The organism is Mesorhizobium sp. LSJC285A00 (assembly GCF_000503155.1).
Classification (GTDB): Bacteria; Pseudomonadota; Alphaproteobacteria; order Rhizobiales; family Rhizobiaceae; genus Mesorhizobium.
The window spans coordinates 1-113,047 of sequence record NZ_AYVK01000014.1; the positions used below are offsets into that span (position 1 = coordinate 1).

Sequence of the window (113,047 nt, forward strand, 5' to 3'; positions counted from 1 at the left end):
CAGCGACAGCGCCGCGCGCATGTAGGTGGTCGGAACCCGCCGCATGACGGCGACGACGGAGAGGACCATCATGGGCAGCAGAACCTGAACCATCGCCAGGTACAGCGAAAAGCGGGTGTAGATGAGGTCGAGGGGTTCGCTGACGATACCCAATCCGAGCAGTGTGGAATTCACGGGACCGTTCTTCTGCAGCACGATGATCCAGATGACGGTGCGCACCAGCAGCGATGTCCAGAGCGGAAACAGGATCAGCGCGAACATCAGCTTCGACCAGGCAGGCGGCGCGCTGACGATCGCCTGCGCCAGCGGCACGGCGAGCACCGCGCAGATGACCGTCACCACCATGCTGATCCAGATCGTACGCAGCAGCGCGTCGACGAAGATGGCGCGGTCGGCCGAAACGGCTTCGATCGAATTNATGCTGATCCAGATCGTACGCAGCAGCGCGTCGACGAAGATGGCGCGGTCGGCCGAAACGGCTTCGATCGAATTGTCCGCGCCGCGCTTCAGGTCGAGGCTCGCAAGCAGATAATAGTCCGTTCGCGCGCTTTGCTGACGCGCTATGACCTGCCAGAGATCGATGTTTTTCCAGCCGACCTGTTTGGCGAGCACCTCGTCGCGCACGGGGCGCATGCCGAGCTTGCCGTCGGCCGCATCCTTTGCCGTCTTGATGACGAGGAAACGGCTACCGACAACGCGCTGGTTCACGAGTTGCGCCAGGACGCCTTCCTTCCCGGCGCGCCGCGCGTCGGCCAGGTCCTCGACNCTCGGGCTGCCCATAGATGAACGCGCCGCGCTTCAGGTCGAGGCTCGCAAGCAGATAATAGTCCGTTCGCGCGCTTTGCTGACGCGCTATGACCTGCCAGAGATCGATGTTTTTCCAGCCGGCCTGTTTGGCGACCACCTCGTCGCGCACGGGGCGCATGCCGAGCTTGCCGTCGGCCGCGTCCTTTGCCGTCTTGATGACGAGGAAACGACTACCGACGACGCGCTGGTTCACGAGTTGCGCCAGGACGCCTTCCTTCCCGGCGCGCCGCGCGTCGGCCAGGTCCTCGACGAGTGCTGCAAAGACGGGTTCGCCAGGCAGGCCGCTCTCTGCTTTCCAGCCGGCCAGAGCGGCAATGGTGCGCGGCAGGTTGTTCGAGAAATCCGAGTTGTCGACGGCCAGAGCGAGGAAGCGCGCCACCGGCCACAGAAACAGAATGACGACGAATAATATAAGCGGAGCCGTCAACAGGGCGAGCATGCCGCCCCGTTGGCGTAGCTTCATAGCCGGTTTTGTCCCGACCAACATGCCCAAGTTACTTCGCGAGCCAGGCCTTGAAGCGTTCTTCCAACGCTTCCTTGTGCTCGGTCCAGAAGTCGTTGTCATAGGCGGCGCCGTACTGGAGGTGCTCCGGCGACGTCGGCNCTCGACGAGTGCTGCAAAGACGGGTTCGCCAGGCAGGCCGCTCTCTGCTTTCCAGCCGGCCAGAGCGGCAATTGTGCGCGGCAGGTTGTTCGAGAAATCCGAGTTGTCGACGGCCAGAGCCAGGAAGCGCGCCACCGGCCACAGAAACAGAATGACGACGAATAATATAAGCGGAGCCGTCAACAGGGCGAGCATGCCGCCCCGTTGGCGTCGCTTCATAGCCGGTTTTGTCCCGACCAACATGCCCAAGTTACTTCGCGAGCCAGGCCTTGAAGCGTTCTTCCAGCGCTTCCTTGTGCTCGGTCCAGAAGTCGTTGTCATAGGCGGCGCCGTACTGGAGGTGCTCCGGCGACGTCGGCAGGTTGGCCTTCCAGTCCGCGGGAATGAGGTCGGCGGCTTCCTTGCGGCCGGTGCCATAGGCATAGAGCTTGGAGAAGCCGGCCTGNAGTCCGCGGGAATGAGGTCGGCGGCTTCCTTGCGGCCGGTGCCATAGGCATAGAGCTTGGAGAAGCCGGCCTGATTTTCAGGGATGGAGAACCACTTGAGGAGATCCAGCCCGCCTTGCTGGTGCGGTGCGCCCTTCACCACGGCCCAGTAGTCGGTGCCGTAGAAGAAGCCGGCGTCCCATGCGATGGCGTAAGGCTTCTTCTCGTTGATGGCTTCGTTGGTGATGCGTGCATTGAACGCGTCGCTGAGCGTCACTTCGCCGCTGTCNAGGTTCTGGATGCCCTGCGTCGTGGTGGACCACCAGACGACGTTCGGCTTGATCTTGTCGAGCATGGCGAAAGCCCGGTCGACGCCTTCCGGCGTGGCCAGCACCTTGTACATGTCCTCGCGTTTCACGCCGTCGGCCATCAGCGCATTTTCCAGTGTGAACTGCGCTTGCTGGTAGAGGCCGCGCTTTCCTGGAAATTTCTCGACGTTCCAGAAGTCCGCCCAACTCTTTGGCGCGGCGTCGCCCTTATAGACATCCGTGTTGTAGGCAAGAACCGTTGCCCATGTGTCGGACGCGACACCGCATTCATGCAGGGTGCCTGGGAGATAATTCGCCGCGTCGCCGGTGATCTCGGGCGTCAGCGGGACGAACAGGCCTTCGGCGCAGCCGACTTCCATGGCGGGCGCTTCCACCGAGACGACGTCGTAGGTAATGTTGCCCGCCTGCACCTGGGCACGCACCTTGGCGACCTCGCCGCCCCACTCTTCCATAATGATCGGGACGCCCGTCTTTTCGGTATACTTGTCCCAGACTCCATCCTTGTAGGCCTTGTCCCATGTACCACCCCAGCCGACCACCGTGACGGGATCGGCCGCGGACGCGGCAAAAGTCGAGGTCGCGAGGCAGATCGCGGCGGCAGATACGGCTTGCAGATAAGTCCTCATNGATTTGATCAAATTTCAAACGCAAAATGGATTGATTAGCAACAGGAATTTGCGATAGGGTGCAAAAAAGTTAAAAAGACAAGGAGATTTGATCGAATGCTGCTAGGCACTAGAGACGTGCGCGCCAATGTCAGTCTCGCTGCTGTTCTTGACGAGGCGCGACAGCGTTTCGCTGACACCAACCCGAACAGCCTGGCGCGTCAGAACGAGGCCGCGGCATCGTTGCCGGGCGGCAATACGAGGGCTGTACTTNGATTTGATCAAATTTCAAACGCAAAATGGATTGATTAGCAACAGGAATTTGCGATAGGGTGCAAAAAAGTTAAAAAGATAAGGGGATTTGATCGAATGCTGCAAGGCACTAGAGACGTGCGCGCCAATGTCAGTCTCGCTGCTGTTCTGGACGAGGCGCGACAGTGTTTCGCTGACGCCAACCCGAACAGCCTGGCGCGTCAGAACGAGGCCGCGGCATCGTTGCCGGGCGGCAATACGAGGGCTGTACTTTGGTACCCGCCATTCCCTGTTTCGTTCGTCTCCGGCGAGGGCTGCAGGGTCACCGATCTCGACGGCCACACCTATGTCGATCTGGTCTCGGAATACAGCGCCGGCTTCTACGGCCATTCCGACAAGGCGATTTCGGCGGCCCTTGTGGACGTCATACAGGGCGGCATCATGCTGGGTGCACCCAACCGCTACNTCCGACAAGGCGATTTCGGCGGCCCTTGTGGACGTCATACAGGGCGGCATCATGCTGGGTGCACCCAACCGCTACGAGGCGCGCCTGGCAGCGGCGGTGGTCGAACGTTTTCCAGCCATCGAGCGCGTGCGCTTCTGCAACTCGGGCACCGAGGCGAACATCATGGCGATTTCCGCCGCTCGCGCCATCACGAAGCGTTCGAAAATACTCGCCTTCCGGGAAGGCTATCACGGCGGCGTACTGACTTTTGCGCATGGCGGCTCACCGCTCAATTTGCCTTTCCCCTTTGTCTTCGCCGACTACAACGATAGTGCAGGCGCCGTGGCGCTCATCAAGGAACAGGGCGACGAGCTTGCCGCCGTCATCGTCGAGCCGATGATGGGCGGCGGCGGCTGCATCCCGGCGACCCGCGAGTTCCTGCAGGCGCTGCGCACAGCGACGAAGGAGACCGGCGCGCTGCTGATCTTCGACGAGGTCATGACCTCGCGCCTCGACTATCGAGCGCTCCATGGCGCGCATGAAATTTTTCCCGATTTCGTGACGCTCGGAAAGTACATCGGCGGCGGTGCGAGTTTTGGCGCATTCGGTGGACGCGCCGACCTCGTCGACCGCTTCGATCCGGCTTTGCCTGGTGCGTTCTCGCATGGTGGGACGTTCAACAACAATATTCTCAGCATGGCTGCTGGTTTCACCGGTCTGACGCAGGTGCTGACACAAGAGGCGAGCCGCGCCATCAATGCGCGCGGCGATCGCTTGCGTGAAGCGATGAACGTCTCCCTTGAACGACATGGCATCGAGGGGATCGTCATAGGGCGCGGGTCGTTGATGAACCTGCATTTCGTCAGGGGGCCGGTGGACACGCCGGCGCGGCTCGACGATGCCGATCCATCGGTGATTGCGCTGTGGCATATCGAGATGCTGTTGCGAGGGTACTACGTGACGCCGCGCGGCATGCTGGCGTTGTCACTGCCATTTGGCGACGCCGAACTCGACGGCTTCGCCGCCGCATTCGACGATTTCCTGTCGAGCAACCTCAAAATACTGCCCCGCCGGACAAACTGATGCTCGATCGCAAGGATGCCACCGCTGGCTCGGCCGCGCAAAAGACAGCTCATGTTCGTGTCCATACGGGCTTGAAGGAAGCACTGATGAACGGTGACTTCCTGCCCGGCCAAAGACTGGTCGTGCGACAGCTTGCCGAACAGTACCGGACCAGCGCCATGCCGGTGCGCGAGGCCTTGCGGCAACTCGTCAGCGACGAGGCGATGTTCGACCACCCAAACCGGGGCGTCATCGTCCCCGAGGCCACGGTGGCGCGTCTTTCGGATCTCGTGCGTGTGCGCTGCAGCGTAGAAGGGACGGCGGCCGAATGGGCTGCGACGACCATCACGCCCGAAGAACTCGATGAATTGGCGAAGCTGAACAGGCTGATGCGCGAGTGCGTCGAGAGCAACGTCATGGCTAACTATCTCGGCCTGAACAGGCGCTTCCATTTCACGATGTACCATGCCGCGCGGTCACCTCTCATCCAGCAGATCATCGAGAAATTGTGGCTGCAGGCAGGACCGTTCTTGAACATCGTCCGCTCGGACGTGACCTACGGCCTGGGCCTGGACCATCACGACGAAATGCTCGCGGCGCTGCGTCGCGCCGATGGCGCGGCTGCGCGCAAGGCCCTGGTGGCCGATCTGCGCGAGGCCGCCGACATCATTCTTCGCGCCGCGGCGGCGGCTGAGGTGCAGCCTGCTCGAAAGCGCCCGACTTCGGTGCGCCGTGATCCGAAGGCGCAGGCGCGGTGATGGGCGGATCTCCGCGTGGGCCGGTTCACGTCGAGTTTCGCGGCGTCAGCAAGCGCTACGGACATGCGGTCCAAGCGGTGCGCCAGCTCGACCTGGAAATCATGCGCGGCGAATTCCTGACGCTGCTAGGCCCTTCCGGGTCCGGCAAGACGACGGCGTTGATGATGCTGGCAGGATTCGAAGATACGACCGAGGGCGAAATTCTCATTGACGGTCAGCGCATCGACAACGTTCCCGCCAATCGTCGCGGCATCGGCATGGTGTTCCAGAACTACGCGCTTTTCCCGCACATGACGGTCGCCNAGGCCCTGGTGGCCGATCTGCGCGAGGCCGCCGACATCATTCTTCGCGCCGCGGCGGCGGCTGAGGCGCAGCCTGCTCGCAAGCGCCCGGCCTCGGTACGCCGTGATCCGAAGGCGCAGCCGCGGTGATGGGCGGATCTCCGCGTGGGCCGGTTCACGTCGAGTTTCGCGGCGTCAGCAAGCGCTACGGGCATGCGGTCCAGGCGGTGCGCCAGCTCGACCTGGAAATCATGCGCGGCGAATTCCTGACGCTGCTAGGCCCTTCCGGGTCCGGCAAGACGACGGCGTTGATGATGCTGGCAGGATTCGAAGATACGACTGAGGGCGAAATTCTCATTGACGGTCAGCGCATCGATAACGTTCCCGCCAATCGTCGCGGCATCGGCATGGTGTTCCAGAACTACGCGCTTTTCCCGCACATGACGGTCGCCGAAAATCTGGCTTTCCCGCTCGAGGTCCGCAAACTTGGCCGCGAGGAGGTCAGGCGACGTGTCGGGAACGTTCTCGACATGGTCCAGTTGCCCGAATTCGGCAATAGGCGGCCAGCGCAGCTTTCGGGCGGGCAGCAACAACGTGTGGCGGTTGCCCGCGCCCTAATTTTCGAACCAAATCTTGTCTTGATGGACGAACCGCTTGGCGCCCTCGACAAGCAGCTGCGCGAGCAGATGCAGTTCGAGATCAAGGATATTCACGCCCGGCTGGGCGTGACCTTCGTCTACGTCACGCACGACCAGACCGAAGCGCTAACCATGTCGGACCGGATCGCGGTGTTCAGCGCCGGCCGCATCGAGCAACTGTCGACGCCGCGCGAACTGTACGAGCGTCCCGCGGCGAGCTTTGTCGCAAGCTTCATCGGTGAGAACAACCGCATGTTCGGCGCCGTGCTGGCCGGGAGCGAGGATGGCGGCGTATCCGTCCGTCTCGACGACGGCGGCGTTGTGTTGAACGCCATGTCCTGCGGCGCTGCGCTTGCCGCGGGCACCAAGATAACGCTGTCGATAAGGCCCGAGCGCCTGTCCGTTCTGCAGGACGGCGTCACGGCACTCAACGAGATTCCGGCGACGGTCGTTCAGTCAATCTATGTCGGCGATCATGTCCGGCTCATCGCCGCGACCGCGAGCGGCCAGAAACTCATCGTCAAGCTAGCCACTTCATCGTCTCAACCGAAGCTCGATCCGGGTACGGCGATCCGGCTGGGTTGTGGCCGCGAGGATTGCCTCGCGCTCGATCGATAACAACAAAAGGCAGACAAGGGAGGCTCCAGCTATGAAGAAATCGCCGAAAGTCGTCATCACCTGTGCGGTCACCGGATCGATCCACACGCCGACCATGAGTCCCTATTTGCCGATAACGCCGAGCGAGATCGTCGATGCCGCTGTCGGCGCAGCCGAAGCTGGCGCCTCGGTAATCCATCTACATGCCCGCGACCCCGAGACGGGCAAACCCACCCCCGATCCCAGGCTTTTCATGGACTTCCTGCCCCGCATCAAGCAGCAAACCAACGCAGTGATGAACATCTCCACCGGCGGCGGCCTCAAGATGACGCTCGACGAACGTCTCGAAGCCGCCCATGCCGCCAAGCCCGAACTCTGCTCGCTCAACATGGGATCGATGAATTTCGCCCTGCACCACATCGCGCCGAAATACACCGACTGGAAGTACGACTGGGAGAAGGGCTACCTGGAAGACACGAAGAAGGGCATCGTCTCCAACACGTTCGAGCAGATCGAGCGCATCATCCTCGAGGTTGGCCAGGCCTACGGCACCAAGTTCGAGTTCGAGTGCTATGACGTCAGTCACCTCTACACGCTGGCGCACTTTCTCGACCGCAAGCTGCTGAAGCCACCGCTTTTCGTCCAGACGATCTTCGGACTTCTAGGTGGAATCGGCTCTGACCCCGAAGACATGATGCATATGCGCAGGACGGCGGAGCGACTGTTCGGAGACGACTATCTCTGGTCGATCCTTGCCGCCGGCAAGCATCAGATGAACCTTTGCACGATGGGAGCGATCATGGGCGGCAATGTGCGGGTTGGGCTGGAAGACAGTCTCTATGTCGGCAAGGGNGCGCTTGCCAAGAGCAATGCCGAGCAGGTCGCCAAGATCAAGCGAATCCTTGGCGAACTCTCGCTTGAAATAGCGACGCCCGAAGAGGCGCGGCAGCTGCTGGATCTCAAGGGTGGCAACGAGGTCGGGTTTTGACCGCGCCCGGCATTGAAACCTANCAAGGGCAGCGCCCTGGTCTATCAAGCGAATCCTTGGCGAACTCTCGCTTGAAATAGCGACGCCCGAAGAGGCGCGGCAGCTGCTGGATCTCAAGGGTGGCAACGAGGTCGGGTTTTGACCGCGCCCGGCATTGAAACCTATGTCGGCGTCGTGCACCCTTGGATGTGCGACGCGATGGGCCATCTCAACGTTCGTCACTACGTCGCCATGTTCGATGATGCCAGCTTTCAACTGCTGGGCAGGATTGCCGCTCCCAATCTAACGCCGACTCTCGGCTGGGCGGACGTCAGGATGGAGATCGACTATGCGCACGAAACCGCGGTTGGAACCTTGGTCACCATTCGCTCGGTTGTCGAAAAGGTTGGGAAGTCGTCTCTGACCTATCTGCATGAAATGCGCGGCACGCTGGACGATGTGCTGCATGCACGCATGCGCACCGTAACGGTGCGCTTCGATCTTCAAGCGCGGAGCAAGATCGAGATCGAAGGCAAGGCCCGACAAGCGAGCGCAAATCTCCCGAGGGGTGAAGCCGATGCGCATGCGTGGTCAGAGCGCAGATCATGAACCTGTTTCTGAAGCTGCGCGATGATTTCGGAATGTCATGTCTTCTCATTGCGCACGATCTGGCCATCGTTCGCCAGGCCGCACAGCGCGTCTACGTGATGTATCTCGGCCGCGTCATGGAAGAAGGTGAGAGCGGCGCGCTCTATAGCCAGCCCGCACATCCGTATACACAGGCGCTGCTCAGCGCGGTCCCGTCGACAAATCCAGTTGAGGAGCGCGAACGTCAGCGGATCATTCTAAAGGGAGATGTGCCAAGCCCTGTGAATCCGCCGACCGGATGCCGTTTTCGTACGCGCTGCCCTGCCGTGCAAAGTGTTTGTGAGACATCGCCTCCGGTCAACAGCTTGTCGGAATCGAATCTCGCAAGTTGTCATTTCGCTGGTCGGATCAAAGCGGGTATCCTGCAGGAATACGACGTGAGACAAGTCGGATAAACCGGCGTGGGAGACGGAGAGGCCCAGGTTCTCCAATATTGATGCGTACTCGCGGCGCCGAATACGGCTTGGGGATCTCCATGCCAGTAGCCGGAGACCGGATTCCTCTGGTCGGCACAGTCGCAACGTTGCGTCGGCGCGATCGGTGCTTCAGTCGGCATTCAGCGGTACATGCATCGGCTACTTGGGTTTCCTCAAGCTTTTCATCCCCGAAAGAATTGCCTCCCAGGTGCGGCTCGATATCCGAAGCTTGACGATTCTATCCCACATTCGCCTCACGTCCGCACCCTCAACGCCTGCTCCAGCCTGTCGGCAATCTGTGTGACGATATAGGCAATCACCATGTAGATCACGACGGCAATCACGAAGGCTTCGAGGTAGTAGTAGTTCAGGGCGGCGGTCAGCTGGGACTGGGCGAAGATATCGACGACCTCGATGGCGAATCCGAGAGAAAGCGCCTTCATGATGACCATCATCGAAGTCGTCAGGTCGGGAATTGCCGTGAGGGCCACCTGGGGAAACAGGATACGTCGAAACAGTTGGCCGCCCGTATAGCCGAGCGAATGGGCCGCGTCCGACTGACCGGTGTCGAATGCATTCAGGGCTCCCTTGATAATCTCGGATTGGAACGCGGCGACACAGCCGGTAATCGCAACGACAAGAATGACCCAATTGGGGGTTTCGTGAGCGTTGAAGTTGATCCCGAGCAACGAGAACAGGAACTGGAATGCGGGCGGCAGACCGAAATAGGCGAGGAAAATCACGATGACCATTGGAACGCCCTTGAAGACGATCTTGTAAGTCATGATGAGCTCTCGCAGAACCGGCACCCGTCTGTATTCGATCAGCGCGAATATGCTGCCGACTATCGTCGACAGGACGAAAATCAAGAGTGCCATTCCAACGGTCACGGGTACGGCACTCAGAATTTCCTGCGTGTCCTGGAGCAAAATATCGGTATCAAACATGGTTGAATACCCTTACGTCAGACGCTCGCGAGGAGCTCGTTCTTGATCTGAGTTGTTGTCGTTGCCTCTGGCGCTTGCATCGGTGATCGAAGCTCGAAGAAGCGCACGATGAGCCATGCGACCAGGCACATCAGCGAATAGATGACCGCCAGGACGAGGTAGGTTTCGAACTGGAACTGGTTGTAGTCGCGCTCCATGATCAAATGCGCAGTCGCCATGACGTCGGCGGCGCCGATGTACATGACCAGCGCAACGTTATGGATCAGGTAGATGACGGAGTTCCCGTAGCCCGGTAGTGCGAAGTGCACCCCTTGCGGGCCGACGACGCGAGTAATTTTCTGCCGGAACGTATATCCAAGGCTATCGGCCGCATCGTGCTGGCCGCGATCGACGGCAAGATATGCAGGCCGCATGACTTCCGACAGATATCCTCCATGGTAGAGGCTCAACCCCACCATGGCAGCCATCGTCGGCGAAATAAAATCTTTGGCGCCGAACAGGATCACCAACAGCGGAAGCCCATAAAACGCGACGAACAGCTGCAGGACGACAGGAACGCTCCGGGCATAGGACACGTAGAGGTCCACCAGGTGACTGATCAGTGGCACCCTGCGAACACGGAGTGTTGTCGCGATGAGAGCCAGACAGAACCCGGAAATGAGGGCCGTAAACGTGATGGCGAGCGTCAGCGGCAGTGCCGTTAGCAACTCGGGAATCATAGCAGATACATCCACTTTGAAACGCTCCTTCTTGCAATTCAGCCTTGCCGCTGACTAGCGAATATGGCCCTCAACGGCCGTGCTATTTCATGTACTGGACGATGCCCTCGCCGAACCACTTCTGCGAGAGCTTCTCGATCGTGCCGTCGTCTTTCAATTCCTTGAGAACCTTGTTCACATCGTCAGCCAGAACCTTGTTCTCGTCTGATCTGTGGATCAGCATGTAGGTGTTGTTGCTGAACACTGGTTCGGACGCCACGATATCGAGTTTCTTTTGCTCGATGACGGTCTGCTCACCGAGATTGGACGGCAAGACGAGAGCGTCGAACTTGCCGTTCTGAACTTCGTCCAGCCGGTTCGGGTAGGGAATGCCTGCACTCGATGCCGTGACATCGAGCTTGTATTGCGGGTTTTCTTTCTGCCAGTTCATGATGAACTTGTAGGTTCCACCGCCGGCCGTGGTCGGAACGATCCTCTTGCCGACCAGGTCTTTCATTTCCTTGATGCCGCTGTCTTTCTTGCTGTAGATCTTCATCAGGCTGGCGCCCATGGGATTTTCCGGAATGAAGAACTGCTTGGAGCGCTCGGGCGACTTGTAGTAGCCACCCACCGCGATGTCGTACTTGCCCGTGGCGAGGCCAGTTTCCTGCGCGATGTCAGAGACACCTTCCATCTCGAACTTGTATTGCGGCAGCTTTGCGTTGATCGCCCTCAGGAGATCGGGCTCATAGCCTTGCGGCTCGACGCCGATCGCGCCCCATGCCAGCGGCTTGGATTCGGCAGACGTCGCGATCTTGATTGTCCGAACGGTCTGACCATAACTGACTCCTGCGGTTGCAAGGGCTATTGCGATGCCGCCGACGACAGCCAGGGCATGACGACGGGAAAAGCGGGATGTGATTACAGACATTTCTTAGGTTCCCTTGTTGTTGGATTATTGAAAAGCGAGTTCTGACTGCAGGAATTGAGCAAGTCGTGGGCTGGAAGGCGCGTCGAAGATATCAGCCGGGCTGCCATCGGCGGCGACCACGCCACGGTCCATGAAGACGATCCGGTTGGAGATGTTCCTTGCGAATTGCATCTCGTGGGTCACAAGCAGCGAAGTGATCCCTGACGAGGTGACGTCCTTGATCACCTTCAGGACTTCACCGACGAGTTCTGGATCCAGCGATGACGTAGGCTCATCGAAGAGTATCACGTCGGGACGAACTGCCAGGGCGCGCGCAATGCCGGTGCGCTGGAGCTGGCCGCCCGACAGTTGGGAGGGATAGCTGTCTCGCTTCGGGGTGAGGCCGACCCGCTCGAGCTCCCGCAAGGCGATCTCCCGCGCCTCGTCCGCGGACTTGCGCTGCACGACGACCAGTGGATCCATCACGTTCTGCAGGACCGTCATGTTCTTGAAGACGTTGAATTGTTGAAAGACCATCGCCGTTCGCAACCGGATCGCCTGGACAGCGACCTTGTCGGCACGCTGGTAATCCATCCGGATCTGATCGAACGCGATGGTTCCTGACGACGGCTTGGCCAGGTAGTTGATGCATTTCAGCAACGTGGTCTTGCCGGTGCCGCTGGGGCCGATGATCGAAACCACGTCACCCCGCTTTACCGAGAGATTGACGCCGTTCAGAACCTGCGTGCTTCCGTAAGACAGCTTTACATCTTTGAGTTCAAGCATTGCTGGTTGTCCCTTCGGAAAGTGTGAGACGGACTGCTTCGACCGCATGCGACATCATCACCCGCTCTCCGCATGGCCGAGAACGTGCATCAGCCGGTTTGCCCAGCCGAAGATCGATATGGCGTGGATCAGGTCGATAATCTCGCGGTCGTCCATGCCGACTGATCGAAGCGCGGCGATATCGTCTGCCGTCGCTTCCGACGGGGCCGCCGACAGGCGGCGGGCAAAACTGTAGATTGCCGCATCGCGTGGGCCGAGCGCTTCAGGTTTATCGAGATAGAGCGCGGTGACCACTTCGTCGTTCTTGGTCAGCTCTGCATGCCTGCGGGCGTGAACAACGGCGCAGAATTTGCAGCCATTGACGATGGACGCACCTAATGCACCAAGCTCGCGGTCAGGGCGGGCAAGCCCGCCTTCGACATACATGATGGCGTTGAACAAGATGGTGCGGGCAAGGTAGCTCTCAGGGTCATGCGCAAGGGTGCGCACATATTCCGAAACTTTCTTGGCTGATGGCGTGACCTTCATCGCTTCAAGCTGTTCCGGCGTGGCCTCGGATAGCTCGACCGGCGCTATGTACGGATGCCAATTCAATGGCTTCAGGCGCACCGCGGAAATCATGCCGTCCTCAACAATCGCAGGCCGGTTGCCACCCGCGTCTGGAAATTGACGAAGGCGATGAGCTCGGAAAGGGCGACGATCTGAGGATTGTTCAATCCAGCTTGGGCGAGCAGGGCGATGTGGCCCGCTTCCGCCTTTTTCGGTGTCAGCGTAATCAGGTCCACATGACGTGCGATGGTCGCCAATGGCTCTTCCAAATCCGTTTCCCCCTGGGCTAAGGCCAGAAGCTGCTCAGTCGGATCGAGCTGAGCCAGCTGCACATCAAATTCGGCCATCAGGACCGGATCGGCATTCAGAGCGGCCATGCGACGGGCCAGAGCAACCCGCAAATTAGGCGCAAGCCCTTGGTCGTTTGCTGGCTGCAGGACGGAGAGGCGACATTCCTCGGCCCCCAGCACGAATTCAGGCCGAAACCGACGCGCGCTGAAAAGCGCATCGTGCGGTGATAGACCGGCGGCCTTGTCCATTGCGTCGATCACAGCGCGGCCTCCTTCTCCAACAAGGGTGTTGAATCGACCCATTCGTCGCCCAGAAGTTCGGGCGTGTCGTAAGCGATCAGGTTGGCGAAGTGGGTTTCGACATCTTCGGCAAACAGCGATGCGGCAATGCCGCGGACCAAACGGTCGGCACCCGCGCTGACGGCTGGGATATCACCGGAGACCTTGCCGTGCGTCAGCATGGCGGCGTCGTTGAAGCAGTGGATATGCGACAGCATCGGGCAGGAGCCGGGGACGCGCTCACGAAACTCGAAGGCGGGACCTAGGTCCGGTGCATCGGACATGCCTGCACGCGCCGGCCCCATGTCCGGTGTATATCGGCCATCCGACCAGGTGCGGATATGTGGCGCGATGGCTGCAAATTCCGGGCGGCCGTTGAAGTCGTTTGAAAAGCCGGTTGCCGCGATCAGGAAGTCGTAGCGCATCAGCCCCTGGGTGGTTTCGATAAGCAGGCCTCCCGCATCTTCCGTGACCGCGACGATGCCGCAGTCGAGAAAGAACCGGGCATTGGGGTGGCGAGAAACGCGAAGCGTCGATGAACGCGGCGGCGGCGTCTGGGTTGAGGCGGTGTAGTCGAAGAACTTCCACTTCCAGGCATCGGGCAATTGATGCATGCCGAGTACAACACCCGGACTGCCGATTCCGGTCAGCTTGTTGATGCGCGGCATTTCCTTGCGCCGGATCAACATGTCCACAGATCCGGCGCCCGCCTCGAGTGCGGTTGCGGCATTGTCCATGGACGAGGCACCGGCGCCGATGACCGCCACACGCTTACCTTGCAGCGCGTCGAAATCGATCTCGTCCGCAGAATGGGCCCAATAAGCGCGATCGATGCCCCTGAGGAAATCGGGCACGGCAAAACCGCCCAGACCAGAGCGGCCGGTGGCCAGAACGAGATGACGGGTGAGAACCCGGCCGGATTCCGCGCCTTCGATATCGATCGCAATCAGATCACCAACCGGTGCGACGCCGGTCATGCGCACGCCGTTGCGCACAGGCAGAGCAAGAACCTTGCGGTACCAGACCAGGTAATCCATCCACTGGCCCTTGGGGATTTTGTCCAGCGACCGCCAGGCGTCGACGCCCCATTGCGCCGTGAACCAGGCGCGGAACGTCAATTGCGGCAAGCCGAGCGACGGACCGTGCAGGGTCTTCGGCGACCGGAGTGTTTGCATGCGGGCAAACGTTATCCACGGTCCTTCGAGCCCAGCCGGCGCCGCATCATAGGCGACGACATTGGTGATCCCTGCCAGCACCAGCTTTGCCGTGGCAGCAAGTCCGCACATGCCAGCGCCAATGACCACGACATCACGGACCGGGGCGCCCTCATGCATGCGTGTGGGGACCCAGGGCTTGGCGGGCAGCTCGACAAAGTCGAGATCCTGCGCAAGCTGGGCTTCCAACGCGGCAAGGCCCGTCGATGCTGCCGGGGTGGGAGTATGCTTCATATTCCAGTTCCGTTATTTGTGCCCGACGCGGGATCGTTCACCAATTGGCTGGCCAAAGCTGGATCGAGCTTCTTGAAACCGACGATCGACCGTTCAGCCACCGCTTCGACCGCATCCATCAGCGCCTGCGCGACTGGGCGAAGGGGACGTTTTGAGGCAGCCACAACGCCCCAATAAAAGAGAACGGTTACATCGATCGGGCGAATGACGACCCCAGGCAGGGCGACGCCATAGGCCGTGAGGGGATCGATGACGGCCGCGACACCAGTATGGCGCACGATCTGCAACGCGCCGTAGGCAGTATTGGTCCGGATCACCGGGCCGGTGTCGATGCCCCGGGCAGCGAGTGCCTTGGCGACATGCAACTGAAACCGCAGCGGATTGAGCAACGTAGCCACGCGACGACCCGCAAAAGCCGAAAGCGGTATGACATCAAGTTCAGCCAGCGCATCGTCCTCCCGCACGGCAGCAACATCAGGCGCCGAATAGAGCCGTAGGACATCCAGACCGGGCGTATCGAGCGGCAGGCTTGAAAACCCGATCTCGGCACGTCCGCTGCGCACTTCCTGGGCGACGATCGAGGGAAGAAACTGCCCGAGATGCGTCTCGTGCGGAAGCTCGACACCCTTGAGCTCGGCCAGGGCCGCCGGGATCAAGCCGGTGCCGATCGCGGAGGTTGTGACAATCTGCAGGATCCGCCCACGGCCGGCGGCGATCATCTTGGCCCGCGCTGCAAGTTCGGTGAAAGACATCAACAATCGCCGCGCTTCCTCCTCGAATGCGACACCCTCTTCAGACAGCTGCACCCGTCGACCGATCCGATGCAGCAATTCGAAGCCAAGTTCGGCCTCGAGCTCCTGAATGGTGCGTGTCACCGAAGGTTGGGAACGCCCGAGCATGTCAGCCGCCTTGGTGATGCTGCCGCTGGCAGCAACCGCAAGGAAGGTCTGAAGGTCCCGGGTTTCCATGTTCTCCCTACATGCGTAATTCGTATGATTGACATCGTCTCATTCATTTTTGATATATGTCAAGCGGAAACTAATAGTCGTTGCGGCGTTTGCCGGCTCAGAGCCGGAGTCCTGATCGAAACGGCTGATGGCAACCGACGTGACTTCAATTCGGATCCTCCCGATGAAAAAACTTGTAGGCGGGGACGGCAAGGATTCTCGAACCATAAAGCCGGCGACAGGAGGAATGTTATGCGCGTGAGTATTCTGGGCGCTGGAGCAATTGCCTATGGCCTTGCGGCCTATTTGGCACAATCGGGACATACGCCAACACTTTGGTCACCGTCGGGAGACCGCACCAGAACGTTGGCGACTGGCGAATTATTGAAGGCGACGGGGGATATCGAGGCGACGGTGCCGGTGCGTATTGCCAATGATTGTAAAGATGCCATCGATCACGCGGATGTGGTGGTGATCGCGCTTCCCGCTTACGGCCACAAGATGGTGATGGATGCCGCGGTCCCTCACCTGGCAGATGGTATTCCTGTCATCGTCAGTTCGCACAGTTCGTTCGGCGCGCTGTATCTCTCCAAGCGGTTAGCCGAGCGCAAGGTCAGGTTGCCGATCGTCGTTTGGGGCACAACGCTCTTGACCGGCCGCCAGCTCGGACCAACAGAAGTCCAGGTCACTTCCATTCGCCAGAAGCTTGATGTTGCGACGCTGCCTTTCGATGCGCTCGATCAAGGGTACAAGCTTTGCACGGCCTTGTTCGGCGATCGTTTCGTCAAGCGCGATGGTCTGCTGGCAATTGCGCTCAGCAACCTCAATCCGCAGAACCATCTGGGAATTGCCCTTCTCAATCTCACACGAATGGAGAGGGCCGAGCGATGGAGCCAGGGGGGAAATGTCACTCCTGCCGTTGGTCGCTTCATCGAGGCTCTGGATGCCGAACGATTGGCCATAGCTGGCAATTTCGGTATCGCGGTTCGTACCGTCCAGGAACATTTTTCATTGTCGTTCCACGTCCCCATGAGCACCGTTTCGGAAATGAACCTGGAGATGGATCGCCAAGGTCGTGGCGGCTTTGGCCCGACGACTATCGAGAGCCGCTATATTCTCGAGGACGTTCCGTTCGGCCTGTTACCAACCGCAGTCCTGGGGAAGATCAGCGGAAATCCGGCGGTTCTCCATGAATCCGGAATTTCCATATTGTCGGCGGCTTATGGCCGGGATCTCAAGGGAGATAATGATATTCTTCCTGGGCTCGGCATCGAGAACATGACAAAGACGGATCTTGAAGCCCTTTGCCGCAAGGGGTTTTGAGCGCGCTCGCGGCCAATGCGGCGTGATTACGCTTTGAGGAAGCTAGCGCGACGCTCCTGTTACATCATTGCGAGCTGATTCTAACCAACGACATCCGAAGGGGACCAACACAGGTTGGATATTATCAAACTGTGTTGGTCCGAGTTGGCTATTTCACCTGCTTGATCTCCCCCGGCGCCAAACGGCGCCGGATAAGACGTGCCGTATCGATCACATCATGCGTTTGATGTCGGTGTACGCGCCATTCGTCTTCAGCGTCACGGTGACGTCGGCACCGGTGCGGTTGCGCCAGAACCAACCGTGATTGCCGTCAAAGGCTGCCTCAAGTACGCCCTCGTCCTCTGCAGCACCGCGTCCCTTCTCGTATGAGATGTTTTCGCCGCCGCCGTCACCATGGGTGTCGAAGTTCACCGCCGCGCCATTGGCTGTCCAAGAGTAGTTTGCCTTTGCGCCCTTGGCCATGACGAGCTTGATCTCAGCTCCTTCGCCGGGCTTGAGGGTGACCGACATTTCGTCCGTCCGCAGTTCCTGGGCAGAGGCGGAACCAATCACCAGTTCAGCGAAGACGCGCTCCAGAAGACTCGACTGCTGATCTTGGCCTGGCACTGCGGTCGGCGTGCCGTTTTGCAATTCGCGAAGGCGGTCTTGCTCGGCCTCTTCGGCGAGTTGTGTCTTGATCTCGCCCATCTCGGTGAGCTCGAGCGCTCGCCCAACGCCGGTGGGATCGATGGCGTATTCGGCCGGCAGCACGATGGTCACAAGGATGGCCGCTGCCGCGACAATGGCGATGAGGGTAGATCGGAGGAGCTGCATGGATGTCGGCAGTTCAGCGCGGGTCGGGATGTCTGTGTTGTACATGGGAGAATTCCTTTTTTGATCTTTACTGGAGGTTCAGGAGACGACCCAGCCGGTGAGTTGATAGCCGATCAGCACAAACCCGGCGGTCATCATGATGGTGTTGGCGGTGTATGCGTGGCGCCAGAAACTGTCGGTCCGGCGCCAGTAGCCCATGACGATAAGGATAGCAGCGAGCGCCAGAAGCTGACCGACCTCAACGCCGACGTTGAAGGCAAGTAGGTTGGGCACGAGCCCGTCGGGCGAGATGTTGTATTCGATGATCTTCGTCGACAGGCCGAAGCCGTGGAAAAAGCCGAAGATCAGCGTCGCGATCTTGGTGTTCGGCTGGAAGCCGAGCCACCTCTGGAAGGCACCCATATTGTCGAGCGCCTTGTAGACGACCGACAGGCCGATGATCGCGTCGATGATGTAGCTGTTGATGCCAACGTTGAAATAGACGCCAAGCAGCATGGTCGTGGAATGGCCGAGCGCGAACAGGCTCACATAGATGCCAATGTGCTTCATCCGGTAGAGGAAGAAGATCACGCCGAACAGGAACAGGACGTGGTCGTATCCCGTCACCATGTGCTTGGCGCCGAGATAGATGAAGGGCAGCAGATTGATGCCCGTGATCTCCTGGATATAGCCCTTGTCGCCTTCGGCAACGGCATGGGCGAGGGCAGTCCACCCAAGCAATGGGAGGGTCAGGAGAGCAATGAGCACAGGAAGGGCAAACCGCCAGCGCGCGCAAGGCGTGCGTGGCGGACCCTTGTAGAAGGATCCTTGCATGAGAATTCCAATCGTCGTCGTTGAGGATGGCCGCGCGTGCGGCCGCGATCATGCGATGACGATCTGCCTGGGAGGGCGCTCAAGCCGGAAACGGATTTCTAGGTCGGCAAACGAAGGCGGGTAAACCAGCCAGCTCCGGCCTATCGGCGGTGCTGGCTGCGCGAAGCCCGGAAGCGTGCTCGCCGTTTCATGGGTGTGGTCGGCCGGATTGTGGCCGTGGGTATGACCAAAGCTCTGCTCATCGGCTTCGCCATCGTCATGGCTGTGGCCGTGTTTTCCGATCTGTGCTGTCAGCTCTGCGTGACGCGCTGCCTCGGCGGCAGCGAGCGCAATCGGGCTATGCGAGGCCGAACTACCCACTGGGGAGAGCAGCACGCCGAGAGTCATCGCGAACGCGACGATGAGACGAAAGGCTGTGCTAGGGATCCAATTCGGCATGCTTAACGATTATTCTCTAAAATCCTAACGAATGGTGGCATGCACCAGAATCGAGGCCACTTTGAGGCTTGGAATATCCTCTCGGGGGGGATAGCATCAAGGGCATGAATGAGCGTCCCCACGTCCACGAAACCCATCCTGCCATCATCAAGCGGCTGAAGCGCGCCGACGGCCATCTGCGCGGGATCGTCGAGATGATCGAGGCCGGGCGACCGTGCCTCGACATCGCCCAGCAACTTCATGCCGTGGAGAAGGCCATCGCCCAGGCCAAGAAGACGCTGATCCAGGACCACCTCAACCACTGCCTTGAAGACGTCGTCGGACCGCTGGCGCTCGAGCAGCGCCGCTCGATCGACGAGTTCAAGGATATCACCAAGTACCTGTGAGAAGCGCCATGATGGACAAAGTTCGCGATTGGTTCGGGTTCGGCCCGATGACGCAAGGCATGGGCGGCCACGGACATGATCACGGCGAGGGCGGCCATGGCCACACGCATGGCGTCATCGACCCGACGATCGCCACGACGACGCGCGGCATCTGGGCGATTAAATGGTCATTCGTCGTTCTGGCCATCACGGCGGCGCTGCAGTTGGTGGTTGTGTTCCTCTCCGGCAGCGTGGCGCTGCTGGCCGACACGATCCACAATGTCGGCGACGCGGTCACCGCCATCCCATTGTGGGTCGCCTTCATGCTGGCCCGTCGCAAACCGAGCAAGACGTTCACCTACGGGCTGGGTCGCGTCGAAGATCTGGCCGGCATTCTGATTGTCCTCATCATCTTGTTCAGCGCCATCGTTGCCGGCTACGAGGCGATCGACCGGTTGATCAATCCGCAGCCGATCGCATTTCTTGGCTGGGTCGCCATAGCCGGCATTATAGGTTTCTTAGGCAACGAGGCCGTTGCAGTGTTCCGTATCCGGGTCGGCCGCGAGATCAACAGCGCGGCGCTGATCGCCGACGGCTACCATGCGCGCACCGACGGCTTTACCAGTCTGGCGGTTGTGCTGGGTGCTATCGGCGTATGGCTGGGGTTTCCGCTGGCCGATCCGATCATCGGGCTCTTGATCACGGTGGCCATCTTCGCGATCGTCTGGCAGTCTTCGAAGGCAGTCCTCACGCGCATGCTCGACGGTGTCGAGCTCGGCATCGTCGATGAAATCCATCATGCCGCCGAGCATGTGTCCGGTATCGAACGTGTCCAAAGCGTGCAGGCGCGCTGGATCGGCCATCGCCTGCATGCCGACGTCGCCATCAGTGTCGCCGACGCGGCGACGGCCAAGGACGTGATGGGCGTCACCGAAGCCCTCAAGGAGGAACTGTTCGCCCACTTGCCGGCGTTGGCTGAAGCGAATGTTCGTCTGGAGAGTTCGGCCGGGTCTGCCGCGACGGGCACGGAACCCTCTCACTCACATGGTCATCATGCGCCGGAGCCCTTCAAGGTCGACTGCGATCTGGCTGCCGGGACATTGGAAATCGTCGACACGCCGGCTGGCGAGCGGATGCGGCTGACCATCGACCGGCATGCCGACGATCTGATGGCAACGGTGATCATCGATAGGCCTGGCGGGCCGGAGACGCTTCGCCTCGAACCCATCGCCGACAACCATCATCGCCTTGAGAGCACCGTGGCTCCTGCTGAGCCGCATGAGTTCCAGGCGAGGCTGGTCTTGGCCGCGAAGGGTCGCGAGCAGGTGCTGCCGTTCAAAATGGTCGAGCCGGAAGGCCACCATCACTGAGATCAGGCCCGCCATTCAATCGCCACGGATCAACGACCCATCGCTCCTCCAAGAAGACAGACATATGCTGCAAGTCCTTGCCAATCGCACTTATCGCCATCTTTTCCTGGCCCAGGTCATCGCCCTGATTGGCACTGGCCTTGCCACCGTGGCGCTCGGGCTGCTGGCCTATGACCTTGCCGGCGCCGATGCCGGCGCGGTGCTCGGCACGGCGCTTGCCATCAAGATGATCGCCTATGTCGGCGTGGCGCCCGTTGCCGCCGCGTTCGCCGAGCGCCTACCACGCCGTACCATGCTGGTTTCGCTCGACCTCATCAGGGCAGGGGTTGCCGTATTCCTGCCCTTCGTCACCGAAGTCTGGCAGATATATCTTCTCATCTTCATCCTGCAGTCGGCGTCAGCCGGCTTCACCCCGACCTTCCAGGCTTCGATCCCTGACGTGCTGCCCGAAGAGAAGGACTACACACGGGCCTTGTCGCTCTCGCGACTGGCCTACGACCTGGAAAGCGTCGTCAGCCCCCTCCTCGCGGCGGCGCTGCTTTCGGTCATAAGCTTCCATAGCCTGTTCGCCGGCACGGTTGTCGGGTTCCTGGCGTCAGCGGCGCTGGTCGTCTCCGTGGTGCTGCCCAGCCCGCAGCCCTCCGAGCCGCGCGGCATCTATGAACGCACGACGGGCGGGATCCGCATCTATCTGACGACGCCGCGTTTGCGCGGTTTGCTGGCCCTTAATCTTGCCGTCGCGGCGGCCAGCGCCATGGTGATCGTCAACACGGTGGTCCTGGTGCAGGCAAAATTCGACCTCTCCCAGAGCGACACGGCATTTGCCCTTGCCGCCTTCGGTGGCGGCTCGATGATCGCGGCGCTGGTCCTGCCGCGGCTGCTGGACGGCATCCCGGATCGGGTTGCGATGTTGTCAGGCGCCGGCCTGCTGGTTGCCGGCGTGTTCGCAGGGCCGTTTGCCATCAGCTATCAGCTGCTCTTGCCGCTCTGGTTCGTGCTCGGGCTCGGCTATTCGCTGGCGCAGACCCCGTCTGGGCGGCTGATCAAGCGCTCGGCCGATCCCGTCGACCGGCCGGCATTGTTTGCCGCGCAATTCGCGCTTTCGCACGCCTGCTGGCTCATCACCTATCCGATCGCCGGACTCGTCGGCGCGGCGATGGGCCTGCCCTTCACCTTTATCCTGCTTGGCGTCATTGGCGCCGCGGCACTCTTTGCCGCGATGTGGTTGTGGCCGCGTCACGATCCCGACGTTCTCAGCCACGCCCATGACGATCTGTCTGACGGGCATTCGCACCTCGAGGACGCCGTCTGGACCGAAGCAGGCTTCGAGCATGCGCATGGTTATGTCGTTAACGATAGGCACCCAAAATGGCCGAAAGCGAGCTGAGCGGCCCCAATGCTGGGAGATGTTGGTGCCTTCGGCGCGCTGTTCCTCACCGCGTTCGCCGCAGCGACAATTCTGCCGCTGCAGTCAGAGGCGGTGCTGGCCGGCCTGCTGCTGACCGGAAGCCAGTCACCGGCGGCGCTGATGCTGGTCGCGACGATCGGCAACGTGCTTGGTTCGGTTGTCAACTGGCTGCTCGGCCGCTGCATCGACCGCTTTCGCGACCGCAAATGGTTTCCGGTCAAGCCCACTGCGCTCGATCGCGCCGCGGCGCGCTACCGCCGTTGCGGACGATGGAGCCTGTTGCTGAGCTGGGTTCCCGTCATCGGCGATCCGCTGACGATGATGGCCGGTGTTCTGCGCGAGCCGCTCTGGAGCTTCGTTGCGATCGTCACGATGGCGAAAGCCGGCCGCTATCTCGCGCTCTCGGCGGCGGCGCTGAACTGGCTGTAGGCCGCAACCGCGACCAAGTGGGTCGCTGGGGTAAAACTCTCAAACGGTTTTCCGACTTTATGTCTTATGTCTATACAAATTAGCAAGCGTGCACATGATCGTTGCCAATCAAACAAAAAGGGGAACTAACATGATGACTCTCGACCGCCGCAATTTCCTGGCCTCCACAGCCGGCCTGGCCTTCATTGCCGCGTTTCCACGCGCCGCGTACTCGGAGGGGCATGAAACGTTGAAGGTCGCCATTGCCGCCGAAACCGGCGATCTCGACCTGCTGCAAAACGTCTCCACGCTGAGTTCCTACACGGTCGTGTTCGACGCCCTCATACACTATGGCCAGGACGGCGCGCTCGAGCCCGGGCTCGCCACCAAGTGGGCTGTCGCCGGCGACCAGCTTTCGATCGCCTTCGACCTGCGCGAAGGTGTTGCCTTCAGTGACGGCACGCCCTTCGATTCGACCGCCGCGGAATGGAATCTCAAACGCTGGCTGGGCGTCGCGGATTTCTCATGGATCGGTGTGTCCGACGCATTCGACAGCATCGTCACCGATGGACCCAGCAAGTTGACGATCAAGCTAAAGCGTCCGGTGCCCGCCGCCTTGCTGGAGCTCACCATAGTGCGTCCGGTGCGCTTCCTGTCGCCGAAGGCGGTCGACGCCGGCGGCAAGCAGACCGCTCCGGTCGGCACCGGACCGTGGATCGTCGAAAGCTACGATTCCTCCGGCACCGTGCTGGTGCGCAACGACAAATACTGGGGCGAGAAGCCACTGTTTGCTCGCATGGAACTGAAGGTGGTTCCCGACGAACTCGCCCGCGCCAACGCGCTGCGTTCCGGCGACCTCGACGTGATCGGCGGCGACTGGGTGGCGACGCTGTCGCCGCGCCGCGCCCGCGCGCTTGAAAAGGACGGCATGAAAGTGGTGGCCGAGGCCGGCACCGCAACCATGCTGCTCGGTTATTCGCCGAAGGCCAAGATGATGGCCGACAAGGCCGTGCGCGACGCCATCTATGTCTCGGTCGACCGCGCCGCGATCGCCAAGGTGTTGTTCGAAGGCTACGCAGATCCGGCGGCGGATCTCTTTCCGACCAACGTGCCTTCCTCGGGCAAGCGGCATAACGTGCCGGTACGCGACGTCGCCGCGGCCAGGAAAATCCTTGCCGATGGCGGTTGGAGCGAAAGCGGAGGCGCCTGGAGCAAGGAGGGCGCGCCGCTGGCGATCGATTTCCTCGTATCGGAGGAATCGCTGCCGGGTTCGCGCCGCATCGCCGAGATGATCCAGGGTCAGCTGTCCGAGGTCGGCTTCCAGGTTCAGGTCTCGTCAGTCGACAACGCCACCATGCACGACCGTCGCCCGGCGTTCGAATATGATCTTGCCTTCTTCACCACCTATGGCGCGCCCTATGATCCGCACGGCACGCTCGGCAACGCGTTCGTATCCACCGCCGACAGCGGGCCGGACGGCAAGATCTATGTTTCCCCGGAGCTTGATGGCGTGGTCAAGGCCGCGCTCGAAGCGAGCGGCGACGAACGCGAAGCCAAGATGCAGGCGCTCTACGACTGGCTGCACGACAACCGGGCGATCTGCCCGCTCGTTGTCAGCCAGCGGCTGTGGGCGCACAATCCTCGCGTCGAGAACTTCGCGCTTCCCGCGACGGACTACGACCTGCCGTTCAAGGCGATCACGCTGAAGGCCTGAACGCCTCGAATCTCCTGGGGGAGTTCCGATGAGACGCACGATTCTGCGAAGGATGTTGCTTGCCTGTCTGCTTGTCGTGGCGGCATCGGCATTGACCTTTACCCTGGTTGCCGCGGCGCCGGGCAACGTCGCCGCGCTCATGGCCGAGCGTGCGGCAGGCCCGGGCGCGGATGCCGAAATGATCAAGAAGATCGGCGAGGACCTCGGGCTCTATGATCCGCTGCCGGTCCGCTACGGCCGATGGCTTTTCAGCGCTATCACCGGCGATCTCGGCGTCTCGCTGCGCACCGGCAAGCCGATCGCGCAGGAATTCGCCGCCAGAATCCCGATGACGGCGGCGCTGCTTGCGGGCGGCGGCATTCTCGCCTTTTTCCTGTCGCTGGCGCTCGGCGTTGCCGGTGCGGTCAGCAATGGTGGCGCGTTGGACCGGTTCCTCCACGCCTTCTCGCTGGTCGGCGCCTCGACGCCGAACTTCTTCGTGGCGGCGCTGCTGGTCATCGTCTTTTCGGTGATGCTGGGCTGGCTGCCCACCTTCGGCGTCGGCGGCTTCACCTCGTGGCTCTTGCCGTGGGTGACAATCGCCCTGTTTCCGGCATCGGTGCTGAGCCGCGTCGTCCGCGTCAACCTCCAGGAGGCCATGTCGCGACCCTTCGCCACGACGGGCTTCGCGAAGGGCTACACGAGGACACAGGTGCTGATGCGCGAGGCTCTGCCCAACATCGCCATCCCGTTCCTGACCACCTTCGGCGCCCAGTTCACGCTGATGATCATCGGTTCGATCGTGGTTGAAACGGTGTTTGCGCTGCGCGGCGTCGGCGCCTTCTTTATCGATGCAATCCGCTTCCGCGACTTCGTCGGCATGCAGTCGGTTCTGTTGCTGTTCGTGGTGTTCTTCGTTGTCGTCAACCTGATGGTTGACGTGATCTGCATGTTTGTCGACCCGCGCATGCGTAGGGCGAGAGGAGCTTGATCCGATGAACACTTCCTTGTTCAGGAGCATGAAGGACTGGCCCTGGCTGGTGCTGCTGCCAGTCGTCTTCTTTGTCGCGGTCGGTGTGCTCGGTCCCTCGATCATGCCTTACGATCCCGGCGCGCAAGACTACGACGTCACGCTTGCGGGACCGAGCTGGGCTCACTGGCTGGGCACCGACTATCTCGGCCGCGATATTCTGAGCCGCATCATCGGCGGCGCCCGCATATCGCTGGTGGCGATGGTGATCGTGCTGGTGGCCGCACTTGCCATCGGCGTCAGCATCGGTTCGTTCGCCGGTTATGTCGGCGGGCGCGTCGAGCTGGTGTTGATCAGCCTCATCGACATCGCGCTGGCGCTGCCAAGCTTGGTGATCGCGCTGGCGCTGATCGGCATTCTCGGCACCGGCTACTGGTCGATGATCACGGCGCTGACGCTGGCGTGGTGGGCGAACTATGCCCGCATGAGCCGCGCCGTGGTCACCGCCGAATTGCAACAGCCCTATATCGAAGCGGCAAGGGTGATGGGCGCCAGCCATCTGTGGATCTTTGTGCGCCATATCCTGCCGCATGTCCTGGCCCTCGTCGTGGTCTATGCCAGCGCCGATGCTGGCGCCCTTGTCCTGGCCATCGCGACGCTGAGCTTCCTCGGCCTGGGCGTCGCGCCGCCGGCGCCGGAATGGGGCCAGATGCTGGTCGACGGCATGAGCTACATTGAGGAATACCCGAGGCTGGTCGTCCTTCCGGGCCTTGCGCTCACTTTGGTGGTGGTCAGCTTCAATCTGCTGGGCGAGACCTTCGCGTTGCAAAAGGTGCCGAGGCCGGTGCGCGGCGGTTTGCTGCGCAAGCGTCGCAAGGCGCGCGCCGTTGAGGAAGCGGAGCGGAACGCCGTCGAAACGGGAACAGCCGCGCCATGAGCGACGAGCCGATCTACTCCATAGAAAACATGGTCATTGATCTCTACGCCACGACCGTTTCCGTGCGCGCGGTCGATGGGGTGTCGTTCAACGTCCGTCCCGGCGAGACAGTCGCCGTCGTCGGCGAGAGCGGTTCGGGCAAGACCGTCATGACGCTTGGGCCGCTCGGCCTGCTGCCCGAGGGCGTCACCGTCGACATCAAGGGATCGGCCCGAGCCGAAGCGAGCGAACTGGTCGGAATGGAGTCCAGGCGCTTGTCTGACCTTCGCGGCCGCTATTTCGGCGTCATTTTCCAGGACCCGATGAGCGCGCTGAACCCGATGCTGAAGATCGGACCGCAACTGGCGCGCCAGGCGCGCCGCTTTGCCAATCTCTCGCATGCGGATGCCCGCAAGGAAGCGGTCTCGCTGCTCGCCCGCACCGGCATCCCTGACCCGGAAGACCGCTACGATCGCTATCCGCATGAAATGTCTGGCGGCATGCTGCAGCGCGCCATGATCGCACTGGCCCTGGCAAGCCGGCCGCGCGTGCTGATCGCCGACGAGCCGACCACTGCGCTGGACGCCACGGTGCAGGCGCAGATCCTGGAGCTCATCCGCCAGATCCAGCGCGAGGAAGGCATCGCGGTCGTGCTGATCACGCACGACATCGGCGTCGTCGCCTCGGTCGCGGACCGGGTCATGGTGCTCTATGCCGGGCAGGTGGCGGAGGAGGGGACCGCGATGGATGTGCTGACGCGGCCGACGCATCCCTATACACGCGGGCTGCTTGCCTCTGTACCGGATTTCCGCGCCGACGAACGCGCCGCGACCAAGGAAATACCAGGTTTGCCGCCGAACCAGATCAGGCTGGAGCCGGGCTGCCGTTTCGCTGCCCGCTGCGAACTGGTTGAGCCCGAATGCCGCGTGCATCGGCCGCCGCTCCAGACGATCTCGACGGGCGGGACGCCGCACAAGGTGGGATGCCCGGTGGTGCTGAGGCGGGAAGGGATAGCAATCCATGGCTGACATTGCGGCGATTGAGGTCAAGGGCCTGAAGGTCCATTTCGCCAACCGCTCCGGAACAGGCGCCGTGCGGGCGGTCGACGGCATCGACCTGACCATTCCGCGTGGTGCCTTCCATGGCATCGTTGGCGAATCCGGTTGTGGCAAGACCACGCTGGCTCGCAGCGTCGTCGGCCTGCAGAAGGAGACTGAGGGTACGGTGCTGATCTCGGGGCGGGATCGCGCCCAGTGGCTGAAGTCGGACCGCAAATCGTTCAGCCGCGAGGTCCAGTTCGTCTTCCAGGATCCGCTGGGCTCGATGAGCCGTCGCCAGACCGTCTACCAGACGCTGGAAGAGCCGCTGCAGATCCATCGCCTCGGATCTCCGGCCGAGCGCCGGCGCCGTATTGGCGAGCTGCTGGATCTGGTGGCGCTGCCAGCGACCGTGCTCGACCGCCTGCCGCGTTCGCTTTCCGGCGGCCAGCGCCAGCGCGTTTCGATCGCTCGCGCGCTTGCGCTGAAGCCATCGATCCTGGTTTGCGACGAACCGCTCAGCGCGCTTGACGTTTCGATCCGGGCGCAGATCGTCAACCTGTTCACATCATTGCAGAAACAGCTTGGCCTTACCATCGTCATCGTTGCGCATGACCTGGCGATCGTGCGCGAGGTCTGCTCAAACGTGACGGTGATGTATCTTGGCCGCATCGCGGAAGCCGGCGTGACGCGGCCGCTGTTTCGCGAGCCGGCCCATCCCTACAGCCAGGCACTGCTTTCGGCGGCTCCTTCGCCGGATCCTCGTATCGAGGCCGGCCGTCGCCGAATCATCCTCGCGGGCGACCCTCCAAGCCCCAGCGCGCCGCCACCGGGATGCCGCTTCAACACCCGCTGTCCTGTGGCGATCGATGTCTGCCGGACCGAGGAGCCGATGTTGCGCTCGGTGCCGCATGGCGGGGTCGCGGCCTGCCACCTGGCCGACGGCGAGCGGCGGCCGGTGATTTGAGTGCCGACTTGATCTGCCCTCGTTGCCCGCTACTTCAGGCCGCCGCCGGCTTCGTGACGGGTGGCCAGCTATGGGTCTCCGCCTTGCGTCGTGAGGCCCAGGCATAAAGCGCATCGTAAATGACGAAGCCGTGCTTCAGGATCTCGTGGTCGTCGGGCGTCACGTCCCGCAGCCCCATGGAGATCGCGAGCAGTCCTGCAGACTGTGGCGTGAGGTCGTGCCGATCCGTGTCGGCGCCGCGCACGATCGCGGCAATGGTCACGATCGCCGGGTCGCGATCGAGGCCGAATTTCGAGACGAAGGTGTCGAAGCTGCAACCGTCGCCGACATGGGTGAATTCGACGCCGGGCACGTCGTAGGGTGTCGCGCCCGCTTCCTGGGCAACACGGATCACCTGATCAGGTGCCGCGAACAGGAAATCAGGTTCCTTGTCGATGAAGCGTGCAATCAGCCAGGGGCAGGCGATGCGGTCGATGACCGGGCGTTCACGGGTAACCCATTTCATGACGCAATCCTTTCTTCGCTCATCACCAGAGGGACGGTTGGCGCGCCGATGGCGTGCCAGGCGGCGATGCCGCCTGAGAGCGCCGTTGCATCGACGCCGCGGCGACGCAGTTCGGCGACTGCGTCGCCGCTGACCTGGAAGCCGTAGACGCAATAGACGATGACAGGCCTGTCCCTCGGCAGTTCATCGGCCCAATCGGCAATGGTCTCGGGAGCGCGGAGCTTGGCGCCCGGCAGCATATCGCTGCGTTTTGCCAGATCGTCGGCCAGGCAGACGTCGAGCACGACCAGATCTTCGCCCTGGTCGAGTCGGGCCCGCAGTTCCTCTGGCGCAACAGTTGGAACCTTATTGTCCGATGCAGGTCCTGTTGAAGGATCGCGCTGCGCGACAGCCCGCCGGTGGCGGGCGGCAACCCGCTCCCAATGGATGTTCTTCATGAACGCGTCGACATAGGCGCCAGCCTTGGCGCCAAAATCGAGGTGGTAGGCATGTTCGTACATGTCGAGCGCGAGGATCGGCATGCCGCCGGCGAGACAATTGGTGTGATCCGCCGCCCATTGAATCGTCAGCCGATCGCGGCGCTCCGACCAGGTCAGCAGCGTCCATCCCGAGCCTCCGGCCTGCGCCTTAGCACAAGCCATGAACTTGGCGCGCCATGCCGCCACGCTGCCGAAGTCGCGCTCCAGTGCTGCGGCAAGATCGCCTCCGGCATCGCCGGAACCACCGAGCCCATCGAAATAGATCTCGTGCAGGATCGCCGAATTTGCCGCGACCAGCTCTTCGCGCTTCAACCCGTTGATGTCGAAGACGGGTGCTGCGCCCCAGTCGAGTTCATCGAGCCGCTGTTCGATAGCGTTGAGGCGGCGAACCGCACCGCCGTAATTGTTTTCATAATGGCTGGCCAGCAGGCGTTCGGACAGTCCGACGAGCCTGGGCGGCTTGAACGGCAGCGGCATGATCTGGTGCGGCATTGGATTTCCTCGCTCGGCGGCACGGCCATCCGTGAGCAGGCGCACGTTATGCCCAAACGAGAAATGATACAAGTGTTGCATCTTGCTCAGACGTTTGATACCGGTCACTTATGGGCGAGAGGGGATCGATCCCAGCTGCGCCGGGTATTCCACCAAGGACGAGGAGCGAACCATCTGCGGCTGAACCGCAGTCCTCAGGGGCGGCACGCCTTGGGTGGTTGCCACCACCGATGTCGCTTCCGAAAGGCCCGCGGTCACCTCGACGCGACCGTTGTCGGTGACACCAGCCTTGATGGCGAGGCGTGTGATGCGATTGTCCGTAACTGTGTACACGAAGGTGCCGTCGCCACTACTTCCGGGGCCTCCATTCCTGCCGGACGACGTTCGAGGGGCGCCACATGAGCTTTCTTTCTTCGCCCGGAAGTGCGCTGGGGCGCTTCGACAACCGACGATGAGCTTCGCCCGCATTGAAGTATGGTGTCTCTGCGGATTTTGGCCATTTAGTATGGTTTGCGCATGAGTCATGATACAAGTGTTGCATCTAATTCAGTCCATGATACGGTTCACTTATGAGTGAGGGGCAATCGCAGGAGCAGCGCTGGCTGCTCCTGATTTATCAGCTGCCAAGCAAGCCCGCCTATTTCCGGGTGAAGATCTGGCGACGGTTGCAAGGCATCGGCGCGGTCGCAGTTAAAAGCACCGTTTACGCCCTGCCGGCGAATGCCGAGATGCAGGAGGATTTCGAATGGCTTCTGAAGGAGATCGTCGCCGGCGGCGGCGAGGCCATGATTTGCGAGGCGCGCCTTGTCGACGGTCTGTCGGACGCGCAGGTGCGGGCGATGTTCGACGCGGCCCGTGATGCCGACTATGCGGAGATCGCTGGGGAAGCGCGCGAGCTGGCTGCAGCGATTGGGGCCGACGCGACATCGGAAAAACACGCAGAAGCGCGTCCGCAACTTGGTCGCTTGCGCAAGCGGCTCACTGAAGTGGTGATGATCGACTTTTTTGGTGCCAGCGGTCGCCTCACGATCGAGGGACTGATCGCCGAACTTGAAACACAGCTTACAGAGGACAAGGCCATGACCAAGGAACCGAAGAAGGCCGCCGAGCCGAGCGAGCTCAAGGGCCGAATCTGGGTCACGCGCCGGGACGTGCATGTCGACCGCATCGCCTGCAGTTGGCTGATCCGCCGGTTCATCGATGCTGACGCGATCATCCGCTTCGTAGCGGGCAAGGGATACGTGCCAAAGGAGGGGGAATTGCGCTTCGACATGTTCGAAGGCGAAATCACCCATGAGGGCGATCGCTGCAGCTTCGAAGTTCTGCTTACCCGCGCCGGCATCAATGATCCGGCACTCCAGGCCATCGCCGAGATCGTCCATGACATCGACCTCAAGGACAACAAGTTCGGTCGCGAGGAGGCGACTGGGATTGCCAGTCTGATTGCAGGCATCGCCATGGCGAACGAGAGCGACGAACAGCGGATCGCGCAGGGCGCTCCTGTCTTCGACAACCTCTATCAGTATTTCCGCAAGAAACGCGGATGACCGCAGGGACTCAAACTATGGCCAATCTGGAGCAGTCCGTCACGACGCCGCCATCTCTGGCCGAAACCCACGACCATGACATTTCGTTTGCGGACGCCATGCGAGTATGGGCCCGCGTTGCAATGCTCAGCTTCGGCGGCCCGGCCGGCCAGATCGCCATGATGCATCGGATCGTCGTTGAGGAAAAGCGCTGGATCGGCGAGACGAGATTCCTGCATGCGCTCAACTACTGCACGCTGCTGCCCGGTCCGGAGGCGCAGCAATTGGCCATCTATATTGGCTGGCTCATGCACAAGACCAAAGGCGGCCTCGTCGCGGGAATCCTGTTCGTGCTGCCAGGCGCGGTCGCCATCATGGTCCTGAGCTGGATCTACGCCATCTTCGGCAACGTTGGCGCTATCCAGGCGCTCTTCTTCGGCCTGAAGGCGGCGGTTCTGGCCATCGTGCTCGAAGCGGTCCTGCGGATCGGCAGGAGGGCGCTCAGGAACAATGTGATGGTCGGCCTCGCTGCGGCAGCCTTCATCGCCCTGTTCTTCTTCCATGCACCGTTCCCGCTGGTCATCCTGGTTGCGGCCGTGATCGGCTACGTCGGGGGCAAGATGGGTTGGGCCGCATTCCAGCCAGGCAATGGACATGGCAAGCTTGGTGGCAAGCAGGTCGATGATGTCGACTCGGCGCTTGGCGAAGGGATGCCGGCGCATGCCCGGCCATCCATCGAATGGTCGCTGAAGATTGCGGCGGTGTTTCTGCTGCTATGGTTCGTTCCGGTCCTTTTCTTGTTGCTGTTTCTTGGGCAAGGCAATGTCTTCACCGACATCGCCATCTTCTTTTCCAAGATGGCGGTGGTGACGTTCGGCGGGGCCTATGCGGTGCTTGCCTATGTCGCCCAGCAAGGAGTCGAGCACTATGGCTGGCTGAAGCCTGGAGAAATGCTGGATGGCCTCGGCATGGCCGAAACAACGCCGGGTCCGCTGATCATGGTCACTCAATTCGTTGGTTTCATGGGAGCATTCCGGGAGCCGGGGGTTCTTAACGCGTTGGTCGCTGGAACGCTCGGCGGCCTTCTGACGACGTGGGTGACCTTCGTCCCGTGCTTCCTGTGGATATTTCTCGGCGCGCCGTACATAGAGACGATGCGCAGCAACAAGGCCCTGTCAGCCGCACTGTCGACCATCACGGCAGCGGTGGTTGGAGTGATCCTGAACCTCGCGGTGTGGTTCGCGCTTCATGTCCTGTTTCGCGATTTGCATGAGATCGGCTTGCTGGGCATGAGGCTCGACGTGCCAGTCCTCGGTTCCCTCAACATTCCGTCTCTCGTACTGACCCTCGGTGCGATGCTGGCGGTATTCCGCTTCAAGGTCGGCGTGATCCCGATGCTAGCGGCATGTTCGATCCTGGGCGTGCTTTTCGGCGTCGCGGCGGGCTCGGTCTAGGGCGATCTTTCTGCTCGGATGCGAGCATCGCAGTCTATTTCGTATCGGGGCTGCCTGATGGGCGAGCAAGTAGGAGGCGAGGTATAATGGGCACGAGGCGAGTGGCTTTGGTCTGGCGCGGTGACCGGGAGGCGCGTCGCACGGCGACACCGCAGAACAACCGGTTTCATCGCGTGTTCGAGGAACTCGCTGCGATCGGTGTTCACGCCGAACCGGCCGTTTATGACGAAGAGTTTGCCGAGGAGGTTCGGACCCAGCTCCTGGCGACGGACGGCGTGCTGGTCTGGGTCGATCCCTTGCACGAGGGAAAAACCCGTGCGGTGCTTGACCCGCTGCTGCGCGACGTGGCGGCACGCGGCCCCTGGGTGAGTGCACATCCAGACGTGATCCTGAAAATGGGCGTGAAGGAAGTTCTGCACCGTACGAAGCATCTCGGATGGGGAACCGATACTTACCTCTACGGCTCCGCCGAGGCTTTTCGCGAGGCGTTTCCGGAGCGGCTTCGAACGGCCGGTCCACGGGTGCTGAAGCAGAACCGCGGCAATGGCGGCCAGGGAGTATGGAAGGTCGAGCTGATCGGTTCGCTTCCTGGCGGAGAGCCGGCGGTTCGGGTGCTGCACGCGCGACGCGGCAGTACGCCGGAAGAACTCGCACTGCCGGATTTCATGGCGCGCTGCGAGGTGTATTTGACACCCGATGGCTGCATCGTGGATCAGCCATTCCAACCGCGTTTACCCGACGGGATGATCCGCTGTTACATGGGCGCCGACAAGGTGGTCGGCTTTGGCCACCAGTTCATCAAGGCCCTAATCCCGCCACCTCCTGAAGGGCCAGATTCCGAGGCTGCGCAACCAGGGCCGCGGATAATGCATCCCGCCACGGCCGAACCGTTTCAGTCGCTGCGGACCAATATGGAAACCGGGTGGACGCCGCAAATGATGGCTGTGCTAGGCGTCGATGCCAGGTCGCTGCCGATCATTTGGGATGCCGATTTTCTCTACGGACCACGGACTGTGTCAGGTGAAGACACGTATGTGCTTTGTGAGATCAACGTCAGCTCGGTCTTTGCCATCCCCGATCAAGCGCCGGCCGAAATAGCTCGACTCGTTGCCATGCGATTTTGAATCGACGAAGATTGGCGGTCCGAGTGGGGCTCTGGCCGAACGCGGTTCGGCGGTCAGTCCGATGGTCGCCGGACCCCTGCTTGCCGTTTCCGGTTTCGGCTGACCAATTCTCGTCGCCGGTGGCTTGAACACCATCTACGAAATCCTTTGCTCATGACGTTTCGCAAGATTCGGCCGCCCGAGGAACGTTAGCCTCAACCGGCGCGAGATCTGGATTTGGAAGGTCTTGCTAGGGTGACCGCCCCGGAAGAGCTGAACCCGCCATCCGCTGGAACAGGTCGTCGACCTGGGCCGGCGATAGGCTGGAGTCCTCGGCGATCCACCAGGCAAGCACCGAGAGAAAGGCTCCCGATATGAACTGGACGACGAATTCCAGCGGCACGCCCGCGTCGCCGATCCGCTTGCCAGACAGTTCGGTTCGCACTGCGCGCCGTATGCGTTCACGCAATTGATCGTGGATCGTGTCGCCGCTGCTCGCAAGTAGCGCTTTGTGAAGCGACCGGAACGCCCGCGCGTGCTCGAACATCGGCAGGCTGAATTCGAACAGGCGATTGCCTGTCTTTTCGTCTGCCGACACGCGCCTGCTCAGCGACAGCAGATGCGCCTCAAGGGCCGCGCTGCGCAATTCGTCCTTGCCGGCATAGTGCGTATAGAAGGTCGACCTGCCGACATCAGCTTTCTGGCAGATGTCTTCCACGGTGAGAGCCGCATAGCCGCACTCTGGGATCAGAGCAATCAGCGCGTCCTGCAGCATGGCGCGCGTGCGCGCGACACGACGGTCGATCGTACCCCTGTCGTCGGGCCGCTCGATTTTAATGGTCATTGCTCTTTCCACCGTGCGGTTTGGGACGTTCAGCGGTCCGTTGTCCAGCAACAGCGCTAATGGACAATCTGTCCAGTATGATACGCCGAGTCCAGAAGCTCAAGAATGCCTTGAGCACTCCGGAAACGGACGAGGAGGCAAAAGGAAATGCACCAATTTGGTCATCGGGCTGGAAACGGACAGCATTCGCGAAAGGGTGTTATTATGCTTGCCGTGCTCGTCAAACTGTCGCTGGTCAGCGGTTTTCTACTAATGCTTCATTTCGGGGACGGCTATCTCAATGCCGGTGCTTGGACGGCTGCAGTCCACGGCCTCATCCTCGCTGCGGTCGCGGCATTCGCACTCTGGGGCGGCTTCCATCACATGCGGACTGCCGGCGCGCATGGCGCCGGCGAAAGGGGCATCGGCATCGTCCTGCATAGGGCGGTCGGCTATGACCTGCTTGCGCGCGTCCTGACTTGGGGCCGCGAGGACCGGTTCCGTGAATTCATGCTGCGTCTGGCAAGGCTCCAGCCCGGCGAGGCGATGCTCGATGTCGCCTGCGGTACGGGCACGCTTGCCATAGCCGCGAGACGGTTGGTCGGAGCGGTCGGACGCGTCACGGGCGTCGACGCATCGGTCGAAATGGTCGAGAGGGCGCGCGTCAAGGCTACGCGAGCCGGCGTTGATCTTACCTTCGTCCAGGCGACGGCCCAGGAACTTCCCTTCGAGGATGGCCAATTCGACATCGTGATCGGTACGCTCATGCTGCATCACCTGCCGAAACCCGACCGATCGACCTTCTTCCGTGAAGCGGAGCGGGTTCTGAAGCCGGGAGGCCGACTGCTGCTGATCGACTTCGGAAGGCCGCTGCACGAATCCAGATTGCCGAGGCTCCATCGGCACGGGCATATCGACATGAATGCGGTCGGAACTCTACTGGTCGAGACAGGCTTCAGGGTCGACGATACCGGCGCCGTCGGGACCATGAACCTCGATTATGTGCGCGCGACCACGGACAAGATCCTGCCTGCCTGAGCGCGGCATGCCGCGGCGACCGGACCGGGCGCGCCGCCGCCAGGAACACGCGCGGGCCGGTAGTCGCGGGCCGCGCTGCATTGCGTGCGTAGCCGCCGCGGCGCTATCTTGCCGATTGGCTATCCCGGCCTGCTTCGATACGCGAGTCTACCGAATGCCCAAGACCTACTTGTCCTTGACGCTTGCGGCCGCATGGTTGGCATCACCGCTTGCGCATGCCGATGGCGTCGACCGGGCGCTGGATGCCTTCCACGCGACATGCCTGGCGCACGGCCCCGACTTCGAGCGAACCGCGACATTGGCAAAGACGCGCGGATGGACGCCGCTCGTCGACGGCGCGGCACTTGCTCCTGTGGATGCCATGAAGGCGTTCCGCGGATGGCAGGTCACCGGCGACGACCTTCCGGCCGGAACGATGGTCGCGGTGACCAGGGCTACCATGGACGGCAGGTCCGTCCAGACCTGCTCGCTCAAGCTTTTCGATGTCGACCGCGCCGAGTTTGAAAAACGGTTCTTCCACCGCACCGACGCCGAAAAAATCGGCGAGGAGAGGAAGGGCAGGCAGGTTTCCCGGCTGTTCATACTGATCGCGGGCAATCGCAAGCAGCTCGTGCATTTGACGTCGCCAGCCGTTCGGAGCACAGCGAACGCCATCATAGCAAGTTCGATCGTCGATGATTGAAAAGGCTTCGCGGGCCGCGTCCCAATTTAGCCTGCTTGCGCTGCCAGATCACTCGGTTGGCGCGCAATGACGAGAAAGCGAGCGCAAATGCGACTGACCAGCACGATTTTTGGCATGGCGCTCCTGCTCGCCTCCACCGTCGCGGTCGGCGCTCATCCTCATGTCTTCGCGGAAGCCCGTTTGGACCTAACGGTTGGCGCTGACAAGTCGGTCAAGTCGCTCAAGCATCTCTGGCGGTTCGACGAGCTCTTCTCCTCGACGGTGCTGATGGAGTTCGACAAGAATTCCGACCTTACTCTGGACGCCGAAGAACTCGACGCCGCCGCCCTCACCATCCATGCCTCACTGGAAGAATACAATTATTTCCAAATGGTCACTGTGGAAGGCAAGGACGTGGCGATGACGCCGCCGGCGAGGCTGGTCACTAGCTACGAGAACAATCAACTCGTCATCCAATTCGAGACGCAGCCGAAAGACACGTTGGCGCTCGCCGGCAAGGTGAGCATCGGCGTCTACGATCCGACCTTCTACACCGCGATCGATTTCACCGATGACGATAAGATCGCCGTGGCTGGCCTACCGAAAGATTGCACGAGGGCAGTCGTCCGCCCCGATCCGAATACCGCAATCGCACAGAATCAGACGAAATTGACGGATGCCTTCTTCAGCGATCCGACCGGAACCGATCTCGGCAAGATATTCGCGACACGCCTTGAATTGACGTGCGGTTGAAGCGGCGGAACGGATAGAACGTGTTTTTCCAAACCCTGGTCGAGTTTCAACGCACGATATACTTGGCGCTCGCCGAACAGATCAAATTGCTGTCAGCCGGGGGCGACTGGCTGGCGTTCACTGCCTTCCTGCCGATGGGTGTCCTGTTCGGAGCTGCGCATGCTTTGACACCCGGACACAGCAAAGCCGTGCTGGCTACCTATTTGGCCGGATCGGATGCCAGCATCCGTCGCGGCCTACTGGTGTCGCTGACACTCTCCTTCACCCATGTCACGATTGCCGTTGTGATTGCAGCCCTCTCGTTGCCATTGGTCTCGATTGCGCTGGGCAGCGTCGGCCGGGCGCCGCTTTTGGAGGATGTCAGTCGTGGCCTGCTCGGGTTAATTGGTCTGTGGATGCTTTGGCGGGCGCTCAGCCACGGTCATCACCATCAGCATGAAGGCGAGGTTGTGGGCGTCATGGCCGGCCTGATCCCATGTCCATTGACGCTCTTCGCGATGACCTTCGCGATCTCAAGAGGTGTTCCGGTCGCGGGCATACTCTTTGCAATCACCATGATGGCCGGCGTGGCACTGACGTTGTCTTGCGTGGCAGTTCTGTCGATCCTGTTTCGGGAACGGCTGGTGCATTTCTTCGACCGTCGGCCGCGCCTGTTCGATGTGATATCGCGAACTATCGAAGGTACCGCCGGCCTTATTCTTACTGGCGTGGCTGTCTGGCAAATCTCGTCGAAATGAGAAAGTTTGACCGACCGCCAAGGCCACAGCGATTCTCATAGGGATCACATTGCAATTAACGACGTCGTGCCATTAAGTGCCGGCACGCGTGGTTCGGGTTTGGGTTTAGAACATTGAGCGACCGTCAGAAGATCATTTGGATGATAGCGCTGGCGATCCTCGCCGGCATCGCGGTGATATTGCTAAATCACTGGATCAAAGGCGATCTCTACGCGGCGGGTCCATTGACTTCGACTACCCAGACGCCACATTTAGTTCGGCCGGCATGACCGGTTCTTTTTCTATCCGATTTCTGGCCCGCCGGTTCGCGCCGGCGGATTTTTTGCGGGGGTAGGATACTCAGCGCGGATTTGGCTATCTTGCCCCTGATTGTCAGAGGCGGAGCTGCGGTGATCGCTCCGCAATGATGGCCAACGGCGGTTTCACGACGGCATACGCGCTTGAGAGATGAGAGTGGCTGTTTCATAAAGAGGATATCATGCCTGCGGACGATGGTAGTCTACGCGACATTCTTGGAATTCTGTTGGTTCTCCTACTCGTAGGCGCCAACGGTTTCTTTGTCGCCGCCGAATTTGCGCTGGTCGCGGTTAGACGAAGCCGCGTCGACGAATTGGCTACAGCTGGACGCTCGAACGCCAGCCTCCTTCAACGGGCTTTGGTGAATCTCGATGCGAACCTTGCAGCAACTCAGCTCGGCATCACCATCTCATCGCTGGCGCTCGGTTGGGTCGGCGAGCCTGCACTCGCTCATCTGATCGAGCCACTCCTCTTGGGAGTGATGGGGTCGCTGGCCACGGCAGCTTCGCACACCATTGCCGTCGCAATCGCCTTCATCATCATAACCGCGCTACACATTGTCCTGGGTGAACTAGCGCCGAAAAGTCTGGCGCTCCAGCGCAGCGAGAGCACGGCACTTCGGGTCGTCCGCCCTCTCGGTCTGTTCCTGTTCCTACTCAGGCCGGCGATTCTTGTTCTCAACGGTCTCGGCAATCTGGTGCTGCGTCTGTGCGGTCTGCGTCCGGGCACAGGCGAGGAGTCCTTGCATTCGCCCGAAGAGCTGAAGCTGCTCGTGGCGGCAAGCCAGGAGGCAGGGCTCCTTCATCAGACGCAACAGGAACTGGTCGAGCGTGTCTTCAACATCGGCGATCGGCGCATTGCCGACATCATGACACCGCGACGCGATATCGACTGGATCGATACCGACGACATCCCTGACGAGATTCTGCGCACCATCCGGCAATGTCGCCATGAGCAGCTTCTGGTCGGCCGTGGGGGGATAGACGAACCGCTTGGCATGATTCTGAAGAAGGACCTTCTCGACCAGGTGCTCGACGGCAAAACGCTTGACCCGATGGCGGTCATCCGAGAACCTTTGATCGTTCACGAGGCAACGCCGATTTTCCGTGTACTCGATCAGTTCAAGCGGACGCCGGTGCGTCTGGCGATCGTCATCGACGAATATGGCGCTCTGGAGGGGATCGTCACCCAGACCGATCTGCTCGAAGCCATCGCAGGCGACCTTCCTGACCTGGACAATGAGGACCCTGATGTCATCGAGCGCGATGACGGGTCCTTGCTCATCGACGGAATGATGCTGGCGCACGATGCGTTCGCTCGCCTAGGATTCCGATCGGGGTCTGCCGAAGGGGATTTTCACACGATCGCTGGGTTCGCCTTGTCAAGCCTTGGGCACTTGCCGGAAGCCGGTGAGCACTTTGACTACGAGGGCTGGCGCTTCGAGATCCTCGATATGGATGGAAGGCGGATCGACAAGCTGCTCGCTCGCCGTGAGCCGCCTACATCCAAGCCGGCAACCAGTTGAGACTGACCGCGCGACAGGCCGGTAAGCCGGCCGGCCTTTTGCGCGCGAATATTCCCACTTTTCGAACCCACGCTCCCACAGTAGTCCCTATCCACAAACGCCCGTCAGTTCGCCCAGGACGCGTATCCGCTGGAGTCACAGTGACTGGTGAGCGTCTTCGCGTCGCGCTATGTGATCAATGGAACCGACAGTTGAGGGTCTAAATGGACGCCAAGAGCGCCGTCTGGCTGATTATTGGGGTCCTGGTGGTGCTAGTGGTGGCCTTTCTCACCGCAATGGCATTCGGGCTGCTATGAGTCAGCCAGGCTGATCGACACTCGCCACAGGCCGTTGTGACCGCCGGGGCGGTGGCACCCCCATTACCACAGCGACTGCGCGACGGAGGGACATGTCGGTTGCGTGTCGACGAACGACCACAGATGCGGCATGCGGCAATTTTTTGCGGCGAAGAATGATTTTTGAATCGTGTACAGAAGTCATGGCCAAGACCAATCCCAAATCCCCTGATTTTCCGCCGCCGCGCCGTTGACCCGCTTTGAGAAAGCCGAGTTCGCGAAGCTTTGCGATCCGAAAGGCCGTCGCAAATCAACTTGCGCCGACAGATGCCTCGCTGGTCTGTGATCTGGTAACGGCGAGGTCGCGCTCATCGCCATGCGAGCCCTGTTCAAGCGCGCTGTGGCCGATTGCAGCGACTCCGAATTTCTTTCGACGAAACGACATCTGCTGTCGATCACCAGCGGCATTGACCGGACAACGGCGGCCACGCAAAAGATGGCCGCGCAATTGGGCGTCTGAGTCCGTCGCTCGCCATTTCATCGGCCGATCTTGATGCGCGGGAGCAATATTGGATATTGAACATCGGCACTTAACCAGTAGGTAATTTGCAATCAGCCAGTTGTGCTAACTCCACGATAGTGCTCTTCTGTCCGAATTATCTTGGGAGGGCGATATGAAATCCACAATTCTTGCCGCCATGGCGGCTTTGACCATGTTGGCATTTTCGGTGGATACCTTCGCACACGGCGGCGGCACCGATGCCAATGGGTGCCATACCAACCACAAGACTGGCGAGTATCACTGCCACTGATATCAGGACCAAATTGCGTGATTTGGGTTCGTGCGAGTAGGCATATTCGCGGCGCCTGGATAGCAGCGTTGCTCACCATGGGGGGGCGCAGATGAGAATTCGAAGGCTGTTCCACTTGGGCACATTGATGCTTGCGGCGGCATCAGCCACGCCATGTCATGCGCAGGGGACTTTCGGAGGAAATGACTGCACCGAAGATTGTTCCGGGCATAAAGCTGGCTACGACTGGGCTGAGCAAAATCAGATTTCCAACGACAGCGACTGCAGCTCAAACAGCCAATCATTTAATGAGGGTTGCCAAACCTTCGTCGAAGACCCGTCTCGCGGTTCGGACGAAGACGATGAAGGCGAAGAGATAGACGACTGAGATACAGCGCTGATTCGGATAAGGATCCAGCCGGCGGCTTCCCGTCGTGTAGGCGCGGTCGCTTTTGGTGTGGCATCTTTCATCGGCTGCGCTCATGCCGAAGACGCGTGCGACCCAAACTACGCGGGAGCCTGCGTTCCAATCGCCAGCGACGTCGATTGCTCCTCCGGAAAGGGCAATGGTCCGCCTATGTACGCGGCCCGGTCACTGTTGTCGGCAGGGATATCTATGATCTGGACCGCGACGGCGATGGGATCGGCTGCGAAAACGGCTAGAGCCACGCTACGGCTTGGACGGCCCTGTCCCGTTCCACTGGATGAACGCCACTTCCTTCCCGGTGACTTCCCGCACGGCTTTCAACAGCACCTCATGCAGGACGCGCGTCTGCCGGTAGTCGTCGCTATGGGGCGATATAAACGGCTGATGATACTTAAGTGCAGTGCCTCCGCTGCCGTCGCAAAGCGCTCAATTTCAGCCTGTGATAATTGCTGCGAACCTTTCGACCTGGCCATGTCCTATCCTCGAAATCTCTCTGTGTGCCAGACGACCTTGCCGTCGATCTTCATCGGCTTGTGGATCATCAAGCGCTTCGGCAGATGCTCGGGATGCACCTCCAAACCAATGGTCGAACCGGGAATTTCCACCACTCTTATCGGGAAAGTCACGCAGCGCATCACCTCGGCGTCAGACGCCCGGCGTGAATCCGACCTTCCAGCAATGCCTCACCGCGCGTCGGCGTGACCGCAGCGGGAACATTCGGCCATGCGGTGGAGGATCAGGTGTGGCGCATCTATAGGAAATCGTCGGCATCTGTCGGCTTAGAAGTGCTGCCCTCAGCAATCAATTGGTCGCCTTCGGAGCCGCCCTGAACGCGATGACGATTCAGCCCAAAGATTAGGGAAATCGGACGTCCCTTCTTCACCGGTTAGGAGTAGGACCAACACCGCCCTGGCGCGTGAGGAAGGTCTGTGGCCGAAATTCAGAAGCGCAGGGCGCAAGCTACAATGGCCCTGACTGATCTTAGCCAATGTGGCGTTCCTTCCGGGTATTCTTTCCAGGCCACGCCCAAGGCGTCCTCGAATGGATTGGGTCTGACCGAAGACCGTCTTCGTTTCACTCCGTCTCGATCGTCTTCTCGCAACGTCGGCGCTGCGTTTTCTTCCCCTGTCCGCTGCGCGTCCATTCCTCACGGTCCAAGAAAGCCTCGCGTCGCCGTCTTCCACTTCGTTTCAGCCCCTTCGGGATGCAGACCGATCGTTTCCGGTCTCACGTCCACCATCGAGGCCGCGATGGGCGCGGCCCGAGAAAACACAAAGGAACATCACCATGGCTACGATCGGCACTTTCTCCCGCACCGCGAACGGCTTCTCCGGCTCGGTCAAGACCCTCAATCTCAACGTCAAGACGGTAACGTTCGCTCCGACGGATGGCGAAAATGAAAAGGGTCCCGACTTCCGCATCTTCGCTGGCGCCACCGAGTTCGGGGCGGCATGGAAGAAGACCTCGCGCGAGGGACGCGACTACCACTCGGTCAAGCTCGACGATCCCAGCTTCCCCGCTCCGATCTATGCGAGCCTGGTCGAGACCGACACCGAGGGTGAGTTCTCGCTCATCTGGTCACGCCGCGCCGCAGAGTGACCCGACAAAACACGAAGCCCCGCCGCAAGGCGGGGCTTTGCCATGTTCAGGTCCTATACAACTTGGCACGTCCGCTAGGTGCAGCGCGTTACGCTTTGGCCGGCGCCTTGCGGACCTTCTTCAGCGGCGACTTCATGGCCGCCGCAGTCGTCGCCGCTGCCGCCGCACGAGTAGCCCGTTTTGGTTTTTCCGCCGCGGCAGACGTGGGCGTCGCCGCCTTGCGCCCGAGCCCTATTGATTTCGCCAGAGCCGACCGGGTAGCCGCGTAGTTCGGCGCCACCATCGGATAGTCGGACGGCAGGTTCCATTTCTGCCGGTATTCGTCGGGGGTCAGGTTGAAGTGCTGAAGGTGCCGCTTGAGCGATTTGAATTTCCTTCCGTCTTCCAGACAGATGATGAAGTCAGGTGTCACCGATTTCTTGATCGAAACTGCCGGGTCCTGTTTTACCACAGGTTCTACCGCCGGCGTGCCGATGCCATTCAGGGCGGCATGGATGTCGCCGATGAGTTTCGGCAACTCGCCAACCGGTACTGGATTGTTCGATACATAGGCGGCGACAATGTCAGCCGTTATCGACACGGTATCCAGTTTGTTGCCTTGCTCGAGAGCAGTGGTCATATGATTTCCCTTTTTTGTATCGGATGAATTGAGCGACGTTTGATTTTTCTAGCCTGCCCACGGCGCAAATAGTACGTTTCTTCGTAAAATCCACCTCTTTTGCGCAACATGACAAGAGTAAGTTTCGCTTCTGTTGTCCCATCGGCTGGGATGCTTTTGCCTATCTCATCTAAAGCGAGGAGCTTCCTTCACTTTTCCGCCCGTTCCAGCTGTGCAGAGCAATGCCGCTGGCTCTCACCCTGGCTATAGAGTTTGTATCAATGCGCAGTGTGCATGATCGAATCTGGAGGGCGTGGGAGGTTTCGAGGGCACGATCTGGATTTTGAAGTTCGCTCATAGGGCAGCGCCCGCTTTGACGAGCGTCGCCAACGCGAGCCTTGCGCTCTATATGATCAGGATCAAGGCTCGCGAGAGAAGATTGTCGGCGGTCGCGAGGAGATCGCGAAAGCTTCCTGCGCAAGCGCTTGACTGCGGCGCTGGCACACCGGCGGAAGTTTGCTGTTCCGACTTCGGACTGGCCGCTGCTCGCCAACTGTGGCTATGTTCGCCAGTCCATCTGCTCTTCACGCCGTTCACCATCGAATGCCTGCTTTCCCTTCGCGGCCAAAAGCTCCCGGGCATGCTTACCGTCATGGCCCTGCAGCTTCGCGGCGATCCAGAGCATCGCGCCGTAGATGATTGCGCGATCGTCATTGGTGAGCTCGACAATGCCTGCCTTGAGGACGAGACCGCCAAGCTCGATCAGCTGTCGGGTGCGTTTGCGACGCTCCACCTGCCATGTTCTCATGTCATTGCGAGCCTGTGCCGCCTGCCGGCGATTGCGCGCTGCCCGATTGCGCTGGAGCGCCGCGAGGGTTGCGCTGAGATGCCGAAGCAGTTCGCCGGGACCTGCTCTCGAAAAACATCACCCCACGCTTAGCCCATGCCTCACGCTTTGCCGTGTCTTTCGTCTCAGTGATTGCGACCAGTGCGCCCGCCAGTTCGTCCGCGCTGAGCTGATCGGCGCCGGTGGCGATCACCAGCTCGCCAAGCTGCTGCACCTTTCTGGTTTTGAGCTCTCGCGCTTTTTCTTCCAGGGCTTGAAGTTCTGCGTCGAAGTCCCGCGGTTTGCGCATGGCTGTCTCCATCGGTTGTCGGTCGGAGGATGATAGGGGAGCGGCTGCCGGAAGGCTTCAGGGTCGCCGAGACAGCCCGGGACGGGCTGGTCCATCCCGAGATTTTTTCGAGGGAGGGCGCGCTTATACGTCGTGCCGACGTGGGCTTTGACGTGCAAATGATCTGGTCGCGATGGCGATCTATCATCTTCACGTCAAGGTCATTGGCCGCAAGGCAGGCTCAAGCGCTGTGGCGTCCGCCGCCTACCGCTCGGCCTCGCGGCTGCGTGACGAGCGGATAGAACGCAGCCACGACTTCTCCGCCAAGCGCGGTGTCGTTCATTCCGAGGTGATGCTGCCGGAGGATGCACCGGAGGCCTGGCGCGACCGCGAACGGCTTTGGAACGATGTCGAGGCGTTCGAGGTGAGGAAGGATGCGCAACTTGCCCGCGAGGTCGAGTTTGCGCTCCCGCGTGAACTCAGCCAGGCGCAAGGCATCGAGTTGGCGCGCGACTTCGTTCAGGCTGAGTTCGTAAGCCGGGGCATGGTCGCCGATCTCAATGTGCACTGGGACCGCGCAGAGGATGGAAGCCCCAAGCCGCATGCTCATGTCATGCTGACCATGCGGGCCGTGGACGAGAATGGTTTTGGCGCCAAGGTTCGAGACTGGAATGCTACCCAGCTGGTTGAGCGCTGGCGCGAGCGATGGGCGGAGCTGGCCAATGAACGCCTGGCCGAACTCGACATCGACGCGCACATCGATCATCGCAGTCTGGAAGCGCAGGGCATTTCACTGGAGCCGCAAACCCAGATTGGTGCGCCAGCACAGCGCATTGAGGGCAGTGGCCTTGCTGCTAGCGACATTGAAGCAGATCGCGCCGAACTGCATCGCGACATCGCGCGCAACAATGGTGCGCGCATCATTGCCGATCCATCCGTGGCGCTCGATGCCATCACGCACCAGCAATCGACTTTCACCCGAAAGGACATTGCGAAGTTCTCGCATCGGCACAGCGACGGAGTGGAGCAGTTCAACGCGGTCGTGGCAGCCATCAGCAACGCACCCGATCTGATTGAACTCGGCAAGGACGGACGTGGCGAAGATCGCTTCACCACTCGGCAGATGATCGACACCGAACAGCGCCTTCACCGCGCTGCGGAGCGTATCGATTTGGACGAGAGACACGCGGTGAGTAACGCACATCGCGAGGCGGCACTGGCGCGCGCAGCGCAACGCGGGCTTGTCCTTTCGAGCGAGCAGACCGATGCGCTGGCGCATATCACCGATAGAAACGGTCTTGGTGTCGTCGTCGGCTTTGCCGGAACGGGCAAGAGCGCCATGCTGGGCGTTGCGCGCCAGGCATGGGCAGCGGCGGGCTACGAGGTTCGAGGCGCCGCACTCTCCGGCATTGCCGCCGAGAATCTGGAAGGCGGATCAGGCATCTCATCACGCACCATCGCCAGTATGGAGCATAGCTGGGGACAGGGCCGCGATCTGCTCACAGCTCGCGATGTCCTGGTGATTGATGAGGCCGGCATGGTCGGCACGCGCCAGTTGGAGCGCGTGCTTTCCCATGCCGCCGACGTTGGCGCAAAAGTCGTACTCGTCGGCGATCCGCAGCAGTTGCAGGCGATCGAGGCCGGCGCCGCATTCCGTTCCATCCACGAGCGTCATGGCGGCGTCGAAATCGGTCAGGTTCGCCGGCAGCGTGAGGACTGGCAGCGCGATGCCACGCGCGATCTGGCAACCGGCAGGATCGGCGCCGCGATCGGCACCTACGATGCGCAAGGCATGGTGCATCAGGCTGCAACGCGCGACGAGGCGCGAGCTGAACTCGTCGAGCGCTGGGATCGCGACAGGCAGGCGCATCCAGAGGCAAGCCGGATCATCCTCACCCACACAAACAACGAGGTGAGCGCGCTCAACCAGGCAGCGCGCGAGCGCATGCGCGCTGCTGGCGATCTCGGCGACGAGGTTCAGGTGGATGTGGAACGCGGCCCAAGAAACTTCGCCAGCGGCGACCGGGTCATGTTCTTGCGCAACGAGCGCGGGCTTGGCGTCAAGAACGGCACGCTCGGCATTGTGGAAGAAGTCAGCAAACAAGGCATGACCGTGCGCACCGATGATGGCAGGTCGGTGCGGTTCGACCTGAAAGACTACGCGCACATCGACCACGGCAATGCCGCAACCATTCACAAGGCGCAGGGCATGACCGTCGACCGGACCCATGTGCTCGCCACGCCGGGCATGGATGCGCATGGCAGCTACGTCGCACTGTCGCGGCATCGAGACAGGATGGAGCTGCATTATGGGGCCGATGACTTCGCGACCCCCGAACGGCTGGTCCGCACGCTGTCACGCGACCGCGCCAAGGACATGGCGTCGGATTACGAGAAGGTCGACCCGGCGCAGAGCTATGCCGAGCGGCGCGGCATAACCTTCCGCGAGCGCGTGATAGAGATCGTGCGCCGCATCGTTCCGGAGAAGCTTCGCGACAGGATCGGCGGGCTGCTGGACGGGTTGCGCTCGCCTGGCGACGCCGGGCTTGACCAAGACCTTGGGCGCAGGCCGGGAAGGGAAGACGGTGGAGCGCGAGGCGACGATGCCGTCGCCGCGCCTGGAAGGGAAGCTTCCGCCAGAGGAGCGCAGCGCGACACGTCTGTGCCGGTGGACGCGGAAGCGGCGTTGCGCAGCGCTCGCACCCAGGCGCTTATTCGTCACGCGCGCGCTATCGACGCGATATCGCACAACGGAGATGCGGATGGGCTGGGCAGTCCCGAGCAGATGCGCGAGTTGAGGGATGCCCGTAGGGCCTTCGAGAAGGTGCGGCCCTTTGGCTGGCGCGATGCCGAAGCGGCTTATGTGAAAAATCCCGAACTTGTCCACGAGGCGGGGGCTGGCCGCGTCCGCCGCATCGTGCTTGCTCTCCAGCTTGAGACGGAAATCCGCACCGGGATGGACATCGATCCAGGCCGCCGCGCCGACCGTTTCGTCGAACGCTGGCAAAAGCTCGATCGGACGGGACGGGAGCAATATCAGGCCGGCGACATGTCCGGCTACAAGTCAACGCGCTCGGCCATGTCCGATATGGCCAAGAGCCTTGAACGCGATCCGCAGCTTGAATCCATGCTTGCCAATCATAAGAAGGCGCTTGGCATCGAGGTCGAATCCGGCCGGCGTCTGGGTGTGGAACTGGCATTCAGCCATGGCATCGGAAAGGGGCGGGGCCTTGGGCTCTGACACCCCTCCGATTTGCCACCGTTTTCACGCTACAGGCGGATGAAGCGAAAAATCGGATTGCCTCCGGCATGGGTTCGTCCTGTCTGTCCCAACAGAAATCAGCAACAACCATTCAGGTGGACGCAAGCTATGTCCGAGCCGGATCGTATCGTTCGTCTCAAAACAGTCCTCGCCAGGACCGGCCTGTCCCGCTCGACAATCTATCGCAAGATCGCCGACGGCACGTTCCCGGCTCAACTGAGGATCAGCACCAATGGCGCCGGGTGGCATGAATCCGAGATCAACCGCTGGGTTGAGGATCCCATTCGATGGGGGTCGAAGGCTGAGGTGAAGAGGTCCGATTGAACGGGTAGGTGCAACAACCTGGGGGCTTCCTTGCCGGTTCTGCAAATTGTCAATTTGCACTAGCGCGGTCACACGCTCCCATCGCTCAACCTGTTACTTCCGATAGCTTCTTGATGGCTGACGGAGCGCTAAAACCGAGAATCTCGGCGAGGTTTATAAACTCCACGACATCAACACGTCTCTGTCCGCTTTCTAGTCGAGCTACGAACGATTGGTATTGGCCGAGCCTGGTTGCCAACTCAACTTGCGTAAGGCCTGCCGCTTCACGGTTTTTGATCAGCAGCGCGATCAAAGCTTTGTGCCGATTCGTACCGAGTGTATCGACCACTTATCACCTCATCTGAACTCAGATGGGGGCTTCCTTTATATCTGATTTTCAGTTATCTTAAATTCAGATATTTAGCTGAGGCCGCCAAAGCGTTTGGCTGTATCACCAACCATGCAAAGCTGTTTGGAGCTCGGATCATGGATGATTCCGACGATAGCATGAATTTGTTTTTCATCACCCGGCGGCGCTTGCTGACGGGAACGGCCACGGGCGCGGCGGCATGGCCCTTCCAGGCAAAATCGCTGGCTGGCGAACTGACGGACGGCAGCGCGGCTGATCCTGCTCTTCGTCTGTGTGGGAGCTGGCAAAGAATCCATGATGAGACACTGGCGCTGTGCCGCGAACAGCAGCGGTTGGAGACACACCTCGCCAGGATAGTTGGCTTTCCCTGCGCCAAGGTGCGGCTTGCCGATGGTACGGACGTGACGCTCCATTCCATCGAGAGCCTGAACGATGCCCACTCTCCTGAAAATGAAGTCGAATGGGGCAGGGCGCTTGCGGATTTCGTGGCACACCAGGCGCGCTGGGACGCTGCTGATGCTGAGATCGGCTATTCGAGAACAGACGAACTGATCCGGCAATCGGAAACAGTCGAAGGGGCACTTCTGGATGATCTACCGCAGACAGCGGCCACGTCCATCGAAGGCATTTTGGCCAAGCTCAAGGTCATCCTGCGTGACGGTGAGCACTGGGAACATCCAGACGATTTTCCCTGGCCGCACATCCGATCGGTACTGAATGACCTCGTCCGTCTTCACCGTTTAGACGTTGCGACGAACCCAAGCTCAGAAAAGCAGCAAAACTCACAGAGCAGGTGAAGCCTTGATGAAAATCTTGGATCGTTTTCAAAGCGGTGTGGCACCTAACGGTGAGGTCGGTCCCCATCCGGCCGACCGTCACGTCGGCAGGCAGATCGCGACTCTGCGAGTCCAGTCGGACGTCTCGCAGGCGCAACTGGCCCGTGCGATCCGCATCAGCTTTCAACAGCTCCAGAAATACGAAAGCGCGCGCAACCGCGTCAGCGCTTCCACGCTCTACGAAATCGCCCGCTCGCTGGATGTTCCTGTCAGCCGCTTCTTCGATGGTCTGCCGGGCAATGGCGAGGCAACCGCTCCGCTCCTGACCGTAGACGAACGCCTGGGATTCATCGCCAGCGCGGAAGGCAGACGCTTGATCGAAAGGCTGATGCGACTCCCCCCGCGTGTGCGCAACCGCGTGTCGTCTCTGCTCTTTGAATTGGGAAAGGAAATCGATCCTGTGCAATGCCCAGACGAGTATTAGAAACGAGGTTGAGGAGGTCGTGAGGGCCCGCGCCACTTGTTGCCTACAACCTCGGAAAGACGGCGGTGGGTGTAGTCAGGCGATCCCGCCAGACATGCCTGAGAGCTTCTCCAGAGCCGCCCGGAATAGCTTGCGGCTTGAGGTTGGGACTTACGGATTTCCGAAAAGCACGCCTTGCTATCCAATTCTGCGACTAATCAATTTGATGGCTTTTCTCATCTCCTGCATGCGCGCATCTGGGAGACATGGACCAAGATCATGATCTCGGCAGGATCGAACCAAGCCGCGCATTCTTATTTTCAGCAGAAGCCCAGCCGATCCGTAGCGAGCGCTACTCGCAATGGTTGTGAGGCACCAAAAAAGGGCCTTGTTCCGAGCGCCTGATAGAGCGATTCTGCGCCTTGCAAAAGCACTTGCGCGCCAAGCGGCTCGCGAAGACCACGAGCGTGAACAGGCCGAGAAAACTTATCATGACTCGAACCGCGATCTACGCACGCTTCTCAACCGACCTCCAAAATGAGCGATCAATCGACGATCAACTCGCTTTGTGCCGAGCATATGCAGAACGTGAGGGGTTGAACGTTGTCGCAACGTTTGACGACCGAGCACGCTCCGGTGGTTCCGTCCTGGGCCGTGACGGATTACTTCAGCTCATGGACAAAGCGCGTGAGCACGAATTCGACGTGCTCGTCGTAGAGGCACTTGATCGGCTTTCGCGCGACATGGAAGACCTTGCGGGCATTCACAAACGCCTTTCATTTCTCGGCATCGAAATTCGTGCCGTTCACGAAGGCGTGGTGAACACGGTCTTGGTCGGCCTGCGCGGTCTCGTTGGCCAGCTATACCGAGAGGACATCGCTCACAAAGTCCGCAGGGGCCAAGCCGGCCGAGTCAACAAAGGGCTTCACGCCGGCGGTCTGACCTATGGCTATTCGTACGTGCTAGGCGATCCCGGGAAGCGGATGATCGCAGAGGATGAAGCGGAAATCGTGCGTCGTGTCTTTCGAGAGTATGTCGCAGGGCAAACCCCGCGCGATATCGCTCACGATCTAAACACAGACCGCATACCGCCGCCTCGCGGTCGTGCCTGGAATGCCTCCACCATCAATGGAAATGTGCAGAGAGGGACGGGGCTGCTTCACAATGAGCTTTATGCTGGCCGCCTGATCTGGAACAGGGTCAGAATGATCAAGGATCCTGACACGGGGAAACGTGTCTCGCGCCCAAATCCCAAGGGTGACTGGCGAGTAGTCGCAGTGCCCGACCTCGCTATTGTTCCGTCCGACCTGTTCGACGCAGCACAAGCACGCAAGAAGGCGCGTGCAGCCACTCATCCAAGCCACCAGCGCCGACCACGGCACATGTTGACGGGGCTCCTGAGGTGTGGTGCCTGTGGTGCGGGAATGTCGTCGAAAGGCGTGGACAAGTCCAAGCGCATTCGCATCCGCTGTTCCGCCGCGACTGAAAGCGGAACATGCGCCGATCCCAAGACCTTCTATTTGGATACGGTCGAAGCTGCAGTTCTGAACGGCCTTTCCGCCGAGTTGCGCCATCCCGAAGTGATTGCCCAGTACGTCCAGACCTACCACGAAGAACGGAAGCGCTTGGCAGCCGACACCGATGCCAGGCGCAGCCGTTTGGAGCGACGGCTTGAAGAACTAACTCGGGAGATCGAGCGCCTGGTCAACGCCATTGCCAAGGGCTATGGCGACCCAGCCGTGCTGGGACCGCAATCAACAACGCTGAATGAAGAGCGTAAGGGCATTCTAGCCGAGTTGGATCGGGTGCCCGCCGCTACGGGAGTGATCGCGCTGCACCCTGCGGTGCTCGCTCGCTACGAGGAACAACTAAACCAACTTCGGACCGGGCTTGCTAAGGGCATTGCTTTTGGCGATTCCGAATGTGCAGAGGCAATGCGCGACTTGGTCGAAACCGTCACGGTGTTTCGAGATCCATCGAGGATCGGCGGCGTCGAAGTCGAAATCGCTGGGCGGTTAACGGCACTCTTGGGCGAGGGTGCCTTCCCCCACGGCGTCAAACGAGCGGGGGGAATGGTGGTAGCGGGAGACCGCTACGTCCCGAAACCCACTATCGCGGAAGCACTCTTCTGCTATCGGCGGCGATCCATTGAGAACGCAAACGTCGAAGGTTGCCTGGGATAAGGTAATGCGCGTCCCGGCACGTGGCCGAGGATCGTTTTGGCCAAAACCGGAGCGTCCCAGATGAGACGCTCCAAAGCTTGCCGCTCCTAAGCCTTAGGCTTGCGCTTGGCAGGCGCTTTGACTGGGGTCGGCTGCGGTTTGCGCCCGAGCCCCGCCGCCTTTGCGAGCGTTGATCTTTGAGCCGCGTAGTTCGGCGCAACCATCGGGTAATCCGGCTTCAACCCCCATTTCTCGCGATATTCGTCCGGGGTGAGCCCGTAGTGTACAGCGAGATGCCGTTTCAGCGATTTGAACTTCTTCCCGTCCTCAAGGCAGATGATGTAGTCCGGCGTTACCGACCTTTTGGGATTGGTGGCTGGCTCCTGCTTCGGTAGCTCGGCCACCTTTGATTGGCCAACGCCTGTCAATGACGAATGAATCGACGCGATGAGATCTGGCAACCCCGCAACGGGTAGTGGATTTTGGCTTACATAGGCAGAGACAATGTCTGCAGTCAGCCCGACGAGATCGGCCTTTTGGGCTTCGGTTTGATCGCTCAAGTATTCGCTCCTACAACAGGGAAAAAGCACGCCTCACGCATCTGTCGTATACCGCAATTTTGAGCGATGCACCGCGCGTCAGCTCGCTTCTCCAGTTCTCCACGTCCTGAACGGCCGCTTGCGCTTGTATTGGTCAAAGAGTCCGGTTTGCCACTGGTCGAAAGCGGCCTCTCCGCCGTCCCCAATGCTGAATGCCCTGACGGCCTGTATTTGCGCCTGGTGCCAATCAGAGCCGACAAGCGCCAACCTCTGTGGGATCGTGTCGGTGAAGGGCGGGCATGCCCCTGCGATGGGCTTGGCGGTTAAACGAGCGGGATGGCTCAGGCCGGCCCGCGTCAAGTACCTGAAGGGCGAGGGAAAGCTACGCCGCCTTCGTTTGAAGATGTGGGTTGTATTGGGATGGTAGCTGGACATAGGATGGGCAAAGGTCGTCCTTGCATCGCGGTGCAAACTGACGCTCTCTATTACCTCAGGCAAGATAAATTAGCTAGACGTAATGCCATGACCGATACTGACATCAAGGCCGCGTTTGCGCGGGTGGACCTAGAGCGATTTGCCCCGAGGGGCCAGGAGCGTTTTGATGGCCCTATTCGGACGTTCTCAGACGCAGATGGGACAACTCTCTCAGCAATATCGGATCGAACTTTTCTCAGGTGGATAGTTGGAGAACTCGGCGATCTGAGGGGGAAGCGCATCTACGAAATTGGAACCGGAACTGGTTACTTGGTGTCAGTACTCGCCCAGCTGGCCGGCAGCGAAGGAGAGATCCCATTAATATTTGGTTGCGAGATCATTCCCGACCTCTTCGATCAATCACAGCGCGCCCTCATCGGCACTTCTGGTGTGCGCGTGCAATTGGGTGATTGGGTCGATCGACTTCCCGAGCTAGGTCTCTTCGACGTCATAATAGCCACCTCTGCGTTTCGAGGCATCCCGCGACTGCTTCGCCAGGCGTTACGGGTGCCGGGAGGCCTGCTCGCTATGCCTATAGCAATTCCGGGTGGCGGGGACTGCTTTACGGTCTTCCATGCAACGGAGGAAGGTTTAAGCACGATCGACGCTAGGATGTCCGTGTCCGTGCCTACAACCGGTTCCATGGCAGATGAGGACACTTGGTACATCCCGCTTGAAAAGCTTGTTGATCCGCGGCCGGGGTCTTTCGTGCATATTGAAATCGGCCAAGGCTTTGGTCACCCTGTTTTGGATACTTTGGGGTTTCGGAGTTACCTTTTTGGAGCTGAACCAAAGTTCCACGCTGTAAACCTGGGCGGAGAGCGTACATTTGATCTCAGGAACTATGCTTTCGGTCTCATCGACGGCGAACGCCGCTCGGGCGCGCTCTATCACCATCACGACATGCTAGCGTTCGGTGATCTGGGCCTCGAATGTGCTGGCGCCTTGGCAGCCCATCGGGAACGATGGAAAACGAATGGGCGGTCGGACCTAAGCCAAGTTCGCTATCATATCCCTTGGGCCGCATTCGACGCTGATCGGCTGCCGAGCGGGTACGTTGCTGCCCTTGGAGGCTAAGGATGCTGCAAGGGACTCCTCCAGACCTGTCATACGTCTGTGCCGATGTGAAATTTCGGGAAATAAGTTGTATACCCATCATCGAAATGGAGTGCGCAGCAAAGCTAATTGACACTCCCTGGATCTCACGAAATGTTCCAGCTCTGGATGAGCTTGCCGCTATCCTCACACCCCAGCGTATCGCGGCGCGCCATGGGACACGATTGGTCGCGCTCGAGCACAAGGAACGCTGGCGAAATCTGCGGGCGCAACAGCGATTGGGTGACTATCTCGTTGACCTGGAAACGACTGAATTCTATCTCAGGCATACTGACGCGTCATTTTTAGACATCGCGCATCGTTTGCCTGTCTCCCCGATGCTCCGCAAGCCTATCTACTTCGATAATATATGGATCGGCCCGCCAGGGACGGTGCAAACCTTTCATCAAGATAACAGCGACGATTACGTATCGAACCGTAACTATTTTATTCAGCTGTCTGGGTGGAAATATATTTCTGTCTGTCACCCGCGAGACACCTTCGCGCTTACGGACGGCGCCACAGTTCGGGGGCACCATTGCGACGCTTCGCCAACTGACCCCAAAGTCTGGCGAAGCGTGCCGTCGTTGTGTCATGCGATCGTCGGGCCATGTGACCTGCTGCACATCCCCCCGAGCTATTGGCATTATGTCCAATCCCTATCAGTTAGCATTTCGGTTTCGCGGTGGTGGTTCGATAACCACTTAGCAGAGATGATTTACTGCGTAGGGCAAGGGCGGTGGCAGCGACCGCCACTCGTAGTCGCGGATACAGGGGCCTTCCTGAGGGACCTTGAAGAGTTTGGCGGCGCTTCTGCTTTGAAGCGTGTCTTTTTGCAATTGTCTCCCATTGCAAGATTTGCGATAATCAAGGCGTTCAGTGAATTCTATGGCAAAGGAGTTTTTGACTATGTCTGAAGCACCACTTTCCTTCGAACTCAGTGAAGATCAAGCGAAGGCCCTCAAGTCCCTCGCTGGAGGTAAGGGCATACGCATTTCGGGCTATGTCGATGGGACAACCCTGAAGGTTGACAACATTGCCATCAACGCTGGGATAATTGGTGTCAGCAGTTCGCCCTTCAGGGACGGCATGGCACCTTTCATCGCCTGCAATGGGCCACTCGAAGTCGAAAAATGACAATAGACTATGTCGCGCGTTTCATTGAATCTGCCCTCGACGAGCAGGCCGACATAGCAACGCACGACTACCTCCGCCTTTTTGGCGGCGCAGTTGCACATCACGTGCCGCCATACTTCCTCGCTGATTACGGCCACAGCTTTAGACTGCATGTTGAGAACCCCATATGGGTGCTGCAGTCACTTGTATCGAATGCGATCAAAGAGGGTGAGGGATCTCGCGATCTGGCGAAGCTTGCCAACGCCTGTACCACTGCCGGCCTGGTTGATGATCTGAGCCAACATGTTGAGGATGAGGCAGGTCATTGCCGAATGTATCTTCGTCTCGCCGATCTGGTGTTTCCAGACGCATTGCCAGAGGATGTGCGTAGCGCCGTTGAGATCCAGTTTCCCCCGGTGCAGCATAGCCAGATCGAAGCTGCGAGCCTCGAGCCTTGGAAGGTCCTCGACTATCTGATCCAAGTGAACCTGGGCGAGGTGAGGACCCGCATCCACCAGAAGCTGTTGGAGCCAGTTCTCGAGGCGTATTGCCCGCATCGCAATCTCGACATGTTAGGTCGAACCCTGTGCAAGTTGAGTGGCGACGAGTGTAGCCACATCCGCTACACCGCGAGACGCATCGGAGAACTGTCAAAAGAATTTTCCCCGATCCGGGTTGAAAAGCTCTTCTGGCACCGATTGCTACAGTTCACCGAGTACACTGAGCGCGAATTGGGCAGCCAGAGGGTTGGAGATTTTGCAACATCCCTAATTAGGGATCGTTGATTGCTCAGCTAGGATCGCGTTGACTGGTACGCCTTTATTCAGGTCGCTTTTCTGTTGGTCGTCGTCGTTGGATGTGCCGACCAGAAAATTCGCTTGCGAAATGCTAGGCGCGATCGATCTGTCCTGAGGTCGATTTTCGTGCCAGGAGAGCTGTCGTGTGTAGGTCCGCTTCTAATCTGTCCAACCTGGAAGCAAGCATTCCGCTTGCGGCTTCAAACGAATTCTTGCGACAGATTCTGCAATGAGCTAATATATGCTTATGACACGCAGATCGTCGCTCTGATGAAGGCCGATCTATTAGCCATTGGCGAATTTCCGAAACGCCGACAATAGCCGGCCCAATTCCGCGAGGCGTCGCTCAGAGGCCAAGTTAGCGAAACTCTTCAACACCATATCTAAGAGGGAGGACTTCTATGAGTAAGCATCTAGCATTCCTTTCTACTCTTGTTGGAGCGGCGCTTTATGTGATTCCCGCCGCTGCAGGTTCCTATAACCTTTGTCTTGGCGAGTACTGGCAGGACGGGAGACACGGCGGCCCAATCTGTCCGGCGCCGGGAGGTAATCAGATCTACGACTATTGCTATACAAACCCCAATAAAAAGGCAGCTGCAATTTGTGCTCAGGAAGGGTCGACCGGTACGCCAACGGTAGTTCACACCGGTAGTCACGGTGGCAATAAGTGTGGGTATGAGTTCTATGTGATCACATGCCAGTAGGTGGACCGCTGTTAGGTATAGAAAATCTAGTGAGCTAATGGAATGAATCGACCGGTAGGAGCAGCGTGTGTAGGTAGAAGTGGAATCTGGAAGAGGTAATTTGTATTTGCCATTGGGAGCGTGATTATGCCCGCGCAACACGAGATTGCGAGCATCGAACGTCGGTTCGCTAAGCAGTATGGCTTGGACCTCGATGGAATACACCGCGACGCACATGCACTTCGTGTACTAATCGCGGACACAACTGTCGCTTCGAAGGCGGTCGGTGATACTTGTTACACCTACAATGGCAGTCAAGCGATCGTACCCGACCTCGAGACGACGGCTTTTGATGCCGTTCAGCCAGATCCTAGAATTGCCTACCGGCGAGTTGAATTGAATATCGACGAAGCCACCAAACACCTGCAGAGCTGCCTCGACCTGAGGAAAGAGTATGGCGAAGTCGCAAAGCTGAGGAACGACACCCGGTTTAAGGGCGAAGAGTTCGTGCGGCTCGATGATGTGCATTTGCAGGAAGTCAACGCTGGCCTCTATAAGTTGCCATGGCAGGAGGCATCTGACGAGCGAGGGGGGCTTGTTGTATCCCTCGAAGAAGCTCAAGGGCAACTAAATATGCTTAAAGAGATGTTAGGGGCCGACGCCGCTGGTCATCGCTATTCCGCGGTATTGACTGATCCCTCTATGGATCAAAATATTCACAATAACGCAGTGATTACAAGAAACGTAGCCAATACTAATAAAGACGCCGTTCAAACAATAGCGTTGAGCACTGAAGGTGTTAGGACAGCTCTGGATTTGGCGACTTGGCTTGATCGGCTCGGCACAGCTAAAGCTAGCGTTGCGCAACTGACCTCTAGGCTCGATAGCGCAACTCGTAGAGAACAGTATCTGCGATCGGACGAGGGATTTCGCACGCAACGAGCGGCAATCAGCCGCCAATTAGCGTGGCTTCAAATTGCTGAGCATTGCCGAGACGCCTCCGAGCTAAATTACGATAGGCGGCTGTCCCGATTAAAGGCGCGATTCGATGAGAATCTCGTTGCGTTAGTCGAAAGGCTGAAGCCGATAGAGAAAGGTCTCCGGGCAGTTTACGGTATCGACCATCCTCTAGAAACGCCGTCTCTGGGTCAGATAGTTGAGACTGCCGCCATATGGCTGATCTTGGTGCAAAACGAGCTGTCTAAGTTTAAGCGGCGGCAAAGGCTCTCTTTGTGCACGGTTATCGCCATGGGTGCGCCAAGGGCGGATGGTACTGGATTTGATTGCACCTTTGATGTGTCCCAGGCCGACATCCCTCATAGTGCGCTATTGCGAGGGATAGCCCTTGAGTACATAGGGGAGGACAAGGTGCCGATTGCACTTGAAGTACAACCTCCCACAAACGCATGGTCAAGTGAAACAGATACCAGCGCGTTGATTGTGGGACGAGTTGGACCGTTTTCACCCAGCTTAGACTTGAAAGCCCAGCATCAAGATGCGCTATGGAATGGCTCGGGCATTGGAACTTGGACCGTCCGCGCAAGGGCGCCAGATAAGTTCCAGTCGTTGCAAATGGCGATGCATTTGTGGGTCCTCTCGGCTTAGAGGGCTCTCGTCATGAACGGCAAAGGCGGTACTCCAATATTCGACATTAGCAAGCGAATATCTCTGCGCCGAAGGGACGTCTTAGCCTTTGGCGGGTTCGCACTGGTCAACGCGACGCTCGGCAACCCAGCTTGTGCTGAGGAGGGCGCCTCAGGAGACGCTGCGGCTGGTCAATCGTCCACCGCAAAGGACCGTGATTTTGAACGACCTGACACGACCACTGTACGGGCCGAGACCTACCGTGCAGAACAACGCCCGGCAGATCTACGTGACCAATTGGGTCTTTCGTTCCGAGCGCCAAAGCTTACCTATGACGGCGACTTGTCGATCTTAGGAGAGTTTGGGAGTGGACCCGATCGCCTTTCACAGCGCCAGGGTGCCTTTTTTGTGGATGGTGCGAATAAAACGGTCATGAGCCCGGAAGGTTCACCATTAGATACGGCCTTCCGATGGATGTTATCCAGCGTGCCTGAAGCAAGTGGCACCAGCCTTGAAAACAAGCGGCGACTAGACGGGCCGGCAGATGGCGCCGAGAAGAACCCACCGTCGAAGATGCTGCAAGCATTGGAGGCCGTAGAGTGGACCAAACTCGGCAGCGCAATGCTCGAAAAGGCGGGCGAGATTGCAGTGGACTACACCAAGGAATTCACCCTTGATCGAATAGCCGAGGCACTAGGCACACAAGTGATGAACAAATGGCTCGGATACGCGTCATTCATTTTAGATGTTGTCAAGCCAGAGGAGATTAATGGCGGCCGTAGCGAAGAACTTACTTACTTCGACCGAATGAGCCCAGCCGAAAGACGAGATTTTTATAACGAAATCCTAACTCGGCGCTTCCAGTTTCCAACAACGTTGCCGACTACCGGGCCAACCTTGCAAGCGCCGAGATAGGTAGGCCATCTTTGCTCGCGAGAGAGGCCGGGACATGAAAACTCTCACGATGAAATCCGATCACGCCCCTCCCCCCATTTCGGGTTTATGTCGAACGAGGTTCGGCGTGATGCGGTGAATTCGGGTAGCTCTTTCAGCATTATGTCGGACAAACGCGCTTTGGTCCTCCCAATCGACGAGAATCGGGTATGTGCGCGCACTCCTTCCCCATCGTCGCTGACCAATACATCGCTTGCCCGCATGACAGAAACTTCGCATACCAGACTGCTCTCCCGTAAAATCTCTGATTACTGCCGTATCCGTTTCGACCCTCTATTTCCTCCTCAAGAAGGCGCACGCATTAGAGCGTTTCTGCTCAACCTCATCTCCTGTGCGGAATCACCGCCGCGAAAACTCCGCGACTACGATTGGCAAGAAATCGGCATTCTTTGCGATCTCAGCGATGAGGCGATCCGATCTGCCCAGACCGCAATCGAACCGGCATTGGATGCGATCGCTCGGAATACAAAGACCGCGCCGAAGCCGGCGATGATCGCGAGCCGCCGCCTCACTAAATCGCAGCCTCATGCGCGAGAACGTCCGCTCCAGCTCGTCACAAAAAGCGTGAGCGGTTGGAGAGGAAAGCTGCGGTAGACCGGCAGAAGCCCGGCATAAAATCGCGCGCGACCGAGGAGTTCCCGGAACCTCTTTTCGAAGAAGCGTTGGATCCCCCGAGCTTCCAGGCGGCGCTGGATTTCCAAATGCGCCACCATGGCGACAGCTATTGGCATCTTCATCGCGCTGTTGTCCGAGACGACGAAAGTCTAGACCGCTCGACAATTCGTCACTGGCTTCAGGGAACAAAATCGCCGCGCAGCGTGGCGAGCATGGAGGTACTAGCTCGGATCGAGCGTCGTTATCGTCTTTCGGCAGGGTATTTTAAAGCGAAACTCCCGCTCCAGACGCGCTCGGCCTCCGGTCACATTCTCGACGATATCGGCTCGGCCGAACGCCGTCGGCTTGCGTGGCACTTGCCTGTCATTTCACTCGCGCGGTATCCATAGGCTGCATTGCTGTTGATAGCTCCGCACTATCGATTGTACCGTAAATAAAAGTGATAGATGTTGGTGAAAAGCGTAGCGCTTGCGGGGTGGAATGGTTCACAAGGCACTCGACGATCTGTCGAACGATGAGAAAGATCTAATCCGTCAGGGAGAGCGGACCGTCGACAATCTGAAACGTTTGTTCGCTGTGGTCTTTGCGGCGAGCTTTGGCATTGCAGGCGCGGCAATTGCAGAAAAAGTTCGCGCGGTCATCATTGGAAGTACCGAATTCCCAAACCTCGGAGCGATTCTCATCAATTTCGAAATGATAATCGTTTTCGCCATTACAGCAGGCGTATTCTACCATCATAGCGCCAAGTTCCTCGACATCCGCTACGCCCGTCACCCACTTGCCATCACACATCCAGTTGGCTTTGCGCTAGACTACGGCACTCTAGTGCTGACCGCCGCTCCATTCTTCTTCATGGCGCAGGCGTTGTCGCCCACGGTAACGAACGAAATAGGGTATTTTGCCTTCTTTGGCTCCTATGTACTCCTGTTCACACTTGGACTTTTTCTTCTGGGTGTGCAGAACATTCGTCATTTCCGATTGATTCGCGAAAGGGTGTTCGGCGAGAACATTCCGGCCGCCGAGATCGCACGCGAGGGTAAGCTGCGTCAGTTTTGGCTTCTCATGAACAGCGCTGTGCTGCTGTTGTTATTGCTGGTCTTCGCTGTCGCAACAGGATCCGCCGAGTGCCCACCAGCGCCGAAAAGCGGGGAATCTACCTGGTTTCTTTACGCTTTCGGTGCCATTGCCATCGGACGCGATGCCTTGGATTATGCATACTCTTGGCGGTTTCTATTCCCTTTACCGGCATCCGAAACACAAAAACCACATGTCTGGCCCCTGTCGGTGATTATCGCATCTAAGCGGCCGGCCATCTGGTCCGTCCTCGGCTATTCGCTCGTGGCGCTGTGCATTCTGATTGCTTGGTATCTTGAGCTCTGGAACGCTCCACGATGGATAGAAGCGTGCAGGTAGCTGAATCAAGCCGAGACTGTTGGAGTGCTCGTCGATCTCATCAAAGGTAGTCGGGGCGCTTTTGACTTTTCGATATCACCGCCGCACGCCTCCTTCCGACTCGCTTGGAAAATTTTGGTACAGGTGCAGCCTAGCTGCGGACTACAATGTTACCGTCCCATCTAGTCAAATTGCTGTTTAATAGCTAACGCCGATGGTGAGACCTTCCAGGGACGCGATTATCTTTATCGACCGCGAGGGGGACGTGGGTGAAAAATAGAGGCGATCAAGTTCGCTGATGCTGATATCTCTGCAGCTCGAATCGGCGGAAGAGTTTCTGACGCGTGTCACATCCGCTATAGGCCACGCGCAGTCGCATATCTATGTCGACACGTCCTTCGCCATGTGGCTCACGGTCATTGGACCTGCTTCTAGAGCCGCCTTCATTGACTGGTCGTCGACGGTGGAAGGTCGAGTCCATATACCGGCATGGACGATCCAGGAATACTATCGCCATCACCAGTCGAAGACCCTGAAGACAGAAATCGACAATCAGAGCGTAGCTACGGTAAAGGCGGCAGAGGACTTTAGATCACGCCTTCGACTGCTCGCGGATGGTCCTTTGCTGCCAGGACAGCCTGAGGCATCGTTTCTCAACAGGCTAAGGAGCATCCAGGACGAGCTCCACGAGCTTGTTGTCGCGGCGAAGCGCTGGAACTACGACGATGCGTCGGCCGAGGTCATCGACTGGATGAACCGGCGGGCATTGGGTGCTTCTGGTATTTTCGGGAGCTTCGACCGGCTGCGCGAGATCGGCCACACTCGCTATACGCACGAGGTTCCACCAGGGTATGAGGACCGCGACAAGCTCCTCAATCGGTATGGGGATCTCTTATTCTGGCAGGACGTCGTCGCAGACGCACGCCGTCGTAAAGCCGCGAAAGTGATCGTATTGACGCGCGACCGAAAGGAGGATTGGTACGCCTCAGCGCCCGAACCGGAGGTCGGGCCTGCGTTGCGGAGATTGCGCAGTCGATGGGAACCCGTCCCGTCGCCGCATCCCATGCTAACCTTTGAGATGAAGACCCAGAGCGGGTGCGAACTCATCCTGCTCGACGACCTCTATCTTGGTGCGATTTTATGGCGCGCCGACCGAGTGCGCTACGGCCGGTTCGCAGCGATCGCAGTCGGCATGGACGCACAAAAGCTGTCGCAGGAACTTGCGCCACCGCCACCCGTTCACGTCCGTGCGATGGCAAGACAAGCGGAGGATCGCATCTCCGCGCGCGAGGCGCTGAATCTGGTGCGCAGCGCCCTTGACGAGGCGCCTGATCAGAAAATCGGCGATATCCTGACTGCACTTGAGGGTGACGCCCCCGTTGCAGAAGCAGCAGTTGAACGACTGACGCCAGACTGGATCGGAGTCCAGGTCGGCGGCCAGCTAGCCTGCTTTTGCCGGCGCATCTATGCCATGGCGTCTCCAGCGCAGCCGTTCGCCACGCAGGCGGCACAGCGGCTATTGGAGGGGATCGACCAGGTGGATGCAGCGCACGCCTCTGCAGTTGTTGGGGGGATGCTGACGTCTGCGTTCTATGACAATGATACGCAGCACCACCGCCCCGGCGGAGCACTTCTACAAGAGACATACGCTTGGTCGATCGATCCGGGTTGCGAGCGAGTTTTGCGAGCGCTGACAGGACGCCTCAATTCCGTGCAAGCTGCCGCGCTCGTCTTGCCGGACAATGTGACAACGCCGCTTAGTGTTCGCCTAAATACGTCAGACTCTGTAGCCACGATGCCGCCTGCTCTGGGGCAGCTTTTTGTCGGTGCGCAGGGCGTGCTCACGGACCAAGCTCTCGGCGACGAGACACGTCTGAGAACCTTGCTTGCAGAACGCACCGAAGCAACGGTCGGCGAGATCGTCGAAGCTGTCGGCCGATACTACGGCGTTCCCCTCGCCGTGTTGAGAGTAGTAGATACGGCGGACGACGAAACAAGGACGATCTTAGAAACAACAGGCCTTGAACGGTTCGGACCGCTGCGTCAACCCACCAGGGGTAACGTGTCCATGCCGGCAAATGTACAAAATGCTGAGCAAATGCCGGTCCCTTCCGACAACGAAGCGGACCAGGATGAGCTGGACGACGAAGACGATTTATCTGACGCGGAGGAAGAAGAATGAGCACTGTCAAGATCGACTTCGTGCCTCACTTCGGCGCTTTTGTCATTGAGACGCTGACTCTGGGTATGTATGGGGAAAGTCGCAACGCGATACGGGAATACATTCAGAACAGCCGGGACGCTCTGCTCCAAGCTATTGACGATGGCCTTATCACTTCAGAGGACGCTCGGATTGATGTCGAAATGGACACCGATGGCTTGACGGTCCGTGACAACGGACATGGCATCCGTGTAGAAAATGCCGCCAAAGTTCTTGCCTCTATCGGCGCTTCGAACAAGGACTATCGCAAGGATGCTGGGTTCCGCGGCATTGGTCGTCTTGCGGGCATCGTATTCTGTAATCGGCTGATATTCCGGACGAAGAGTAAGGGGCAAACGCAATTCACCGAGGTGATTATCCGGGCAGACGAGTTGCGCGAGAAGCTGTCGCCCGAGGAAACATACGCAAAGGATGCGGCACAAACCCTGGCCGAATGTGTCGACGCTACGCTGCAGGATGATGCAGACACGGATGCTCATTATTTTGAGGTTCGTCTCGCAGGTTTCCATAATCCACCTGCCGAGTGCGTCGACGTCGGACTCATGCGGACATTCTTGAGTCAGGTCGCCCCGCTTCCCTACGCACCTGCCTTTTCGTTCAGAAAAGAGATCGAGGCGGCAGCCGCAGAAGCTGGGCTACCGGTCGAAACCGTCCGCCTGTTTCTGAAGGATAAGGGCGCCGCACCGTCTGAACTTTTCAAGCCTTATGGCGAAGACGTTGCAGTAAAGCGCACTCGTACGCCAATACAAGTGTCGTACGAGCAGTCTCCCACGGGAAAATGGTTCGGCTGGCTGGGTCGTAAACGTGTACCCGGATTGATTAAGGAGAAATACGCCGGTATTCGCGTTCGAGTACGAAACATTCAAATCGACGACACGAAGATAGTTCGAGACATCTTTTCAGAATCGCGCCTGACGACCAAGGGGCGGACATCCTGGGGGCGTTTCGCAGAATGGTACGTAGGCGAGATATTCGTCGATCCCAAAGCCGCCATCCCCAATGCAAGGCGCGACGGGTTTGAGGAGAATGACTCCTGGCACACTATGAGGGATGAGATCGACCTTCAGGTCGCGACCCCGCTCGGCAAGCTTGCTTATCGGACCTCGAAAGCTGACAAACTCTCCCTTGCAAACCTAACGAAGGCGATGCAGGAGCTTTCCAAAACCGTTGAGTTGCTTGAGGCTGAAGGCAATCCGACAATGGAGAAACTCGAACAGCCACTCCTTGCCGCAAGCGACTTCCGCACCCGGCTCGCGTCGGCCCTCAGTCTGGACGAAGGGGAAGAAGCCGAGGCGCTTGAGTCTTTAGCCAGGCAGCTCGGTGACTTACAGCGGCGACTTGAGGCGCTTGTGGCACTTGCTCCGGCGCATTCATGCGAGGAAGAGATTGCGGAAGCTATCGAGGAGATGGCGCGGCAAATCCTAAAAGAACTGCATGATAGGTTAGGCCCGCAGGACTGGCTGCTAGCGCGTGCTGTCATCGCGAATGTTACTGGTGTGAAGCCGGATTAACGCGAATGTGACTCTGTCCTAATTGAATTGCGCGGCTCGTATCGATATTCCTTGAGTCTGGCCCGAGCTCTCTTCAATTCCTCCGGCAAGAAAAGCGGGTACCAGCGCTTGTTTTCGATGACCATGGCTTCCACTGTCAAATCGAGGCGCTTTCGCAGATACAGTTCGGCATATCCGTCTGACACCTTAGCAGCGTTAATCAACGTTTTGGCTGTCGGCAGTCCGCCATTGTCCATGACCATCTGCAAAAAGATGGTTGCATTGTATTTCGCTTCCGACTTGGCACGCCGATAGATCTCGAACATCGCCTGCGTGAACGCGCCTTCAAGGTCAACCATTGCGATGCTCCGCCACGATAGCCGCCGCGTCTTGCATCGACGGAAGCTTTGATCACGCCCATCTATAGCAAGATTATGGCAGTCGTCGTGAACAATCGGCTATGGTCGATGGAAGCATTGGTCAACAAACAATGTCTCAATGAGGGGTATGCATATGTTAGGTCTCTTGGCCGACCGAGATTGGCTTTCATTCGCCTGCGATATCGCACAAGCAGCGACGGGCATCGTCGCGGTGGTTGCAGGATTTCGCTTCCTACAAGACCGACGGTCACGAAGAACCGTTATTCAGCGCTATCTTGTCGGAGAGCGGAATGACGCGGAGAAACCGGGAGGTAACGGCTCAGGAGCAAGGTCAATCATTCACTTGATGGGGCGCTGCTCTATGACTGAAGCCCAGGTTCTCGAAGCCGCTTTCGAGAACAGCAACATCAAGACCTGGGTGGCTACCGATCCCGACACTGGCCTAGCCGACACGCTCTTGTTTCGCATTGATGATAAAGCGTGGCCCAAGCTCAAAAATTCAAATTAGGACACTGCCTGCGCTTGACATGCGAGGGCTAGATCGCGATGAAGTGATGTGCTACCTGCATTCCAGTGATGCAAATTGCGCACTGTCTCAATGCAGGGGGCCTCATGCAGCCTTTGGAACTCCGGTGCAGCAGCGGCAGGTCGGGTGACCGCCGGGTTCTGCTTGGCTTCGCACCCGCGTCGACTCTGCACGCGGTTAGCTTCCCAGATGTGCTCGACGAGCGAAGCGGCGAGGGCTACCAGCGTCGATTCAACTCCAGCCACAGCCTTGATTTCCGACGGTACATCAAGGAGCAAGGCAGCACCACCATCCCGCTTACGTTCAATCTGCGTGCTAGGGGCGACGACGCATGGAGAATAACGAACGAGGCTGACGGCTTAGTACGGCTACGGATCAACCGGGGGACCGGCCCCGTAATGGCGCAGGTCGATTGCCAGCATAGATTAGGACACCTAGCCGACCTAAACATCGAGCTGCCGTTCATGTGCTTCGTCGGTCTCACAGTCGACGAGGAGATGGCGGTCTTCTCCGTTATCAATCGAAAAGCGAAGGGGCTCAACCACAGCTTGCTCGACTTCCACGACGCTCGCCTATGCGAAGACTTAGCGAGCGACCGGCCCGAGCTATTCATCGCGCTGTGTTTGTCGAACGACCCGGCCTCGCCGTGGTGCGGCCAACTTGACGTCGGTGGCAACAAGGTGTCGGGCATGACGCGTAAAGCTTCACTCCGAACGGTCCAAAAGGCCGTCCGGCGCTTTCTGAATCGGTCCAGTATCCTCAAGCAGCGTACCACAGAGGAAGCTGCCCGCGTCGTGCTCGACTTTTGGGTAGCGGTTTCTAATGCGATGCGTGAAGATTGGTCGCGTCCCCGTGGGTCGCTTCTTGCAAAGGGAGTCGGCGTTTATGCCCTTATGGAAATTGCTGCCGACATGTGGCGCGAACAAGGCCCTGCACTAACCCAGGACCGAATGGTTGCGCATCTCTCGGACATGGCGGCGGATGTCGATTGGTCAAGTGACGGCCCGCTCAAGGGATTGGGCGGCGAAAGCGGCGTGGCAGCAGCGGTGGCGCTTCTGCGAGGTATTCGCGCTAGACAGAACGTACGGGCGGTCGCCTAATGGCCGGCAAGCGAATCCTGCTCATCGAGCCCGGATACAAGAATAAGTATCCACCGCTCGGCCTCATGAAAATCGCCCAATATCACGGACCGGACGGGAAGAACGATCATGTTCGCTTTGTAAAGGGCGAAGACCCGTCAGTTCTGTCGCAAGCTTGGGATCGCATCTACGTCACGACGCTATTTTCGTTCGAGTATCCTAAGATCTCGCAGAGCATCGACTACGCCCTGAAGGTAGCGAACGGTCAAGCCGATAAGGTATTTGTCGGAGGAATCGCAGCGTCACTCATGCACGAGCGTTTCCTAGAGGAGCGGCGTTGGCAAGGCGTACGCTTCATCAAAGGCCTGCTTAGCGAATCGCCGGCAAACGCGCTTCAGCTCGATGACTTCGCGGAAGAACTCTATTCCGACGATACGGCTGGAACGCCGATAGAGGATCTTGTGCCCGACTACAGCATCCTATCGCAGATCAGCTATCAATATCCGGTGCGAGACGCCTACTTCACCTATACCTCACGCGGTTGCATTCGAAAGTGCCATTTTTGCGGCGTTCCTAAGCTTGAGGGGATGCAGCGGGACGTCGAATCCCTTACCGCAATCGTCAACGCGGTTGACAGGCTATACGGTCCTAAGAAGGACCTCATGCTCATGGACAACAACGTCGTCGCAAGTCCGCGCTTCAAGGATATCATCGCCGAAATCCGCGACCTCGGCTTTACACCTGGCGCCAAGCTGATCCGACCCGGTGCGCGTGTGCCGGTTCAACGACGTGTCGACTTTAACCAAGGCGTAGACGCTCGTATCCTTTGCAAGGACCCGATGTATCTCCGTGAGTTGGCGACTATCTGCCTCAAGCCGCTACGCATAGCCTTTGATCACCTCGGTGTCAGGAAGCCGTACGAGCAAGCGGTTCGGTACGCGCATGAGCATGGCCTGACTGAACTCTCCAACTACATGCTCTACAATTTCCATGATGGTCCAGCGGACCTGTTTGAGCGAATGCGTCTCAACGTAGCTCTAAACGAGGAGTTAAACATCCGCGTATGGTCATTCCCGATGCGGTTCCAACCCACTAACCGTCCCGACCGAGGTCATGTCGGAGAGAAGTGGTCTCGGTACGAACTTCGGTCGATGCAGATCATTCTGCAGGCCACCCACGGCGTCGTGAGCGGCGCGCCAACTTTCTTCCGCCGAGCTTTTGGCGACACAGTCGCTGAGTACGAGACGATTCTAATGACGCCGCACGACATGATCTTTAACCGCGAATGGTACGAACGCTTCGACGGCCGCGCGGAGTACGATGAGTATCTCGCTCAGGCTGCCCGACTTTCCTCCGAGCGCCGGAATGAACTTAAGACGTTGCTTTCCTCGTGTGACCCACGCCACTACCACCTGCTGGCCGACATGACCGACGACGGCGGAATCCGCTCGATCCTTCAATTTTATTTACCCCGGCCCAAGGACGAGCTCGCCCGAATCTGGCGACGCCGGGCCGAATGGTCAGAGGTCGCGAACGCTCTAGGGGTGCCAGAGGACGAGCGCGTCGAGGACGCAGGTCTCGACGCCGAGGAAGAGCCGATCGTCGCTGTTACGGAACCTGATTACGGGAGCATGGTGGCATGAGCGCGCCGGTTCGGCTTACGAAGACGGCGATCGTCGTGGACGGCGGCGAGGTCGTTGTTGGGAAGGATGTGCTCGAGTTGCTCTCCACGGCAATGTACCTCGATTCAATGACTATCTACCGTGAGTACATCCAAAACGCTGCCGACGCGATCGATCAAGCCCGCGTAGCGGGTCGCCAGGCCGGCAGCATCGAGGTCACCATAGACACGACAGCCAGGACCGTGACCATACGCGACGATGCGGCGGGGGTTCCAGCCGCCGAGTTCCGGCGCGTGCTTACATCAGTCGGAGCCAGCGCCAAGCGCGGGACTCAGGCTCGAGGCTTCCGCGGTGTAGGCCGCCTGTCAGGGTTAGCCTACGCTCGTGGTCTAACTTTCCGCTCGCGCGCTGCCGACGAATCTCGGGTGTCCACGATGACGTGGAACTGCCAAGCGCTTCGGACCGCGCTACGCGATCAGACCGACTCGCGCGATTTGGCGGATCTCATTGATGCCATCACCACGACTACAGCAACAGAGGAATCCGGAGCGCCATTTTTCGAAGTGCAGCTGGAAGGTGTTACGCGTCAGGGCGATGACCGGATCATGTCACCTAACGCAGTCGCAGGCTATCTGTCCGAAATTGCACCTGTGCCGTTCGATCGCTCGTTCTCTGCGGCGGATGTCATCACCGAGACACTAGCCAAGGCAGTCATGCTAGGCGACCTGACTATCACCATCAATAGTGGTGAACCACTAACTCGCCCGTTCAAAGACGAGCTTCCCATCGACGGCGGCCGCCCGCTACATCTTCGCGAAGTCGCTTTCGTCGAAGTGCCCGCCATAGACGGCCACGTGGGAGCGGTGGGATGGGTTGCCCATCACGACTACGAGGGAGCTATTCATCCCTCCACAAAGGTTCGAGGCTTGCGAGTACGCGTTGGTGACATACAGGTCGGCGAGGCGGGTGTCTTGGCAGACATTTTCCCGGAGGCTCGGTTCGACGCTTGGACGGTGGGGGAGATACACGTCCTGGACCCGCGAATTATCCCAAATGGACGGCGAGACGATTTTGAGCGAAATGTCCATCTTGCAAATCTCAAAAACCATCTCGCGCCTCTCGGAAGGAATGTGGCCAATCGCTGCCGAACCAGCTCGCGCGACCGCAAGCGGCTGCGCGATATCGAACTGGAGCAAGCGTCCGCCCGTGAGGGCCTCGCCGTGCTAGGTCAGGGCAGCTTAGGCCTGGCCGAACGCGAGCGTGTCGCACTAGAGATCGACCTCGCGCTCATGCGCGCGGAGAAGCTGGTCGGGCCATCCGGGCTCGTTGACGATACGGGCGCCGTCACACGCAGCGAGATTGCGAAACTGCGCACGGAGCTGGAACTGGCCGCCCGCGACGACGAGCCCCCGGCTTCGCCACTCGACAGGCTATCGCCGGAGCGCCGTGCCTTTTTCGAGGAGATGTTCGCGCTCATTTACGACAATGCACAAAACCGTTCGGCGGCGAAGAGCCTAGTAGATCGGATTTTGGCAAAGATCGCCTGAAAGCACCGCGCAGATGCAACTTCCATATTGCAAATTCGACGCTCTGTCTGTGCAGAGGTGGCGAAGGTTGGTTGAGGCGCGTATCCCCTTTTAGACGGAATTCTCAGCGAGGGCCTGCTCATTCCGGGCGCGTGAACTACGGGCCCGCTCCAGCAGGAAGTCGTAGGTTACGAGTTGCACGCTGGGTAACCCTGCCCGGGTGCTGCTCCAAACGTGCCGCTGGTTCGGGCTTCCCCTGCCAATCAGGACGACCAGGTAAGGATCGAATGGTGCAGCGCCAATCGAGTGTCTCAGTTCGGCCCTGGCAGAACTGGTTCTGACCGCGTCCGTGTACTCAATGAGTTGCTTGATCGCCTGCGCCGCGACCTTTCCGACCTGACCCGCTTCACCCTTGCCTGTCAGTATTCGCGCCGTTGGCTTTTTAAGTTCGATCAAGGCAAAGTGACTCGGATCCTCAAGCCTCACCATGAAGTCGGGCACGAGCTTGGTGCCCGCTGGGCTCGCTAGGACGATATGAGGCCTTACCTCGCAGTGAACGTCGTCCAGCCCGAGGAGAAAGTGAGGATGCTCGGTAAAGAAGGCCTGGAGGTCGGCTTCGCTCGTTGCGCGCGAGTTTACAAGAGCCTCGAGGTCAGCGAAGCCCCGAGGGCTCAACGATAAAGAACTTGTCGCCGTAGCCGCAGTCGCAGCCTCGCCAGTTGCGGTTAAATACAGGCCGTGCTCAGTTACCGGCACCACGCTTATCCGACCCTCGCGTGCCACGAAGTAATAGCTGCTAGGGCTATTGAGCAGATCCAAGGTAAAACGTCGAACCTCATTTGGACCCGCTTCAGCCATCGACTGAGGCGTGGCGAAGCCGAATTGCGCAAAACGGCGCCCAAAGTGTTCTCGGAAGTGATCCCCAATGGTGTCCATCGCCGCGTCCGACAGTGAAACGGCGATGTTGGTGGCCAAGTAATAGAAAGCTTCAGTCGCTTCTGGAATGTAGTAGCCGTCGCCCTTCTGCTGTGCCGATCCGTAGAGGATAGAGTGGGAGCCCGGGTGCAACTCCAGATCACGCTTCGCCGTCGTCAGGCGCTCCTTCAGAAACGTGACGACCGAGATCTCGTCCCAGAACCCGATCGGCAAATAAGCCTGCTGATACACCCACGTCGCAGCCCAGGTGCCAAGCGACCCTGGCTGTCCCAATTTTCGGACAAGGAGCTCGGTATCTCCCACGCCGTATGCGGCGGCTGGCAACTCCAGAGCGTCACGTGGGATGGGCAGGTTGGCCATAAAGCGCATCAGTTGCGCGAACTTGGGGGCCTCCAACTGTGAGACAAGATCGGCAAGAACGGACTGAGGCTGCATGGGCGTAATCTCAGGCGCTTGCATCAGGCAGCGTCGCGCTGGTCGGACGGGTCGTCGAAGAGCAGCTGAGTCTTGCCGTCCACAGGCTCGCCGTCTTCTATATGCCGCTTCACTAGCGCATAAACGTTCCTGACATACTCGACCTCGTCACGCGAAAGCGGGCCTTTTTCGACATGGGTTGTAATATTCCGTAGGCGGCTGATCCGACCGATCCAACGCGCCAGCCTCGCTTTCGCGCCTTTGCCGTAAAAGTTGTACCGATCCTTGAAGAGGTCCCAATTGGCCTCGTAGACGACGATTTGAGAGTAGTCGATCAGGTTGAGCGACTGCCAGCGGTCGCGCGAGGTGTCGCCCTCATTGTTGTACCGCACATCGCAGTCGATCCGGACCTGTTTGGGCACGCCCGTGATCCACCAAGCGTCGCGGCCCTCTCCGTAGTGCGCCTTCAGCGTCGCCAATACGTCATCGTAGAGTATTTTGTGGATCTTGAGGATCATATCGCGTGCCTGCTCAGTGCCGGCGGCATCCTGTGAATCCAGATATGCTTTGATCTCGGGCAGGTCGAAGTCGGGCCGGGCGGAAGCGACGATTGCCATCATTTGCATGGCGTTCTGGTCGACGCTCGTCAGCGAACTCCCTCGGTTGCGGAAGTAGGCGACTTCGCTGGCGCTGGCATGGGCAAAGAACTGAACCACGGGCTGAGCGTACGGCTCAAGAAGTTCAACCAGTTCCTCTGGCGACAGTGACACGGCGCGCGTGCCGTCCCGCTCCACGAAGCCGATCAGCTTGCGCAGTAGCACCAGCAGCGCACGCAGGCCCAAATTTGTGCATAGATATCCCCCTTTCGCATCGCCCAGCGTCCAGTGGTCCGGTGCGCCATCAGCGAATAGTGAGAAAAATAGCTGAAGACTCCGCTGGCACTTGCGAATGAAGTCTGCAGATTTGGTCGACAGGTGACCTAGTGGACCAGGCTGGAGAAGTAGCGCACCGTTGCGCCCGGAAGGCCGTTGGACGGTTCCAACAAGGTTGTTGCCTTCTAACCCATCGACGAGCGACGTGAGTGTCAGGCACTTCCAGTTATTCCTCTCATTCCCAATTGTGAGAATGCGATCCCTAAAGGGCGAGGCTTTGTCCGAGCCCATGCTCAGCACGACGCGCGCGCATATCGCCTCGAGTCTTTTACGCGGATCCTCGTCATCGATATTGAGATTCGAAATCAGTTCGTTGACGAGGTTCCGAGCGACCTTGACTTGTTGTGTGTTGATGTCGACGAACATTTCGATCTCGGCGCGCGCCGGAAGGTTCTCATAAGCAAGCACAGAGACAACCGAACGGTCTTCCGTCGCGTCACGCCCCGCATAGGCGTAGCCGTAAAGCCGGTGCTGGCCGTCGATCACCCAGGCACAACCATACTGGCCTGGCAGCTCAAGCATGCCTGTGGCGGTCTCACCAAACTTGTCTTTGACGTCGAATCGAAGGCCCTCGCGCTTAATGTTGACGACAATGTTTGTGGGGAATGTACCGCCTTCGTCGATAAAGGCGCCGATTGACTTCAGCCGGGTGGGCTTCACCATTCGCTGATAGGTCTCCAGGTCGTCGTTCGACGTCCGGCCCATGTGGCTGATATAGGCGATCCGCAGCAGATCGTGGGGCGATATTAGGAAGCTGTAAAAAGTCGTGTCGCCAACACGGCCCCGCGTCGCGGGCAACGAGGTCCGCAGGCCCTCGACCTTCTCGTCACGGAGGTAGCGCCCAAGAAGTTGGTAGCGTGCCGCCGTTTTGAGGATGCCTGTGAGCCTGTGGAAATATTCCAAGTCGGCTTCGGTGATGATGGGTACCTTCGCGGTTGCTGCACGCTCACGATCTGCCGCTCGAACGTCAACGTTGCGGGTAGCGATTGCCATCTTGATTTTCAGCTTGCTATCGCGGCCAAACTTGGTGCGAACAGCTGCAATTACGTCCTCTCGGATCGCCTCGATTTTGTCCAGCAAGCTCTTTATCGACTTGGCGGCACTATCTCGTGAGTGAGTGCATTCGACGATGAAGACGGTCTCGTCATCCTTGGCCAGTACATCAAGCTGACGCTTGGACGTGCCATCTTTCCCCGTCAACATTAGGTTTCGATCGGCATTCATCTCCCTGAAGCCCATTCGGTAGAAAAGACTCCACACGTCGTCCTCAAGTTGCCGGTCCTCAGGTTTTGCCCGCTGCATCCTGAGCGAGCGCTTGTTTGCCTTCGCCAGTTCCCAACCGTCATGTTCCTCGGCTTCCCGCTTCATCTGAAGCGCCTTCGCTGACGCGGCCGTGATCGTCTTTTCGTCGAAACGCTTGGCACGAAGGGCATACGCTTTTTGCAGCTCATCGCCGCTAACTAAGTCTCCTAAGGTCGCCGTCATTCGTAAATCTCCCGCCGCTCTACAGTCGCCGTTGTTTGTAGAGCGGGAACAATCACGATCACGTTGCAGCCTATGTATCAAGCCCCACCCAAATCTCTCCCACCACAACTTTGCTAAAAGGTTCCCCGCCGGGCGCCAGGTAACTAGCGGCCTGAAGCCTCCGAATAATCGCGCTTATTGAAATGCCGGCCTTGGTGCCAAGGCTCAGGAGTATTCTTCCGGAAGTTTCGAACTGCTCGTCCATCCTGGTCACCCAGATATTGCTCTAAGGGATGCAGGCCGCTGATAGGTAAGATACGGTTCGGCCCGCGAGCATTGGACATCTGAGAACTCAGATTCAGGTACCTGCGAAAACCGCGTGGCGCTCCGATGTCTGATGAGCTTCGCACTGTCGCTCGCGCGAAACACCGGCTACGTCCGCTGTCCCTTTAGCTCTCCATTCCGTTCAGCCCTAAATGCCAGCCTGCCTTTTTCGCCCCAAAGCGCGCGAATGTGTTCTCCGTCTTCGCTTCTGAGCTTTTCGGCCAACCAGAGCATTGCGCCATAGATGATGGCGCGATCGTCATTGGTCAGGTCGACGATGCCTGCCTTGAAGACGAGGCCGCCGAGTTCGATCAGATGTCGGGTGCGCTTGCGGCGCTCGACCTGCCACGAGCGCATGTCATTGCGAGCCAGAGCCGCTTGCCGGCGATTGTGTGCTGCCCTGTTGCGGTGGAGCGCTACGTCGGTTGTTTTCAGATGCCGGAGCAGTTCGGCGCGATCTGCTCTCGAAAAACATCAGCCCCCGCTTGGCCCAGGCCTCACGCTTTGCGGCATCCTTCGTTTCAGTGATTGCGACCAGTGCGCCGGCCAGTTCGTCCTTGGTGAGTTGATCGGCGCCAGTGGCGATCACCAGTTCGCCGAGTTGCTGGACCTTTCGCGCCTTGAGTTCTCGCGCTTTTTCTTCCAACGCCTTCAGCTCGGCGTCGAAATCGCGTGGTTTTCGCATGGCTGTCTCCATCGATTGTCGATGCGGTCATGATAGGGGAGCGCCTGCCGGAAGGCTTCAGGGTTGCCGAGACAGCCCGGGACGGGCTGGTCCATCCCGAGAATTTTTCGAGGGAGGGCGCGCTTATACGTCGTGCCGACGTGCGCTTTGACGTGCAAATGATCCTGTCGCGATGGCGATCTATCATCTTCACGTCAAGGTCATTGGCCGCAAGGCAGGCTCAAGCGCTGTCGCGTCCGCCGCCTACCGCTCGGCTTCGCGTTTACGCGACGTGCGGATTGAACGCACCCATGATTTTTCGGCCAAACGCGGCGTCGTTCATTCCGAGGTGATGTTGCCGGAGGATGCACCGGAGGTCTGGCGCGACCGCGAACGGCTGTGGAACGATGTCGAAACGTTCGAGGTCCGCAAGGATGCGCAGCTTGCGCGCGAGGTCGAGTTTGCGCTCCCGCGTGAACTCAGCCAGGCGCAAGGCATCGAACTGGCGCGCGACTTCGTTCATTCCGAGTTTGTCAGCAAGGGTATGGTCGCCGACCTCAATGTGCATTGGGACAGGGCAGAGGATGGCAGCCCCAAGCCGCATGCTCATGTCATGCTCACGATGCGGTCCGTGGACGAGAATGGTTTTGGGTCAAAGGTGCGCGACTGGAATGCTACCCAGCTGGTCGAGCGCTGGCGCGAGCGGTGGGCGGAGCAGGCCAATGAACGCCTGGCCGAACTCGACATCGACGCGCGCATCGATCATCGTAGTCTGGAAGCGCAGGGCATTGCCCTGGAGCCGCAAACCCAGATTGGTGCGCCAGCCCAGCGCATTGAGGGCAGTGGCCTTGCTGCTGGTGACATTGAAGCAGATCGCGCCGAACTGCACCGCGAGATCGCGCGCAACAATGGCGCGCGCATCATTGCCAATCCATCCGTGGCGCTCGATGCCATCACCCATCAGCAATCGACCTTCACCCGAAAAGACATCGCGAAGTTCTCGCATCGCCACAGTGATGGAATGGAGCAGTTCAACGCGGTCGTGGCAGCCATCAGCAACGCACCCGAGCTGGTCGAACTCGGCAAGGACGGACGCGGCGAAGACCGTTTCACCACTCGGCAGATGATCGAGACCGAGCAGCGCCTTCACCGCGCGGCAGAGCGTATCGATTTGGACGAGCGCCACGCGGTGAGTGAGGCCCATCGCGAGGTAGCTCTGGCGCGGGCTGCGCAACGCGGGCTTATTCTTTCGGGCGAGCAGACCGATGCGCTTGCGCATATCACCGATGGTCACGGTCTTGGTGTCGTTGTCGGCTTTGCCGGAACGGGCAAGAGTGCCATGCTGGGCGTTGCGCGCCAGGCATGGGCAGCGGCGGGCTACGAGGTTCGAGGCGCGGCACTCTCCGGCATTGCCGCCGAGAATCTGGAAGGCGGATCAGGCATCTCGTCACGCACCATCGCTAGTATGGAGCATAGCTGGGGACAGGGCAGGGATCTGCTCACCACGCGCGATGTCCTGGTGATCGATGAGGCTGGCATGGTCGGCACGCGCCAGTTGGAGCGCGTGCTTTCCCATGCGGCGGACGTTGGCGCAAAAGTCGTCCTCGTCGGCGATCCGCAGCAGTTGCAGGCAATCGAAGCCGGCGCAGCATTCCGCTCTATCCACGAGCGTCATGGCGGCGTCGAAATCGGTCAGGTGCGCCGGCAGCGCGAGCAGTGGCAGCGCGATGCCACGCGCGATCTGGCAACCGGCAGGATCGGCGCCGCGATCAGCGCCTATGACGCGCAAGGCATGGTGCATCAGGCAGCAACGCGCGACGAAGCGCGAGGTGAACTCGTCGAGCGCTGGGATAGAGACAGGCAGACGCATCCAGAGGCAAGCCGGATCATCCTCACCCACACAAACGACGAGGTGCGCGCGCTGAACCAGGCAGCGCGCGAGCGAATGCGCGCTGCCGGCGATCTCGGCGACGAGGTTCAGGCGAATGTCGAACGCGGCCAAAGAAGCTTCGCCAGCGGCGACCGGGTCATGTTCCTGCGCAACGAGCGCGGACTTGGCGTCAAGAACGGCACGCTTGGCATCGTGGAGGAAGTCAGCAAACAGAGCATGACGGTTCGCGTCGACGATGGGAGGTCGGTTCGCTTCGACCTGAAAGACTACGCGCACATCGACCACGGCTATGCCGCGACCATTCACAAGGCGCAGGGCATGACCGTCGACCGGACACATGTGCTGGCCACGCCGGGCATGGATGCGCATGGCAGCTACGTCGCACTGTCGCGGCATCGAGACGGGATGGACCTGCATTACGGCAGCGACGACTTCAGTACGCGGGAGCGGCTGGACCGTACGCTGTCACGGGACCGCGCAAAGGACATGGCGTCGGATCACGAGCAGGTCGACCCGGCGCAAGACTATGCCGAGCGGCGCGGCATCACGTTCCGCGAGCGCGTGGTCGAGATCGTGCGCCGAATCGTTCCGGAGAAGCTGCGCGACAGGATCGGCGGACTACTGGACGGGTTGCGCTCGCCCGGAGACGGCGAGCCCATGCAGCAACGTGGACCTGGGCCGGGAAGGGAGAGTGTTGGGGTGCGGCTCGGAGATGCAGCCCGGACGCCGGAGAGAGATTCTTCTGCCGGGGGAGTGCCGCGCGACGCGAATGTGCCGAGGAACCCCGAAGCAGAGATGCGCCGAGCACGCACCCAGTCGCTTGTGCGTCACGCGCGCGCTATCGACGCGATCCTCAGTACTGGAAATGCGGACGGGCAGGGCAGTCCTGACCAGATCCGCGAATTGAGGGATGCCCGGAGCGCGTTTGAGAAGGTGCGGCCTCATGGCTGGCGCGATGCCGAAGCGGCTTATGTGAAGAATCCCGAGTTAGTTCGTGAAGCTGGCGCCGGCCGCATCGGCCATCGTGCTGGCACTCCAGCTTGAGACGGAAATCCGCACTGGGATGGACATCGATCCCGGCCGCCGCGCCGACCGTTTCGTGGAACGCTGGCGAAAGCTCGACCGGACGGGACGGGAGCAATATCAGGCCGGCGACATGTCCGGCTACAAGTCAACGCGTTCGGCCATGTCCGATATGGCCAAGAGCCTTGAACGCGATCCGCAGCTTGAATCCCTGCTTGCCAATCATAAGAAGGCGCTTGGCATCCAAGTCGAATCCGGCCGCCGCCTGGGTGTGGAACTCGCGTTCAACCACGGCATTGGCAGCGGGCGTGGCATAGGCATCTAAACCCTCCGATTTGCCGCCGTTCCCACGCCCCAGATCGACGCGATGACAAATCTGATTGCGCGGCGACCTTGGTTGTCTGTCTGGTTCCAGCAGGTGCCAAATGCTCTCAGCGAAAGGCAAGGCAGCCATGCCTGAACTGGATCGTATCATTCGCCTTAAGACTGTCCTCGCGCGGACCGGCTTGTCCCGCTCGACGATGTACCGGAAAATCGGCGAAGGCACGTTCCCGGCCCAGGTCCAGATCAGCTTAAACGGTGCGGGATGGAGGGAGTCGGACATCAATCGGTGGGTCGCCGATCCTGCCTCATGGCACACCAGTGCATCACGAAAAAACAGCGACTAGTGGCGGTGGAGTGGCACGTTGCTGTCAACGTTGAACAGTCCTCTCTGATGTAAGTTCAACGACTGGGAATGGGGCTCGGTCAGCTTTAGGAGATCGGCGAGCGAACAGCTGCCATTCAGATTCCGGCGCTGGGCGGAAAGATGGAAGGAACGCAAAGAGCCCTGCGCCCTCATTCCTTCAGCGACGTTATTGGAGCATCTTCCATTTCGACGGCGATCTTACGTTCGCGCCAGAACGCGTTGTAGTCAGGTCCCTTTGAGTTGGGCGGCACAAGCGGCTCGTGAATCTGCACCGGCATCGGGGCGGGAAGGTGGGCCCGACGATAATAGCCTCGCCCGGCGCCAGCGTCGGAATGAACAGCGCCGCATTTTTATCGAGGTCGCCGCAAGCCCGCTCGACAGCGAGACGATCCTCGTCGTTCGTTAGCCGGTGGACGATCAAGGTGCCCAGCTGACTGAGTACGTCATGCGGAATGTCGCGCGGTCGCTGTGTTGCCATAATCGAGGTGAGACCGTACTTGCGTCCTTCTTTGGCGATGATCCCAAAAGCCTCCAAGCGTACGCTTGCGTACTCGTCGCCGATCGTCCGCCCGAGGAATTGGTGCGCCTCATCGAGCGCAACGATCATAGGTCTTGAACGGAATACGCCTTTGCGGGCTTCGCCTAGCAAGTAGCGGCCGATGACGTTGAGCAGAATCTCCCGCGTGTTGTGGTCAAAATGAACCGAGCGAAACGAAATCCGGATGATGTCGTCCATGTCGTTCGCGAAGAAATCGGAGAAAACATCGACTAAGGATTTTCCGGCCGTTCCGAAAAGGCAGGAGAGTTGGTGGGTGCCGACGATCGTGCGGATGCGAGCAACGAGCGTCTCGCAATGCGCAACGGATTGATCCGGCCCGCCCCAGTTTTCCGGATTTCGGGTGTCGGATGTCCAGACGCACTCCGCCGTCACCTGCTCGGCAAGGCGCCTGATCTGGAAATTACACAGGGGCGAGTTGATCGCAGTGCGATGCTCTTCGAGCGCCTCAAAGAATGGCGTACGCGGGTTGTTCGCCTTTTCAACAATACCGCGCCGTATCGTGACGCCCTCGGGCCCAACCCCGTGAATGGCGCGCACCAGTTTTAAACTTCTCATTGCCTCCCGCAGCCTGGGACCTTGCGATTGCCCTGATGGCCTAAATAGCGCGAAGATGTCTTCTTCTGTCGCTTCGGTGTAGGGGAAGTGAACGAGCTCGGCCCCTTCTTCGGCATCGCTAAAGGCGTAGTGATTGGAAATCGATGGCAGACCTGCGAACTCGCCGGTCGGGTCGAACAGCATGCACTTGCCACCTGCCGCCTTGATCTGGTCGAGCAGCGCAGCGATCGTCCAGCTTTTGCCGCCGCCTGTGGCGCCGAAGACCCCGCAATGACGTCCAAACAGTTTTTCGGGCGGCAGCTTCAGATGCATCCCGTTGCCGGCGCTCAAAACCCCGAGATCGATGCTCAACTGGTCTGCCCGCGCGAGCGCATTGGCGGCCAGCTCGCCGAACAGTTCGGGTTGAGCGAGGTAGACCGCATCTCCGACCCTAGGGTGTGCGCGAAGGCCTCGAACCAAGGCGTTCAACTTGTGATCGACCGAAGCCAGAAGCTGTATGCGGCCTACCGGATTGGGCTCGGGCGGCACGCCCATAGCCGGCTCCACGGTCAAGCGTTCATTGTCGGGGAGCTTGACTTCGATAATACGCCCCAGCAACTTCACGCTCTCGCAGTCGATGAAGACGAAATCGCCGACGGCGCCCATGGCAAGACCACGCCGGTCTGGACGGGCCGTTGCCCTGGGCATGTTTGCCTGCGCGATAGCTGCGCCAACAACGGTGATCGTACCGACATACCGGCTTGGATCGACGAGGCTTTGACGCGTCAAGCGTTCGCCTCCGACGGTTCGTTCAGCACCCTCACCCTTTCGGCGTGTCTTTCCCGTTCGGTCTGGGCGACAAGGTCCGGCAGCGCATGCGCCAGATCATCGAACCGACCGTTCATCAACGTGACGCGCTGGTCGCCGATGTCAACGAGGCGTTTTAGTTGCCCGAAGGCAAAGCTGGCGCGGGGATTTTGAGGAGCATCTATGGGCAGCGTGTGCTCGCCTTTATCGAGCGCCGCGCCGTCAAGATAGGCGATATCGCAGACCGCAATCCGCAGCGTCATGTTGGCCTCTACTGCAGCCATGATCGGCTTCGTGATGTGGTCGTCGTTGAAGCCAAAGCCCGATACGATCAGAGCCGTGTCCGGCGCCCGCAGCGCATTCTGCAGGCCTGCCATCATATCGAGGAAGGGTGTATCGAACGCCTCCTGATATTTGCTGTCGCGCGGATAGATAAGCGCGGCTTGCCCATCCTCTTTGTCGCGCGAGCGAATGAGCTCGCTGCCCCTACGGCGCCAGTCAATGGAACCGTGCAGTTTGTGCAAATGGAATACATTCTCGATATAGTCAGGCCCGTCGTGATCGCCGTCGCGGCGCACGATGTCGTAGGCGAAATTGCCGCGGTCATAGACCTGCGGCATGCCGTGCGAGAAGCCATCAATGATCGTAAAGCGGAGCGCCTGCGCCGCACTCTCGAAGGCTAGGTCATAGTTCGTTGTGAACAGCCGCGTTCGCGGCTTTCTGATACCCCGGCGTGCGATCTTGCGGATGATGGACTTGTGCGCGTCGAGATTCGTATCCTCTCCTACGAAGTCGACGCATTCGGAGATCGTCGCTTCCGCGATGGCGATGAAGGCGGCCACGTCCTTCGCCTGTTCTTTCCCGAACAGCTCTACGTACATTTTGCAGTGGGTCAGGAATTTTTCGATGTTCTTGTCTTTGACAACTTGGGCGGCGCTCGGAATTTTCTGCGCTATGGCGTCTATCGCGGCCTGCTTGGCGGCGCTCATCACCGCATCCCACAACGCCTTCATGCTTGGCGCCTGCTTCGCGTCTTGCCCTTTGTTCCTGGCTGCAAAGGATGACCCGGCGCCGGTCAGGATCACCAGATGCGACGCGTTCAACATGCCCGTCAGCGCCTCCTCGATAGCCCGCGCGCTCCCCCGCTGTGTCACCTCCCCCTTGTCGTTCTTCTGGTCTCCGGCCGCACGCCAGCCTTCGCCTCTGACGTAGAGGCGGATGTTTGCCGGCGAGGCAACCCTATCATCCCAGAACGCCATGAACCCTCCGTACTAAGCTCCTCAAAGTAGTTCATACGCTTTCCATTAATTTTTGTAAGCCGTTGCTTCTGTGGCTTCCAAGAAAAATATATATAAATGAATTACTGTCTAGCCGGCGGGCCAGATCGAGCACTGGCCTTGTAGCTGTTGAAGCATGGATCCAGGTCTCCGCAGGAGGGCGCGATGGAGAAGGGCGATAAGTTCGCGAGTTGGGAGGCGCTTCTCGAAAACACGACCGAGGGCGTCGATTACTGTGTCACAGTGCAACGCGCTTTGGGAAGCGCGACTGCAATCATCGCTCCGCATGGCGGCGGTATCGAACCCCTGACGCTTGAGCTCGCACGTTTGATCGCCGGGAGTGACCACAATTTCTACGCCTTCGAAGGCATCAGAAAAACGAACAACTGGGATCTTCACATCACCTCGCACCGCTTCAAAGAGGAGCGTGCCATCGCATTGCTGAAAACCTGCGACCGGGTCGTCGCAATACACGGCCTGGGAGGGCCTGCGAAATCGCTCCAAGTCGGAGGCTCCGATGGCACCCTGGGAAAAGCGATTCACGACGTTCTGGTCGCCGCCAAGTTCGACAGCAAAATCGAAATCACGGGTGCTTACGCCGGAGTGGAGCCGCTCAACATCTGCAACCGCGGCCGCATGGGGCAAGGCGTGCAACTGGAGCTAAGAGCCGGGCTTCGTGATTTGCTTAAAAAGGACAACATCGCTCTCACAGCGTTTGTCGAGGCTATACGCTCAGCGCTTTGAACTTGATGAAAGCCTTTGGCGAACGCGAAGCGATTGATTGCCGGCCGAAAAGGGTGCGCCACGCTATCAACCTCGCATCATTTGGCCGTCCGCTTTTAGGCAAAGGCAAAGTTGGCCCCAACGTCCGAAACGCTGCGCATTGCTGACATTGATTGAGAAACAGATAATCCTAAAAGTCGCCTGTAGATGCCGCCTTGGTCTAAGTGTTCGCGGTACCGCGTGACAAGCGCACACCAGGGCCACCGCCATTCTCTGGAATGAATTCTATTCCGGCTGCTTCGAGCGATAGCTTCAGCGCTTGCAGGATTGATTCAGATGCTGGTTTCGAACCACGTTCGAACTGCACGATCGTCCTCAAACTTACCTTGGATAGATCCGCCAGTTCCTGTTGAGAAATGTCGAGAAGCCCACGGGCCGCGCGAATTTGGGCCGCACTTACCTTCATTGTTCAAATGCCCTGTTGCACAAAAAGTGCAAATATGCTTGTTTTAGGTAACAGCCGTTGGAAGCGTTTCCCCGCTTCCAACAGTCTAACCACGCCCACGCTTTGCGGAGCTCGGATCATGGCTGATTCCGACAATAACACGACTTTGCCTTTCGTCACCCGCAGGAAGGTGCTTGCGGGAACAGCAACCGCAATGGCGGCGACGCAGGCTACATCGTTTGCTGGCATCGACTTGGAGGGTGATGACGCCATTGATCCTGCGGTGGCGGTGTGGAAACGATGGCAGGCGGCTTGGGAAGAGGCTGAACGGCTTTGCAATCAGCAGCAGCGGCTGGAGAGGGTACTTATCGAGACCGTTGGCTTCCCTTGCACGACAGTTACCTTGTCCGACGGAGAGAGCGTGACAGTTCACTCCGTTGAAGCCCTCCAGGAATTGCTCGGTGTTCGTCCGGCTAACACAGTGGCCCGCACCCAAGCTGAAGCTGAAATCGTAGCCAATCAGGCGCGCTGGGATGCCGCCGCTAGGGAGATTGGTTATTCGACAGCCTTACTTGCTGAGCGCGAAGCTGGCGAGCGGGCGAAGGAATTACTCGAAGCCTTATCCCAAGTTCCTGCAACGTCGCTCGCCGGTATAGCCGCCAAGCTAAATGCAGCGCTTAGGGAAGGGGAGTATTCGCTACATGACAGTGAGCCCCCGTGGCCACAAATCCGCTCGGCCTTAGACGACATAGCTCGGATTAGAGAGCAGAAAGTCTCAAGCTGAACTTCGGCACTAAGTACCGGGATCGCGATCATTCGTCGGTTTGGTGATTTTCGCGGGGCTTACCGAGACAAACTCTCTACACATGGAGCGACCGATGCAGTTCCGAAAGGCATTTGCGGAGTCAGGACGTCGCAGCGTCTTCGACGCACCGGCAAACCATGGAATCGAGAGTGGCCCGCACCCTGCTGATCAACATGTCGGCAGGCAGATCGCTGCGGTTCGCGTGCAGTCGGACGTCTCGCAGGCCCAGCTTGCCCGATCCATCGGGATCAGCTTCCAGCAGCTCCAGAAATATGAGAACGCGAGAAACCGCGTGAGCGCTTCCATGCTCTACGAGATCGCTGGTTCACTAGGTGTTCCGGTGGGCCGCTTCTTCGAAGGCCTGCCGGGCAATGAGACCGATCGTGATCCTCCTCCGCTGCCGGTCGACGAACGCATCAATTTTATTGCCAGCGCGGAAGGTCGACGCCTGATTGAAGGGCTTGTGCATCTCCATCCGCGAGTGCGAGGTCGGGTGTCGTCTTTAATCGCAGCATTAGGAGAGGAACTGGCAGTCATCGACCCAAAGCAGGAGAGCGCTAGGTCCAGCGAACCCATGCCGGTCGAATGCAGGCTGGCTTGACCGGCAGTTATGGCAAAGCTCAACGAGTTCCCTTCGACGGCTGGAATGGCGAAGTTCGCGCTGTCGCCTCGATCCGCACCGCCAGGGAGGGGATGGTCGAGCGAGTGTTTCCCGAAGAGACCTCGACAACGGCTACATCGCCGCAGGCAGGGAGAAAGTGGCCCTGTCGCTGCCTATGGCGATGATGGGAGCGTTGCATGAAAAAGCTTCCGAACGCATCCCAAGTTCCTGCCATAGGCTTCCCGGCAGCACGGCTGCAGCCCGTGCGATCTAGATTCGCCAGTTCGGCGACTATCCGATTTCCGCGCCAAAGGGTCCCAAGTACACGATCGAAGGGGTGTGCCCCTTTTATCGCCGGTCGTGTTAGTGATGCTCGGCTTCGTGAAGTCGGCACGACACAGACGCGATGGTGGATTGCTGCGCGAAACCGCCCGAGCGGTAACGCCGGAGGAGCTTCGCACAGCCATGCTTAAGTTTGTCGAAGCACTCGCCATCGCCGATGCCAGAGGCGATCATCTCAAATCCGTCGGCGCTTCGGCTGGCCGAAATGCTGCCATGGATGCCGATCGCTGCGAGAAGAAGGCTTCCGACACATGAGGCGGGCCGCTATCTACGCACGCTTTTCGACCGAGCTGCAGAACGAAAAATCCACTGAAGACCAGATTGCGCTGTGCCGTGCTTACGCAGCGCACAACGGTCTGGCTATCGTTGCGGTCTACGAGGACAAGGCGCGCTCCGGCTCATCTATATTGGGTCGCGACGCGCTGATGCGCCTGATGGAAGCTGCGGGCCAGAACGCGTTCGACATCGTCGTCGTCGAGGCGCTTGATCGCCTATCGCGCGACATGGCGGATCTCGCAGGTCTTCACAAACGTCTCTCTTTTCTCGACATTGAAATCCAGGCTGTTCATGACGGTATCGCCGATGCGGTTCTCATTGGTATTCGTGGACTTGTCGGTCAGATGCAGAGGGAGGATGGCGCAAAGAAAGTCCGTAGGGGTATGGCTGGAGTCGTCCGTGATGGACGTCATGCCGGAGGCCGGGCCTATGGCTATCGACCGGTCTTGGGCCATCCTGGCGAACTCGAGATCGTCCAAGAGGAGGCAGACGTTATCCGGCGTATTTTTGCCGCTTATTCGGCCGGTCGCGCTCCACGTGACCTAGCCGGTGACCTCAACCGGGATGGGATAGCGCCACCGCGGGGGATACGGTGGAACGGTTCCACCATCAACGGAAATGCACAGCGCGGCGTAGGTCTGCTCTTCAACGAGCTCTATGTCGGTCGGATCGTCTGGAACAAGGTCCGAATGGTGAAGAACCCCGATACTGGCAAGCGTGTTTCTAGGCCAAATCCAAAGGACCAATGGCAGACGAAAGAAGTTGCGCATTTGCGCATCATCGAAGACGAAACTTGGCACAAGGCGCAGGCTCGCAAGGCAGTGAGGGTGAACGCAACCACTCATGTCAAGCGTCGGGCAGCTCACCTGTTGTCCGGTCTGCTCCGCTGCGGCGTTTGCGGTTCAGGTCTGTCGGTTCACGATCGTGACAAGACAGGCAAGACGCGTATTCGGTGCTCGGCAGTGCGAGAAAGCGGGAGCTGCTCCAATCGGCGCATCATCTATCTGCCCGAGATCGAAAAGGCGGTCCTTGATGGCATGCGCGACCAACTGAAAGCCCCCGACCTCATCGAGGCATACATCCGCAGATACAACCAAGAGCGCCGAGAATTGTCCGCACAGGCGAATGCGATGCGCACAGCGCTGCAAGGCAAGCGCGATCGGATAGAAGGCGAACGGCAGCGCACGATCGATCTTGTGATCAGGAGCGTCATTGCTGAAGAGGATGCCAAGCAGCGTATTGCAGAACTCAAGACGCAGCTTTCCGGGGTAGAGGCACAGCTCTCCGGTCTCGATGAGCCGCTGTCACCCGTAGCTCTCCACCCTGCGACCTTGCAGCGTTACATCGAAACCGTCGACGGCCTTTCAAAGGCGTTGGCCGACCACGCAACTGCTGCTGACGACCGTGGCCCGCTGATCCAAAACCTTCGAGGACTTGTTCATAGCGTCACCGTGCACCCCAAGCGGCCACGTGAGGGCTTCGAAATCGAGGTCAAGGGCAAGCTTGCCGCCCTTATAGGCGGGGCCGCATTTCCCAATGCACGGTATACTGACAAGCCCACCGGACTAGGCAGCCGCTTCAACGCTGCCGTTACGTACGATAGTGGGTTGGAAGTGGTAGCGGGAGAGGGACTTGAACCCCCGACCCCAGGATTATGATTCCCGTGCTCTAACCAACTGAGCTACCCCGCCAGGGCGGCGAAAGGCCCGAAATCCGCCTTAAATCGAAAGGCATTTCGAGGCGTTCGCCAAGGTCGCGCGGATATAAGGTTGGGAGGGCGAGCCTGTCAAGCATCGATGCGCGAGGGGCGCCGGCATATTGTCGCCGGTAAAAGCTTTGCCGGGCTGGCATCTCCGGTAAGCCACCGGGGTTGAGTTCGACGGGGCACGCCGCTATGTCTCGGCCAAGAAATTAGAGTTTGAAGCTGATGAAGCCGCGCATTGCAGTCCTCGGTTGCGGATACTGGGGCAGCAACCACATCCGCACCCTCAAGGCGCTCGGCGCACTGCATGCGGTTTCCGATGCCAATCGGGCGCGGGCCGAAGGCTTTGCCAGCGAGCAGGACTGCCTGGCGATCGAGCCCGACCAGCTGTTCGTGCGTGATGATATCGACGCCATCGTCATGGCGCTGCCGCCGCAGTTCCATGCCGATCTTGCCGTGCGCGCCGCTGAGGCCGGCAAGGACGTGCTGGTGGAAAAGCCGATTGCGTTGACCGTGCCCGACGCCGAGCGCGCCGTGCAGGCGGCCAGGGACAATGGCCGCGTGTTCATGGTCGGCCATGTCTTGCGCTTCCATCCCGCCTTCGAGACGCTGAAGGCGCTGATCGACAATGGCGAGCTCGGCGAGGTCCGCTACATCCACTCGCACCGGCTCGGCCTCGGCAAATTCCACACCGAGAACGACGCACTGTGGGATCTGGCGCCGCACGATCTGTCGATGATCCTGGCCATCACCGGCACCGAGCCGATCGAGGTCAGGGGCGAGGGGGCGGCACTCCTCGACAATCTCAGCGATTTCGCGCATCTGCACATGCGTTTTCCCAACGGGCTGCGCAGCCATCTCTTCACCTCGCGGCTCAATCCCTATCGCGAGCGGCGGCTGACCGTGGTCGGCACCAAGGCAATGGCGGTGTTCGACGATGTCGAGCCCTGGGAGCGCAAGCTGGCCGTCTACCGCCACGCGGTGTGGCAGGACAGCGGCCAGTGGGCCTTCACCACCAACGAGCCGTCCTATGTCGCGGTCGGCCAGGGGATGCCGCTGACGCGCGAGCTCGAGCACTTCATCCAGTGTATCGAGACGCGGGCCGAGCCGCGCACCAGCGGCGAGGAAGCCATCAGGGTGCTGCGCATCCTGACGGCGGGTACAGTCACGCACACAAAGTCCTGAGACCGTTTCGAAACCCTGCTCTTAAGGCAGATCGAAACCAAACTGCCTCCGAGAGGGTAGTGTTTACTCTGCGGGAATCTGCGCCGGCCTGGCTGCGAGCCGGCTGAGCATGGCTTCGGCCTCGGCGCCGCGCTCGGAGCGCTCGATGAAGCCGCCGCCGAAGACGCGGGCTTCGTTGCCGTCGTCGGAATAGAGCACGCAGGCCTGTCCGGGCGCGATGCCGGACTCGCCGTCGACCAGTTCGACAAAGGTGCTGCCGGCGCGGTGATGCAGCACGGCCGGGCGCGGCGGCCGCGTCGAGCGGACCTTGGCGAACAGCTCCATGCCGGCGGCCGGAATGTCGGACAGCGCGCGATCGCCCAGCCAGTTCATGTTGCGCAGATAGATCTTGTGGGTCTCCAGCGCCTCGCGCGGGCCGACGATGACACGGGCCCGGTCGGCGTCGAGATGGACGACGTAAAGCGGCTCGCCCGAGGCGATGCCGATGCCGCGGCGCTGGCCGATCGTATAGCGCAGGATGCCGTCATGGCGACCGAGCACGCGGCCGTCGATATGGACGATGTCGCCTGGGTTGGCGGCAGCTGGCTTCAGCTTGGCGATGATGTCGGAATATTTGCCCTGGGGCACGAAGCAGATGTCCTGACTGTCCTGCTTGGCGGCAACGGTCAGCCGCATTTCTTCGGCGATGGCCCGCACCGCAGGCTTGGACAGCCCACCCAGCGGAAAGCGCAGATAGTCGATCTGCGCCTGCGTGGTGGCAAACAGGAAATAGCTCTGGTCGCGGTCGGCATCGACGGGCCGGAATAGCGCGCGGTGGGCGCCATTGGCCCCGGAGCGGATATAGTGGCCGGTGGCGAGCGCATCGGCGCCAAGGTCCTTGGCGGTGGCCAAAAGGTCGGCGAACTTCACCGTCTGATTGCAAGAGACGCACGGAATGGGCGTTTCGCCGGCGACGTAGCTTTCGGCAAACGGGTCGATGACCGCCTTACGGAAGCGCTCCTCATAGTCGAGCACGTAATGCGGAATGCCCAGTGTCTCGGAAACGCGGCGGGCATCGTCAATGTCCTGGCCGGCGCAGCACGACCCGGCCCGGTGCGTTGCGGCGCCATGGTCGTAGAGCTGCAGCGTGACGCCGACGACATCATAGCCTTCGCGCTTCAAAAGGCCGGCAACGACAGACGAATCCACACCGCCCGACATGGCGACGACGATGCGGGTGTTTTGCGGGCTGGCGGGAAGGTCGAGGCTGTTCATGGTTCTTTCGTTCTGCGCGGCGCTTCAATGGCAGTGGCGCGAATATAGGTCAACCACACCAGCGGCGCTAGCTTTGCGGCGGTGCCGATTTTGCGGGAAAATTGCGCGCCTGCCCGCCGTTGCCTCAAATGCCGATAAAAAGACTAACGCGGCGTTCATGATCCTTACCTACTCATTAGGGTTCGCTTAGGCAATTTTTAAAGCTGTGGCGGTAATGTGGTGGGGATTGGGTCTTTGAGTTTTTAGTAGAGAGTACGATGACCGATCTTGTTAGACCGCGAGTCAAATATGTTATTGGGCCTGACGGCAGCCCTCTTACGATTGCCGATCTTCCGCCGACGAATACACGTCGCTGGGTTATCCGGCGCAAGGCGGAAGTGGTTGCTGCGGTGCGCGGCGGGCTTTTGAGCCTCGACGAGGCATGCCAGCGCTACAAGCTGACCACCGAGGAATTCCTGTCCTGGCAAGCGTCGATCGACGAATACGGCCTTGCCGGGCTGCGCACGACGCGCATCCAGCAATACCGGCACTAGAGCCAGGACCACAACAGAAAAGGGCGCGGTAACCGCGCCCTTTTGCCTGTCGGTAATGCCTGCTTCAGACCGTCAGCACCACCTTGCCGATCGGCCTAGTGGCGAGAAAAGCGTGCGCGGCGCCCGCCTGTTCGAGCGGAAACGCCTTTGCCACATGGACCGCAAGCTTTCCCGCATCGACCAGTTTGCCAAGTTCGACGAGGCCTTCACGGTCGGGCACGACGGACATGCGCTCGACGCGGATCCCACGCGCAGCAGCCTTGGCTCGGGTGGTGTCGTGGACATTGAGCAGCGACACCAGGGCGCCACCGTCCTTCAGGACTGTCAGCGATTGGTCGGCATGGTCGCCGCCCATCGGCTCCAGCACCAGGTCGACGTCGCTGACCTCGGCGGTGAAATCTCGCTTGGTGTAGTCGACCACTTCATCGGCGCCGAGCGAGCGGACGAAATCGAGTTTCTTCGGGCTGGCGGTGGCGATGACATAAGCGCCGTGCGCCTTGGCGATCTGCACCGCCAGATGCCCGACGCCGCCGGCCGCGGCATGGATCAGCACGCGCTGGCCGCGCTTCAGGCCGCCATGGCGGACAAGGCCTTGCCAGGCGGTCAGGCCGGCCAGCGGCAGCGCGCCTGCATGAAAGTGATCGATGCCTTGCGGCTTCGGTGCGATTTCATCAGCCGGGGTGACAGCGAGTTCCGCATAGGCTGCGGCCTGCTTGGGAAAATGCGGCATGCCGAACACGGCGTCACCGACCTTGAGGCCTCCATCGACGCCTGGGCCTACCGCCTCGACCGTGCCTGAAATATCCCAGCCCAAAGTGAAGGGCGGTTCGCCCAGCAAAGGATAGTAACCGGCGCGCACCGAGCCATCGACCGGATTGATGCCGGCGGCATGCACGCGCACGAGCACTTCGCCTGACTTGGGCAAGGGCGCAGGGCGATCGGCGATGACGAGGACGTCGGGTCCGCCGACGGAATTCTGGACAACGGCACGCATGGGTGAGGCTCCTGCTGGGGTTTCTGTGCCACTATCATTTGGATAGTAATATTCCCTTGTCCAGTATGTACCTTTTTCATATATAGGCACTTTATGGATAGTGATAATGATTGCGGCTCCGGCTATGACGCCTTCCAGCGGACGTGTCCTTCGCACGCCGTGCTCGAGATGCTGGCCAGCAAATGGGTCTATCTGACGGTTTGTGCGCTGCGCCGTGGCCGGATGCGCAACGGCGAACTGGCGCGCAAGCTCGAAGGCATCACGCCTAAAATGCTGACGCAGACGCTGCGCGTCCTCGAGCGCGACGGGCTTGTGCGGCGCGAAATCTTTCCGGTGATCCCGCCGCGGGTCGAATATGAATTGACCGAACTTGGCCAGAACCTGGCGGGGCTGCTCACCCAGATACGGTCCTGGTCGGAAGAGCATGTGCCTGACATCAAGCAAGCGCGGGCGAGGGCGGCGGCGAACCAGGACGGGGATTTGACACGGGCCTGAAGCTGCGGCCGCCTTGCGGCCAGGTCAGCAGCGCCGGAGCCTTTTGGCGCGCTACACGCAAAGCAAAGCGCGGCGTCAGGGGGCGCCGGTCGGGTTAAAACCCTGCCGTCAGCCGATCATGGCGCTGCGACCGCCGAGTTCCGCGTCGCGGATCTTGGTGTCGCGCGATTCCAGCATCTCGGCCTTGGAAAGCTCCGCTTCAGCTTCGCCGAGTAATGATTCGGCAGCGCTTCGCTGCTGGGCGAGGTCGCTTTGAGAGTTTCTGAGGTTATCACGGCGCAGACGCGCCGCCTTGGCGAAGGTCGGATAGGCAAAATGATTGATGTCGGTGATCCCGGCCTTCTTCTCCTCGGCGGTGATCTGAAGCTCCAGTTCAACGGCCATGCGCTCGAACTCGGCGATCATCATGTCGAGCTGCAGCAGCTGCCGCCGCTTCTCATTCACCTGAAATTGCTTCAGCCGAACGAGGTTTTCACGTGACTTCATGATTCGGTACTCCCGGAAACGCACACCTGCACATATCGTCCAATCCGCCCGCCAGGGCCTGGCGCCGCCCGTATCCACCGGCATTCCCCGAACTATGGGAAACAAATCCCTAAAGTTTTTTGCCGGCGGTAACCATTCGTTTACGCGCATTGTTAATCATAAGGGCGAGGACTTAAGGCCGGGTAAAAATTCCGGCTCCCGATGCGGAAGCCGGCCAGCGAGTCCGTTGAGTCACTTAGTCCGACTTATTAATGTGTAGCATTAGCGATTTGGTTCTGTGATTCATCATTAGATTCAAGAGGGTGTAGAAAGCGGTTAAAAAATCTGGTACCGTCCTTGGTGCGGAATTAGGTTTTGTTAACCATTCGATGGCAGCCTCTGTTCAGGCAATCACTGCTCCGGTCCCGGATGGGTCGTGACATGGTCCGGCGGCAGAAAAGGGGAATGAAATGCGCGTTCTGCTGATAGAAGACGACAGTGCAACCGCTCAGAGCATCGAGCTGATGCTCAAATCTGAAAGTTTTAATGTTTACACGACCGACCTCGGCGAAGAAGGTGTCGATCTCGGTAAACTTTATGATTACGATATCATTCTTCTCGACCTCAACCTTCCCGATATGTCCGGCTACGAAGTCTTGCGGACACTTCGCCTGTCCAAGGTGAAGACGCCGATCCTGATCCTGTCCGGCATGGCCGGTATAGAGGACAAGGTGCGCGGCCTGGGCTTCGGCGCCGACGACTATATGACCAAGCCGTTCCACAAGGACGAGCTGGTCGCCCGCATTCATGCCATCGTGCGCCGTTCCAAGGGCCATGCCCAGTCGGTCATCACCACCGGCGACCTAGTGGTCAATCTCGACGCCAAGACCGTCGAAGTCGGCGGCCAGCGCGTGCATCTGACCGGCAAGGAATACCAGATGCTGGAGTTGCTCTCGCTGCGCAAGGGCACCACGCTGACGAAGGAAATGTTCCTCAACCACCTTTATGGCGGCATGGACGAACCGGAACTGAAGATCATCGACGTCTTCATTTGCAAGCTGCGCAAGAAGCTCGACGCAGCATCCGGTGGCCAGAACTACATCGAGACGGTCTGGGGTCGCGGCTATGTGCTGCGCGAGCCGGAAGACATCCGCGTCAGCGCCTGAGCGAACACCATCCGATTGAACCAATGCAAAAAACCCGGCTCAGGCCGGGTTTTTTGCTGTCCTTTTTGGCCGAAAACGAGCCGAATCAGGCGGCAACCTTCAAGGTACGAAAACGTTCGAGCAGTTGCGGCCGGTTGAACGGCTTCAACAGATAACCCTGGGCGCCGGCGCGCTTTGCCTTCATGATCGAGGCAACGTCGACCTCGACCAGTGAGATCAGAATCTGTGGTTTGATCGTGCTCTCCATGGCGCGAACCTGGCGAATGACGTCGACCGCTTGCATGTCCGGCAGGGCGCCGTCGACGACAATCACATCAGGCATCTCGGCAGCGCACATCTCGACAGCATCAAGTCCAGTTGCCGCTTCGATCACCACCATGTCGGAGCCGCCAAGAATCCGTTTTGCAACTTTTCTGATGACGCTCGAATCGTCGACAAACATGCAGCGCTTCATTTCCGGGTCCTCTTTGCCATGGGGCGAACCGGCGGCATCCGGGTATCGGGATGCACACTAGGCCGATCTGGTAAAGAAGCAGAAAAGCCGTTAGGTAAAGTTTTTACAAACATGTCGTTTGCAGCCCCATTCTGCAGGGGCGTTGCCGGCAATGAAACTTGCCTGTTCTGAATTGCCGCAAATATCAGCGGGAAAAGATACTTGATTGTTCTTGATGCTCGGCGTCCTGCCGAACGGCTTCGCTCAAGCCGCGGACAGCACGATCTCTTCGGCGGTCGCGTGAATCGAGATCGTCATGTTGGCCTCACGCGCCAGCAGCAGCGTGTAGTAGGGCTGGACGGTATGGGCGTCGATAGGCTCCTCGGGCTTGTTGCCGGAATGGAGCTCGAGGAATTTCGGCGGCACGCGCAGCATCGGGCCGCTTGCGGCAAGCGCAAAGCGCGGCTCGGTGTCGAGGTTTTCCAGCGTGACCACCAATCTGCCACCGCGCGGGATGGCGGCATTGGCGACGAGCAGCAAATTGAGCAGCAGCTTGACCTTGTTCTTGGGCAGCAGGGCGCGAACCCCGTTCCAGATCAATTCCGGCTTCTCGTTCTTCAGGAAGGCGATGGCGACGGACTCGGCATCGCCGGTGTCGATCATCATGCCCGCCGAACCGGCGGCGCCGAAGGCGATGCGGGCGAATTGCAGGCGGGCCGAAGCGTTTCTGGCGCTCTGCCGGATCAGTTTCATGGCGTCTTCGTCGGCGCCGCCCTCGTCCAGGAGTTCAAGGCCGTTGTTGATGGCGCCGACCGGCGAAATGATGTCGTGGCAGACTCGGCTGCACAACAACGCTGCGAGATCGGGTGCGGAGAGAGAGAAAAGCTCAGCCATCGGCGAAAAATCCCTGCTAAAATTCACATCCTGGTGGCCGCGCGGCCGACAGCCACGCTCACCACCCGAATCACGCTCTCTCCCCCCCAGGCATTCTGAATACACAGCGCCCGAGCGTGCAGCAACAATCCACAATTCTTGTGAGAAAAACGGCATCTTTGCACAGGATCGGAGCCCGCGCAGACCGTCAGAAACAGCCTTCGAACCGCCATGTTCATGTGGGAGGTTAATGGTTGAAAAAGGATTACGGCATAGTTTGCCCGTAACAGTCATCCTTAACGGCCGCCTAAAGAGCCGGACGGGTGCGAGGCGTCGGCGAAAGTGCTCCCTGACGGAGATTGGAAGCATGGTTTCCCGATTCTACGACCGGACGTTTGTCCGCGTCTTCTTCATGGCGATTGCCCTCATGGGCGCTCTCGCTTTCTCAACCTCTGCGTCGCGGGCACAGGAATACACCGCTCAGGAGATCGTCGATTCCGGTCACAAGTTCTTCGGCGCGACGTCGGGCGGTCTCGCAACCGTCGTCGAGAAGATTTTTGCCTCCTACGGCCTGCCCAATGGCTATCTGCTCGGCGAAGAGGGATCCGGCGCGCTGATTGGCGGCCTGACCTATGGCGAAGGTACGCTCTACACCAAGAATGCCGGCGACCATAAGGTGTTCTGGCAAGGGCCTTCGCTCGGTTGGGATTTCGGCGGCGAGGGATCGCGGGTGATGATGCTCGTCTATAACCTCGACGACGTCAGCAATCTCTACAATCGGTTCGGCGGCGTTGCCGGTTCGGCCTATGTCGTGGCCGGCGTCGGCTTCAACGTGCTGCAGAACAACAGGGTGCTGCTGGTGCCGATCCGCACCGGCGTCGGCGCGCGGCTTGGCGTCAATCTCGGCTATCTGAAGCTGACGCAGAGGCCGACCTGGAATCCTTTCTGAGCGATTCCGACCACACTTCGACCCGATCAACAGATTCTGACCCGGTGCAGCTGCGGCAAACCCTTGCCGCAGCGCTGGATTTGCGTCATGCGAACATGGCAAAGTCCAGACTTGGCGGTTGCCGGATAGCGGCCCGCCCGTAACGGGTAGTCACCTTGGTTCAGTCGATCCTGTTCTTCGCCCTCGGCTTTCTGTGCGCAGGCTTTCTGGCGCTGCTGGTCGCGCCGGCCATCTGGCGGCGGGCGGTCGCGCTGACACGCAAGCGTGTCGAGGCGTCGGTGCCGCGAACGCTGGCCGAGATCCAGGCCGACAAGGACAGCTTGCGGGCCGAGTTCGCCATGACGACGCGCCGGCTCGAAATCAGCATCAAGACGCTGCGTGAGCAGGCGAATGAGCAACTCGTCGAAATCAATCGCGGCCGCGAGGCGCTGAAGGGCCTGGCGGTCGAGCGCAAGGACAAGAAGCAGGCGCTTTCGGAGCTCGGGGAAAAAAACGAATTGCTGCTGCATCGCGAGCAGCAGATACAACAGCTGTCGGACAGGCTTGCACAAACAGAGCGCATGATGGAAAAGCGCGCGCTCGAGCTGGAAAAGCTCGAACATATGTACGACGACGCGTCCTTCTCCTCCAGCAATCGTCAGATCGAACTGGTGGCTCGCGAATCCGAGCTGGAAAAACTTGCCAACGACATTTCAGTGCTGCGCGGCCAGCGGAAGGAGGCCGACAAGCGCCATCAGGAAGTCGTCGCCGAAGGCAAGGCCACGCGCGATGCCTTGAAGGCCGAAAAGAAAAGAACCGCCGACCTCGACAGAAAGCTCGAGCGCCTGCTCGCCACGCTTGCCGATCGCGAGGACAAGCTCGATCGCCGCGAAAAGGAACTGGCCCGGCTTCGCGAGCGGGTGAAGGGCGAGGCTACAGGAGGCGCCGTGGCTGCTGGCCTGGTTGGTGCGCAAGACAGTGCCCGCGCCAGGAACGAGGACATCGACAAGACGCTCGCCAAGCTCGAAGGCGACCGAGAGCGGCTCGAAGCCAGGCTGACGACGCTGGCCCGCGAAAACAAGCGGATGAAGGCGGAGCTTGGCGGTTCTGGATCCGCGAAGCCCGGGAATGGCCCCGGCAATGGCAATGATGCCGGTTCTGCCTTGCGCGAACAGATGAACAATCTGGCGGCTGAGGTCGTCCATTTGACGGCCAAGCTCGAAGGACCCGATTCACCGATCGCCAAGGCGCTGGCGGCGCCGCAGGAAACGCGGTCAGGAACCACCAGCCTGGCCGATCGCGTGCGGGCGTTGCAGAAGGCAGATTTGCCGAGCTGAGTTTCAAGCCCCGGCTTGGAATTGCCTGACTACGCCTATCAGGGCGAAAAATGGTGCAGCGCAATGGCTGACGCGGCAGCAACATTCAGGCTGTCGAACCCTTCCGACATCGCGATCCGCACCGTCCGCAGGCGGGCAAGCAGGCTCTCCGGGAGGCCCTCGCCTTCGGTGCCGAGATAGAGCGCCAGTCGTTTCGGTCGCGCGGCATCACGAATGTCAGCCTCACCACGCGGCGACAAAGCGACCTGGCCGAAGCCCAACTCGCCGAGCTTCGCGATGAAAGCTTCAGTGTCGCCGAAGGACGCAAAGGGCACCTTCAACGCGGCGCCGACGGAGACGCGGATCGCCTTGCGATACAGTGGGTCGCAACAGGTGGCGTCGACGAAGACGGCATCGGCGCCGAAGGCGGCGGCATTGCGGAAGATCGATCCGATATTGTCATGGTTGGCGATGCCGATGAGAACGACGATCAACGCTTCGGCAGGCAAGGTGTCGAGCAAGGCCTCGGCGGGCTGTGGCGTGCCCTTGCTGCCGATCGCCAATATACCGCGATGCACGTGGAAGCCGGCGATCCTGTCCATGACGGCGCTTGCCGCAACGTAGACCGGCAGGTCGGCAGGGGCCTTGCGCAGGATGTCGTCGAGCCCGGCCAGCCGGTTTTCGAGGACCAGGACCGACTCCGCAGCAAAGCGTCCGGCTGACAGCAGGACGTCCAGCACCACCTTGCCTTCGGCAACGAACCGGCCATGGCGGCCGGTGAGATCGCGCTCGCGGATGTCGAGATAGGCGGCGACCCGCGGATCGCGCGCGTCGTCGATCTGGATCGGATCCATCAATACCTCGGCCGGCGAAAAATCGTCAGCGAGGTAAGGAGCGATCGGAGTCGCCAGTCAAGCCCTGCAGGTCAAGTCCCGGCGCGGCGCAGACGCGTTGCCATCTGGGACAAGTCGCCTATCCCGAAAATGCCGTCCAGCATGCGCAACAGTTCGCGCACCGCTTCGGACTTGCAGGAATAGTAGATCATCTGCCGGTCGCGGCGGGTCTCGACAAGATCGAGCGCCCTGAGCTTGGCCAGATGTTGCGACAAAGCGGACTGGCTGAGCATCACCTTTTCGGCGATGGCGCCGACCGACATTTCACCGTCGGCCAGATAGCTCATGATCAAGAGCCGCTTTTCGTTGCCCATAAGGGTCAGAAATGTCGCCGCCGATTCGGCATTGGCGATTAGTTTGGTCGAGACCATCGATGCCCCATGTTTTCCTGCTCATCCAAACGCTATGGGGGCAAATAGCGTTGGCTGCTATAATTCAGCTATGGATCACGCTGCTGATTCAGCGTCGCCTGAATCGTAGATCATTTCGCCCAAATCTCAAGACGTGCTTTTGATTCATGACGATTATCCTTGCGTAGCTGGCGCACGACCGGCTTTGGCCATGTCGACCAGAACCGGCCGCAGGTCGCGCGCGGTCTTCAATGGCTGCGGAAAATAGACCCTGCAAACGGTGTCGCCCGATGCCAGGTCCATGCCATCGGCATCGAAGCCGGTCATGGTCCAACCATCACCTTCAACCCTGGCGAAATGATGGGCATAGACGGCGATGGCGTCGAGATGGTCGGCATTCATGTGGTCGAGAGCGGATTGTTCGCTGGCGGCCAGCTCGTCGACGATCAACCCCTCGGTGATGAGATCGGCACGGTCGAGCAGGTAGGCCTTACCGTAGCCGCCATTCAGGCTGGCGCGCTCCGGCTCGAGGCGAAAGATCGAGAAATCGCCGAGCCCGGCATAGAGCTTTGCCTTGGGATTGCGGTTGAGATAGCGCCGCTCGGCGCGGGCATGCGCGCTCGACCCGCGTTCCAGCGGCTGCGCCCGGCAGACCAGTGTTATCCTGGGATGCGCCAGCGGATCGCCCTTGCCGGGTTCGCCGACAAGCAGCGAGCAGCGCGGCTCGGCAAGGATGGCGCCGGTATGGGCTGACAGCGCCGAGACAAGGATCAGAGGCGTGCCATCGATGTCGGTGGCGACTCCGACCCTGGAGGCCAGCGGTGCGCCGGTCGAAGGCTCGATCACCGCGAGGGCGCCGAAACGGGCGCTGCGGATCAGCGTTGCGGCCAGCCTGATCGCCTCGGCGTCCGTCGCGCGAATGACGTCCTTCTTCGGCTGGTCCAAAATGCCCACCAGGTAAGTTGATTTTCTAAATCCAGTTATTGGCCAATCATGCCGGCTTTGACAAGCGCTTTGATCTCGGCTGTCGAAAAGCCGAAGCGCGCCAGCACAGTCTGGGGCAGCTGATCGTCATCTTCAGACATGCCGGCAAGCGCCGGCTGCGAGGCCGAGAAGCGTGGCGCGGGCGCGGGGCGCTCGAGCGCACCGGCCTTCACAAATGCGTGACGCGCCCGGTTGTGCGGATGATCCCTGGCTTCGGCCAGCGACAGAACCGGCGCCACGCAGGCATCGCTTGCGGCAAACAGCGCGTCCCAGTCGTCGCGTGTCTTCTGCCGGAACCGGTCGGCAATGGCCGCGCGCATGTCCGGCCACAACGCCTTGTCGTATTGGCCGCGGACAAAATCCTCGCCGAGCGGCAGCAGCTTTGCGAATGCGGCGAAGAAGCGCGGCTCAAGGCAGCCGACCGCAACGTGGCGTGCGTCCGCCGTCTCATAGGTGTCGTAGAAGGGCGCACCGGAATCGAGCAGGTTGGCGCCGCGCCGGTCGCTCCACAGACCTGCCGACATGAAGGCGTGTATGGGGGCCACCAGCATCGAAGCGCCCTCGACCATCGCCGCGTCGATCACCTGGCCTTTGCCGGAGCGCGAGCGCTCGAACAGCGCTGCAAGCACCCCGGCGATCAGCATCATGGCGCCGCCGCCATTGTCGGCGATCAGATTCAGCGGCGGCACCGGCCGGCCTTCCTCCCGGCCTATGGCATGCAACACACCGGAATAGGCGAGGTAGGTGATGTCGTGGCCGGCGCGACCTGCGAGCGGCCCGTCCTGGCCGAAGCCGGTCATGCGGCCGTAAATCAGCGCCGGATTGCGCGCCAATGCAGCATCCGGGCCGAGACCAAGCCGCTCCATCACACCGGGGCGAAAGCCTTCGACAAACAGATCGGCCTTTTCGGCAAGGCGCAGCAGCAGTTCCGTTCCTTTGGCCTGCTTGAGGTCGACGCGCAGGATGGAGCGGCCGTGACGGTCGAGATTGTACGCATCGGAGAGCGGCAGCAGGGGTTGGTCCGAACCGGTGCGCTCGATGCGCAGCACCTCGGCGCCCATGTCCGACAGCATCAGCCCGGCCAGCGGCACCGGGCCGAGCCCGGCCATCTCGATGACTTTCAGGCCGGCCAGCGGACCGGTCTTCACTGCGCCGGCCGCCATGGCCGTCTATTTCGGCGCCATGCGGATTGCCCCATCGAGGCGGATGGTTTCGCCGTTGAGCATCTGGTTTTCGACGATATGCAGGGCGAGCGCGGCATATTCGGACGGCTCGCCGAGGCGGGACGGGAAGGGCACGGCCGCGCCGAGCGAATCCTGCACCTCCTGCGGCATGCCGGCCATCATTGGCGTCTTGAAGATGCCGGGCGCGATGGTGCAGACGCGAATGCCGGAGCGCGCCAGGTCGCGGGCAACCGGCAGCGTCATGCCGACGACGCCGCCCTTGGATGCGGCATAGGCGGCCTGGCCGATCTGGCCATCATAAGCGGCCACCGACGCGGTGTTGACGATGACGCCGCGCTCGCCGCCCTGCAGCGGTTCGAGTTTGGCGGCACGGTCGGCGACGAGTCGGATCATGTTGAAGGTGCCGATCAAATTGATCTCGATCACCTTGCGGTACTGGTCGAGCGGATGCGGACCATCCTTGCCGATCGTCTTCACGCCGATGGCAATGCCCGCGCAATTGACCAGGATGCGCGCTGGCCCAAGTCTCTTTTCCACCTCGGCGACCGCGACCGCACCGCTGTCGGCGCTGCTCACATCGCACTGGATGGCGGCGCCGCCAATGTCGCCCGCCACCTTCGATGCCCGGTCGATGCCGATATCGAAAATGGCGACGCGCGCGCCCTTGTCGGCCAGCGCGCGGGCGGTTGCCTCGCCGAGGCCGGAGCCGCCGCCGGTTACGATCGCAATCTGGCGGTTAGGGTTCATGCGGCGTGCTCCGTGCTGTCCGGGTCATGCTACGGAGGTCGCCGCCATGGTGCAACCTGACCAATGGGGATCCATCGCGACCGGTGCCGCGACCGATCCTGGAGCTCAGGCCATCACTGGTGCCTGCTCCGCGATCCTGGCAAGGCTGGCATGGCCGACCTCGCCGGAGAGCCGCGCCACGGCACCGGGCACGATCTCGTGCGACAGCAGCCGGTCGAGGTCGACCGGGCGCGGCATGGAGATCTGGCCGCGGGGGATCTTTCTGAAGCCGAGCGGGCCGTAATAAGGCTCGTCGCCGACAAGGATCACCGCCGGCGCGCCGGCCTTGGCGGCCGCCTCCAGCGCGATCGCCACGAGCCGGCGGCCGATACCGAGATTCTTGAAGGCGGGCCGCACGGCGAGCGGCCCCAGCATCAGCGCGCGTCCGGCGCCGGCGGCGATGCGGGTCATGCGCACCGAAGCAATGACAATGTCGCCATCCATGGCGACAAAGGATAGCGAGCGCTCGTGGCCGCCGGTCTCGCGGATCTTGTAGGCGGCCAGCACGAAACGGCCCGGACCAAAGGCTTCGTCGTTGATGGCTTCGATTTCGGGATCATGCGCCGGAGTTTCCGGCAGGTATTTCACGTCGGCAAGGCTCATGGTCTTCGCGGTCCGATAAAGAGGAAAGGTTGCTGCAAGCGGCAGCGTTCGCCAGTCAGCGCTTTCTAAGCGCGGGCGCCCTTTCGTCGTCGGTCAAACCGGATCAAGCCAAGATCGAACATGCGGAGTGTCCGCTAGCATCAATTTCCGGCGGCTGCAATCGGCTGTTTTCATCCGGCGTTTCATACGAGTGACGCTCTGTTCAGCAGATGACGGCTTCGACATTGCCGCCTTGCGACTACATTGGCCAAGGCACGCAAGGAGATTTCGTATGGGATTGCTGGTCGAAGGCAAATGGCAGGACCGTCCGGCCAATGTCGATAGCAGCGGCAGGTTCATCCGCGCCGAGACGCAGTGGCGTGACTGGATCACGCGCGACGGCGCGCCGGCGCAAGGTCGTACGCGCGGCTTCAAGGCCGAGCCCGGACGCTACCATCTTTATGTCTCGCTCGCCTGTCCGTGGGCGCACCGCACGCTGATCTTTCGCGCGCTGAAGAAGCTAGAAGACATCATCCCGGTTTCAGTCGTGCATCATTTCCTCGGTGCTGAGGGCTGGACGTTTTTGGCCGAGGATGGCGCCACCGGCGACACGCTCTACGGCCTCGACTTCCTGCACCAAATCTACACCAAGGCCGATCCAGCCTATTCGGGCCGGGTTTCGGTGCCGGTGCTGTGGGACAAGAAGGAAGAGACCATCGTCTCCAACGAATCCGCCGAAATCATCCGCATGCTCAATTCGGCCTTCGACGAGTGGGGCGATGCCGCTCTCGATTCCTATCCGCCAGGCCTGCGCGGCGAGATCGACAAGGTCAATGCGCTGGTCTTTCCAGCCGTCAACAACGGCGTCTACCGCGCCGGCTTTGCCACCACGCAAGCGGCCTATGAAGAGGCGTTCGGCGAGCTGTTCGCGGCGCTCGACACGCTGGAGGGCCGACTGTCAAAACAGCGCTATCTCACTGGCGAGCGTATCACCGAGGCCGACTGGCGGCTGTTCACCACGCTGGTGCGTTTCGACCCGGTCTATGTCGGCCATTTCAAATGCAATCTGCGCCGCATCGCCGACTATCCGAACCTTTCGAACTATCTGCGCGACCTCTACCAGGTGCCCGGTATCGCCGGCACGGTGAACCTGCACCACATCAAAATGCACTATTACGGCAGCCACGAGAGCATCAACCCGACGCGCATCGTGCCGGTCGGGCCTGGGCTCGACTATGGCGCGCCGCACGACCGGGCGCGGTTCAGGCAGGCGGCGTGAGCATCGGGTTGACAGCCTACCAGTACGGCGATACCGGCTCGCCTTCAAAAACCTCGGCAAGCCGCCGCAGCGTCGCCGGCGTCGTGCCATGCGGCAAGCGGTCGAGCGGAAAGAAGCCTGCTTCGGCGATCTCGTGGTCCGGCAGTTTCGGCGCGGTCTGGTTGAAGGTTTCGATGAGATAGAGGCCGACATGGTCGCGGCGGCTGGAGCGGCGGTTGAAATGCATCGATTTCAGCACCGGCTGGGCTGTCAGCGCGATGTTGCCTTCCTCGGCCAGTTCGCGCACCAGCGCCTCACCGAGCGTCTCGCCGACTTCGACGCCCCCGCCCGGCAATTGCCAGCCGGGAACGTAGGTGTGGCGGATGAGGAAGACAGTGTTCGAGGCGCGATCGTGGATCAGGCCGCGCACGCCCAGCGTCATCGGCCGCCGCAGCAGGAAATAGAGATGGAACAGCCTTGCCCTGAGGCCTGCCCAGCCGGTCTGGCGAAACGCCTGCTCCGGGTCCGATATAGCCATGACTAGCGAAACCGTGGATGGGCAGGAAACAGTGAGTGGAAAGCGGGGAGCGCGTCGCCTATGAAGGAAGGATGTTCAGGCTCGCGCATATTTCCGATGTCCATCTGGGGCCGCTTCCCGGTGTAACCTATCGCGAACTCGCGTCCAAGCGCGTCGTCGGCTACGTCAACTGGCAGCGCAACCGCCGCCGCCATATGCACGATGCCGTCATCGACACCATCGTCGCCGACATGAAGGCGAGCACACCCGACCACCTCACCGTTACCGGCGATCTGGTCAATCTGGCGCTCGACGGCGAGATCGAGATGGCCAAGCACTGGCTTGAGACGCTGGGTTCGCCGGAGGATGTCTCGGTGGTGCCGGGCAACCACGACNTCGAGATGGCCAAGCACTGGCTTGAGACGCTGGGTTCGCCGGAGGATGTCTCGGTGGTGCCGGGCAACCACGACGCCTATGTGCCGGGCGCCTTCGACAAGGTCTGCCGCTCCTGGGCGGCGTGGATGAGCGGCGACGGCGTGACTGCGCCGATCGACCGCAACGCTTTTCCCTATCTGCGCGTACGCGGCAATGTCGCGCTGATCGGCGTTTCGACGGCGCGCGCCACGGCGCCGTTCATGGCCAACGGCTTCTTCCTCGAAGGTCAGGCGCAAAGGCTGGCGACAGTGCTCGACGCAACGAACAAACGCGGCCTGTTGCGGGTGATCATGATCCATCATCCGCCGGTGCGCGGCGCCGTCGCCCAGCAAAAGCGCCTGTTCGGCATCTCCCGCTTCCACAAGACCGTTCATAGGCATGGCGCCGAACTCGTGCTGCACGGCCATTCGCATCTGCCGTCGCTGTTCTTCATCGGCGGGCGCGGCGCCAGGATTCCGGTCGTCGGCGTCGCCGCCGCCGGGCAGTCGCCAGGCAGCAAGAACCCGGCGGCACAGTACAATCTGCTCGATATTGACGGGGAGAAGGGCAATTGGCTGATTCGCCTGACGCGGCGCGGCCTGACCGGGCCGGCCTTGCCGCCATCGGACCTGCAGGTCATTGAACTCGGCGCGCAGACACCGAGGCCTCCAGATCGTTGATCAGAAGCTGATCTTCATCGCCATCAGGCGATCCCAAAACAGCGCGGCCGCCACCGCCAGGCCAACAAGCGCGCCGGCGGCGACCAAGCCGAGACCGGAAAGGAACGTCGACCAGCCCCTGCGGGGCACGGCTGCTTGCAAGGGCGGCTCAGCTTCCGGCACGGCGGCGCGTTTCAGGTCGGCGACGGCCGGCTCGACACCGCCCTCCATCATGCGCTGACGCTCGACGATACGCTCCGCCACATAGCGCGTGACCTGATCGGCGACCGGTTTCATATCGGTCGATTCGGCGAGCACGACGCGGCCGATGCGGGTATCCCTGAGAAAGCGGTAGGTGCGGCGGTCGCGCCCCATGGCGACATGGCTGATGGCGTCGATCCACAGGCGGGGCTGCAGGCCGGAGGAGACGACGAAGTCGAAATTGTCCATGTCGGCGGGCACGTCGGCAAAGACCGGGGCGAGCTCGGCGGCGAGCAGATCAAGCCGCATCCGGTGCGCCTCGCGCATGTCGACCACGACATCGTCGCGATCGGCGAAGGCATTTTTCACATCGCGAACGGCGTCGGACAGTTTGCGGGAGGTGTCGATGGGGGTGATGTTTTCGCCAGTGTCCTTCATCGGCGTCGCCTCGCTGATATGGTTAATTTCGAGTTAACACAGGCGGCGGCAAAATGCACTGGCGAGATGCGGGGCGCAAGTAAGTTAGCTCGCCGCGGCCTCGAATGTCGGACGCAGGCGCCTGCCGCGGCGTGCCATGTTTCGGCGCACGGCCTGGGCGACCACATCAGGCACTTCCTCGACCAGCATATGGCCGGCATCGAGCACGTGATGAATATGAAAATGCGCCGGCAGACAATCAGCCTGGGTAAAGGGCAGCACCGGATCGTCCGTTCCCCAAACCACCATCACCGGCATGTCGAGGGTGTCCAGCTGTTCGCGGGGTATGACCCCCTGCCGCTCGTTCCTGGTCATGACGGCCGATATCTCAATCAGCTTGCGCAACTGGCCGGGGCGACGGCGTAGGTCCGCCAGGACGCCAACGATGCGTTCGGGCGGCGGGCTTCGCGGTCCCGACATGGCGGCAAGGCAGGCGCGGATTTCCCGTCTGTCGGCGGCCGCGGCGTAGCGGCGCAACAGCGGTCCGTTGATCTCGGGGCCAACACCGCCCGGCGCCAGAAGCGTCAGCGAGCCTATCCTTTCAGGCTCGGCAAGCGCCATCAGGGAGGCGACCGCGCCGCCCATCGAATGACCGGCGACATGCACCCTTGCTATCCCGCGTGCGGCGATATCGACGAGAACCGCTCGCGCCGCTGTTTTGGCCGGGCCGCTGCCAGGAAATTCGAGAGACAGTCCGTGTCCCGGAAGATCGTAGGCCAAGGTCCTGACATCGGGCCCTAGCGACGCGGTCACCTCGCGCCAGATATCATGGCAACCACCGAAGCCATGCAGCAGGACGACCGTCTTCGGCCCGGCGCCCCGCTCGGCAACATAGAGGGATGAGACCATGAAAATGTGGGATTATTGCAAGACTGGAGAGGAAATTCGAATCGAGGCTGGATTGCTCCCAGTCCAGACCGATGGCCAGTAAAGTTTTCGCGATCCGGAAAGACTAGCTGGCGTTGCCGAGGCCCGCGGCGCGCAGCGCCTCAACCAGCCGGTCGGTCAGATCGGCGGGATATTTGCGCTCAGCGAAGGCCGCGCGCGGATCGGCGGCGAATTTCGGGAATTTGGTGGTCAGCTCATCCAGAAGCTTGGCTGCCAGCTGTTCGCGGCCGGCAGCCTTGGCGCCGATCAGCCGCGCCGCCAGATAATGCGATTTCATCGCCGTCGTGCGCAGCGACTCGCTGGCTATCGCGGCCTTGTTCATGTCGCCCAGCATGAATTGCCCGGCGAAAAGCCCAAAATCCCACCATGTCGGATGGCCGCTGAACGTCTCGACGGCATGGGTCAGGATGGGTGTTCCCTCGGCATATTTGCCGGCAAAGATCAGGCCATAGCCGTAAGCGGCAGCCATGCCGAGGTCGTAGGGGTTGAGCTCATAGGCCTTGCGCATCCAGCGGATCGATTCCTCGGTGTTGCCGAGGCGCGAATTGAGGTAGCCATAGGCGCGGTGCGCATAGGGGCTGGTCGGTCCCATCTGGATGGCGCGATGGGCGAAGGACATTGCTTGTTCGACCGTCGCGCCAGGCGGATAGGCGTAATGATCGGTGGCGGCCTCAAGGGTCAGGGAGGCCAGTTCCGAATAGACCAACGACGATTTCGCACCCTGGCCGGCGAGGTTGTCCAGGCAGCGATAGGCGGCCTCGTGCGTCCTGGTGCTCTGGTCGAGATAGTATCTGTCGTTGAGGATCAGGCAGCTCGTCAGCCCGGTCTGAATGCCGTTCTGTTCGATGTAGCTGTAGAGCGGGCCGGAGGCGGGAACGGTCGAGCTGAGGATGGCGGCGATACGATCCTCGACGGTGCCAGGTGCGCTGTCGGCGGCCGTCAGACTGCGGGACAAAAGCACGCGGCCGGTCGCCACGCTCTGCAGTTCGAGCGTCACGTCACCTGCCATTGGTCCCGGCAGGACATCGAAAACGAAGCTGGTCGGGTCGGTGCTCGGATCGCGCTTGCTGTCGGCGTCGCGGCCGATGAAGTCGATCGTGTCGAAACCGGCAAGGCCGGCGCGCAGCGAAGCGGCGACGCGGCCGGCCTCGGGGCCGGTGGCCTTCACCGCGATGTAGACGAGGGGCAGGGCCTCCATCGACGGCGATGCGATGCTGCTCGTTACGCCCGCGGTCTCGACCACCGCGGTAGGATCGCTGCTGGCAAGCAATGCGCCGCTGCCCTGGCGCAGGATGAGCACGCCCAGCATGAGAATGACCAGCGTCATGGCGACCCAGAAGAACTGGAGATGGCGCGCCAGCGAAGGCCCAGGTTCTGTAACCCCCGAAGCTGTCGCGGCAGCGGGAACGGCGTCAAGAGCCGCCTGGTCGGGCGATCCGGGCAAGGCGGCTACCGCCGCCGCAAGCGGCTCCTGCCCAACCGGCAGGCGTATGGCGTTGAGCTCATAGGACGGCACGTAGCCGCCGCGCGGAATGGCAATGCGAACCGGTTCGGCTATGCCTTCATTGGCGAAATAATGCTGGAGAAGTTCGCGCAGCCGGCCTGCCTGCACCCGGACAACGGCGTCGGTCGACGAATCGAAATCGCCGTCCTTGCCGAAGACGTCCATGGCGATGGAGAAACCCTTGAGCCTGTCGGCTTCGCCGGCCTGCTCGCGCTCAACAAGATAGCGCAGCAACTTGCGCGCGCGCTCGGAACGTCCGAACGTTTCGCTGGCGAGCAGTCGCTCCAGTGTCTCGCGCACTGCGGGGGCGGCAGGCGTGGCATGCTGCAAGTGTCGATCCTCTCGAAGTCGGCACAGGTTGAGGCGCAATCATATAGAGCCTGCACTTCCATACAAGCATGCTTATGTTATGCGATCGCGTAACACACCGGATAGTTGCCGGTGGTTGACACAAAAGACCGGACATTCGGCGCCCGGGAAAATATCAGCCGGCCTTGCGGCCGATTATCCGGTTGGCGGCCGAAACAACGGCTTCCAGCGAGGCGGCGACGATGTTGGTGTTGATGCCGGCGCCGAACAGCTTGCCGCCGGGATATTCCATCTCGACATAGGAAATCGCCGAGGCGTTCGAGCCGCGCTGGAGCGAATGTTCGGAATAATCAAGCACCGACATGTCGACGCCAACATGACGCGACAGCGCATCGACGAAGCCGTCGATCGGGCCGGTGCCGGAGCCGGCGATGGTCGTCTCCTTGCCGTTGTCGAGGATCACCGCCTCGACCACGCGCCGGCCCTTTTTCTCGGTATCGGGATAGGTGTGATGGTCGAGGAACTTCAGTCGTGCGCCGGGCTGGTCGACATAGGTTTCGATAAAGCGGTCATGGATGCGTTTTGCCGGCACTTCCTTGCCTTCGGCGTCGGTGATCGCCTGGATCTCCTGGCTGAACTCGATCTGCAGGTTGCGCGGCAGATTGAGGCCGTAATCGGCCTGCAGTACATAGGCGATGCCGCCTTTGCCTGACTGTGAGTTGATGCGGATGATCGCCTCGTAGCTGCGCCCGACATCGGCCGGATCGATCGGCAGATAGGGCACTTCCCAGACCGGCGTGTTGGCCTTCTTCAAGGCCTTCATGCCCTTGTTGATGGCGTCCTGGTGCGAGCCGGAAAAGGCGGTGTAGACCAGTTCACCGACATAAGGATGGCGTTCGGATATCTTCAGCTGGTTGGAATATTCGTAGACGTCCTTCATCCGGTTGATGTCCGAGCAATCCAGATGGGGATCGACGCCTTGCGTGTACATGTTGAGCGCCAGCGTCACGATGTCGACATTGCCGGTGCGCTCGCCATTGCCGAACAGCGTGCCTTCGACGCGGTCCGCACCCGCCATCAGGCCGAGCTCGGTGGTGGCGATGCCGGTGCCGCGGTCATTGTGGGGATGCAGCGAGATCAACAAGTTTTCACGGTTGTCGAGGTTACGGCACATCCACTCGATACGGTCGGCGTAGATGTTGGGCGTCGACATCTCGACCGTCGAGGGCAGGTTGATGATCAGCTTGTTGTCGGGCGTCGGCCTGACGATCTCGGTGACGGCGTTGCAGATCTCCAGCGCCACGTCGAGTTCGGTGCCGGTAAAGCTCTCCGGCGAATATTCGAAGCGATAACCGCCGCCGGCCTTGGCCGCCATGTCGGTGATCATCTTGGCCGCGTCGGTGGCGATGCGCTTGATACCGCCGACATCCTTCTCGAAGACGACGCGACGCTGCAACTCGCTGGTCGAATTGTAGAAATGCACGATCGGGTTGGTGGCGCCCTTCAGAGATTCGAAGGTGCGGGTGATGAGTTCGGGACGGCACTGCACCAGCACCTGTAGCGAAACATCAGCCGGCACATTGCCTTCCTCGATGCACCAGCGGGCGAAATCGAAATCGGTCTGCGAGGCCGAGGGGAAACCTATCTCAATCTCCTTGAAACCCATGTCGAGCAGCAGGGCGAACATGCGCGCCTTGCGCTCATGACCCATCGGATCGATCAGCGCCTGGTTGCCGTCGCGCAAATCGACCGAGCACCAGACCGGTGCCTTGTCGATGACCTTGTTGGGCCAGGTGCGGTCGGTGAGACCGACCGTCGGGTAGGGCTGGTATTTTCGGGCCGCGCCCGGCATGTGGCCGGCCGCGCGTTTTACGCTTTCGGCTTCGCCGGCGCGGATGTCTTCTCGTGCGTTCATCGTCTTGTTCTCCCGGCGGCTCGCGGATCGGTCTTCGGACGGATTCCAGGGCGAGCAGCGCCTTATCAGATTTTCGTTCGCTTGATGTGAATTGCCAATTTCTGAACTGGCCAAGGAGCGTGCGCGTAAGCGGCGGTTCGACCGCCGGGCGCTCCTTCAGCGAACCCGGCGATCGCCGATAAGGCCGAGAAGAAGCAGGGTCGATGCCAGCGCGCGCACGGTCTCGCCGGCAAAGCCGGTCGGACGGGAAGCGACGGAGGAGACGCGCGTGTTCATGGCGGGGTTCATACAGGAGCCGCCATGGACAGGCAAGTGGGCTGCCATTCCACCACTCGCGAGCACTCTTCCCCATGCGCGGCAAATGCGCCAGACTTGCGTGTAGCCGGGGCCGCAATGCTTCGCCGTCGGAGGGGTCATCCGTGAATTTTGTTTTCTTCTCGCCGCATTTTCCCGCCAACGGCGCCGATTTCTGCGACCGGCTGAAAAAGGCCGGCGCTACGGTGCTGGGCATTGGCGATGCGCCTTATGAGGCGCTGGACGGCAAGCTGAAGGCGGCCCTGTCGGAATATTACCGCATCGCCGACATGGAGGACTACGATCCGGTGTTCCGGGCGATGGGTCATTTCATCCACAAATGGGGCCGGATCGAGCGCTTCGAGTCACTCAACGAACATTGGCTGGAGCTGGAGGCCAATATCCGCACGGACTTCAACATCTACGGCACCAAGCTCGATTTCGTGAAGAATTTGAAGCGCAAGAGCCGCATGCGTGCATTCTTTCGCAAGAGCGGCGTCGACACCATCGCCCAGCGCAAATGCTCCGACCGGGCCGGCGCCATGACCTTCATCCGCCGCGTCGGCTATCCCGTGGTGGTGAAGCCCGATTCCGGTTCCGGCGCCTCGAACACCTTCAAGATTTCCAACGCCAGGGAACTTGACCAGTTTTTCAGAGACAAGCCCGAGGACGTGACCTTCGTCATGGAGCAGTTCATCGAGGGGCTGGTTGTGACCTTCGATGGGCTGGTCAACCGTGACGGCGAGGTGGTGCTGGCGGCCAGCCACCGCTACGACCAGAGCATCATGGAAGTGGTCAACAAGGATCGCCACATGAGCTACACCTGCTTTCCCAAGGTCCGACCGGCGATCGAAGAGGCCGGCCGCAAGATCCTCAAAGCGTTCGACGTGCGCGAACGCTTCTTCCACATCGAGCTGTTCGAAACCAAGGACGACCGCGTCATCGCGCTTGAGGTCAACATGCGGCCGCCCGGCGCCTGGATGACCGATGCGATCAACTACACGTTCGACATCGACGTCTACGCGGCCTGGGCCGACATGGTGGTGAAGGATGCCGCCGGTGGTCCTTATGAGGGCAAGTATTTCACCGCTTATGCCAGCCGCAAGCGGCGCCTCGACTATTTGCACAGCCATGAGGACGTGATAGCCGCGCATCGCGACAAGATCGTCCATCATCAGCCAATTGAAGAGGTTTTCAGCCGCGCCATGGGAAATTACGCCTACCAGATGCGCTCGAAAGACGAAGCAGCACTGCGCGCGGCCGTCGCCTACATCCACGCGGAAAAGGCTTGAACGCGATGGACATCTCCTATCACAAGCATTTCGCCCGCAATCTCGGCCGCGACATGGAATACAAGCGCTACGGCCATGCCGGCCGGCCGGTGGTGGTGTTCCCGACCTCGCAGGGGCGGTTCTACCAGTTCGAGGATTCCGGCGGGGTTGGGACGCTTTCCGAATTTATCGATACCGGCCGCATCCAGCTGTTTGCGGTCGACGGCGTCGATTCGGAATCGTTCTTCAACAAGCATGCCGGCGCCACCCACCGCATCGGTCGCCACGAGGCTTATTTCCGATATGTGCGCGAGGAGGCGCTGCCGGAGTTTCTGGCGACCGCCGAGCAAGCCAATGGCGGGCGCAAGCTGAAGCCGCTGTTCACCGGCTGCTCGATGGGCGGTTACCATTCCTCGAATTTCGTCTTTCGCTTTCCCGAACTCGCCAGCGGCGTCATCGCGCTGTCGGGCGTCTATTCGGCGGGCGACTTCTTCGGCAAGGCGCTGGAAGGTGATATCTTCTACAATTCGCCGCTCGACTATCTGCCCGGCATCGTAGACCCAAAACTGCTTGCCCGGCTGAAGTCGCTGAGGATGATCTTCTGCTGCGGGCAGGGCGCCTGGGAAGAGCGGATGCTGGTCGAGACCCGCAGGCTGGAACAGATCCTGCGCGACAAATCCATTCCCGCCTGGGTCGACTATTGGGGCGGCGATGTCAGTCATGACTGGCCATGGTGGCACAAGCAACTGGTCTATTTCTTCGGCCGCTGGCTGGATGACGATCTGATGCACCGGCTCGATTGATGACCACGCCCGAGCCCATCCGCCGCTTTATCGAGGCCACAAATGCGGGTGATAGCGAAGCCTTTCTCGACACGTTCACAGCCGACGCGTCCCTGGACCGACTGGGGGCGGTCCTTCCAAGGCCGCCAGCAGATCGCGCGCTGGAACCAGTCGGACAATATCGGCGTGATCTTCGCATTGTCCGCATCGCCGAGGTCGAGGGCAGCTACCGCGTCCACATTGCGGTGAAAGGCAATGGCTTCAACGGCGAGGGTGACATGACCTTCGTGCTGGACGGCCACCGCATAGCGAGCCTCGTCATCTCCTGACGCGGCTCAGCTACCCTTCCTGGCAAACCGGCAGAGCAATGGTCTCGTGTTCCACCGCCGATCCACGGCGCAAGCCGAGAAAGACGACAAGGGCGGTGACGATGGTGATTGCCGCCAGCACGATCAGCAGCCTGTCGAACGCGATCTCATAGGCTTGGACCAGGACCGTGGCTCCGGCACCCGGCAAGCGGGCTGCCGCTTCGCCGATGTTGCCGGTCACCAGCAGCTGCGCGGCGGCGGTTGCATCCAGGGAAGATGCCGTTCCCTGAGCCTCCAGTTGGGCTGCCGTGAAACCCGACAGGACTGCCATGACGATCGCCAGCGCCACGCCTTCGCAAGCGACGCGGGTGGTGTTGAAGATGCCGACCGCCATGCCGGCACGCTCTTTCGGCACGACGCCGACGGCAAGTCCGTCCATCAGCCCCCAGGGCAGGGCGATGCCGATGCCGATGAGGATCAGCGGCGCCACCAGCGCTGCGACGACAGGCGGTGTCAGGCTCAGCCAGACAAGGCCGCCGGCGGCCACAAGCAGGCCGACACCGCAGATCGTTGCCGGAGCGATCCAGCGCGCTACCTGGCCGGCGAGCAGTGGCAGGATCAACAGCGGTCCCGACAGGCAGATCATCAACTGCCCCGCCTTGATCTCGCTCATCCCCTCGATGCCGATGAAGCGGATCGGCAACAGCACCAGCAGGACGACGAAGCCATAGGCGGGAGCGGCCGCCAGGAACTGGACGCCGACGAAGCGGGGAAAGCGGAACAGCGAGAGATCGAGCATCGGCCGGCGCACGCGCCGCTCGACGACGACGAAAGCGGCAAAGCAAAGGGCGGCCGCCACGAGAAGCGCGATCACCAGCGGATCGGTCCAGCCGCTCTGCGGCGCTTGCAGCACGCCGTAGGTCAGCGATGCCAGCGCGATCGTAAAGGTGCCGGCTCCCGCCCAGTCGAGGCCGGTCGCATCCGGATCGCGCGATTCCCTGATGGTGCGCAGGCCGAGCAAAGCGGCTGCAATCGCGAGCACTGCCACCAAGACGAAGATCGATCGCCAGCCGAAAGCATCTATGAGCAGGCCCGACGCGATCGGCCCAAAAGCGAGGCCGATGCCGAAACTGGTGCCGAGGAAGGAGAAGGCGCGCAGCCGCAATGACCCATCGAATTCCTGGGCAAGAGCGGAGGCGCCGCCGGCAAAGGCGGCGGCACTGCCGAGCCCTTGCGCAGCCCTGAGCACATCGAACCAGACGATATCAGGGGCAAACATCGATCCCAGCGATGCCAGCACATAGGTGGCGAGGCCAACAAGGAAGAGCCGCTTGCGGCCATGATTGTCGGCCAGCGCGCCTGATGCCATCAAGGTGGCGGCGAAGGTCAGCATGAAGGCGTTGGTCACCCAGTTGAGCGCGATCGGGCTGCCGCCGAGGTCGGCCGCAATGCGGGAAAGCGCGACGGCCGGGCCGGTGAAGGTCAAGGGCATTGTCATGGCGGCAAGGCATACCGACAACAGAACAAGCCATGGCGCGACCGCGCCGTTTGTGGTCTTCGAGGTCATGGATTTCCTATCTGAACCA

112 protein-coding genes, 1 tRNA gene and 3 pseudogenes are annotated in these 113,047 nt (G+C 60.3%); 68 read left to right on the top strand and 48 right to left on the bottom strand.

Going from position 1 to position 113,047, the window contains the following annotated elements:
• Positions 1-685 precede the first annotated feature (685 nt).
• Positions 686-2,791, bottom strand: a complete 2,106-nt coding sequence (locus tag X726_RS1000000168060; RefSeq protein ID WP_156940641.1) for an ABC transporter substrate-binding protein — start codon at positions 2,789-2,791, stop codon at positions 686-688.
• Positions 2,792-3,058: 267 nt separating this feature from the next.
• Positions 3,059-3,412 carry a hypothetical protein gene (locus tag X726_RS1000000171090; protein WP_198037309.1) on the bottom strand — a complete coding sequence of 118 codons (354 nt, stop codon included), beginning with the start codon at positions 3,410-3,412 and terminating at the stop codon, positions 3,059-3,061.
• 103 nt (positions 3,413-3,515) lie between these two features.
• Between X726_RS1000000171090 and X726_RS01000000166900 the strand changes: the two genes are divergently transcribed.
• The 8 genes and pseudogenes from X726_RS01000000166900 (at position 3,516) to X726_RS155170 (ending at position 8,813) form a co-directional block, all read left to right on the top strand.
• On the top strand, positions 3,516-4,550 hold the full coding sequence (locus X726_RS01000000166900; protein ID WP_198037311.1) for an aminotransferase class III-fold pyridoxal phosphate-dependent enzyme: 1,035 nt from the start codon (positions 3,516-3,518) through the stop codon (positions 4,548-4,550).
• Positions 4,550-5,287 carry a GntR family transcriptional regulator gene (locus X726_RS0135110; protein ID WP_023669859.1) on the top strand — a complete coding sequence of 246 codons (738 nt, stop codon included), beginning with the start codon at positions 4,550-4,552 and terminating at the stop codon, positions 5,285-5,287. Before X726_RS01000000166900 ends, X726_RS0135110 begins: the two co-directional genes overlap by 1 nt.
• Complete coding sequence (locus tag X726_RS155185) at positions 5,287-5,718, top strand: ATP-binding cassette domain-containing protein (RefSeq protein ID WP_023669860.1); 432 nt, start codon at positions 5,287-5,289, stop codon at positions 5,716-5,718. The genes X726_RS0135110 and X726_RS155185 overlap by 1 nt, the downstream gene beginning before the upstream one ends.
• Entirely contained in the window at positions 5,718-6,824 is a 1,107-nt protein-coding gene (locus X726_RS18245; RefSeq protein ID WP_033001833.1) for an ABC transporter ATP-binding protein, read from the top strand. Before X726_RS155185 ends, X726_RS18245 begins: the two co-directional genes overlap by 1 nt.
• A 31-nt stretch (positions 6,825-6,855) precedes the next feature.
• Positions 6,856-7,791 carry a 3-keto-5-aminohexanoate cleavage protein gene (locus X726_RS155180; RefSeq protein WP_023669862.1) on the top strand — a complete coding sequence of 312 codons (936 nt, stop codon included), beginning with the start codon at positions 6,856-6,858 and terminating at the stop codon, positions 7,789-7,791.
• Between the two features lie 43 nt (positions 7,792-7,834).
• Positions 7,835-7,933, top strand: a pseudogene (locus X726_RS1000000171660) (3-keto-5-aminohexanoate cleavage protein); the annotation flags it as partial.
• Positions 7,930-8,379 (top strand): acyl-CoA thioesterase, encoded by a 450-nt coding sequence (locus X726_RS155175; RefSeq protein ID WP_023669863.1) that lies wholly within the window; start codon positions 7,930-7,932, stop codon positions 8,377-8,379. The pseudogene X726_RS1000000171660 and the gene X726_RS155175, both read left to right, overlap by 4 nt.
• Entirely contained in the window at positions 8,376-8,813 is a 438-nt protein-coding gene (locus X726_RS155170) for an ABC transporter ATP-binding protein (protein WP_050592897.1), read from the top strand. Before X726_RS155175 ends, X726_RS155170 begins: the two co-directional genes overlap by 4 nt.
• Positions 8,814-9,088: 275 nt before the next feature.
• Here X726_RS155170 and X726_RS155165 read toward each other — a convergent pair whose 3' ends face one another.
• The 8 genes from X726_RS155165 to X726_RS155130 form a co-directional block, all read right to left on the bottom strand.
• The gene (locus tag X726_RS155165) at positions 9,089-9,781 is read right to left on the bottom strand and encodes an ABC transporter permease subunit (RefSeq protein ID WP_023669865.1); all 693 of its coding nucleotides are present in this window, start codon (positions 9,779-9,781) and stop codon (positions 9,089-9,091) included.
• Between the two features lie 17 nt (positions 9,782-9,798).
• On the bottom strand, positions 9,799-10,515 hold the full coding sequence (locus X726_RS155160; protein WP_023669866.1) for an amino acid ABC transporter permease: 717 nt from the start codon (positions 10,513-10,515) through the stop codon (positions 9,799-9,801).
• Between the two features lie 67 nt (positions 10,516-10,582).
• Entirely contained in the window at positions 10,583-11,410 is an 828-nt protein-coding gene (locus tag X726_RS155155; protein WP_023669867.1) for a transporter substrate-binding domain-containing protein, read from the bottom strand.
• A 24-nt stretch (positions 11,411-11,434) separates the two neighbouring features.
• Complete coding sequence (locus X726_RS155150) at positions 11,435-12,175, bottom strand: amino acid ABC transporter ATP-binding protein (protein WP_023669868.1); 741 nt, start codon at positions 12,173-12,175, stop codon at positions 11,435-11,437.
• Positions 12,176-12,232: 57 nt separating this feature from the next.
• Positions 12,233-12,796, bottom strand: a complete 564-nt coding sequence (locus tag X726_RS155145) for a peroxidase-related enzyme (protein WP_023669869.1) — start codon at positions 12,794-12,796, stop codon at positions 12,233-12,235.
• The gene (locus X726_RS155140) at positions 12,793-13,275 is read right to left on the bottom strand and encodes a hypothetical protein (protein ID WP_023669870.1); all 483 of its coding nucleotides are present in this window, start codon (positions 13,273-13,275) and stop codon (positions 12,793-12,795) included. Before X726_RS155140 ends, X726_RS155145 begins: the two co-directional genes overlap by 4 nt.
• Complete coding sequence (locus X726_RS155135; protein ID WP_023669871.1) at positions 13,272-14,741, bottom strand: NAD(P)/FAD-dependent oxidoreductase; 1,470 nt, start codon at positions 14,739-14,741, stop codon at positions 13,272-13,274. Before X726_RS155135 ends, X726_RS155140 begins: the two co-directional genes overlap by 4 nt.
• Positions 14,738-15,709: a LysR family transcriptional regulator gene (locus X726_RS155130; protein WP_023669872.1), complete on the bottom strand. Its 972-nt coding sequence runs from the start codon at positions 15,707-15,709 to the stop codon at positions 14,738-14,740. The genes X726_RS155135 and X726_RS155130 overlap by 4 nt, the downstream gene beginning before the upstream one ends.
• Positions 15,710-15,940: 231 nt before the next feature.
• Between X726_RS155130 and X726_RS0135120 the strand changes: the two genes are divergently transcribed.
• Positions 15,941-17,011 carry an NAD/NADP octopine/nopaline dehydrogenase family protein gene (locus tag X726_RS0135120; protein WP_031197587.1) on the top strand — a complete coding sequence of 357 codons (1,071 nt, stop codon included), beginning with the start codon at positions 15,941-15,943 and terminating at the stop codon, positions 17,009-17,011.
• Positions 17,012-17,221: 210 nt separating this feature from the next.
• On the opposite strand, the gene X726_RS155125 is transcribed toward X726_RS0135120, so the two are convergent.
• Genes X726_RS155125 through X726_RS1000000168065 form a run of 3 tightly spaced genes read right to left on the bottom strand, consistent with a single transcriptional unit; the run spans position 17,222 to position 19,075 of the window.
• A complete protein-coding gene (locus X726_RS155125) occupies positions 17,222-17,869 on the bottom strand; it encodes a hypothetical protein (RefSeq protein WP_023669873.1) in 648 nt (215 codons plus the stop codon).
• A 33-nt stretch (positions 17,870-17,902) separates the two neighbouring features.
• On the bottom strand, positions 17,903-18,637 hold the full coding sequence (locus X726_RS155120; protein WP_023713974.1) for a HupE/UreJ family protein: 735 nt from the start codon (positions 18,635-18,637) through the stop codon (positions 17,903-17,905).
• A gap of 48 nt (positions 18,638-18,685) precedes the next feature.
• On the bottom strand, positions 18,686-19,075 hold the full coding sequence (locus tag X726_RS1000000168065) for a hypothetical protein (RefSeq protein WP_023696825.1): 390 nt from the start codon (positions 19,073-19,075) through the stop codon (positions 18,686-18,688).
• Positions 19,076-19,179: 104 nt separating this feature from the next.
• On the opposite strand from X726_RS1000000168065, the gene X726_RS155115 reads away from it, so the two are divergent.
• The 9 genes from X726_RS155115 to X726_RS155075 all read left to right on the top strand — a co-directional run bounded on the left by X726_RS155115 (position 19,180) and on the right by X726_RS155075 (position 28,209).
• On the top strand, positions 19,180-19,461 hold the full coding sequence (locus X726_RS155115; RefSeq protein WP_023669876.1) for a metal-sensing transcriptional repressor: 282 nt from the start codon (positions 19,180-19,182) through the stop codon (positions 19,459-19,461).
• An 8-nt stretch (positions 19,462-19,469) separates the two neighbouring features.
• Positions 19,470-20,810 (top strand): cation diffusion facilitator family transporter, encoded by a 1,341-nt coding sequence (locus tag X726_RS155110; RefSeq protein WP_023669877.1) that lies wholly within the window; start codon positions 19,470-19,472, stop codon positions 20,808-20,810.
• A gap of 64 nt (positions 20,811-20,874) precedes the next feature.
• On the top strand, positions 20,875-22,197 hold the full coding sequence (locus X726_RS155105) for an MFS transporter (protein ID WP_023669878.1): 1,323 nt from the start codon (positions 20,875-20,877) through the stop codon (positions 22,195-22,197).
• Positions 22,198-22,206: 9 nt separating this feature from the next.
• Positions 22,207-22,647, top strand: a complete 441-nt coding sequence (locus X726_RS155100) for a YqaA family protein (protein ID WP_031214909.1) — start codon at positions 22,207-22,209, stop codon at positions 22,645-22,647.
• A 130-nt stretch (positions 22,648-22,777) separates the two neighbouring features.
• A complete protein-coding gene (locus X726_RS155095) occupies positions 22,778-24,340 on the top strand; it encodes an ABC transporter substrate-binding protein (protein ID WP_023669880.1) in 1,563 nt (520 codons plus the stop codon).
• 28 nt (positions 24,341-24,368) lie between these two features.
• Entirely contained in the window at positions 24,369-25,310 is a 942-nt protein-coding gene (locus X726_RS155090; RefSeq protein WP_023669881.1) for an ABC transporter permease, read from the top strand.
• A gap of 4 nt (positions 25,311-25,314) precedes the next feature.
• Positions 25,315-26,226 (top strand): ABC transporter permease, encoded by a 912-nt coding sequence (locus X726_RS155085; protein ID WP_023669882.1) that lies wholly within the window; start codon positions 25,315-25,317, stop codon positions 26,224-26,226.
• Positions 26,223-27,233 (top strand): ABC transporter ATP-binding protein, encoded by a 1,011-nt coding sequence (locus X726_RS155080; RefSeq protein ID WP_023669883.1) that lies wholly within the window; start codon positions 26,223-26,225, stop codon positions 27,231-27,233. The genes X726_RS155085 and X726_RS155080 overlap by 4 nt, the downstream gene beginning before the upstream one ends.
• The gene (locus X726_RS155075; RefSeq protein ID WP_023669884.1) at positions 27,226-28,209 is read left to right on the top strand and encodes an ABC transporter ATP-binding protein; all 984 of its coding nucleotides are present in this window, start codon (positions 27,226-27,228) and stop codon (positions 28,207-28,209) included. Before X726_RS155080 ends, X726_RS155075 begins: the two co-directional genes overlap by 8 nt.
• Before the next feature lie 34 nt (positions 28,210-28,243).
• Here X726_RS155075 and X726_RS155070 read toward each other — a convergent pair whose 3' ends face one another.
• Together X726_RS155070 and X726_RS1000000172375 are read right to left on the bottom strand one after the other, a co-directional pair.
• Positions 28,244-28,714, bottom strand: coding sequence for a chromate resistance protein ChrB domain-containing protein (locus X726_RS155070; RefSeq protein WP_023669885.1), 471 nt, complete (start codon positions 28,712-28,714; stop codon positions 28,244-28,246).
• The gene (locus X726_RS1000000172375) at positions 28,711-29,685 is read right to left on the bottom strand and encodes a Fe-Mn family superoxide dismutase (protein ID WP_023669886.1); all 975 of its coding nucleotides are present in this window, start codon (positions 29,683-29,685) and stop codon (positions 28,711-28,713) included. Before X726_RS1000000172375 ends, X726_RS155070 begins: the two co-directional genes overlap by 4 nt.
• A 569-nt stretch (positions 29,686-30,254) precedes the next feature.
• Here X726_RS1000000172375 and X726_RS155060 point away from each other — a divergent pair.
• The 3 genes from X726_RS155060 (at position 30,255) to X726_RS155050 (ending at position 33,789) form a co-directional block, all read left to right on the top strand.
• On the top strand, positions 30,255-31,232 hold the full coding sequence (locus X726_RS155060; RefSeq protein WP_023669887.1) for a chromate resistance protein ChrB domain-containing protein: 978 nt from the start codon (positions 30,255-30,257) through the stop codon (positions 31,230-31,232).
• 17 nt (positions 31,233-31,249) lie between these two features.
• Positions 31,250-32,665, top strand: a complete 1,416-nt coding sequence (gene chrA, locus X726_RS155055) for a chromate efflux transporter (RefSeq protein ID WP_031197581.1) — start codon at positions 31,250-31,252, stop codon at positions 32,663-32,665.
• Positions 32,666-32,751: 86 nt separating this feature from the next.
• The gene (locus tag X726_RS155050; RefSeq protein WP_031201381.1) at positions 32,752-33,789 is read left to right on the top strand and encodes a Cj0069 family protein; all 1,038 of its coding nucleotides are present in this window, start codon (positions 32,752-32,754) and stop codon (positions 33,787-33,789) included.
• 229 nt (positions 33,790-34,018) lie between these two features.
• Here the strand turns inward: X726_RS155050 and X726_RS1000000168070 are convergent, their stop codons facing one another.
• Positions 34,019-34,663: a TetR/AcrR family transcriptional regulator gene (locus X726_RS1000000168070; protein ID WP_023669890.1), complete on the bottom strand. Its 645-nt coding sequence runs from the start codon at positions 34,661-34,663 to the stop codon at positions 34,019-34,021.
• 153 nt (positions 34,664-34,816) lie between these two features.
• On the opposite strand from X726_RS1000000168070, the gene X726_RS1000000168075 reads away from it, so the two are divergent.
• The 8 genes from X726_RS1000000168075 (at position 34,817) to X726_RS1000000168890 (ending at position 41,056) form a co-directional block, all read left to right on the top strand.
• The gene (locus X726_RS1000000168075; RefSeq protein ID WP_050588535.1) at positions 34,817-35,629 is read left to right on the top strand and encodes a methyltransferase domain-containing protein; all 813 of its coding nucleotides are present in this window, start codon (positions 34,817-34,819) and stop codon (positions 35,627-35,629) included.
• Positions 35,630-35,783: 154 nt separating this feature from the next.
• Entirely contained in the window at positions 35,784-36,311 is a 528-nt protein-coding gene (locus X726_RS155045; RefSeq protein ID WP_023669892.1) for a hypothetical protein, read from the top strand.
• Positions 36,312-36,425: 114 nt separating this feature from the next.
• Positions 36,426-37,043: a DUF1007 family protein gene (locus tag X726_RS155040; RefSeq protein ID WP_245263721.1), complete on the top strand. Its 618-nt coding sequence runs from the start codon at positions 36,426-36,428 to the stop codon at positions 37,041-37,043.
• Between the two features lie 20 nt (positions 37,044-37,063).
• Entirely contained in the window at positions 37,064-37,780 is a 717-nt protein-coding gene (locus X726_RS155035) for a sulfite exporter TauE/SafE family protein (protein ID WP_023669894.1), read from the top strand.
• Positions 37,781-38,258: 478 nt separating this feature from the next.
• On the top strand, positions 38,259-39,602 hold the full coding sequence (locus X726_RS155030; protein WP_023669895.1) for a hemolysin family protein: 1,344 nt from the start codon (positions 38,259-38,261) through the stop codon (positions 39,600-39,602).
• A 651-nt stretch (positions 39,603-40,253) separates the two neighbouring features.
• The gene (locus tag X726_RS1000000170480) at positions 40,254-40,397 is read left to right on the top strand and encodes a hypothetical protein (protein ID WP_023669897.1); all 144 of its coding nucleotides are present in this window, start codon (positions 40,254-40,256) and stop codon (positions 40,395-40,397) included.
• 154 nt (positions 40,398-40,551) lie between these two features.
• On the top strand, positions 40,552-40,689 hold the full coding sequence (locus X726_RS1000000170485; RefSeq protein WP_023669898.1) for a YHYH domain-containing protein: 138 nt from the start codon (positions 40,552-40,554) through the stop codon (positions 40,687-40,689).
• Positions 40,690-40,804: 115 nt separating this feature from the next.
• Entirely contained in the window at positions 40,805-41,056 is a 252-nt protein-coding gene (locus X726_RS1000000168890) for a hypothetical protein (RefSeq protein WP_245263712.1), read from the top strand.
• A 282-nt stretch (positions 41,057-41,338) separates the two neighbouring features.
• Here the strand turns inward: X726_RS1000000168890 and X726_RS1000000171670 are convergent.
• A pseudogene (locus X726_RS1000000171670) lies at positions 41,339-41,568 on the bottom strand (hypothetical protein).
• 814 nt (positions 41,569-42,382) lie between these two features.
• Between X726_RS1000000171670 and X726_RS155025 the strand changes: the two are divergent.
• Positions 42,383-42,694, top strand: a complete 312-nt coding sequence (locus X726_RS155025) for a DUF736 domain-containing protein (RefSeq protein WP_023669902.1) — start codon at positions 42,383-42,385, stop codon at positions 42,692-42,694.
• An 88-nt stretch (positions 42,695-42,782) separates the two neighbouring features.
• Here the strand turns inward: X726_RS155025 and X726_RS155020 are convergent, their stop codons facing one another.
• The 3 genes from X726_RS155020 to X726_RS155010 all read right to left on the bottom strand — a co-directional run bounded on the left by X726_RS155020 (position 42,783) and on the right by X726_RS155010 (position 44,428).
• Positions 42,783-43,313: a MucR family transcriptional regulator gene (locus X726_RS155020; protein ID WP_023669903.1), complete on the bottom strand. Its 531-nt coding sequence runs from the start codon at positions 43,311-43,313 to the stop codon at positions 42,783-42,785.
• Between the two features lie 538 nt (positions 43,314-43,851).
• Positions 43,852-44,100, bottom strand: coding sequence for a conjugal transfer protein TraD (locus X726_RS155015; protein ID WP_023669904.1), 249 nt, complete (start codon positions 44,098-44,100; stop codon positions 43,852-43,854).
• Position 44,101: 1 nt separating this feature from the next.
• On the bottom strand, positions 44,102-44,428 hold the full coding sequence (locus X726_RS155010; protein WP_023669905.1) for a conjugal transfer protein TraD: 327 nt from the start codon (positions 44,426-44,428) through the stop codon (positions 44,102-44,104).
• 172 nt (positions 44,429-44,600) lie between these two features.
• On the opposite strand from X726_RS155010, the gene traA (X726_RS155005) reads away from it, so the two are divergent.
• Both traA (X726_RS155005) and X726_RS155000 read left to right on the top strand, forming a co-directional pair.
• The gene (gene traA, locus X726_RS155005) at positions 44,601-47,648 is read left to right on the top strand and encodes a Ti-type conjugative transfer relaxase TraA (RefSeq protein ID WP_023669906.1); all 3,048 of its coding nucleotides are present in this window, start codon (positions 44,601-44,603) and stop codon (positions 47,646-47,648) included.
• A gap of 129 nt (positions 47,649-47,777) precedes the next feature.
• Complete coding sequence (locus X726_RS155000; RefSeq protein WP_023669907.1) at positions 47,778-47,993, top strand: AlpA family phage regulatory protein; 216 nt, start codon at positions 47,778-47,780, stop codon at positions 47,991-47,993.
• Between the two features lie 85 nt (positions 47,994-48,078).
• Here X726_RS155000 and X726_RS0135145 read toward each other — a convergent pair whose 3' ends face one another.
• Entirely contained in the window at positions 48,079-48,321 is a 243-nt protein-coding gene (locus X726_RS0135145; RefSeq protein WP_023699715.1) for a helix-turn-helix transcriptional regulator, read from the bottom strand.
• 137 nt (positions 48,322-48,458) lie between these two features.
• On the opposite strand from X726_RS0135145, the gene X726_RS154995 reads away from it, so the two are divergent.
• From X726_RS154995 to X726_RS154985, 3 genes are all read left to right on the top strand, one after another.
• Complete coding sequence (locus X726_RS154995; RefSeq protein ID WP_023669908.1) at positions 48,459-49,139, top strand: hypothetical protein; 681 nt, start codon at positions 48,459-48,461, stop codon at positions 49,137-49,139.
• Positions 49,140-49,146: 7 nt separating this feature from the next.
• Positions 49,147-49,602: a helix-turn-helix transcriptional regulator gene (locus X726_RS154990; RefSeq protein WP_023686247.1), complete on the top strand. Its 456-nt coding sequence runs from the start codon at positions 49,147-49,149 to the stop codon at positions 49,600-49,602.
• A 470-nt stretch (positions 49,603-50,072) separates the two neighbouring features.
• Positions 50,073-51,764, top strand: a complete 1,692-nt coding sequence (locus tag X726_RS154985) for a recombinase family protein (protein WP_023669910.1) — start codon at positions 50,073-50,075, stop codon at positions 51,762-51,764.
• Positions 51,765-51,850: 86 nt separating this feature from the next.
• Here X726_RS154985 and X726_RS154980 read toward each other — a convergent pair whose 3' ends face one another.
• Positions 51,851-52,303 carry a MucR family transcriptional regulator gene (locus X726_RS154980; protein WP_023669911.1) on the bottom strand — a complete coding sequence of 151 codons (453 nt, stop codon included), beginning with the start codon at positions 52,301-52,303 and terminating at the stop codon, positions 51,851-51,853.
• Positions 52,304-52,720: 417 nt separating this feature from the next.
• Here X726_RS154980 and X726_RS154975 point away from each other — a divergent pair, with 417 nt between their 5' ends.
• The 11 genes from X726_RS154975 (at position 52,721) to X726_RS154935 (ending at position 64,724) form a co-directional block, all read left to right on the top strand.
• Positions 52,721-53,833 (top strand): methyltransferase domain-containing protein, encoded by a 1,113-nt coding sequence (locus tag X726_RS154975; protein WP_280940456.1) that lies wholly within the window; start codon positions 52,721-52,723, stop codon positions 53,831-53,833.
• 2 nt (positions 53,834-53,835) lie between these two features.
• Positions 53,836-54,768, top strand: coding sequence for a cupin-like domain-containing protein (locus tag X726_RS154970; protein ID WP_084630734.1), 933 nt, complete (start codon positions 53,836-53,838; stop codon positions 54,766-54,768).
• Positions 54,761-54,988 (top strand): hypothetical protein, encoded by a 228-nt coding sequence (locus X726_RS154965; protein WP_023669915.1) that lies wholly within the window; start codon positions 54,761-54,763, stop codon positions 54,986-54,988. The genes X726_RS154970 and X726_RS154965 overlap by 8 nt, the downstream gene beginning before the upstream one ends.
• Positions 54,985-55,752, top strand: coding sequence for a hypothetical protein (locus tag X726_RS154960; RefSeq protein WP_023669916.1), 768 nt, complete (start codon positions 54,985-54,987; stop codon positions 55,750-55,752). Before X726_RS154965 ends, X726_RS154960 begins: the two co-directional genes overlap by 4 nt.
• Before the next feature lie 842 nt (positions 55,753-56,594).
• Positions 56,595-58,052 (top strand): hypothetical protein, encoded by a 1,458-nt coding sequence (locus X726_RS18020; RefSeq protein WP_023669917.1) that lies wholly within the window; start codon positions 56,595-56,597, stop codon positions 58,050-58,052.
• A 12-nt stretch (positions 58,053-58,064) separates the two neighbouring features.
• A complete protein-coding gene (locus tag X726_RS154955; RefSeq protein WP_023669918.1) occupies positions 58,065-58,946 on the top strand; it encodes a hypothetical protein in 882 nt (293 codons plus the stop codon).
• 240 nt (positions 58,947-59,186) lie between these two features.
• Positions 59,187-59,579, top strand: coding sequence for a hypothetical protein (locus tag X726_RS1000000170490; RefSeq protein ID WP_210164215.1), 393 nt, complete (start codon positions 59,187-59,189; stop codon positions 59,577-59,579).
• A complete protein-coding gene (locus X726_RS1000000171100; protein ID WP_198037313.1) occupies positions 59,558-59,989 on the top strand; it encodes a hypothetical protein in 432 nt (143 codons plus the stop codon). The genes X726_RS1000000170490 and X726_RS1000000171100 overlap by 22 nt, the downstream gene beginning before the upstream one ends.
• Positions 59,990-60,080: 91 nt before the next feature.
• Positions 60,081-61,013 (top strand): hypothetical protein, encoded by a 933-nt coding sequence (locus X726_RS154945; RefSeq protein ID WP_023669921.1) that lies wholly within the window; start codon positions 60,081-60,083, stop codon positions 61,011-61,013.
• 277 nt (positions 61,014-61,290) lie between these two features.
• On the top strand, positions 61,291-63,174 hold the full coding sequence (locus X726_RS154940; protein WP_023669922.1) for a PIN-like domain-containing protein: 1,884 nt from the start codon (positions 61,291-61,293) through the stop codon (positions 63,172-63,174).
• Positions 63,171-64,724, top strand: coding sequence for an ATP-binding protein (locus X726_RS154935; protein ID WP_023669923.1), 1,554 nt, complete (start codon positions 63,171-63,173; stop codon positions 64,722-64,724). Before X726_RS154940 ends, X726_RS154935 begins: the two co-directional genes overlap by 4 nt.
• On the opposite strand, the gene X726_RS154930 is transcribed toward X726_RS154935, so the two are convergent.
• Positions 64,721-65,062 carry a hypothetical protein gene (locus tag X726_RS154930; protein WP_023669924.1) on the bottom strand — a complete coding sequence of 114 codons (342 nt, stop codon included), beginning with the start codon at positions 65,060-65,062 and terminating at the stop codon, positions 64,721-64,723. The genes X726_RS154935 and X726_RS154930 overlap by 4 nt on opposite strands.
• Positions 65,063-65,216: 154 nt before the next feature.
• On the opposite strand from X726_RS154930, the gene X726_RS154925 reads away from it, so the two are divergent.
• From X726_RS154925 to X726_RS154910, 4 genes are all read left to right on the top strand, one after another.
• Entirely contained in the window at positions 65,217-65,591 is a 375-nt protein-coding gene (locus tag X726_RS154925) for a hypothetical protein (protein ID WP_156940644.1), read from the top strand.
• 104 nt (positions 65,592-65,695) lie between these two features.
• The gene (locus X726_RS154920) at positions 65,696-66,709 is read left to right on the top strand and encodes a DGQHR domain-containing protein (protein WP_033001838.1); all 1,014 of its coding nucleotides are present in this window, start codon (positions 65,696-65,698) and stop codon (positions 66,707-66,709) included.
• On the top strand, positions 66,709-68,331 hold the full coding sequence (locus X726_RS154915) for a radical SAM protein (RefSeq protein WP_023669927.1): 1,623 nt from the start codon (positions 66,709-66,711) through the stop codon (positions 68,329-68,331). The genes X726_RS154920 and X726_RS154915 overlap by 1 nt, the downstream gene beginning before the upstream one ends.
• Positions 68,328-69,857 carry an ATP-binding protein gene (locus X726_RS154910; RefSeq protein WP_023669928.1) on the top strand — a complete coding sequence of 510 codons (1,530 nt, stop codon included), beginning with the start codon at positions 68,328-68,330 and terminating at the stop codon, positions 69,855-69,857. Before X726_RS154915 ends, X726_RS154910 begins: the two co-directional genes overlap by 4 nt.
• Positions 69,858-69,947: 90 nt before the next feature.
• Here X726_RS154910 and X726_RS154905 read toward each other — a convergent pair whose 3' ends face one another.
• The 4 genes from X726_RS154905 to X726_RS154890 form a co-directional block, all read right to left on the bottom strand.
• Positions 69,948-71,207 carry a Shedu anti-phage system protein SduA domain-containing protein gene (locus tag X726_RS154905; protein ID WP_198037315.1) on the bottom strand — a complete coding sequence of 420 codons (1,260 nt, stop codon included), beginning with the start codon at positions 71,205-71,207 and terminating at the stop codon, positions 69,948-69,950.
• 23 nt (positions 71,208-71,230) lie between these two features.
• The gene (locus X726_RS154900) at positions 71,231-73,603 is read right to left on the bottom strand and encodes a DGQHR domain-containing protein (RefSeq protein WP_023669930.1); all 2,373 of its coding nucleotides are present in this window, start codon (positions 73,601-73,603) and stop codon (positions 71,231-71,233) included.
• A gap of 411 nt (positions 73,604-74,014) precedes the next feature.
• Positions 74,015-74,263: a conjugal transfer protein TraD gene (locus X726_RS154895; RefSeq protein ID WP_023669932.1), complete on the bottom strand. Its 249-nt coding sequence runs from the start codon at positions 74,261-74,263 to the stop codon at positions 74,015-74,017.
• Position 74,264: 1 nt separating this feature from the next.
• Positions 74,265-74,591, bottom strand: coding sequence for a conjugal transfer protein TraD (locus tag X726_RS154890; RefSeq protein ID WP_023669933.1), 327 nt, complete (start codon positions 74,589-74,591; stop codon positions 74,265-74,267).
• 172 nt (positions 74,592-74,763) lie between these two features.
• Between X726_RS154890 and traA (X726_RS01000000166910) the strand changes: the two are divergent.
• A pseudogene (traA, locus tag X726_RS01000000166910) lies at positions 74,764-77,809 on the top strand (Ti-type conjugative transfer relaxase TraA).
• A 127-nt stretch (positions 77,810-77,936) separates the two neighbouring features.
• Entirely contained in the window at positions 77,937-78,152 is a 216-nt protein-coding gene (locus tag X726_RS154885; protein ID WP_023669934.1) for an AlpA family phage regulatory protein, read from the top strand.
• A 186-nt stretch (positions 78,153-78,338) separates the two neighbouring features.
• Here X726_RS154885 and X726_RS01000000166915 read toward each other — a convergent pair whose 3' ends face one another.
• Both X726_RS01000000166915 and X726_RS154880 read right to left on the bottom strand, forming a co-directional pair.
• Entirely contained in the window at positions 78,339-80,054 is a 1,716-nt protein-coding gene (locus X726_RS01000000166915; RefSeq protein WP_198037317.1) for an ATP-binding protein, read from the bottom strand.
• Positions 80,051-81,331, bottom strand: coding sequence for an SIR2 family protein (locus tag X726_RS154880; protein WP_023669935.1), 1,281 nt, complete (start codon positions 81,329-81,331; stop codon positions 80,051-80,053). Before X726_RS154880 ends, X726_RS01000000166915 begins: the two co-directional genes overlap by 4 nt.
• Before the next feature lie 183 nt (positions 81,332-81,514).
• Between X726_RS154880 and X726_RS154875 the strand changes: the two genes are divergently transcribed.
• Positions 81,515-82,093, top strand: coding sequence for a poly-gamma-glutamate hydrolase family protein (locus X726_RS154875; protein ID WP_023669936.1), 579 nt, complete (start codon positions 81,515-81,517; stop codon positions 82,091-82,093).
• Positions 82,094-82,292: 199 nt separating this feature from the next.
• Here X726_RS154875 and X726_RS1000000168900 read toward each other — a convergent pair whose 3' ends face one another.
• Positions 82,293-82,538 carry a helix-turn-helix transcriptional regulator gene (locus tag X726_RS1000000168900; RefSeq protein WP_023669937.1) on the bottom strand — a complete coding sequence of 82 codons (246 nt, stop codon included), beginning with the start codon at positions 82,536-82,538 and terminating at the stop codon, positions 82,293-82,295.
• Between the two features lie 118 nt (positions 82,539-82,656).
• Between X726_RS1000000168900 and X726_RS154870 the strand changes: the two genes are divergently transcribed.
• From X726_RS154870 to X726_RS1000000168905, 4 genes are all read left to right on the top strand, one after another.
• On the top strand, positions 82,657-83,301 hold the full coding sequence (locus X726_RS154870; RefSeq protein ID WP_023669938.1) for a hypothetical protein: 645 nt from the start codon (positions 82,657-82,659) through the stop codon (positions 83,299-83,301).
• A 94-nt stretch (positions 83,302-83,395) separates the two neighbouring features.
• On the top strand, positions 83,396-83,923 hold the full coding sequence (locus X726_RS0135170) for a helix-turn-helix domain-containing protein (RefSeq protein WP_084630739.1): 528 nt from the start codon (positions 83,396-83,398) through the stop codon (positions 83,921-83,923).
• A gap of 465 nt (positions 83,924-84,388) precedes the next feature.
• The gene (locus tag X726_RS1000000172250; protein ID WP_023796138.1) at positions 84,389-84,520 is read left to right on the top strand and encodes a hypothetical protein; all 132 of its coding nucleotides are present in this window, start codon (positions 84,389-84,391) and stop codon (positions 84,518-84,520) included.
• Complete coding sequence (locus tag X726_RS1000000168905; RefSeq protein WP_084630741.1) at positions 84,517-86,199, top strand: recombinase family protein; 1,683 nt, start codon at positions 84,517-84,519, stop codon at positions 86,197-86,199. The genes X726_RS1000000172250 and X726_RS1000000168905 overlap by 4 nt, the downstream gene beginning before the upstream one ends.
• Here X726_RS1000000168905 and X726_RS154860 read toward each other — a convergent pair.
• Positions 86,156-86,232, bottom strand: a tRNA-Met gene (locus X726_RS154860). The two genes, X726_RS1000000168905 and X726_RS154860, sit on opposite strands and share 44 nt — an antisense overlap.
• Positions 86,233-86,468: 236 nt before the next feature.
• Between X726_RS154860 and X726_RS154855 the strand changes: the two genes are divergently transcribed.
• Complete coding sequence (locus X726_RS154855) at positions 86,469-87,428, top strand: Gfo/Idh/MocA family oxidoreductase (RefSeq protein WP_023669941.1); 960 nt, start codon at positions 86,469-86,471, stop codon at positions 87,426-87,428.
• Positions 87,429-87,491: 63 nt separating this feature from the next.
• Here the strand turns inward: X726_RS154855 and mnmA are convergent, their stop codons facing one another.
• A complete protein-coding gene (gene mnmA / locus X726_RS154850) occupies positions 87,492-88,682 on the bottom strand; it encodes a tRNA 2-thiouridine(34) synthase MnmA (RefSeq protein WP_023669942.1) in 1,191 nt (396 codons plus the stop codon).
• A 257-nt stretch (positions 88,683-88,939) separates the two neighbouring features.
• Here mnmA and X726_RS154845 point away from each other — a divergent pair, with 257 nt between their 5' ends.
• On the top strand, positions 88,940-89,215 hold the full coding sequence (locus tag X726_RS154845) for a DUF1153 domain-containing protein (RefSeq protein WP_013529904.1): 276 nt from the start codon (positions 88,940-88,942) through the stop codon (positions 89,213-89,215).
• Positions 89,216-89,279: 64 nt separating this feature from the next.
• Here X726_RS154845 and X726_RS154840 read toward each other — a convergent pair whose 3' ends face one another.
• Positions 89,280-90,209, bottom strand: coding sequence for an NADP-dependent oxidoreductase (locus X726_RS154840; protein ID WP_023669943.1), 930 nt, complete (start codon positions 90,207-90,209; stop codon positions 89,280-89,282).
• Positions 90,210-90,302: 93 nt separating this feature from the next.
• Between X726_RS154840 and X726_RS154835 the strand changes: the two genes are divergently transcribed.
• On the top strand, positions 90,303-90,704 hold the full coding sequence (locus X726_RS154835) for a helix-turn-helix domain-containing protein (protein ID WP_023669944.1): 402 nt from the start codon (positions 90,303-90,305) through the stop codon (positions 90,702-90,704).
• Positions 90,705-90,812: 108 nt separating this feature from the next.
• Here the strand turns inward: X726_RS154835 and X726_RS154830 are convergent, their stop codons facing one another.
• Positions 90,813-91,190: a flagellar export protein FliJ gene (locus X726_RS154830; RefSeq protein WP_023669945.1), complete on the bottom strand. Its 378-nt coding sequence runs from the start codon at positions 91,188-91,190 to the stop codon at positions 90,813-90,815.
• 449 nt (positions 91,191-91,639) lie between these two features.
• On the opposite strand from X726_RS154830, the gene ctrA reads away from it, so the two are divergent.
• Positions 91,640-92,335 (top strand): cell cycle two-component system response regulator CtrA, encoded by a 696-nt coding sequence (ctrA, locus tag X726_RS154825; RefSeq protein WP_006203583.1) that lies wholly within the window; start codon positions 91,640-91,642, stop codon positions 92,333-92,335.
• A gap of 85 nt (positions 92,336-92,420) precedes the next feature.
• Here ctrA and X726_RS154820 read toward each other — a convergent pair whose 3' ends face one another.
• Together X726_RS154820 and X726_RS154815 are read right to left on the bottom strand one after the other, a co-directional pair.
• On the bottom strand, positions 92,421-92,789 hold the full coding sequence (locus X726_RS154820) for a response regulator (protein WP_023669946.1): 369 nt from the start codon (positions 92,787-92,789) through the stop codon (positions 92,421-92,423).
• 243 nt (positions 92,790-93,032) lie between these two features.
• Positions 93,033-93,662 (bottom strand): histidine phosphotransferase family protein, encoded by a 630-nt coding sequence (locus X726_RS154815; RefSeq protein ID WP_023669947.1) that lies wholly within the window; start codon positions 93,660-93,662, stop codon positions 93,033-93,035.
• 391 nt (positions 93,663-94,053) lie between these two features.
• Between X726_RS154815 and X726_RS154810 the strand changes: the two genes are divergently transcribed.
• Positions 94,054-94,590 carry an EipA family protein gene (locus tag X726_RS154810; protein WP_245259859.1) on the top strand — a complete coding sequence of 179 codons (537 nt, stop codon included), beginning with the start codon at positions 94,054-94,056 and terminating at the stop codon, positions 94,588-94,590.
• Between the two features lie 155 nt (positions 94,591-94,745).
• Positions 94,746-95,906 carry a hypothetical protein gene (locus X726_RS154805; protein ID WP_023669949.1) on the top strand — a complete coding sequence of 387 codons (1,161 nt, stop codon included), beginning with the start codon at positions 94,746-94,748 and terminating at the stop codon, positions 95,904-95,906.
• A 38-nt stretch (positions 95,907-95,944) separates the two neighbouring features.
• On the opposite strand, the gene X726_RS154800 is transcribed toward X726_RS154805, so the two are convergent.
• From X726_RS154800 to X726_RS154775, 6 genes are all read right to left on the bottom strand, one after another.
• On the bottom strand, positions 95,945-96,739 hold the full coding sequence (locus X726_RS154800; RefSeq protein ID WP_023669950.1) for an RNA methyltransferase: 795 nt from the start codon (positions 96,737-96,739) through the stop codon (positions 95,945-95,947).
• A gap of 71 nt (positions 96,740-96,810) precedes the next feature.
• Entirely contained in the window at positions 96,811-97,149 is a 339-nt protein-coding gene (locus X726_RS154795; protein ID WP_023669951.1) for a metalloregulator ArsR/SmtB family transcription factor, read from the bottom strand.
• Between the two features lie 153 nt (positions 97,150-97,302).
• Positions 97,303-98,073 (bottom strand): HugZ family protein, encoded by a 771-nt coding sequence (locus X726_RS154790; protein WP_023669952.1) that lies wholly within the window; start codon positions 98,071-98,073, stop codon positions 97,303-97,305.
• Between the two features lie 35 nt (positions 98,074-98,108).
• Positions 98,109-99,275: a CaiB/BaiF CoA-transferase family protein gene (locus X726_RS154785; protein WP_023669953.1), complete on the bottom strand. Its 1,167-nt coding sequence runs from the start codon at positions 99,273-99,275 to the stop codon at positions 98,109-98,111.
• A gap of 6 nt (positions 99,276-99,281) precedes the next feature.
• On the bottom strand, positions 99,282-100,043 hold the full coding sequence (locus tag X726_RS154780) for a 3-hydroxyacyl-CoA dehydrogenase (RefSeq protein WP_023669954.1): 762 nt from the start codon (positions 100,041-100,043) through the stop codon (positions 99,282-99,284).
• A 105-nt stretch (positions 100,044-100,148) separates the two neighbouring features.
• Entirely contained in the window at positions 100,149-100,685 is a 537-nt protein-coding gene (locus X726_RS154775) for an N-acetyltransferase (protein ID WP_023669955.1), read from the bottom strand.
• Between the two features lie 271 nt (positions 100,686-100,956).
• On the opposite strand from X726_RS154775, the gene X726_RS154770 reads away from it, so the two are divergent.
• Entirely contained in the window at positions 100,957-101,943 is a 987-nt protein-coding gene (locus X726_RS154770) for a glutathione S-transferase family protein (protein WP_023669956.1), read from the top strand.
• Between the two features lie 16 nt (positions 101,944-101,959).
• Here the strand turns inward: X726_RS154770 and X726_RS154765 are convergent, their stop codons facing one another.
• Positions 101,960-102,460 (bottom strand): NUDIX domain-containing protein, encoded by a 501-nt coding sequence (locus tag X726_RS154765; protein WP_031195394.1) that lies wholly within the window; start codon positions 102,458-102,460, stop codon positions 101,960-101,962.
• 71 nt (positions 102,461-102,531) lie between these two features.
• On the opposite strand from X726_RS154765, the gene X726_RS154760 reads away from it, so the two are divergent.
• Positions 102,532-103,533: a metallophosphoesterase gene (locus X726_RS154760; RefSeq protein ID WP_023725001.1), complete on the top strand. Its 1,002-nt coding sequence runs from the start codon at positions 102,532-102,534 to the stop codon at positions 103,531-103,533.
• On the opposite strand, the gene X726_RS154755 is transcribed toward X726_RS154760, so the two are convergent.
• The 4 genes from X726_RS154755 to leuA all read right to left on the bottom strand — a co-directional run bounded on the left by X726_RS154755 (position 103,534) and on the right by leuA (position 108,743).
• Positions 103,534-104,151 carry a hypothetical protein gene (locus X726_RS154755; RefSeq protein ID WP_023669959.1) on the bottom strand — a complete coding sequence of 206 codons (618 nt, stop codon included), beginning with the start codon at positions 104,149-104,151 and terminating at the stop codon, positions 103,534-103,536.
• A gap of 84 nt (positions 104,152-104,235) precedes the next feature.
• Positions 104,236-105,039, bottom strand: coding sequence for an alpha/beta fold hydrolase (locus X726_RS154750; RefSeq protein WP_023669960.1), 804 nt, complete (start codon positions 105,037-105,039; stop codon positions 104,236-104,238).
• A 103-nt stretch (positions 105,040-105,142) separates the two neighbouring features.
• Positions 105,143-106,912: a hypothetical protein gene (locus tag X726_RS154745; protein WP_023669961.1), complete on the bottom strand. Its 1,770-nt coding sequence runs from the start codon at positions 106,910-106,912 to the stop codon at positions 105,143-105,145.
• Positions 106,913-107,066: 154 nt separating this feature from the next.
• Positions 107,067-108,743 (bottom strand): 2-isopropylmalate synthase, encoded by a 1,677-nt coding sequence (leuA, locus tag X726_RS154740; RefSeq protein ID WP_023669962.1) that lies wholly within the window; start codon positions 108,741-108,743, stop codon positions 107,067-107,069.
• Positions 108,744-109,225: 482 nt separating this feature from the next.
• On the opposite strand from leuA, the gene X726_RS154735 reads away from it, so the two are divergent.
• Genes X726_RS154735 through X726_RS01000000166920 form a run of 3 tightly spaced genes read left to right on the top strand, consistent with a single transcriptional unit; the run spans position 109,226 to position 111,482 of the window.
• Complete coding sequence (locus X726_RS154735; RefSeq protein ID WP_023669964.1) at positions 109,226-110,392, top strand: ATP-grasp domain-containing protein; 1,167 nt, start codon at positions 109,226-109,228, stop codon at positions 110,390-110,392.
• A 5-nt stretch (positions 110,393-110,397) separates the two neighbouring features.
• Positions 110,398-111,174, top strand: a complete 777-nt coding sequence (locus X726_RS154730; RefSeq protein WP_023669965.1) for an esterase family protein — start codon at positions 110,398-110,400, stop codon at positions 111,172-111,174.
• Complete coding sequence (locus X726_RS01000000166920; protein WP_245272107.1) at positions 111,174-111,482, top strand: nuclear transport factor 2 family protein; 309 nt, start codon at positions 111,174-111,176, stop codon at positions 111,480-111,482. The genes X726_RS154730 and X726_RS01000000166920 overlap by 1 nt, the downstream gene beginning before the upstream one ends.
• Before the next feature lie 10 nt (positions 111,483-111,492).
• On the opposite strand, the gene X726_RS154725 is transcribed toward X726_RS01000000166920, so the two are convergent.
• The gene (locus tag X726_RS154725) at positions 111,493-113,028 is read right to left on the bottom strand and encodes an MFS transporter (RefSeq protein WP_023669966.1); all 1,536 of its coding nucleotides are present in this window, start codon (positions 113,026-113,028) and stop codon (positions 111,493-111,495) included.
• Between the last annotated feature and the right edge of the window lie 19 nt (positions 113,029-113,047).

Coding starts and splice junctions, on each gene's coding strand:
- X726_RS1000000171090 (WP_198037309.1), bottom strand. CDS start 3,412: ATGGCCGTAGAAGCCGGCGCTGTATTCCGAGACCAGATCGACATAGGT.
- X726_RS0135110 (WP_023669859.1), top strand. CDS start 4,550: ATGCTCGATCGCAAGGATGCCACCGCTGGCTCGGCCGCGCAAAAGACA.
- X726_RS18245 (WP_033001833.1), top strand. CDS start 5,718: ATGGGCGGATCTCCGCGTGGGCCGGTTCACGTCGAGTTTCGCGGCGTC.
- X726_RS155170 (WP_050592897.1), top strand. CDS start 8,376: ATGAACCTGTTTCTGAAGCTGCGCGATGATTTCGGAATGTCATGTCTT.
- X726_RS155165 (WP_023669865.1), bottom strand. CDS start 9,781: ATGTTTGATACCGATATTTTGCTCCAGGACACGCAGGAAATTCTGAGT.
- X726_RS155155 (WP_023669867.1), bottom strand. CDS start 11,410: ATGTCTGTAATCACATCCCGCTTTTCCCGTCGTCATGCCCTGGCTGTC.
- X726_RS155150 (WP_023669868.1), bottom strand. CDS start 12,175: ATGCTTGAACTCAAAGATGTAAAGCTGTCTTACGGAAGCACGCAGGTT.
- X726_RS155145 (WP_023669869.1), bottom strand. CDS start 12,796: ATGATTTCCGCGGTGCGCCTGAAGCCATTGAATTGGCATCCGTACATA.
- X726_RS155135 (WP_023669871.1), bottom strand. CDS start 14,741: ATGAAGCATACTCCCACCCCGGCAGCATCGACGGGCCTTGCCGCGTTG.
- X726_RS155130 (WP_023669872.1), bottom strand. CDS start 15,709: ATGGAAACCCGGGACCTTCAGACCTTCCTTGCGGTTGCTGCCAGCGGC.
- X726_RS0135120 (WP_031197587.1), top strand. CDS start 15,941: ATGCGCGTGAGTATTCTGGGCGCTGGAGCAATTGCCTATGGCCTTGCG.
- X726_RS155125 (WP_023669873.1), bottom strand. CDS start 17,869: ATGTACAACACAGACATCCCGACCCGCGCTGAACTGCCGACATCCATG.
- X726_RS155120 (WP_023713974.1), bottom strand. CDS start 18,637: ATGCAAGGATCCTTCTACAAGGGTCCGCCACGCACGCCTTGCGCGCGC.
- X726_RS1000000168065 (WP_023696825.1), bottom strand. CDS start 19,075: ATGCCGAATTGGATCCCTAGCACAGCCTTTCGTCTCATCGTCGCGTTC.
- X726_RS155115 (WP_023669876.1), top strand. CDS start 19,180: ATGAATGAGCGTCCCCACGTCCACGAAACCCATCCTGCCATCATCAAG.
- X726_RS155110 (WP_023669877.1), top strand. CDS start 19,470: ATGATGGACAAAGTTCGCGATTGGTTCGGGTTCGGCCCGATGACGCAA.
- X726_RS155105 (WP_023669878.1), top strand. CDS start 20,875: ATGCTGCAAGTCCTTGCCAATCGCACTTATCGCCATCTTTTCCTGGCC.
- X726_RS155100 (WP_031214909.1), top strand. CDS start 22,207: ATGCTGGGAGATGTTGGTGCCTTCGGCGCGCTGTTCCTCACCGCGTTC.
- X726_RS155095 (WP_023669880.1), top strand. CDS start 22,778: ATGATGACTCTCGACCGCCGCAATTTCCTGGCCTCCACAGCCGGCCTG.
- X726_RS155090 (WP_023669881.1), top strand. CDS start 24,369: ATGAGACGCACGATTCTGCGAAGGATGTTGCTTGCCTGTCTGCTTGTC.
- X726_RS155085 (WP_023669882.1), top strand. CDS start 25,315: ATGAACACTTCCTTGTTCAGGAGCATGAAGGACTGGCCCTGGCTGGTG.
- X726_RS155080 (WP_023669883.1), top strand. CDS start 26,223: ATGAGCGACGAGCCGATCTACTCCATAGAAAACATGGTCATTGATCTC.
- X726_RS155075 (WP_023669884.1), top strand. CDS start 27,226: ATGGCTGACATTGCGGCGATTGAGGTCAAGGGCCTGAAGGTCCATTTC.
- X726_RS155070 (WP_023669885.1), bottom strand. CDS start 28,714: ATGAAATGGGTTACCCGTGAACGCCCGGTCATCGACCGCATCGCCTGC.
- X726_RS1000000172375 (WP_023669886.1), bottom strand. CDS start 29,685: ATGCCGCACCAGATCATGCCGCTGCCGTTCAAGCCGCCCAGGCTCGTC.
- X726_RS155060 (WP_023669887.1), top strand. CDS start 30,255: ATGAGTGAGGGGCAATCGCAGGAGCAGCGCTGGCTGCTCCTGATTTAT.
- chrA (WP_031197581.1), top strand. CDS start 31,250: ATGGCCAATCTGGAGCAGTCCGTCACGACGCCGCCATCTCTGGCCGAA.
- X726_RS155050 (WP_031201381.1), top strand. CDS start 32,752: ATGGGCACGAGGCGAGTGGCTTTGGTCTGGCGCGGTGACCGGGAGGCG.
- X726_RS1000000168075 (WP_050588535.1), top strand. CDS start 34,817: ATGCTTGCCGTGCTCGTCAAACTGTCGCTGGTCAGCGGTTTTCTACTA.
- X726_RS155045 (WP_023669892.1), top strand. CDS start 35,784: ATGCCCAAGACCTACTTGTCCTTGACGCTTGCGGCCGCATGGTTGGCA.
- X726_RS155040 (WP_245263721.1), top strand. CDS start 36,426: ATGGCGCTCCTGCTCGCCTCCACCGTCGCGGTCGGCGCTCATCCTCAT.
- X726_RS155030 (WP_023669895.1), top strand. CDS start 38,259: ATGCCTGCGGACGATGGTAGTCTACGCGACATTCTTGGAATTCTGTTG.
- X726_RS1000000170480 (WP_023669897.1), top strand. CDS start 40,254: ATGCGAGCCCTGTTCAAGCGCGCTGTGGCCGATTGCAGCGACTCCGAA.
- X726_RS1000000170485 (WP_023669898.1), top strand. CDS start 40,552: ATGAAATCCACAATTCTTGCCGCCATGGCGGCTTTGACCATGTTGGCA.
- X726_RS155025 (WP_023669902.1), top strand. CDS start 42,383: ATGGCTACGATCGGCACTTTCTCCCGCACCGCGAACGGCTTCTCCGGC.
- X726_RS155020 (WP_023669903.1), bottom strand. CDS start 43,313: ATGACCACTGCTCTCGAGCAAGGCAACAAACTGGATACCGTGTCGATA.
- X726_RS155015 (WP_023669904.1), bottom strand. CDS start 44,100: ATGAGAACATGGCAGGTGGAGCGTCGCAAACGCACCCGACAGCTGATC.
- X726_RS155010 (WP_023669905.1), bottom strand. CDS start 44,428: ATGCGCAAACCGCGGGACTTCGACGCAGAACTTCAAGCCCTGGAAGAA.
- traA (WP_023669906.1), top strand. CDS start 44,601: ATGGCGATCTATCATCTTCACGTCAAGGTCATTGGCCGCAAGGCAGGC.
- X726_RS155000 (WP_023669907.1), top strand. CDS start 47,778: ATGTCCGAGCCGGATCGTATCGTTCGTCTCAAAACAGTCCTCGCCAGG.
- X726_RS154995 (WP_023669908.1), top strand. CDS start 48,459: ATGGATGATTCCGACGATAGCATGAATTTGTTTTTCATCACCCGGCGG.
- X726_RS154990 (WP_023686247.1), top strand. CDS start 49,147: ATGAAAATCTTGGATCGTTTTCAAAGCGGTGTGGCACCTAACGGTGAG.
- X726_RS154985 (WP_023669910.1), top strand. CDS start 50,073: ATGACTCGAACCGCGATCTACGCACGCTTCTCAACCGACCTCCAAAAT.
- X726_RS154975 (WP_280940456.1), top strand. CDS start 52,721: ATGGGCAAAGGTCGTCCTTGCATCGCGGTGCAAACTGACGCTCTCTAT.
- X726_RS154970 (WP_084630734.1), top strand. CDS start 53,836: ATGCTGCAAGGGACTCCTCCAGACCTGTCATACGTCTGTGCCGATGTG.
- X726_RS154965 (WP_023669915.1), top strand. CDS start 54,761: ATGTCTGAAGCACCACTTTCCTTCGAACTCAGTGAAGATCAAGCGAAG.
- X726_RS154960 (WP_023669916.1), top strand. CDS start 54,985: ATGACAATAGACTATGTCGCGCGTTTCATTGAATCTGCCCTCGACGAG.
- X726_RS18020 (WP_023669917.1), top strand. CDS start 56,595: ATGCCCGCGCAACACGAGATTGCGAGCATCGAACGTCGGTTCGCTAAG.
- X726_RS154955 (WP_023669918.1), top strand. CDS start 58,065: ATGAACGGCAAAGGCGGTACTCCAATATTCGACATTAGCAAGCGAATA.
- X726_RS1000000170490 (WP_210164215.1), top strand. CDS start 59,187: ATGACAGAAACTTCGCATACCAGACTGCTCTCCCGTAAAATCTCTGAT.
- X726_RS154945 (WP_023669921.1), top strand. CDS start 60,081: ATGGTTCACAAGGCACTCGACGATCTGTCGAACGATGAGAAAGATCTA.
- X726_RS154940 (WP_023669922.1), top strand. CDS start 61,291: ATGCTGATATCTCTGCAGCTCGAATCGGCGGAAGAGTTTCTGACGCGT.
- X726_RS154935 (WP_023669923.1), top strand. CDS start 63,171: ATGAGCACTGTCAAGATCGACTTCGTGCCTCACTTCGGCGCTTTTGTC.
- X726_RS154930 (WP_023669924.1), bottom strand. CDS start 65,062: ATGGTTGACCTTGAAGGCGCGTTCACGCAGGCGATGTTCGAGATCTAT.
- X726_RS154925 (WP_156940644.1), top strand. CDS start 65,217: ATGTTAGGTCTCTTGGCCGACCGAGATTGGCTTTCATTCGCCTGCGAT.
- X726_RS154920 (WP_033001838.1), top strand. CDS start 65,696: ATGCAGCCTTTGGAACTCCGGTGCAGCAGCGGCAGGTCGGGTGACCGC.
- X726_RS154915 (WP_023669927.1), top strand. CDS start 66,709: ATGGCCGGCAAGCGAATCCTGCTCATCGAGCCCGGATACAAGAATAAG.
- X726_RS154910 (WP_023669928.1), top strand. CDS start 68,328: ATGAGCGCGCCGGTTCGGCTTACGAAGACGGCGATCGTCGTGGACGGC.
- X726_RS154905 (WP_198037315.1), bottom strand. CDS start 71,207: ATGCAGCCTCAGTCCGTTCTTGCCGATCTTGTCTCACAGTTGGAGGCC.
- X726_RS154900 (WP_023669930.1), bottom strand. CDS start 73,603: ATGACGGCGACCTTAGGAGACTTAGTTAGCGGCGATGAGCTGCAAAAA.
- X726_RS154895 (WP_023669932.1), bottom strand. CDS start 74,263: ATGCGCTCGTGGCAGGTCGAGCGCCGCAAGCGCACCCGACATCTGATC.
- X726_RS154890 (WP_023669933.1), bottom strand. CDS start 74,591: ATGCGAAAACCACGCGATTTCGACGCCGAGCTGAAGGCGTTGGAAGAA.
- X726_RS154885 (WP_023669934.1), top strand. CDS start 77,937: ATGCCTGAACTGGATCGTATCATTCGCCTTAAGACTGTCCTCGCGCGG.
- X726_RS154880 (WP_023669935.1), bottom strand. CDS start 81,331: ATGGCGTTCTGGGATGATAGGGTTGCCTCGCCGGCAAACATCCGCCTC.
- X726_RS154875 (WP_023669936.1), top strand. CDS start 81,515: ATGGAGAAGGGCGATAAGTTCGCGAGTTGGGAGGCGCTTCTCGAAAAC.
- X726_RS1000000168900 (WP_023669937.1), bottom strand. CDS start 82,538: ATGAAGGTAAGTGCGGCCCAAATTCGCGCGGCCCGTGGGCTTCTCGAC.
- X726_RS154870 (WP_023669938.1), top strand. CDS start 82,657: ATGGCTGATTCCGACAATAACACGACTTTGCCTTTCGTCACCCGCAGG.
- X726_RS0135170 (WP_084630739.1), top strand. CDS start 83,396: ATGCAGTTCCGAAAGGCATTTGCGGAGTCAGGACGTCGCAGCGTCTTC.
- X726_RS1000000172250 (WP_023796138.1), top strand. CDS start 84,389: ATGCTTAAGTTTGTCGAAGCACTCGCCATCGCCGATGCCAGAGGCGAT.
- X726_RS1000000168905 (WP_084630741.1), top strand. CDS start 84,517: ATGAGGCGGGCCGCTATCTACGCACGCTTTTCGACCGAGCTGCAGAAC.
- X726_RS154855 (WP_023669941.1), top strand. CDS start 86,469: ATGAAGCCGCGCATTGCAGTCCTCGGTTGCGGATACTGGGGCAGCAAC.
- mnmA (WP_023669942.1), bottom strand. CDS start 88,682: ATGAACAGCCTCGACCTTCCCGCCAGCCCGCAAAACACCCGCATCGTC.
- X726_RS154845 (WP_013529904.1), top strand. CDS start 88,940: ATGACCGATCTTGTTAGACCGCGAGTCAAATATGTTATTGGGCCTGAC.
- X726_RS154840 (WP_023669943.1), bottom strand. CDS start 90,209: ATGCGTGCCGTTGTCCAGAATTCCGTCGGCGGACCCGACGTCCTCGTC.
- X726_RS154835 (WP_023669944.1), top strand. CDS start 90,303: ATGGATAGTGATAATGATTGCGGCTCCGGCTATGACGCCTTCCAGCGG.
- X726_RS154830 (WP_023669945.1), bottom strand. CDS start 91,190: ATGAAGTCACGTGAAAACCTCGTTCGGCTGAAGCAATTTCAGGTGAAT.
- ctrA (WP_006203583.1), top strand. CDS start 91,640: ATGCGCGTTCTGCTGATAGAAGACGACAGTGCAACCGCTCAGAGCATC.
- X726_RS154820 (WP_023669946.1), bottom strand. CDS start 92,789: ATGAAGCGCTGCATGTTTGTCGACGATTCGAGCGTCATCAGAAAAGTT.
- X726_RS154815 (WP_023669947.1), bottom strand. CDS start 93,662: ATGGCTGAGCTTTTCTCTCTCTCCGCACCCGATCTCGCAGCGTTGTTG.
- X726_RS154810 (WP_245259859.1), top strand. CDS start 94,054: ATGGCGATTGCCCTCATGGGCGCTCTCGCTTTCTCAACCTCTGCGTCG.
- X726_RS154800 (WP_023669950.1), bottom strand. CDS start 96,739: ATGGATCCGATCCAGATCGACGACGCGCGCGATCCGCGGGTCGCCGCC.
- X726_RS154795 (WP_023669951.1), bottom strand. CDS start 97,149: ATGGTCTCGACCAAACTAATCGCCAATGCCGAATCGGCGGCGACATTT.
- X726_RS154785 (WP_023669953.1), bottom strand. CDS start 99,275: ATGGCGGCCGGCGCAGTGAAGACCGGTCCGCTGGCCGGCCTGAAAGTC.
- X726_RS154780 (WP_023669954.1), bottom strand. CDS start 100,043: ATGAACCCTAACCGCCAGATTGCGATCGTAACCGGCGGCGGCTCCGGC.
- X726_RS154775 (WP_023669955.1), bottom strand. CDS start 100,685: ATGAGCCTTGCCGACGTGAAATACCTGCCGGAAACTCCGGCGCATGAT.
- X726_RS154770 (WP_023669956.1), top strand. CDS start 100,957: ATGGGATTGCTGGTCGAAGGCAAATGGCAGGACCGTCCGGCCAATGTC.
- X726_RS154765 (WP_031195394.1), bottom strand. CDS start 102,460: ATGGCTATATCGGACCCGGAGCAGGCGTTTCGCCAGACCGGCTGGGCA.
- X726_RS154755 (WP_023669959.1), bottom strand. CDS start 104,151: ATGAAGGACACTGGCGAAAACATCACCCCCATCGACACCTCCCGCAAA.
- X726_RS154750 (WP_023669960.1), bottom strand. CDS start 105,039: ATGGTCTCATCCCTCTATGTTGCCGAGCGGGGCGCCGGGCCGAAGACG.
- leuA (WP_023669962.1), bottom strand. CDS start 108,743: ATGCCGGGCGCGGCCCGAAAATACCAGCCCTACCCGACGGTCGGTCTC.
- X726_RS154730 (WP_023669965.1), top strand. CDS start 110,398: ATGGACATCTCCTATCACAAGCATTTCGCCCGCAATCTCGGCCGCGAC.
- X726_RS01000000166920 (WP_245272107.1), top strand. CDS start 111,174: ATGACCACGCCCGAGCCCATCCGCCGCTTTATCGAGGCCACAAATGCG.
- X726_RS154725 (WP_023669966.1), bottom strand. CDS start 113,028: ATGACCTCGAAGACCACAAACGGCGCGGTCGCGCCATGGCTTGTTCTG.